Annotated in this window: 109 protein-coding genes, 1 tRNA gene, 1 other RNA gene and 1 pseudogene (1 of these 112 only partly in view); 34 read left to right on the forward strand and 78 right to left on the reverse strand. The window is 67.7% G+C overall.

All coding sequences use genetic code 11. From position 1 onward, the window contains the following. Nucleotides 1-149 precede the first annotated feature (149 nt). Together ABC419_RS13585 and ABC419_RS13590 are read right to left on the reverse strand one after the other, a co-directional pair. Entirely contained in the window at nucleotides 150-578 is a 429-nt protein-coding gene (locus ABC419_RS13585; protein WP_292060697.1) for a CBS domain-containing protein, read from the reverse strand. 72 nt (nucleotides 579-650) lie between these two features. Beyond that, nucleotides 651-1,319 (reverse strand): rhomboid family intramembrane serine protease, encoded by a 669-nt coding sequence (locus ABC419_RS13590; RefSeq protein WP_003163499.1) that lies wholly within the window; start codon nucleotides 1,317-1,319, stop codon nucleotides 651-653. Nucleotides 1,320-1,462: 143 nt separating this feature from the next. Here ABC419_RS13590 and hfaA point away from each other — a divergent pair, with 143 nt between their 5' ends. The 4 genes from hfaA (at nucleotide 1,463) to ABC419_RS13610 (ending at nucleotide 7,093) form a co-directional block, all read left to right on the forward strand. Further along, nucleotides 1,463-1,879, forward strand: coding sequence for a holdfast anchoring protein HfaA (gene hfaA, locus ABC419_RS13595; RefSeq protein WP_368925612.1), 417 nt, complete (start codon nucleotides 1,463-1,465; stop codon nucleotides 1,877-1,879). Further along, nucleotides 1,876-2,895 (forward strand): holdfast anchoring protein HfaB, encoded by a 1,020-nt coding sequence (gene hfaB / locus ABC419_RS13600; RefSeq protein WP_292060699.1) that lies wholly within the window; start codon nucleotides 1,876-1,878, stop codon nucleotides 2,893-2,895. The genes hfaA and hfaB overlap by 4 nt, the downstream gene beginning before the upstream one ends. After that, on the forward strand, nucleotides 2,822-4,075 hold the full coding sequence (hfaD, locus tag ABC419_RS13605) for a holdfast anchor protein HfaD (RefSeq protein ID WP_412877129.1): 1,254 nt from the start codon (nucleotides 2,822-2,824) through the stop codon (nucleotides 4,073-4,075). Before hfaB ends, hfaD begins: the two co-directional genes overlap by 74 nt. Nucleotides 4,076-4,213: 138 nt before the next feature. After that, the gene (locus ABC419_RS13610; RefSeq protein WP_412877128.1) at nucleotides 4,214-7,093 is read left to right on the forward strand and encodes a M16 family metallopeptidase; all 2,880 of its coding nucleotides are present in this window, start codon (nucleotides 4,214-4,216) and stop codon (nucleotides 7,091-7,093) included. 126 nt (nucleotides 7,094-7,219) lie between these two features. On the opposite strand, the gene ABC419_RS13615 is transcribed toward ABC419_RS13610, so the two are convergent. Continuing rightward, a complete protein-coding gene (locus ABC419_RS13615; RefSeq protein WP_412877127.1) occupies nucleotides 7,220-8,125 on the reverse strand; it encodes a hypothetical protein in 906 nt (301 codons plus the stop codon). Nucleotides 8,126-8,314: 189 nt separating this feature from the next. Further along, the gene (locus ABC419_RS13620; protein WP_412877126.1) at nucleotides 8,315-8,845 is read right to left on the reverse strand and encodes a gamma carbonic anhydrase family protein; all 531 of its coding nucleotides are present in this window, start codon (nucleotides 8,843-8,845) and stop codon (nucleotides 8,315-8,317) included. A 299-nt stretch (nucleotides 8,846-9,144) separates the two neighbouring features. Here ABC419_RS13620 and ABC419_RS13625 point away from each other — a divergent pair, with 299 nt between their 5' ends. After that, on the forward strand, nucleotides 9,145-9,924 hold the full coding sequence (locus ABC419_RS13625) for a PhoH family protein (RefSeq protein WP_125901560.1): 780 nt from the start codon (nucleotides 9,145-9,147) through the stop codon (nucleotides 9,922-9,924). Between the two features lie 360 nt (nucleotides 9,925-10,284). Here ABC419_RS13625 and dxs read toward each other — a convergent pair whose 3' ends face one another. The 5 genes from dxs to ABC419_RS13650 all read right to left on the reverse strand — a co-directional run bounded on the left by dxs (nucleotide 10,285) and on the right by ABC419_RS13650 (nucleotide 14,483). Then, on the reverse strand, nucleotides 10,285-12,195 hold the full coding sequence (dxs, locus tag ABC419_RS13630; RefSeq protein ID WP_412877125.1) for a 1-deoxy-D-xylulose-5-phosphate synthase: 1,911 nt from the start codon (nucleotides 12,193-12,195) through the stop codon (nucleotides 10,285-10,287). A 67-nt stretch (nucleotides 12,196-12,262) separates the two neighbouring features. Then, nucleotides 12,263-13,135, reverse strand: coding sequence for a polyprenyl synthetase family protein (locus ABC419_RS13635; RefSeq protein ID WP_412878004.1), 873 nt, complete (start codon nucleotides 13,133-13,135; stop codon nucleotides 12,263-12,265). 35 nt (nucleotides 13,136-13,170) lie between these two features. Continuing rightward, nucleotides 13,171-13,527: a tRNA-binding protein gene (locus tag ABC419_RS13640; RefSeq protein ID WP_200166180.1), complete on the reverse strand. Its 357-nt coding sequence runs from the start codon at nucleotides 13,525-13,527 to the stop codon at nucleotides 13,171-13,173. Then, the gene (locus ABC419_RS13645) at nucleotides 13,527-13,784 is read right to left on the reverse strand and encodes an exodeoxyribonuclease VII small subunit (protein ID WP_040344421.1); all 258 of its coding nucleotides are present in this window, start codon (nucleotides 13,782-13,784) and stop codon (nucleotides 13,527-13,529) included. Before ABC419_RS13645 ends, ABC419_RS13640 begins: the two co-directional genes overlap by 1 nt. 60 nt (nucleotides 13,785-13,844) lie before the next feature. Continuing rightward, nucleotides 13,845-14,483 (reverse strand): histidine phosphatase family protein, encoded by a 639-nt coding sequence (locus ABC419_RS13650; RefSeq protein WP_292060191.1) that lies wholly within the window; start codon nucleotides 14,481-14,483, stop codon nucleotides 13,845-13,847. A 235-nt stretch (nucleotides 14,484-14,718) separates the two neighbouring features. Between ABC419_RS13650 and ABC419_RS13655 the strand changes: the two genes are divergently transcribed. Continuing rightward, nucleotides 14,719-15,246 (forward strand): GNAT family N-acetyltransferase, encoded by a 528-nt coding sequence (locus ABC419_RS13655; RefSeq protein WP_412877124.1) that lies wholly within the window; start codon nucleotides 14,719-14,721, stop codon nucleotides 15,244-15,246. A gap of 20 nt (nucleotides 15,247-15,266) precedes the next feature. Continuing rightward, nucleotides 15,267-16,445, forward strand: a complete 1,179-nt coding sequence (locus ABC419_RS13660) for a vWA domain-containing protein (protein ID WP_412877123.1) — start codon at nucleotides 15,267-15,269, stop codon at nucleotides 16,443-16,445. Here the strand turns inward: ABC419_RS13660 and ABC419_RS13665 are convergent. From ABC419_RS13665 to ABC419_RS13755, 19 genes are all read right to left on the reverse strand, one after another. Beyond that, a complete protein-coding gene (locus ABC419_RS13665; RefSeq protein ID WP_412877122.1) occupies nucleotides 16,442-17,707 on the reverse strand; it encodes a hypothetical protein in 1,266 nt (421 codons plus the stop codon). The two genes, ABC419_RS13660 and ABC419_RS13665, sit on opposite strands and share 4 nt — an antisense overlap. 92 nt (nucleotides 17,708-17,799) lie before the next feature. Continuing rightward, a complete protein-coding gene (locus ABC419_RS13670) occupies nucleotides 17,800-18,771 on the reverse strand; it encodes a hypothetical protein (RefSeq protein ID WP_412877121.1) in 972 nt (323 codons plus the stop codon). Next, complete coding sequence (locus ABC419_RS13675) at nucleotides 18,768-20,135, reverse strand: glycosyltransferase family 2 protein (protein ID WP_412877120.1); 1,368 nt, start codon at nucleotides 20,133-20,135, stop codon at nucleotides 18,768-18,770. Before ABC419_RS13675 ends, ABC419_RS13670 begins: the two co-directional genes overlap by 4 nt. Nucleotides 20,136-20,348: 213 nt before the next feature. After that, complete coding sequence (locus ABC419_RS13680; RefSeq protein ID WP_412877119.1) at nucleotides 20,349-20,531, reverse strand: CsbD family protein; 183 nt, start codon at nucleotides 20,529-20,531, stop codon at nucleotides 20,349-20,351. Between the two features lie 61 nt (nucleotides 20,532-20,592). Continuing rightward, nucleotides 20,593-21,063, reverse strand: coding sequence for an NUDIX domain-containing protein (locus tag ABC419_RS13685; RefSeq protein ID WP_368925333.1), 471 nt, complete (start codon nucleotides 21,061-21,063; stop codon nucleotides 20,593-20,595). 62 nt (nucleotides 21,064-21,125) lie between these two features. After that, nucleotides 21,126-22,169, reverse strand: coding sequence for a sensor histidine kinase (locus ABC419_RS13690; RefSeq protein ID WP_200166160.1), 1,044 nt, complete (start codon nucleotides 22,167-22,169; stop codon nucleotides 21,126-21,128). A 3-nt stretch (nucleotides 22,170-22,172) separates the two neighbouring features. Continuing rightward, on the reverse strand, nucleotides 22,173-22,595 hold the full coding sequence (locus ABC419_RS13695) for a response regulator (protein ID WP_243637659.1): 423 nt from the start codon (nucleotides 22,593-22,595) through the stop codon (nucleotides 22,173-22,175). Further along, nucleotides 22,592-24,127, reverse strand: coding sequence for a sensor histidine kinase (locus tag ABC419_RS13700; protein ID WP_200166158.1), 1,536 nt, complete (start codon nucleotides 24,125-24,127; stop codon nucleotides 22,592-22,594). The genes ABC419_RS13695 and ABC419_RS13700 overlap by 4 nt, the downstream gene beginning before the upstream one ends. Nucleotides 24,128-24,181: 54 nt before the next feature. Then, nucleotides 24,182-26,281 carry a flagellar biosynthesis protein FlhA gene (gene flhA / locus ABC419_RS13705; RefSeq protein ID WP_412877118.1) on the reverse strand — a complete coding sequence of 700 codons (2,100 nt, stop codon included), beginning with the start codon at nucleotides 26,279-26,281 and terminating at the stop codon, nucleotides 24,182-24,184. A 47-nt stretch (nucleotides 26,282-26,328) separates the two neighbouring features. Next, nucleotides 26,329-27,213: a class A beta-lactamase gene (gene bla, locus ABC419_RS13710; protein WP_412877117.1), complete on the reverse strand. Its 885-nt coding sequence runs from the start codon at nucleotides 27,211-27,213 to the stop codon at nucleotides 26,329-26,331. Between the two features lie 4 nt (nucleotides 27,214-27,217). Beyond that, entirely contained in the window at nucleotides 27,218-28,630 is a 1,413-nt protein-coding gene (gene flbD / locus ABC419_RS13715) for a sigma-54-dependent transcriptional regulator FlbD (protein WP_412878787.1), read from the reverse strand. Between the two features lie 42 nt (nucleotides 28,631-28,672). After that, nucleotides 28,673-29,005 carry a flagellar motor switch protein FliN gene (gene fliN / locus ABC419_RS13720; protein ID WP_003163531.1) on the reverse strand — a complete coding sequence of 111 codons (333 nt, stop codon included), beginning with the start codon at nucleotides 29,003-29,005 and terminating at the stop codon, nucleotides 28,673-28,675. Further along, nucleotides 29,005-29,679, reverse strand: a complete 675-nt coding sequence (locus tag ABC419_RS13725; RefSeq protein ID WP_412877115.1) for a FliH/SctL family protein — start codon at nucleotides 29,677-29,679, stop codon at nucleotides 29,005-29,007. The genes fliN and ABC419_RS13725 overlap by 1 nt, the downstream gene beginning before the upstream one ends. A gap of 1 nt (nucleotide 29,680) precedes the next feature. Then, on the reverse strand, nucleotides 29,681-30,718 hold the full coding sequence (gene fliG, locus ABC419_RS13730; protein ID WP_003163534.1) for a flagellar motor switch protein FliG: 1,038 nt from the start codon (nucleotides 30,716-30,718) through the stop codon (nucleotides 29,681-29,683). Further along, nucleotides 30,718-32,361, reverse strand: a complete 1,644-nt coding sequence (gene fliF / locus ABC419_RS13735) for a flagellar basal-body MS-ring/collar protein FliF (protein ID WP_412877114.1) — start codon at nucleotides 32,359-32,361, stop codon at nucleotides 30,718-30,720. Before fliF ends, fliG begins: the two co-directional genes overlap by 1 nt. A gap of 223 nt (nucleotides 32,362-32,584) precedes the next feature. Beyond that, nucleotides 32,585-33,679, reverse strand: coding sequence for a Glu/Leu/Phe/Val family dehydrogenase (locus tag ABC419_RS13740; protein ID WP_412877113.1), 1,095 nt, complete (start codon nucleotides 33,677-33,679; stop codon nucleotides 32,585-32,587). Nucleotides 33,680-33,817: 138 nt separating this feature from the next. Beyond that, complete coding sequence (locus tag ABC419_RS13745; protein ID WP_412877112.1) at nucleotides 33,818-34,861, reverse strand: alpha/beta fold hydrolase; 1,044 nt, start codon at nucleotides 34,859-34,861, stop codon at nucleotides 33,818-33,820. After that, nucleotides 34,858-35,463, reverse strand: coding sequence for a uracil-DNA glycosylase family protein (locus ABC419_RS13750; protein ID WP_412877111.1), 606 nt, complete (start codon nucleotides 35,461-35,463; stop codon nucleotides 34,858-34,860). The genes ABC419_RS13745 and ABC419_RS13750 overlap by 4 nt, the downstream gene beginning before the upstream one ends. Next, entirely contained in the window at nucleotides 35,447-35,782 is a 336-nt protein-coding gene (locus ABC419_RS13755) for a DUF3253 domain-containing protein (RefSeq protein WP_200166141.1), read from the reverse strand. The genes ABC419_RS13750 and ABC419_RS13755 overlap by 17 nt, the downstream gene beginning before the upstream one ends. A 47-nt stretch (nucleotides 35,783-35,829) precedes the next feature. On the opposite strand from ABC419_RS13755, the gene ABC419_RS13760 reads away from it, so the two are divergent. Further along, on the forward strand, nucleotides 35,830-36,264 hold the full coding sequence (locus ABC419_RS13760; RefSeq protein ID WP_412877110.1) for a PaaI family thioesterase: 435 nt from the start codon (nucleotides 35,830-35,832) through the stop codon (nucleotides 36,262-36,264). Here ABC419_RS13760 and ABC419_RS13765 read toward each other — a convergent pair. The 4 genes from ABC419_RS13765 to ABC419_RS13780 all read right to left on the reverse strand — a co-directional run bounded on the left by ABC419_RS13765 (nucleotide 36,248) and on the right by ABC419_RS13780 (nucleotide 39,814). Then, nucleotides 36,248-36,886: a YoaK family protein gene (locus ABC419_RS13765; RefSeq protein ID WP_412877109.1), complete on the reverse strand. Its 639-nt coding sequence runs from the start codon at nucleotides 36,884-36,886 to the stop codon at nucleotides 36,248-36,250. The two genes, ABC419_RS13760 and ABC419_RS13765, sit on opposite strands and share 17 nt — an antisense overlap. 7 nt (nucleotides 36,887-36,893) lie before the next feature. Further along, nucleotides 36,894-37,511, reverse strand: a complete 618-nt coding sequence (locus ABC419_RS13770) for a glutathione S-transferase family protein (RefSeq protein WP_003163543.1) — start codon at nucleotides 37,509-37,511, stop codon at nucleotides 36,894-36,896. A gap of 34 nt (nucleotides 37,512-37,545) precedes the next feature. After that, nucleotides 37,546-38,817: a NupC/NupG family nucleoside CNT transporter gene (locus ABC419_RS13775; protein ID WP_412877108.1), complete on the reverse strand. Its 1,272-nt coding sequence runs from the start codon at nucleotides 38,815-38,817 to the stop codon at nucleotides 37,546-37,548. Between the two features lie 118 nt (nucleotides 38,818-38,935). Continuing rightward, nucleotides 38,936-39,814, reverse strand: coding sequence for a branched-chain amino acid aminotransferase (locus ABC419_RS13780; RefSeq protein ID WP_412877107.1), 879 nt, complete (start codon nucleotides 39,812-39,814; stop codon nucleotides 38,936-38,938). Nucleotides 39,815-39,902: 88 nt separating this feature from the next. On the opposite strand from ABC419_RS13780, the gene ABC419_RS13785 reads away from it, so the two are divergent. The 3 genes from ABC419_RS13785 to ABC419_RS13795 all read left to right on the forward strand — a co-directional run bounded on the left by ABC419_RS13785 (nucleotide 39,903) and on the right by ABC419_RS13795 (nucleotide 42,595). After that, nucleotides 39,903-40,634, forward strand: a complete 732-nt coding sequence (locus tag ABC419_RS13785; protein WP_200166204.1) for a response regulator — start codon at nucleotides 39,903-39,905, stop codon at nucleotides 40,632-40,634. A gap of 22 nt (nucleotides 40,635-40,656) precedes the next feature. Next, nucleotides 40,657-42,015: an ATP-binding protein gene (locus ABC419_RS13790; RefSeq protein ID WP_412877106.1), complete on the forward strand. Its 1,359-nt coding sequence runs from the start codon at nucleotides 40,657-40,659 to the stop codon at nucleotides 42,013-42,015. 88 nt (nucleotides 42,016-42,103) lie between these two features. Further along, nucleotides 42,104-42,595: a hypothetical protein gene (locus ABC419_RS13795; RefSeq protein WP_292056123.1), complete on the forward strand. Its 492-nt coding sequence runs from the start codon at nucleotides 42,104-42,106 to the stop codon at nucleotides 42,593-42,595. A gap of 12 nt (nucleotides 42,596-42,607) precedes the next feature. On the opposite strand, the gene ABC419_RS13800 is transcribed toward ABC419_RS13795, so the two are convergent. The 3 genes from ABC419_RS13800 to ABC419_RS13810 all read right to left on the reverse strand — a co-directional run bounded on the left by ABC419_RS13800 (nucleotide 42,608) and on the right by ABC419_RS13810 (nucleotide 44,281). Then, a complete protein-coding gene (locus ABC419_RS13800; RefSeq protein ID WP_412877105.1) occupies nucleotides 42,608-43,411 on the reverse strand; it encodes a pyrroline-5-carboxylate reductase family protein in 804 nt (267 codons plus the stop codon). Further along, nucleotides 43,411-43,914 carry a type III secretion system chaperone family protein gene (locus tag ABC419_RS13805; RefSeq protein ID WP_004370784.1) on the reverse strand — a complete coding sequence of 168 codons (504 nt, stop codon included), beginning with the start codon at nucleotides 43,912-43,914 and terminating at the stop codon, nucleotides 43,411-43,413. Before ABC419_RS13805 ends, ABC419_RS13800 begins: the two co-directional genes overlap by 1 nt. Before the next feature lie 79 nt (nucleotides 43,915-43,993). Next, the gene (locus tag ABC419_RS13810; RefSeq protein ID WP_125901501.1) at nucleotides 43,994-44,281 is read right to left on the reverse strand and encodes an accessory factor UbiK family protein; all 288 of its coding nucleotides are present in this window, start codon (nucleotides 44,279-44,281) and stop codon (nucleotides 43,994-43,996) included. Nucleotides 44,282-44,457: 176 nt separating this feature from the next. Here ABC419_RS13810 and lgt point away from each other — a divergent pair, with 176 nt between their 5' ends. The 4 genes from lgt to pgeF are packed head-to-tail and all read left to right on the forward strand — an operon-like array spanning nucleotide 44,458 to nucleotide 47,461. Next, nucleotides 44,458-45,330 (forward strand): prolipoprotein diacylglyceryl transferase, encoded by an 873-nt coding sequence (gene lgt, locus ABC419_RS13815; RefSeq protein ID WP_412877104.1) that lies wholly within the window; start codon nucleotides 44,458-44,460, stop codon nucleotides 45,328-45,330. A 7-nt stretch (nucleotides 45,331-45,337) separates the two neighbouring features. After that, nucleotides 45,338-46,411 carry a class I SAM-dependent methyltransferase gene (locus ABC419_RS13820; protein WP_412877103.1) on the forward strand — a complete coding sequence of 358 codons (1,074 nt, stop codon included), beginning with the start codon at nucleotides 45,338-45,340 and terminating at the stop codon, nucleotides 46,409-46,411. A gap of 34 nt (nucleotides 46,412-46,445) precedes the next feature. After that, nucleotides 46,446-46,694, forward strand: coding sequence for a helix-hairpin-helix domain-containing protein (locus ABC419_RS13825; RefSeq protein ID WP_412877102.1), 249 nt, complete (start codon nucleotides 46,446-46,448; stop codon nucleotides 46,692-46,694). Continuing rightward, nucleotides 46,691-47,461 carry a peptidoglycan editing factor PgeF gene (gene pgeF, locus ABC419_RS13830; protein WP_412877101.1) on the forward strand — a complete coding sequence of 257 codons (771 nt, stop codon included), beginning with the start codon at nucleotides 46,691-46,693 and terminating at the stop codon, nucleotides 47,459-47,461. Before ABC419_RS13825 ends, pgeF begins: the two co-directional genes overlap by 4 nt. A 190-nt stretch (nucleotides 47,462-47,651) precedes the next feature. Here pgeF and lpxC read toward each other — a convergent pair whose 3' ends face one another. From lpxC to catB, 9 genes are all read right to left on the reverse strand, one after another. Then, complete coding sequence (gene lpxC / locus ABC419_RS13835; protein WP_412877100.1) at nucleotides 47,652-48,551, reverse strand: UDP-3-O-acyl-N-acetylglucosamine deacetylase; 900 nt, start codon at nucleotides 48,549-48,551, stop codon at nucleotides 47,652-47,654. A 205-nt stretch (nucleotides 48,552-48,756) separates the two neighbouring features. After that, on the reverse strand, nucleotides 48,757-50,349 hold the full coding sequence (gene ftsZ, locus ABC419_RS13840; protein ID WP_125901506.1) for a cell division protein FtsZ: 1,593 nt from the start codon (nucleotides 50,347-50,349) through the stop codon (nucleotides 48,757-48,759). 261 nt (nucleotides 50,350-50,610) lie between these two features. Further along, nucleotides 50,611-54,003: a TonB-dependent receptor domain-containing protein gene (locus ABC419_RS13845; protein WP_412877099.1), complete on the reverse strand. Its 3,393-nt coding sequence runs from the start codon at nucleotides 54,001-54,003 to the stop codon at nucleotides 50,611-50,613. A 326-nt stretch (nucleotides 54,004-54,329) separates the two neighbouring features. Next, nucleotides 54,330-55,655 (reverse strand): cell division protein FtsA, encoded by a 1,326-nt coding sequence (gene ftsA, locus ABC419_RS13850; RefSeq protein WP_087138786.1) that lies wholly within the window; start codon nucleotides 55,653-55,655, stop codon nucleotides 54,330-54,332. Between the two features lie 27 nt (nucleotides 55,656-55,682). Beyond that, entirely contained in the window at nucleotides 55,683-56,522 is an 840-nt protein-coding gene (locus ABC419_RS13855) for a cell division protein FtsQ/DivIB (protein WP_412877098.1), read from the reverse strand. Further along, a complete protein-coding gene (locus ABC419_RS13860; protein ID WP_412877097.1) occupies nucleotides 56,510-57,448 on the reverse strand; it encodes a D-alanine--D-alanine ligase in 939 nt (312 codons plus the stop codon). The genes ABC419_RS13855 and ABC419_RS13860 overlap by 13 nt, the downstream gene beginning before the upstream one ends. Nucleotides 57,449-57,746: 298 nt before the next feature. Then, the gene (murB, locus tag ABC419_RS13865) at nucleotides 57,747-58,655 is read right to left on the reverse strand and encodes a UDP-N-acetylmuramate dehydrogenase (protein ID WP_412877096.1); all 909 of its coding nucleotides are present in this window, start codon (nucleotides 58,653-58,655) and stop codon (nucleotides 57,747-57,749) included. 150 nt (nucleotides 58,656-58,805) lie between these two features. Continuing rightward, nucleotides 58,806-60,251: a UDP-N-acetylmuramate--L-alanine ligase gene (murC, locus tag ABC419_RS13870; protein ID WP_412877095.1), complete on the reverse strand. Its 1,446-nt coding sequence runs from the start codon at nucleotides 60,249-60,251 to the stop codon at nucleotides 58,806-58,808. 61 nt (nucleotides 60,252-60,312) lie between these two features. Beyond that, nucleotides 60,313-60,954 (reverse strand): type B chloramphenicol O-acetyltransferase, encoded by a 642-nt coding sequence (gene catB, locus ABC419_RS13875; RefSeq protein WP_412877094.1) that lies wholly within the window; start codon nucleotides 60,952-60,954, stop codon nucleotides 60,313-60,315. Between the two features lie 305 nt (nucleotides 60,955-61,259). Between catB and ABC419_RS13880 the strand changes: the two genes are divergently transcribed. The 3 genes from ABC419_RS13880 (at nucleotide 61,260) to ABC419_RS13890 (ending at nucleotide 65,775) form a co-directional block, all read left to right on the forward strand. Next, on the forward strand, nucleotides 61,260-62,339 hold the full coding sequence (locus tag ABC419_RS13880) for a site-specific DNA-methyltransferase (protein WP_040344441.1): 1,080 nt from the start codon (nucleotides 61,260-61,262) through the stop codon (nucleotides 62,337-62,339). Between the two features lie 132 nt (nucleotides 62,340-62,471). Further along, on the forward strand, nucleotides 62,472-63,563 hold the full coding sequence (locus ABC419_RS13885) for a glycosyltransferase family 4 protein (protein ID WP_412877093.1): 1,092 nt from the start codon (nucleotides 62,472-62,474) through the stop codon (nucleotides 63,561-63,563). 64 nt (nucleotides 63,564-63,627) lie between these two features. After that, nucleotides 63,628-65,775, forward strand: coding sequence for an amylo-alpha-1,6-glucosidase (locus ABC419_RS13890; RefSeq protein WP_412877092.1), 2,148 nt, complete (start codon nucleotides 63,628-63,630; stop codon nucleotides 65,773-65,775). A 187-nt stretch (nucleotides 65,776-65,962) separates the two neighbouring features. On the opposite strand, the gene mutY is transcribed toward ABC419_RS13890, so the two are convergent. Next, the gene (mutY, locus tag ABC419_RS13895; RefSeq protein WP_412877091.1) at nucleotides 65,963-67,003 is read right to left on the reverse strand and encodes an A/G-specific adenine glycosylase; all 1,041 of its coding nucleotides are present in this window, start codon (nucleotides 67,001-67,003) and stop codon (nucleotides 65,963-65,965) included. A gap of 21 nt (nucleotides 67,004-67,024) precedes the next feature. On the opposite strand from mutY, the gene ABC419_RS13900 reads away from it, so the two are divergent. From ABC419_RS13900 to smc, 5 genes are all read left to right on the forward strand, one after another. Beyond that, nucleotides 67,025-67,588 carry a DUF721 domain-containing protein gene (locus ABC419_RS13900; protein WP_200166086.1) on the forward strand — a complete coding sequence of 188 codons (564 nt, stop codon included), beginning with the start codon at nucleotides 67,025-67,027 and terminating at the stop codon, nucleotides 67,586-67,588. A 99-nt stretch (nucleotides 67,589-67,687) separates the two neighbouring features. Further along, on the forward strand, nucleotides 67,688-68,323 hold the full coding sequence (locus tag ABC419_RS13905; protein ID WP_003163571.1) for a thioredoxin domain-containing protein: 636 nt from the start codon (nucleotides 67,688-67,690) through the stop codon (nucleotides 68,321-68,323). Between the two features lie 25 nt (nucleotides 68,324-68,348). After that, nucleotides 68,349-68,954 carry a DsbA family protein gene (locus tag ABC419_RS13910; protein WP_412877090.1) on the forward strand — a complete coding sequence of 202 codons (606 nt, stop codon included), beginning with the start codon at nucleotides 68,349-68,351 and terminating at the stop codon, nucleotides 68,952-68,954. A gap of 7 nt (nucleotides 68,955-68,961) precedes the next feature. Further along, entirely contained in the window at nucleotides 68,962-69,606 is a 645-nt protein-coding gene (locus ABC419_RS13915) for a DsbA family protein (RefSeq protein WP_200166082.1), read from the forward strand. 10 nt (nucleotides 69,607-69,616) lie between these two features. Beyond that, on the forward strand, nucleotides 69,617-73,057 hold the full coding sequence (smc, locus tag ABC419_RS13920) for a chromosome segregation protein SMC (protein ID WP_412877089.1): 3,441 nt from the start codon (nucleotides 69,617-69,619) through the stop codon (nucleotides 73,055-73,057). A 224-nt stretch (nucleotides 73,058-73,281) separates the two neighbouring features. On the opposite strand, the gene ABC419_RS13925 is transcribed toward smc, so the two are convergent. Continuing rightward, on the reverse strand, nucleotides 73,282-74,142 hold the full coding sequence (locus tag ABC419_RS13925) for a WecB/TagA/CpsF family glycosyltransferase (protein ID WP_412877088.1): 861 nt from the start codon (nucleotides 74,140-74,142) through the stop codon (nucleotides 73,282-73,284). A gap of 84 nt (nucleotides 74,143-74,226) precedes the next feature. Here ABC419_RS13925 and ABC419_RS13930 point away from each other — a divergent pair, with 84 nt between their 5' ends. Then, nucleotides 74,227-74,688, forward strand: coding sequence for a hypothetical protein (locus ABC419_RS13930; RefSeq protein ID WP_412877087.1), 462 nt, complete (start codon nucleotides 74,227-74,229; stop codon nucleotides 74,686-74,688). 4 nt (nucleotides 74,689-74,692) lie between these two features. On the opposite strand, the gene ABC419_RS13935 is transcribed toward ABC419_RS13930, so the two are convergent. The 16 genes and pseudogenes from ABC419_RS13935 to ABC419_RS14010 all read right to left on the reverse strand — a co-directional run bounded on the left by ABC419_RS13935 (nucleotide 74,693) and on the right by ABC419_RS14010 (nucleotide 92,621). Next, nucleotides 74,693-75,820: a mechanosensitive ion channel family protein gene (locus ABC419_RS13935; protein WP_125901524.1), complete on the reverse strand. Its 1,128-nt coding sequence runs from the start codon at nucleotides 75,818-75,820 to the stop codon at nucleotides 74,693-74,695. Between the two features lie 173 nt (nucleotides 75,821-75,993). Then, a pseudogene (gene murG / locus ABC419_RS13940) lies at nucleotides 75,994-77,085 on the reverse strand (undecaprenyldiphospho-muramoylpentapeptide beta-N-acetylglucosaminyltransferase); the annotation flags it as partial. Nucleotides 77,086-77,236: 151 nt separating this feature from the next. Then, entirely contained in the window at nucleotides 77,237-78,418 is a 1,182-nt protein-coding gene (gene ftsW / locus ABC419_RS13945; RefSeq protein ID WP_046653161.1) for a putative lipid II flippase FtsW, read from the reverse strand. Further along, complete coding sequence (gene murD, locus ABC419_RS13950; RefSeq protein ID WP_412877086.1) at nucleotides 78,415-79,935, reverse strand: UDP-N-acetylmuramoyl-L-alanine--D-glutamate ligase; 1,521 nt, start codon at nucleotides 79,933-79,935, stop codon at nucleotides 78,415-78,417. Before murD ends, ftsW begins: the two co-directional genes overlap by 4 nt. A 4-nt stretch (nucleotides 79,936-79,939) precedes the next feature. Next, nucleotides 79,940-81,049 carry a phospho-N-acetylmuramoyl-pentapeptide-transferase gene (gene mraY / locus ABC419_RS13955; protein ID WP_412877085.1) on the reverse strand — a complete coding sequence of 370 codons (1,110 nt, stop codon included), beginning with the start codon at nucleotides 81,047-81,049 and terminating at the stop codon, nucleotides 79,940-79,942. A 12-nt stretch (nucleotides 81,050-81,061) separates the two neighbouring features. Further along, nucleotides 81,062-82,504, reverse strand: coding sequence for a UDP-N-acetylmuramoyl-tripeptide--D-alanyl-D-alanine ligase (locus tag ABC419_RS13960; protein ID WP_412877084.1), 1,443 nt, complete (start codon nucleotides 82,502-82,504; stop codon nucleotides 81,062-81,064). Beyond that, on the reverse strand, nucleotides 82,497-83,954 hold the full coding sequence (locus ABC419_RS13965; RefSeq protein WP_412877083.1) for a UDP-N-acetylmuramoyl-L-alanyl-D-glutamate--2,6-diaminopimelate ligase: 1,458 nt from the start codon (nucleotides 83,952-83,954) through the stop codon (nucleotides 82,497-82,499). Before ABC419_RS13965 ends, ABC419_RS13960 begins: the two co-directional genes overlap by 8 nt. After that, nucleotides 83,951-85,729 (reverse strand): peptidoglycan D,D-transpeptidase FtsI family protein, encoded by a 1,779-nt coding sequence (locus tag ABC419_RS13970; RefSeq protein WP_200166068.1) that lies wholly within the window; start codon nucleotides 85,727-85,729, stop codon nucleotides 83,951-83,953. The genes ABC419_RS13965 and ABC419_RS13970 overlap by 4 nt, the downstream gene beginning before the upstream one ends. Next, nucleotides 85,726-86,112 (reverse strand): cell division protein FtsL, encoded by a 387-nt coding sequence (gene ftsL, locus ABC419_RS13975; protein WP_412877082.1) that lies wholly within the window; start codon nucleotides 86,110-86,112, stop codon nucleotides 85,726-85,728. Before ftsL ends, ABC419_RS13970 begins: the two co-directional genes overlap by 4 nt. Beyond that, a complete protein-coding gene (rsmH, locus tag ABC419_RS13980) occupies nucleotides 86,109-87,071 on the reverse strand; it encodes a 16S rRNA (cytosine(1402)-N(4))-methyltransferase RsmH (RefSeq protein WP_412877081.1) in 963 nt (320 codons plus the stop codon). The genes ftsL and rsmH overlap by 4 nt, the downstream gene beginning before the upstream one ends. Continuing rightward, the gene (locus tag ABC419_RS13985) at nucleotides 87,068-87,544 is read right to left on the reverse strand and encodes a division/cell wall cluster transcriptional repressor MraZ (RefSeq protein ID WP_291777851.1); all 477 of its coding nucleotides are present in this window, start codon (nucleotides 87,542-87,544) and stop codon (nucleotides 87,068-87,070) included. The genes rsmH and ABC419_RS13985 overlap by 4 nt, the downstream gene beginning before the upstream one ends. 521 nt (nucleotides 87,545-88,065) lie before the next feature. Continuing rightward, nucleotides 88,066-88,444: RNase P RNA component class A (gene rnpB, locus ABC419_RS13990), an RNA gene on the reverse strand. 235 nt (nucleotides 88,445-88,679) lie between these two features. Then, nucleotides 88,680-89,441, reverse strand: a complete 762-nt coding sequence (locus ABC419_RS13995) for an N-acetylmuramoyl-L-alanine amidase (RefSeq protein ID WP_412877080.1) — start codon at nucleotides 89,439-89,441, stop codon at nucleotides 88,680-88,682. A gap of 25 nt (nucleotides 89,442-89,466) precedes the next feature. Next, nucleotides 89,467-89,790: a hypothetical protein gene (locus ABC419_RS14000; protein ID WP_412877079.1), complete on the reverse strand. Its 324-nt coding sequence runs from the start codon at nucleotides 89,788-89,790 to the stop codon at nucleotides 89,467-89,469. Nucleotides 89,791-89,911: 121 nt separating this feature from the next. Continuing rightward, nucleotides 89,912-91,711: a signal peptide peptidase SppA gene (gene sppA, locus ABC419_RS14005; RefSeq protein WP_412877078.1), complete on the reverse strand. Its 1,800-nt coding sequence runs from the start codon at nucleotides 91,709-91,711 to the stop codon at nucleotides 89,912-89,914. 151 nt (nucleotides 91,712-91,862) lie between these two features. After that, nucleotides 91,863-92,621, reverse strand: a complete 759-nt coding sequence (locus ABC419_RS14010; RefSeq protein WP_412877077.1) for an SIMPL domain-containing protein — start codon at nucleotides 92,619-92,621, stop codon at nucleotides 91,863-91,865. A 189-nt stretch (nucleotides 92,622-92,810) separates the two neighbouring features. On the opposite strand from ABC419_RS14010, the gene ABC419_RS14015 reads away from it, so the two are divergent. Beyond that, nucleotides 92,811-92,886, forward strand: a tRNA-Ile gene (locus tag ABC419_RS14015). Nucleotides 92,887-92,935: 49 nt separating this feature from the next. Here the strand turns inward: ABC419_RS14015 and ABC419_RS14020 are convergent. From ABC419_RS14020 to ABC419_RS14090, 15 genes are all read right to left on the reverse strand, one after another. Beyond that, complete coding sequence (locus ABC419_RS14020) at nucleotides 92,936-93,982, reverse strand: tyrosine-type recombinase/integrase (protein ID WP_412877076.1); 1,047 nt, start codon at nucleotides 93,980-93,982, stop codon at nucleotides 92,936-92,938. A 5-nt stretch (nucleotides 93,983-93,987) separates the two neighbouring features. Next, nucleotides 93,988-94,182 (reverse strand): hypothetical protein, encoded by a 195-nt coding sequence (locus ABC419_RS14025; RefSeq protein WP_412877075.1) that lies wholly within the window; start codon nucleotides 94,180-94,182, stop codon nucleotides 93,988-93,990. Further along, entirely contained in the window at nucleotides 94,179-95,210 is a 1,032-nt protein-coding gene (locus ABC419_RS14030; protein WP_412877074.1) for a DUF5131 family protein, read from the reverse strand. The genes ABC419_RS14025 and ABC419_RS14030 overlap by 4 nt, the downstream gene beginning before the upstream one ends. 214 nt (nucleotides 95,211-95,424) lie before the next feature. Next, a complete protein-coding gene (locus tag ABC419_RS14035) occupies nucleotides 95,425-96,657 on the reverse strand; it encodes a BCS1 and AAA domain-containing protein (protein ID WP_412877073.1) in 1,233 nt (410 codons plus the stop codon). Then, a complete protein-coding gene (locus ABC419_RS14040; protein ID WP_412877072.1) occupies nucleotides 96,654-97,061 on the reverse strand; it encodes an ASCH domain-containing protein in 408 nt (135 codons plus the stop codon). Before ABC419_RS14040 ends, ABC419_RS14035 begins: the two co-directional genes overlap by 4 nt. After that, nucleotides 97,061-97,339 carry a hypothetical protein gene (locus tag ABC419_RS14045; RefSeq protein ID WP_412877071.1) on the reverse strand — a complete coding sequence of 93 codons (279 nt, stop codon included), beginning with the start codon at nucleotides 97,337-97,339 and terminating at the stop codon, nucleotides 97,061-97,063. Before ABC419_RS14045 ends, ABC419_RS14040 begins: the two co-directional genes overlap by 1 nt. Beyond that, nucleotides 97,339-97,668, reverse strand: a complete 330-nt coding sequence (locus ABC419_RS14050; protein WP_412877070.1) for a hypothetical protein — start codon at nucleotides 97,666-97,668, stop codon at nucleotides 97,339-97,341. Before ABC419_RS14050 ends, ABC419_RS14045 begins: the two co-directional genes overlap by 1 nt. Next, nucleotides 97,668-98,102, reverse strand: a complete 435-nt coding sequence (locus tag ABC419_RS14055; protein ID WP_412877069.1) for a helix-turn-helix domain-containing protein — start codon at nucleotides 98,100-98,102, stop codon at nucleotides 97,668-97,670. The genes ABC419_RS14050 and ABC419_RS14055 overlap by 1 nt, the downstream gene beginning before the upstream one ends. A gap of 90 nt (nucleotides 98,103-98,192) precedes the next feature. Then, nucleotides 98,193-98,588, reverse strand: coding sequence for a hypothetical protein (locus ABC419_RS14060; RefSeq protein ID WP_412877068.1), 396 nt, complete (start codon nucleotides 98,586-98,588; stop codon nucleotides 98,193-98,195). Then, nucleotides 98,585-99,208 carry a 3'-5' exonuclease gene (locus tag ABC419_RS14065; RefSeq protein ID WP_412877067.1) on the reverse strand — a complete coding sequence of 208 codons (624 nt, stop codon included), beginning with the start codon at nucleotides 99,206-99,208 and terminating at the stop codon, nucleotides 98,585-98,587. The genes ABC419_RS14060 and ABC419_RS14065 overlap by 4 nt, the downstream gene beginning before the upstream one ends. Before the next feature lie 12 nt (nucleotides 99,209-99,220). Continuing rightward, nucleotides 99,221-99,523, reverse strand: a complete 303-nt coding sequence (locus ABC419_RS14070; protein WP_412877066.1) for a DNA translocase FtsK — start codon at nucleotides 99,521-99,523, stop codon at nucleotides 99,221-99,223. Beyond that, nucleotides 99,523-101,310, reverse strand: coding sequence for a ParB N-terminal domain-containing protein (locus ABC419_RS14075; RefSeq protein ID WP_412877065.1), 1,788 nt, complete (start codon nucleotides 101,308-101,310; stop codon nucleotides 99,523-99,525). Before ABC419_RS14075 ends, ABC419_RS14070 begins: the two co-directional genes overlap by 1 nt. Next, complete coding sequence (locus tag ABC419_RS14080) at nucleotides 101,307-101,534, reverse strand: hypothetical protein (protein WP_412877064.1); 228 nt, start codon at nucleotides 101,532-101,534, stop codon at nucleotides 101,307-101,309. The genes ABC419_RS14075 and ABC419_RS14080 overlap by 4 nt, the downstream gene beginning before the upstream one ends. Next, nucleotides 101,531-101,881 carry a hypothetical protein gene (locus ABC419_RS14085; RefSeq protein WP_412877063.1) on the reverse strand — a complete coding sequence of 117 codons (351 nt, stop codon included), beginning with the start codon at nucleotides 101,879-101,881 and terminating at the stop codon, nucleotides 101,531-101,533. The genes ABC419_RS14080 and ABC419_RS14085 overlap by 4 nt, the downstream gene beginning before the upstream one ends. Then, nucleotides 101,878-102,240: a hypothetical protein gene (locus ABC419_RS14090; RefSeq protein ID WP_412877062.1), complete on the reverse strand. Its 363-nt coding sequence runs from the start codon at nucleotides 102,238-102,240 to the stop codon at nucleotides 101,878-101,880. The genes ABC419_RS14085 and ABC419_RS14090 overlap by 4 nt, the downstream gene beginning before the upstream one ends. A 148-nt stretch (nucleotides 102,241-102,388) precedes the next feature. Here ABC419_RS14090 and ABC419_RS14095 point away from each other — a divergent pair, with 148 nt between their 5' ends. After that, nucleotides 102,389-102,610 (forward strand): hypothetical protein, encoded by a 222-nt coding sequence (locus ABC419_RS14095; RefSeq protein WP_412877061.1) that lies wholly within the window; start codon nucleotides 102,389-102,391, stop codon nucleotides 102,608-102,610. Between the two features lie 37 nt (nucleotides 102,611-102,647). Here the strand turns inward: ABC419_RS14095 and ABC419_RS14100 are convergent, their stop codons facing one another. Then, entirely contained in the window at nucleotides 102,648-103,400 is a 753-nt protein-coding gene (locus ABC419_RS14100; RefSeq protein WP_412877060.1) for a LexA family transcriptional regulator, read from the reverse strand. Between the two features lie 373 nt (nucleotides 103,401-103,773). On the opposite strand from ABC419_RS14100, the gene ABC419_RS14105 reads away from it, so the two are divergent. The 8 genes in view from ABC419_RS14105 to ABC419_RS14140 are tightly spaced (at most 56 nt apart) and all read left to right on the forward strand, a layout consistent with a single transcriptional unit that may run on beyond the window. Beyond that, nucleotides 103,774-104,148 (forward strand): hypothetical protein, encoded by a 375-nt coding sequence (locus tag ABC419_RS14105; RefSeq protein ID WP_412877059.1) that lies wholly within the window; start codon nucleotides 103,774-103,776, stop codon nucleotides 104,146-104,148. Beyond that, nucleotides 104,145-104,342, forward strand: a complete 198-nt coding sequence (locus ABC419_RS14110) for a hypothetical protein (RefSeq protein ID WP_412877058.1) — start codon at nucleotides 104,145-104,147, stop codon at nucleotides 104,340-104,342. The genes ABC419_RS14105 and ABC419_RS14110 overlap by 4 nt, the downstream gene beginning before the upstream one ends. A 56-nt stretch (nucleotides 104,343-104,398) precedes the next feature. Then, nucleotides 104,399-105,166, forward strand: coding sequence for a hypothetical protein (locus ABC419_RS14115; RefSeq protein WP_412877057.1), 768 nt, complete (start codon nucleotides 104,399-104,401; stop codon nucleotides 105,164-105,166). Further along, nucleotides 105,163-105,843, forward strand: a complete 681-nt coding sequence (locus tag ABC419_RS14120; protein ID WP_412878788.1) for a DUF2312 domain-containing protein — start codon at nucleotides 105,163-105,165, stop codon at nucleotides 105,841-105,843. The genes ABC419_RS14115 and ABC419_RS14120 overlap by 4 nt, the downstream gene beginning before the upstream one ends. A gap of 50 nt (nucleotides 105,844-105,893) precedes the next feature. Further along, a complete protein-coding gene (locus ABC419_RS14125) occupies nucleotides 105,894-106,805 on the forward strand; it encodes an AAA family ATPase (protein WP_412877055.1) in 912 nt (303 codons plus the stop codon). Continuing rightward, nucleotides 106,802-107,164 carry a hypothetical protein gene (locus ABC419_RS14130; RefSeq protein ID WP_412877054.1) on the forward strand — a complete coding sequence of 121 codons (363 nt, stop codon included), beginning with the start codon at nucleotides 106,802-106,804 and terminating at the stop codon, nucleotides 107,162-107,164. Before ABC419_RS14125 ends, ABC419_RS14130 begins: the two co-directional genes overlap by 4 nt. Next, nucleotides 107,161-109,041, forward strand: a complete 1,881-nt coding sequence (locus ABC419_RS14135) for a bifunctional DNA primase/polymerase (protein WP_412878789.1) — start codon at nucleotides 107,161-107,163, stop codon at nucleotides 109,039-109,041. Before ABC419_RS14130 ends, ABC419_RS14135 begins: the two co-directional genes overlap by 4 nt. Further along, a protein-coding gene (locus tag ABC419_RS14140) for a DNA primase family protein (protein ID WP_412878790.1) crosses the window boundary here: on the forward strand, nucleotides 109,038-110,695 show its 5' portion. 22 nt of this gene lie beyond the right edge of the window; the window shows 1,658 of its 1,680 coding nt (coding positions 1-1,658); it begins with the start codon at nucleotides 109,038-109,040; its stop codon lies beyond the right edge, outside the window. Before ABC419_RS14135 ends, ABC419_RS14140 begins: the two co-directional genes overlap by 4 nt.

A 110,695-nucleotide genomic window follows, 5' to 3' on the forward strand; every position in this document is an offset into this window, starting at 1 on the left:
CCCGAAAACACCGTCTCCGAAGCCCGTCGGGCCAGCCCGTCTCCGAGCGAGGCGGCGATATACGTCCCCACCTTCCGACTGGCAATAGGCAAAAGCGGCTTTCCCGATCTATCCACAGAACTGGCGCTTATGCACAGGACGGGGCCGCCCTACCCCGCCGCAATATAGGTGCGCAGGCTCTCAGCTTCCTGCGTGGCTTGGGCGATCTGGCATTTGACCACGTCGCCGATCGAGACGACGCCGGCCAGCCGCTTGTCCAGCAAGACGGGCAGATGGCGGATTCGGCGGTCCGTCATGCGCGCCATCAGCGCCTCGACCGTTTCGGCCGGATCGGCGAAGACCACTTCGCTCGTCATATAATGGGAGACGGGCCGCTTCAGCGCCTCGGGGCCGTCGCGGGAGATGGCGCGGACGATGTCGCGTTCAGACAGGACGCCGACCACGCTTGCATCTTTGCATACGATCAGCGCCCCGACCTGGCGTCGCTCCAGTTCGGCGCAGGCTTCACTCAGAGAGGCGTCCGGCGCCAGGGTGAAGACGGCGTCTCCCTTGCCCTTGAGAATCTCGGCGACCAGCATGGCGACTTCCTCCTTATGGGCAGGCCGTCGTCCGCGGGCGTCGCGGACCGGCCGCAAGGCGGACAGGTTCGCTCAGACTCCGCCGATAGGCAAATCACGGCGCGCGGCGAACCACCCGCCGATAGGGCCGATGGCGAGGATGCCGAACAGGAAGCCGACGGCGTGCGCCTCCCAGGCGATGCGAGCGCCGTCCGCGCCGGGCGCCAGGCCGATCAGGCCCACAATGAGATTCACCGCCATCCACGCAGCGGACGCTTTCAGAACCATCGGATGGAACAGCGGCAGGACGCGCCCATGGCCGCCCATCAACCGGGTCGCGGCGCCGATCAGGCCGAAGACAGCCCCAGAAGCCCCGACCAGCGGCGCCATGCTGTTCGGATGCACCAGGCCATAGCCCAGCGCCGCCACGGCGCCCGCCGCTATATAGAAGAGAATAAAGACCAGCGGCCCCGGCCCGCGCTCCATCAGCCGCCCCACGGGCGCGCCGAAAGCCAGGGCGCCTACGGCGTTCATCGTCACATGGGCCCAGCCGCCGTGCAGCAGCATAGAGGTGAACAGGCCCGTCCACTGTCCGCGCCACAGCTCCGCCGGGACGAAGGCCATGGAGAGTCCCTGATCGGGAAGCCGCTCCTGCAGATAGAATAGCACCGGCATGGATGCTGCGATCAGCAGAGGCAGGAAGGGCGCGTTGAAGATCTTTTCGCGCGGCGGCCGCGGCGAACGGGCGTCAGATTGGGACATTCGCCCTTGATGGGGCCAGTCGCATCCGATCTCAAGACGCCGTTTTGCGCCAATACGACACTGAAACCGTATGGCACGGTCATTGCGTGAGCCGTTCCAGAAGTTCTCGGGAGCGCCTTATGCCGTCTCATAGCCTGACACTCATGACCGTAGCGGCCGCCGCCGTGCTGGCGGTCCTGCCCGCCGGTTCGGCCGCCGCGCAGTCGACCGGCTCGGCCGGAGCGGGCCAGTTCCAGGCCGGCTACGGCGCCTCGCGCTACACCACCGCCCAGGCCAGCCGCGGCACGACCCGCGACGCCAACGGCAACCGCCTGGTTGTCGACGGCATCATCCAACAGAACGGCAGCGCCTACTCGCGCAGCGGCAGCAGCTCTTCGTCCAGCCACTTCAGCGGCGGCGTCGGATCGGGCGGCGGAACCAACATCGGCGGCTCTACCGCCATCGGCAACAACCTAAATGTGGTCGTCCAGGGCAACCGCAACACGGTCGTCGTCAACTCCAACCAGACCAACAACGGCAACATCAACGCCGGCACCACCCTGAACGGGCCCCGTCCATGAACATCACCGCCATCCGTCGCTCGCCCGTGCGCGCCTTCGGCTGCGTCGCCGCCGCCGCTGCTCTGCTGAGCGGCTGCGCCACCTCGGCCGGTCCCTCGGGCCAGTACGCCAAGCCGATCGGCAATGCGCCGGTCACGTCGAACCCGACGCCCTATTCGACTGCGCTGTATTGCCTGGCCGACTATGCGCGCCGCTACAACTTGCCCTCGCCGCGCATGGCTGTAGGCCGGATCAGCGACTACACCGGCTCCATCTCTTCGGACGGCGGGCGCCAGATCACCCAGGGCGCGTCCCTGATGGCCAACACCGCCCTGGCCAAGGCCGGCGCCCGCATCGTCGAGCGCTATGACACCTCGGTGTCCGAGCTGGAGCTGCGCTACGCCAACAACAAGCTGATCGGCGACGACCAGCCGAACGGCGCGCCCCAGGACGCCGCCTTCCGCCGCATCCTGGCCGGCCAGGTGCCGGGCTCCGACTTCTATGTGGTCGGCGGCATCACCGAGGTGAACTACAACATCCGCTCGGGCGGCTTCGACATCGCCGGCGGCGAAGTGGGCGAAAACGGCGGCTCGGGCCTGCTGACCGGCAAGGTGTTCGTGATGAACGTCGCGATCGACCTGCGCCTGGTGCAGACCACCACCCTCGAGGTCGTGGACGTCGTCTCCTATCAGAAGCAGATCGTCGGCCGTGAAGTGTCAGCAGGCGTCTTCGACTTCCTGAACGGCAACGTCTTCGACATCTCGGCCGGCACCAGCGGCCTGGAGCCGGTCCAGTTGGCGGTCCGCGCCCTGGTCGAACGCGCCACGGTCGAGTTCATGGCCAACCTCTACGGCGCCCCCGGCCCGGAAATCTGCCTCAACCCCGCCAATGACCCGCTGGGCGACAGCCCGGTCGGCGCCACCGGCGGCTACTATCCTGCTTACGCAAACACGGACACGAACAATGGCCAAACTCGCGCCGACCCGTCTCGCTGGCACGATCGCCGCGACAGCGCTGTGCGTAGCGGCGGCCGCTGAGGCTTCCGCCCAGGATCGCGGTCTGGTCCTGAATGAACAGCTCAACCTGGGCGACGTCATCAGCGGTCAACGCCTGAACGTCGTCAACGTCAGCGACAACGTCGCCGTGTCGAACGCCGCCATGGGCAACGCCCTGTCCGGCGGCGCCGACGGCCGCGCCGCCGACATCCGCTCGACGCAGGACATGCAGGGCGCCGCCGTGGCGGACACCTCCCTGACCCTGCGCGGCGAGACGGGTTATGTGAACAGCGTGACCCAGGCGCGCGGCAACTATCTGGCCGGGACCGCGGTCAACACGGGCATCGACGTCGACGCCGGTCAGAACCTGAACGGCAACGTCACGGCGCGCAGCCAGATCGTGGAGACCGGCGCTCGCCTGAACTACGGCGGCCACGTCTCAGCCGACGCCATCGGCAACACCGTCGCCCTGGGCGCCAGCGGTACGGGCGAGCAACGCGGCGCCATCACGGGCCGCACCGATCAGAACTCGACCGGCGAAATCTACGCCGAGAACGAGGCCCGCTTCACCTACGCCCCGGCGCCGGCCGTCTTCAGCAGCCAGGCATCGGCCAACGCCGTACAGGCGACCTCGACGCCGAACTCGCACCAGAACCTGGCGGTCAGCCAGAACGCCTCGGGCGCAGGCGTCACCGCCTGGACGGGCGTGTGGGCAGGCAACGCCTGGGACATCGCCGCACGCAGCCGCGCCGCCTCCAACCAGGCCGCCTTCTATAATCAGGGCGGTTCGCTGGTCGTGGACGTGGATCAGCAGAACTCGGCGGAGGTGCTGTCACGCACCGAACTCAGCTCCTATGACTTCGGCGCCGCCCATTCGACGGCCGAGGCCGTGGGCAACGAGGTTCATGCGGGCAACAACGACATCTATGTCAGCATCGACAACACCCAGATGAACACCGGCGGCGTCACCGCCAGCGCCGGCTTCACGGGTCAGAACGGCTATGACGCCTATGTCGGGGCCAATGCGGCGGGCAACGCCGTCACCGGCTTCGCCTGCTCGACCTGCGGCGGCGACCTGAACGTCCGCAACAGCCAGACCAACATGGGCGACGTGCGGGCGACGGCGACGACCAACGTCAACGGCTGGGGCCGCAACGTCGTCGCGGGCGCCAACGCCGTCGGCAACACGGCGAGCTTCTACGTCACCAATCCGGGAAATTAACTTTCGGTAACTTGAGGTAGTCAAGCTCGTTTGTCACCGTGAACAGGCGCGGAGCTGAAAAAGCTTCGCGCCTGTCTTACGTGCAGGGCCGCAATCAGTCCCGGGGGCCGCCCGCTCGCACGTCGCGGAGACTACCGAATGCGATCCCCTCGCCGCCTGCTCCTGCTTGCCGCGTCCAGCCTCGCCCTGATGGGCGGAGCCGCGCTTCCCGCCGTCGCCCTGACCCAGCCGCCAGCCGCCGCGACGCAGGACGCCCAACCCTCCAGCCCCTGGGCCCAGGCGGCCAGCGACATTCCGGCCGATGCGGCCGTGCGTTTCGGCGTCCTGCCCAACGGCATGCGCTACGCCATCATGAAGAACGCCACCCCGCCCGGTCAGGCGTCCCTGCGCCTACGGATCGCGGCCGGTTCGCTGATGGAGAACGAGGACCAGCTGGGTCTGGCCCACTTCATGGAGCACATGGCCTTCAACGGCACGACCAATGTGCCCGAGAATGAGCTGCTGCGGATTCTGGAGCGTCTGGGCCTGGCCTTCGGCGCCGACACCAACGCCTTCACCAGCTTCGACCAGACCGCCTATACGCTGGAGCTTCCGCGCACCAACGACGAGACCGTCGACACCTCGCTGCGCATCATGCGCGAACAGGTCTCCGAAGCCCTGATGAAGACCGAGGACATCGACGCCGAGCGTGGCGTGATCGAGGGTGAAGAGCGCCTGCGCAACACCCCGGCCCTGCGCTCGCTGAAGGCGCAGATCGCCCTGCTGGCGCCGGGCCAGCGCCTGTCGAACCGTCTGCCGATCGGCGACCTCAGCATCATCCGCAGCGCCCCGCGCGAGCGCTTCGTCGAGTTCTACGAAGCCTATTACCGCCCCGAACGCGCCACCATGATCGCGGTCGGCGACTTCGACGTCGATCAGATGGAAGCCAAGATCAAGTCGACCTTCTCGGACTGGACGCCCAAGGCCGCCGACGGTCCCGAGCCCGATTTGGGACAGGTCGCCCCGCGCCAGCCCGAGACCCGTATCCTGGTCGAGCCGGGCGTGCAGTCCTCGGTTCAACTGAACTGGATTCGCAACCCCGACCTCGATCCCGACACGGCCGCTCAGCGCCGCGACGCCCTGCTGCAAAGCCTGGGCATGGCCGTGCTGAACCGTCGCCTGGGCGAACTGGCCCGCGCCGACAACCCGCCCTTCATCGGCGCCGGCGGCGGCCAGGCGACCCTGTTCAAGACCCTGGACCTCGGCAGCGTCTCGGCCGCCTTCAACCCCGGCGGCATCAAGCGCGCGCTGGAGACCATCGAGCAGGAACAGCGCCGCCTGGTGCAGTTCGGCGTTTCTCAAGTCGAACTCGACCGCGAGATCGCCAACACGCGCACGGCGCTGGAAAACGCCGTTCAGGCGGCCGCGACGCGCAGCACCCCGGCCCTGGCCAACGCCCTGCTGGGCGCCGCCAACGACGACAAGGTCTTCTCGGCCCCGTCCGCCAACCTCGCCCTGTTCGAGGCCGCGGTGAAGGATCTCAAGGCCGAGCAGGTCAGCGCCGAGGTCAAGCGCGCCTTTGAAGGCCAAGGCCCCCTGGCCCTGGTCGTCACCCCCGAACCGATCGAGGGCGGCGAAGCGGGCGTCACCGCCCTGCTGGAAGCCAGCCGCGCCACTCCCGTGACCGCTCCGGCCGTCCAGGCGGAACTGGCATGGCCCTACGCTGACTTCGGCGCCGCCGCCACGCCGGTCTCGACCACCGAAGTCGCCGCCGTCGGTGCCACGGTCGTCACCTTCCCCAATGGCGTGCGCCTGACCGTCAAGCCGACGGCCTTCAAGGATCAGCAGATCCTGATCTCGGTCCGCACCGGCATCGGCGAAATGGGTCTGCCGACCGACCGCTTCACCTCCGAGTCTCTCGCCCCGATGGTCTTCACCGCGGGCGGTCTGGGTAAGCTGACAGCGGACGAACTGAACCGCGTCCTGACCGGCAAGATCTACGGCGCGGGCTTCGCCATCGACGGCGATGCCTATCAGCTGTCGGGTGCCACCCGCCCGGCCGATCTGCAACTGCAGATGCAGGTGCTGGCCGCCTATCTGACCGATCCGGGCCTGCGCCCGGCGCCGTTCGAGCAGATCAAGGCCGTCCTGCCGCAGTTCATGGCCCAGCAGATGGCCACGCCCAGCGGCGCCTTCAGCCTTCAGGCCAGCGGCCTGCTGGCCAGCGGCGACAAGCGCGAATCCATGGCCTCGCTCGAAGAAATCGCCGCCTTCACCCTGGATGAGCTGAAGCAGGGCGTGGTTCAGGGCCTGGCCTCCGGCCCGATCGACATCGTCATGGTCGGCGACGTCAAGGTGGAGGACGCGGTCGCCTCGGTCGCCTCGACCTTCGCCGCCCTGCCCGCTCGCGCCCCGGCCGCCCAGCCGATGGCCGGTTCGGATCAGCGTCGCTTCCCGGCGCCGACCGCCCAGCCGATCCGCCTGACCCACGCCGGTCCGGCGGAACAGGGCCTGGCCTACATCGCCTGGCCGACCACCGATGCGGTCAACGATCGCACCGAGTCGCGCCGAGCCGCCATCCTGGCCGAGGTGCTGAAGCTGCGCGTTCTGGACGAAATCCGCGAGAAGCAGGCCCTGGCCTATTCGCCCAGCGTCCGTTCCTCGGCGTCCGACGTGTTCCAGGGCTACGGCTCCATCTCGATCACGGCCGATACGGCTCCGGACAAGTTCGGCGCCTTCTTCACCGCCGTCGACGCCATCATCGCCGACCTGCGCGACAAGCCGGTCAGCGAGGACGAACTGAACCGCGCACGCCTGCCGGTGATCGAGTCCCTGCGCCGCAGCCAGGCCGGCAACGAATACTGGCTGGGCCAGCTGGAGGATCTGGCCGCCAAGCCCGCCTCTCTGGAGCAGATCCAGACGCACATCAGCGATCTGGAATCCTTCACCGCCGCCGACATCCAGGCGGCTGCGCGTCAGTATCTGAAGCCGGATACGGCGTGGAAGGCCGAGGTCGTCTCGGCCAACGCCGCACAGTAAGCCTACTCCAAACGAAGAAAGGGCCCCGTTCCGCAAGGAACGGGGCCCAGTCGTTTAGGCCTATCGACGGAGAGTCGATGCCTGGACCTTAGGCGTCTGCGCCTGTCGCCAGGCTGAACAGCCGGTTCAGAAAACCCGACCGCCGACGCCGCCGTCCATCATGATCATGCCCGTGGACGCCGCGCCCTCGACCATTTCCTCGCGATACTCGGTGTAGGTCTCTTCGCGCATCATGCTCAGCACCTTCACGCCGGCGCCGTAGCGACGCAGCAGCGAACGCTCGTTGCACTGACGCGCCTGCTTTTCAGGACGGCATTCCAGACGGCCGCCGGCGCCGTGCCACAGGGCGTCGCCCTTGTTGCAGGCCACGGTCTCGCCCGGCGCGCCTTCGGCGTCGCTGATGGTCCATTGCAGCTTGGTGCCCGCCAAGCAGCGATACAGTTCGCCGTCATAGCTGTTGGCGACGTCCTGGCCCGGCGTCACCTGGGACGCGGGGTGCGGCACATTGCGGTCGTCGATGCAGACGGCCTGCAGCACGACCTGCTTCTCGATACGGCGCGTGGCGGTGAAGGGCACGCGCACCGACTGCATCCCGCCCTGGACGTTCAGGCCCTGGATGGTGGTCGGATAGGGCTGGTCGACGTTGAAGTAAGCGCCGCCGCCGCCCGCGACGATGACCGTCGAGCCTGCTCGCGATCCAGCCCAGGCGCGCGCCGAAGCGTTGGCGCTGGCGTTCGCATTGACGTTCACGTTGACATTCACATTGCCGCCGCCCGAGCCGCAGCACGGAGGGGGCGGAGGCGGCAGGCAGCCGCCGCCGGCGCACGGCGGCGTCACCGGCGGACGCGGCGGCAGGCAGCCGCTGGGACCGCACCCTCCCCCCGGCGGCGTCACCGGCGGCGTGATCGGCGTCGGCGGCGGCAACATCGGCGTCGGCGGCAGAGGCGGCAGGCAGCTCGAAGGCCCGCACTGCGCCGCTGCGGCATCGGCGACCGCCATCAGCCCCACAAAGGCCACGGCTCCCGCCAGCATTTTCGTAATCCCTATCCGCATGGGATCGGACTCCTGAATTGATCGTCGACAGGTCCGATGCAAACGCCGGGCCGTTTTAAATGTCCGACATTGGGCGTTTTCCTCCCCCTTGAGGCGAGTTTGCGTCAGTCCGCCTCGCCTCACAGGCCGTCTGTCTCATTGTGAGCCGTGCCATTGTGGGGCGACGGATCAGTCGAGACGTTTCAACCCGCCCGCATAGCGGCGCCAGTTCTGTACATAGTGCTGGGCCGAGAGGCGCAGCGCCTCGATCTGCCCCTCTTCCAATTCCCGGACCACCTTGCCGGGCTGGCCCATGACCAGGCTGTTGTCCGGGATGACCTTGCCTTCGGTAATCAGGGCGTTGGCGCCGATCAGGCAGTTCTTCCCGATGCGCGCGCCGTTCAGGATGACCGCGCCGATGCCGATCAGGCTGTTGTCGCCGATCTCGCACCCATGCAGCATCACCTTGTGCCCCACCGTCACGCCGGCGCCGATGGTCAGGGGCGAGCCGACGTCAGTATGCAGGATGCCGCCATCCTGAATATTCGTGTCCGCCCCGATGACGATGGGATCGTTGTCGCCACGCAGCACGGCGTTGAACCAGATGCTGGCGCCCGGATTCAGAATCACGTTCCCTAGAACGGTTGCATTCGGCGCGATCCAGTATTCGCCTTCCGGCGGAAGCTGAGGCTTGCTGTCTCCCAGACTGTAAACACTCATCCGCACACCGCCTATTCTTCTTAAAATGAAGGCTTTAACCCTTCAGAAACCACGTTAGCATCAGACTGTTGATGCGATTCGGCAGGCCCCATTCGCCCCCGGATCCGAAGCCGGATCAAGCCCGGTCCGGTCAGACGCTGGAGAATGCGCTTGGCGTGTTCACGACCAGTTCGGGGACGGCGACGCACCTGCTGCGGCGAAGACCCTGCGACCGTTCGGGACGGCTGCGCGACTTCGGCCCCCACCTCCCCCACCGACGACCAAGGCGAGACCCTGCCGGGCTCGCCTTTTTTCATGCCCTGGAGGCGTCCATGAGCAAACGATCGGCCATCAAGCGTCAGCTGCGCGAAGGCGTACTGGATTCGCCCGAATTCATCCAGGACGCCAAGGTACGGCGATTGCCCGCCCGCGTCGGCGGCTGGTCGCCCGTCCCCTCGAACGACGAGCGGGACCAGGGCTATATGAAGACGCTGAAGCCCAAGTCGGACGGTCAGGCCGAACTGATGGAGGCCGTCGACCACGCCAATCTGGTGCTGGCGCTGGGCCCGGCGGGCACGGGCAAGACCTATCTGGCCGTTGCCAAGGCGGTCGAGGCGCTGGAGGCGGGCAAGGTCGGCCGCATCGTCCTGAGCCGCCCAGCGGTCGAGGCCGGGGAATCGATCGGCTTCCTGCCCGGCGACATGGAGGACAAGCTGGCCCCCTATCTGCGGCCGCTCTACGACGCCCTGTCGGACCGTCTGTCGATGAAGCGGGTCAAGGCCCTGATGGCCGAGGGCCTGATCGAGATCGCCCCCATCGGCTATATGCGCGGCCGCACGCTGAACAACGCCTTCATCGTCGTGGACGAGGCGCAAAACTGCACCTACGTCCAGTTGAAGATGCTGCTGACCCGGCTGGGCTGGCACTCGACCATGGTGGTGACGGGCGACCCGCACCAGTCGGACCTGCTGCCGGGCGTGTCGGGGCTCTCGGACATCGCCGAGCGGCTGGAGGCCGTGCCCGAGATCGCCGTCGTCCGCCTGGCCGAACGCGACATCGTGCGCCACCCGCTGGTCGCCAGCATGATCGGGGTGCTGTGACCCGCGCCTTCCTCTGGTGAGAGAAAGAAAAAAGAGAGTCCAATTCGTCTGAATCGTCTGAAATCTCCCCTCGGCCCGCGCGCAGTCTAGCACAGGTGCCGAGGGGGGATGGTCGATTGCGTTGCGATCCCTGCCCTTCTCCCCTTGTGGGAGAAGGTGGGCGCCGAAGGCGCTCGGATGAGGGGTGCTTACACCTCGTCAACCGGTCAAGCTCTCAGCGAAAATGGCGGGTCGTCTCGCAGACACCCCTCATCCGGTCCTCACGGACCACCTTCTCCCACAAGGGGAGAAGGATTTTAGCGTGCTACCGCCTACGGCTACTTGAGCAACTTCTCCCACAAGGGGAGAAGGCCGCTTATTCTACGCTCGCACCGCCCGGCTGGCGTCGACGCCCAGCGCCGTCACGGCGGCGGCGGCGATGTGTTCGGCGTTCAGGCCGGCCTGGGCGTACATGACCTCGGGCTTGTCCTGATCCTGGAAGATGTCGGGCAGGCAAAGGGTGCGGATCTTGAGCCCGCCGTCCAGCGCCCCCTTCTCGGCCAGCAACTGAAGCACAAAGGCTCCGAAGCCGCCCATGGCGCCCTCTTCCACCGTGATCAACGCCTCGTGCTCGCGTGCCAGGCGCAGGATCAGGTCGGCGTCCAGCGGCTTGGCGAAGCGGGCGTCGGCGACGGTAGCCGAGACGCCCTTGGCGGCCAGCATGTCGGCGGCCTTCAGCGATTCCTGCAGGCGCGTGCCCAGCGACAGGATGGCGACCGACGTGCCTTCGCGAACGATGCGGCCCTTGCCGATCTCGAGCGGGGCGGCCAGCTCAGGGATGTCAACGCCCACGCCCTCGCCGCGCGGATAGCGGAAGGCGCTGGGGCGGTCGTCGATGGCCAGCGAGGTCGAGATCATGGCCGCCAGTTCGGCCTCGTCCGAGGCGGCCATCAGCACCATGCCCGGCAGGGCGCCCATATAGCCGATGTCGAACGATCCGGCATGGGTCGCGCCATCGGCCCCGACCAGACCGGCCCGGTCCATGGCGAAGCGCACCGGCAGGGACTGGATCGCCACGTCGTGGACGACCTGATCGTAGCCGCGCTGCAGGAAGGTCGAATAGAGGGCGCAGACCGGCTTCATCCCATCGGCGGCCAGGCCGGCGGCGAAGGTCACGGCGTGCTGCTCGGCGATGCCGACGTCGAAAGTGCGGTCCGGGAAGGCCTGGCCGAACAGGTCCAGGCCCGTGCCGGACGGCATGGCGGCGGTGATGGCCATGACGGTCGGGTCGGCTTCAGCGTGCTTGATCAGCTCGGTCCCGAACACCTTGGTGTAGCTGGGGGCGTTGGAGACGGACTTGGCCTGCTTGCCCGACACCACGTCGAACTTGACTACCGCGTGCAGCTTGTCGGCGCTGCTCTCGGCCGGGGCGTAGCCCTTGCCCTTCTGGGTGACGACGTGGACCAGGACCGGGCGGTCGGTGATGGCCGCCGCATTCTTCAGAATGGGGACCAAATTCTCCATGTCGTGACCGTCGATCGGCCCGACGTAGTAGAAGCCCAGTTCCTCGAACAGGGTGCCGCCGACGATCATGCCGCGTGCGTATTCCTCGGCCTTGCGCGCGGCGTCGCGGAACGGGCGCGGCATGTGGTCGACGAACTTCTTTCCGACCTTGCGGATGTTCTGATAGGCGCCGCCCGAGACCTGCTTGGCCAGATAGGCGCTCATGCCGCCGACGGGCGGGGCGATCGACATGTCGTTGTCGTTCAGCACCACCATCAGCTGGCCGCTGGTGGCCTCGGCGGCGTTGTTCATCGCCTCATAGGCCATGCCCGCCGACATCGAGCCGTCGCCGATGACGGCCACGACGCGGTTCTTCTCGCCCTTGGCGTCGCGGGCGGCGGCGAAACCGAGCGCCGCGCTGATCGAGGTCGAGGCGTGGGCCGCGCCGAAAGGATCGTATTCGCTCTCGGAGCGCTTGGTGAAGCCCGACAGGCCGCCGCCCTGACGTAGCGTGCGCATACGGTCGCGCCGCCCGGTCAGGATCTTGTGCGGATAGCACTGGTGGCCGACGTCCCAGATCAGAATGTCCTGCGGCGTCTCGAACACATGGTGCAGGGCGACCGTCAGCTCGACCACGCCCAGACCCGCGCCCAGGTGGCCGCCGGTCACGGAGACGGCGTCGATGGTCTCGGCCCGCACCTCGTCCGCCAGCTGTTTCAGCTGGGGAATGTCGAAGCCCCGCGTGTCGGCGGGAAACTTGACGGTGTCGAGAAGCGGGGTGTTGGGCATGGGGATCGGGGGCCTTCAGACGACGGAGCGTCAAACAGTAACCCGCTGAGGGCGGGCGCGTTTCCTATCAGGACCGGCGTTTAAGCACAAAGTCCACGCTGGCCTTGAGGATTTCGGCCTCATGACCGAACAGGTCAAGGTGCGAGCGGGCCTGATCGGCCAGATGCGCGACCCTCTGTCGCGCCGCATCGACGCCCAGCAGGGTGACGAAGTTGGTCTTGCCCAGGGCCGCATCCTTGCCGCCCGCGGCCTTGCCCATCTCCTCGGCCGAACCTTCGGCGTCCAGGACATCATCGACGATCTGATAGGCCAGGCCGATGTCGTGGGCGAAGCTGGTCAGGGCGTGCCAGGCCGCTTCGTTGGCGTCGGCGATGATCAGCGGGATCTCGAAGGCGTAGGCGAACAGGGCGCCGGTCTTCAGGCGCTGCATCCGGGCCACGCCGCCCAGATCGTCGCGCACCCCCATCAGGTCGATCATCTGGCCGCCCGCCATGCCTCGCGCGCCCGACGCGAAGGACAGACGCCGCGCCAGTTCGCAGCGCACGGCCGCGTCATCGTGGGTGTCTTCATCAAGGATGATGTCGAAAGCCGCCGTCTGAAGCGCATCGCCCGCCAGGATGGCCGTCGCCTCGTCATAGGCGATGTGCAGGGTCGGACGGCCGCGACGCACGTCGTCGTCGTCCATCGCCGGCAGGTCGTCATGCACCAGCGAATAGGCGTGGACGCATTCCAGGGCGCAAGCGGCGCGCAAGACGGCGCACTCCTCGACCTCCAGCATCCGGCCCGCCTCGATGGCGAAGAAGGGGCGCAACCGCTTGCCCGGCCCCAGGGCCGCATAGCGCATGGCCTCGGTCAGGCGCGCTTCCGGGCCGTCGGCGCGCGGCAACAGCTGATCCAGGGCGACCGTGACCAGGTCGGCGATCTCGGCCACGCGGTCGATGACGGCCTGTTCCGGCGAATTGGCGGCGAGCACGGTCAAAACAGCCTCCCGCCCAGCGGCAGGTCGCGATCGACGCCGGCCAGGACGACGTTCCCCTCCGCGTCCGGGAAGCCGAGCGTCAGCACCTCGGACATCACCGGCCCGATCTGGCGCGGCGGGAAGTTGACGACGGCGGCGACCTTGCGGCCGTGCAGCTCGTCCAGGGAGTAGTGATGGGTGATCTGGGCCGAGGACTTCTTGACGCCGATCGCCTCGCCGAAGTCGATGGTCAGCTTATAGGCGGGCTTGCGGGCCTCGGGAAACGGCTCGGCCTTGATGATCCGGCCGACGCGAACGTCCACCTTCATGAAGTCGTCGAAGCCGATCTGCGGCGCGAGTTCGGAACCCGACATCAGCCGAACTCGGCCGGTTCGACGCCCTTGGCCTGGCCGTCGGCGCCGACCACAATCTTCTCGACCCGCAGTTGGGCGGCCTTCAGCCGCGCCTCGCAGTGAGCCTTCAGCCGCGCGCCCTCTTCGTACAGGGCGATGGATTCCTCGAGCGGCGCCTGACCCGATTCCAGGCGCGAAACGATGCCCTCCAGACGCGACAGGGCGTCCTCGAAGCTGAGATCGGCGGGCACGGCGGGGGAAGCGGATGCGTCAGTCATGATGGGCGCAACCTAGAGAGGCAGGCGCGCCGCTTCAACGGCCTTCCTGACCCCGCGACGTCAGCGCTTCACGAAACGACGCTGGGACCAGTATTTGAAGCCCTGGTTGTGGGCCAGACGCCAGCCGTGCGCCTTCAGCCGCTGGCCGACCATGTGGTTGAAATAGCCGTGCGCCAGCACCAGCACGTCATGACCTTCCGAGGCGCGGGCGATCAGGACGCGCGCGGCCTGGTCAGCGCGGACCTCGGCCTCGGCGCGGGTTTCCTGGCCCTCGTGGTGGTTGAAGGCGTGCCACCAGATGCGCGAGATCACGCCCCAATAACGCGGCGACAGCTTGATCCAGGCCGGAAAATGCGGCGGCGGCAGGGGCGCCTCGATGAACAGGGCGTCGACCAGCACGTCGCGATCCGGGGCCACGGCGCGGGCGGTTTCCTGCGCGCGCGGCCGGGTGGAGGCGTAGATCGCCCCGGCGCCCTCGGCCGTGCTCAGCAAGGCCTGAGGCGGCGTCTGCCCCGCGCGCAGGCCGCCGATCTCATACCGGCCCCACCAGTCGCGATACTGGTCCGAGGTGATCATGCATTTGCGCGACAGCGCCGGCTCGCCATGGCGCGCCAGGGTGATCGCGCCATGGGCGGTCTCCGACTCGGCGGAGCGGGCGGCCGCAACCGGCGTCTGAACTGCGGATTCGGAATGAGTCATGAGTGCAGGAGAAGTCATAGCACGGGGATCAGCCTGTGAAACCAAGGCCTTGGCGTCCCTTTACCTCCCCGATCCCAGCATTGGCGTGCGCCGCGAACAGCGCACCTTGGACAAAGGTGGTAGCTCCCGCCGCGCGCCCCTGCAACCACGCAAAGATGACGAGGCTGCAATGAGCAGGGCGCGGGACGTCCCGACGCGCCTTCACCCGGCCTTCGCGCGGCGCTATGCGTCGGTCATGAGCGAACCCGTGATCCGTCCCGCCCGCCCCGATGACGCAGCCGCCCTGGCCGTGCTGGGACGCCAGACCTTCATCGACACCTTCGTCACCGGCTTCGGCATTCCCTATCCGACCGCCGACCTGACCATGTTCCTGGACGCCAGCTTCAACACCGAGGCCATCACCAAGAAGCTGGCCGAGCCCGGCGCCGCCTGGTGGGTGGCCGAACGCGACGGCGACCTGCTGGCCTTCGCCAACGCCGGGCCGAACACCCTGCCCCACCCCGACGGCAGCGCCAGCCACGCCGAGCTGCGCCGCCTCTACGTCGGCAAGCAGGCGCAGGGACTGGGCCTGGGCACGAAACTGCTGAAGATCTCGCTGGACTGGATGGAGGCCCACACCGACGGCCCCCTGTGGATCGGCGTCTGGAGCGGCAACGAAAAGGCCCAGAAGCTGTACGCCGCCTACGGCTTCGAAAAAGCGGGCGAGTATCAATATCCTGTCGGCGCCTGGATGGACGACGAGTTCATCTTGCGGCGCGGCTAGGCCGGGGCCAGTCTGACCCCATGCTGCTGCCCTTCTTCACCGCCCTGCGCGAGGCCAAGGTGCCTGTGTCGCTCAAGGAATGGCTCCATCTGATGGAGGCCATGGACAAGGGCGTGGCCGGCCGCGACGTCGAGGCCTTCTACCACCTGTCGCGCGCCGTTCTGGTCAAGGACGAGAAGCACTACGACCGCTTCGATCAGGTCTTCGGCAAGGTGTTCAAGGGGCTGGAGGGCGTCAGCCCCGGCGAAGAGATCACCGCCGACATCTCCGAGGACTGGCTGCGCCTGCTGACCGAAAAATACCTGACCGACGAGGAGAAGGCCCAGATCGAGGCGCTCGGCGGTTTCGAGCAGTTGATGGAGACGCTGAAGCAGCGCCTGGAAAAGCAGAAGGAACGCCACCAGGGCGGCAACCGCTGGATCGGCACGGGCGGAACCAGCCCCTTCGGCCACGGCGGCTACAACCCCGAGGGCGTCCGCATCGGCGGCCCCGGCCGCCACGGCCGCGCGGTCAAGGTCTGGGAAAAGCGCGAATACAGGAACCTGGACGACACGGTCGAACTGGGCACGCGCAACATCAAGGTGGCGTTGCGCCGCCTGCGCCGCTTCGCCCGCGAAGGCGCGGCCGAGGAACTGGACATCGACGGCACCATCGACGGCACGGCGCGTCAGGGCTGGCTGGACATCCACATGCGGCCCGAGCGGCGCAATACGATCAAGGTGCTGCTGTTCCTCGACGTCGGCGGCTCGATGGACGGCCATATCCAGCTGTGTGAAGAGCTGTTCTCAGCCGCGCGGACCGAGTTCAAGAACCTGGAGTTCTTCTATTTCCACAACTGCCTCTACGAAGGGGTGTGGAAGGACAACCGACGCCGCCACAGCGAACGCATCCCCACCTGGGATCTGATCCACAAATACCCCGGCGACTGGCGCGCCATCTTCGTCGGCGACGCGACCATGTCGCCCTATGAAGTGACCATGCCCGGCGGCTCGGTCGAGCACTGGAACGAGGAAGCCGGCGCTGTCTGGCTGAAACGCGCCCGCGAACAGTGGGACAAGTCGGTCTGGCTGAACCCCGTGCCAGAGCGCCACTGGAGCTACACCCCCTCGGTCAGCCTGATCGGCGAGGTGATGGAGCACCGCATGTTCCCCCTGACGCTGGAAGGGCTGGAACGGGCCATGCGGACGCTGGCGCGCTAATCGACGCTGAGCGCGCCGAAGGCCGGCTGAATGCCTGCGGCGGTCTCCTGGCGGAAGAAATAGCGGCCTGGGTGAAGGAAGAAGGTCGCCTCCGACGCGCCGGGCGGCAGCAGATAGTGATCCGACGGCGGACCGGCCGTCGCTTCCGCCATCGACAGGGCCTGGATCAGCACCTGCTCGTCCAGCGGGGGAACCTTGATCGTCACGCGCCGTCGCTCGGGATCCGCCGCCAGCCACCCCGGGCGGCCCGCCACAGGCGTCATGCGCGGATGGAAGACCGACATATCCATCTTTCCAGTATAGCTGGGCGTGGCGATGCTCTCGCCATCCTTTGACGCCACGATCGGGGCCTCGGGCGAAAAACGGGCCAGGACGGCGGCCACGTGCGGAGCATCGTTCTGAGGCGCGAGCGCGGGCCAGTTCATCGACTGCTCGATGGTCAGCGGATCGATGCCCGTCTTGGCCTTCAGGCGGGCGGCGAACCACAGCCCGCCCCGCCCTTCGATCTCCATCGCGTGACTGTAGCCGACGAAGACGAAGACGCGCGCGGAAGGGTGAGTCGACAGGATGTTTGCGATCAGGTTGTCGGCCTGCGCCTCTTCACGCGCGGCGATCTGCGCGGCGCTGTCCGCGCCCTCGGGCGCCCTTTGGTCAAAGCGCTGTTCATAGTCCGAGAAGCGGTAGCCGAGCCGGGCCGCCTCGCGCACCATCTCGGCGAAGACCGGATCGTGGGTGTAATAGCCGTAGCTGGCCAGGAAGGGCGCGCCATTCGCATAGGCGCCGATCCGGACAAGCGGCACAGGCTGAGGCTGGGTGAAGGTTTCGGCGGCGAACCAGTCGTAGCCCAGCGGGCGCAGCGCCCGCATCACCCGCGCGGCGAAGGCGCGATGTCCGGAAACATTGTGCGCTTCATTCAGGATGACGATACGGGTGTTTCCGGCCGCCTCAACGATGGCGTCGATCGCATCGCGCGCCACGGCGCCGTCCAGGTCGGGCGGAACGACAGACGGATGAGGCGGCCGTTCGTCCAGACCGACGGCGGTTGCCTCATCCCCCAGGAAGGATGCGAACTGGCTGAGCATCTGACGCGCAGCCTGATCACCCGCTTCGGACTTGGCCTTCAGGTCGAGGTAGGTCGGCAGATAGCGGCCTTCGGTAAAGAAAAGCTCGTCGTTGGATAGCGCCTCCTGCGCCAGGACCGACGACGCACACGCCGCGCCTAGACCCGCCGTTCCCCATAGCACCGACCGACGCGACCACATCCCGCGCTTCCCCCATGCAGCGACTGACATGACGGCGATACTAGAAGCGATTCCGGTATAACTATGGCGAGGAGATGGAAACCAGAGACGGATCAGAAGGCGCGCGTCACGCCGAAATTCACCTGGGTGTAATCGTAGGTGTAGCCGCTGGCGACCGGCGTATTGCTGTAAGTCAGGCCCGCAGTGAAGGCCCATTCCCGCACTGGCGGACTGGTGACCTGGGCGTTGAAATAGCGAGCGCTGCGCCAATCGCTACCGGTTTCCTTCTGGCCGCCCAGACCGCCGGCGATCACGTAGCGCCAACCGCCATAGTAGCGGCGCACTTGCAGCACCGGCATGACTTCCATGTAGTTCTCGGGGGAGAAATAATCGTACTCGCCCGGGTCGCTGCTGTGAAAGTAGCGGGTGCGGAGTTGGGCGGACAGGCCCCACTCGGGCTTCAGCACATGGATGTAGTTAAGGCGGAGATGGGTGCGAACGTTGTCGCCGGTGAAGTCCTGAACACCCGCCACGACGGTGAAGTTGTTGCGATCATTGATCGGTAGATCGAAAGCCCCGCCGACAAAGGTGTAGTAGATTCCCTCGTCCAAACCGCGCGGCGTTTCCAGAATCTCGCGCTCGATAAAGTACTCCTGACGAAAACGGGCCTCGTTGTGCACGCTGACCGCGCCCAGGACGGTGTCGCCGTCCGTGCCCACTTGCCCCTTCCATGACCAGTCGCCAGTCCGGTCGGCGAAGCGCAGATAGAAGCGTTGATCCTCGATCGACTTCCGGCCCAGCGGCTTGAAGCTGGCCGTCTCGATCCGCAAGCCCAGGTAATCGTCCGGCCCCTTGTAGCGCCAGTCGAGGTTGAGTCCCGCCTTGATCACATCGGTGTCGTCGGCGTCGGTCGAAGCGAACAGGTCCGCGCCGACGGCGTAGGACGGCAGGAAGCCTGCGGATACGCTGTCCGGATGTTCAACGCGAGCGGTCTGCTGGGCCGTCTCAGGCGCAGATTGCGCCTGGGCGGAGACGGCGGCCGCCAGGACGAGCGCCAGGACGGCGCCCCCGGTCAGGACGTTCATTTGGTGTCCCATTTCTTCCTCATCCCCAGCAGTTCGGCGCCGTAGCCCCACACGCAGACGGGCTGCATCACCAGGCTGTAACCCAGGGCGTAGAAGAGGAAGCCTCCGAAGTTGCGGCGCACCTTCAACCCTTCGCGGTGGAACATGCGGCGCTGGATGCGGAAGATGAACATGTTCCACAGGGCCGCCAGCGGCAGCACCGCCAGCGTCAACGGCCCGGCGATCCAGAATATGCCGAACAGCGCCAGCACCAGACCGGGGATGAAGATGAAAGTGTAAACGAGATCCAGCGGCAGGAAGCACAGATTCCACCAGATGAAGATGGTCGTCAGACGCGGCTTCAGCAGCAGGCCGCCGTGCGCCTTGAAGGCTTCGATCAAGCCGCGCGACCAGCGTTTGCGCTGCAGGGCAAACTGCTTGAACCGCGTCGGCACATTGGTGAACGCCAGGGCGTCCTCAGCGTAGCCGATGCGATACCCCTTCTCGAGCATGGCCCAGGACACGACGATGTCCTCACCCACGCATTCCGGCCATCCGCCGACCTCCTCCAGCGCACTGCGCCGGTAGAGGGAGAAGGCGCCCTGGGCCACCAAGGTGCCGTGATACATGGATTGCATTCGCTTCACAGCGGCGATGCCGTGAAAATAGTCCCATTCCTGCGAGCGGGTGAGGAAGTTGTGGCGTGAGTTGCGGACCATGACGGCGCCCGCAATGGCCTGGGTGGAAGGCGGATCGGTCAGCAATCGCTCGACGATCTGGACCAGGCCGTCGTCGCGCACCCAGGAATCGCCGTCGATGGTGACGATCAGATCGTGCCGGGCCTCCTTCAGGCCGCGGTTGAGTACCGCCGCCTTGCCTGCATTGACCGTATAGTCGAGCAGGCGCACGTCAGCGTTTGGCGGAAAGCCAAGTTCGATAATGGCCGCGCGCGCAATCGCGACCGTATTGTCGGTCGAACCGTCGTTGAGGACCAGCACCTCATAAGAGCCGGGATAGGTCTGAGCCGCCAGGCTAGCGAGCGTGTCGCGGATCCCGGATGCTTCATTGTATGCCGCGACAAGAACGCTGACCGGCGGATAGGACGTCGGCCGGATGCGCGGCGGCCTGCGGTCGAACAAGAGCGTGCCGAGCAGAAAGGCGTTCATGAATCCCGGCACGTAGGCGATGAAGCCGATGGCGATGAGGGCGAATATCCAACTGCTGACGTTGGCCAGATCGGCCAGCCACCGCTGCGACAGCCAGACGCTAAGCGCGGTCCAGGCAATCGCCAGCGTCAGGGCCAGTGCGAACTTGGCGGGGATCGGCAAATACAACCGACGATAAGGGCGCGGCAGCGCCGTCGTCGTTTCCTGGACAACGGCCATTGGCCCGGCTTTCGTATCAGACACTCTATCGGACATCACAGGCCCCACGAACGTCTTGCGGATGACGATTGAAAAATCTTCGTTTCTTAAATCGACAAACTAAAACGTAGTAACCAGAGACCAAATATTACGGCACTTACTTCAAACAAATTGTAAATTCTTGCATCAGGCGAGTAGCAGGCGCCGCACAGCGGCGACGCCTGCCCAGACGCTCTAGCCCCGGTCGCCCTTCAGCGCGTCCTTCACGCCGCCGACAGCGTTCTGGACCTTGCCGGCGACCTGATCGGCTCGGCCTTCAGCTTTCAATTTTTCATCGCCAGTCAGCTCGCCGGCTGCTTCCTTGAGCTTGCCGCCGATGTTTTTGGCGGCGCCTTCGATACGATCTTTGTCGGGCATTAGGAGCTCCCTGCCAGGGAACGCCGGGACGGCGTCCCTCAGGAAAACAACCCTTTTTCGATCAGCGAGGTTCCGTAATGGGAGCGCCATGATCGCGAAGCCATCGAGCGACCGCCCAGCTGTGCGCCTCATGCCGCAGGCTGGACAGGGCCTGGAGCGGCTCCAGCCAGACCAGGGCGTGATCCGCCTCCTGCTTTAGCGTCTCGTCAGTGCCAGTCACTCGCACCGTCCAGACGCCGCTGACGTTGTTGACCGGCGCGCCGTCCGACTTGTGGAAGAACTGAGCCGCCTCGACCAGACGATCGACCGGCTCGACGACCAGGCCCGTCTCTTCGCCGAATTCTCGGATCAGGGCCTGTTGTTCGCTTTCCTCACCGTCCACGGCGCCGCCGGGCAAGTCGAAATAAGCCGCGCCGTCGCCTCTATCCACGCGAACACAGGCCAGGCGGCCGTCACGCTCGGCGATGCCGAAGACGGCGGGACGATGGATGTAATCAAGACCCGGACGGGCCGTGCCGAACTGAAGCTTCATCAAGGAAGACTAGCGCCTGTCGTTCGACCCGCGAAAGCCCGAAATGACGAAGAAACGATGATCTAGAGATCAAACGCCAGGCGCGCACGCACGCCGTGGTGAACAGGGTCCACCTCGATCGTTGAACGCAGCCCTCCCGCCATGGCCGAGATGATCTTGGAGCCGAGGCCCGTGCCCTTGGGTAGGCCGTCGCCCAGCCCCGGTCCGTCATCCTCGACCGTCAGCTGGGCGCGACGCCCATCCTCCAGGCGTTCAAGCAGCACGCGAATCTCGCCCGCCGCGCCCGGCTCATAGGCGTATTTGACGGCGTTGGTGACCAGCTCCGTAACGATGACCCCCAGCGAGACGGCCTGGTCGGTCGTCACGTGCAAGGGTTCGGCGCGCAAAGCCAGTCGAGGTCCGCCGTCGTCAGGGCCGATGGACTTGCCCAGTTCCTCGACCAGCCCGGCCAGGTATTCGTCCATCTGCACCCGCTCGACGTCCGCCGAGGTGTAGAGGCGACGATGGACGTGGGCCACCGCCTCGATACGCACCTGCGCCTCTCGCAGGGCGTCCCGCGCGCCCTCGTCAGCCAGTTGCCGCAGTTGCAGGGAGATGAAGCTGGACACCAGTTGCAGCGAGTTGCCGACGCGATGGTTCACCTCGCGCAGCAGGGCCTCAGCCCGGTCGCGCGCCTGCCGCACCTCCTCCAGAGCCTCTTCCTTCTCACGCTCCAGACGACGGCGCAGCAGGGCGTCTTCGACCGCTGAGCGCAACAGGGCGGTGAAGTCCTCGGAAACGTCCTTGATGACATAGTCGGCCGCGCCTGCGCGCAGGGCCGCCACGGCGATGCGCCCGTCCTGGGCCCCCGTGACGTAAACCACCGGCGGCGGTTCCGGCAGAGCCAGGATGTCGGGCAGAACATCCAGCCCCTCGCGTCCCGGCATGTAGTGATCCAGGGCGCAGACATCGAACACGCCCGCCTTCAACGCCTCATAGCCCGCGTCAGCGTCCGGCGCGCAGGTCACCAGATAGCCGTGACGCTCCAATTCCTTCTGGACCAGCCGCGAAAGGCCGCGGTCGTCATCGATATACAAAAGACGGATGGCGGCCCCGACCTGATTCACGCTTCAGATCTCGGGCGCTTGCATGACTGAAAGGAACAGACCCAGTTGGCGGATCGCGCCGGCGAAGGCCTCATAGTCCACGGGCTTGGTGATGTAGACATTGCAGCCTAGGTCGTAGCATCGCTGAATCTCGACCTTGTCGTCGGTCGTGGTCAGGACGACGACGGGGGCGCGTCGCAGGCGTTCGTCCGCCTTCACCCGCTCCAGAATCTCGGTCCCTGACATGTCCGGCAAATTCAGATCCAGCAGGATCAGCAAAGGCCCGCTGCGGCGCACTTCGTCGCTGAACAGGTAATCCAGCGCCGCGTCGCCATGGTCGAAGTGGACGATGTCGTTGGCGATGTTCGCGCGCCGGATGTTCTTTTCGATGAGTTTGGCATGGCCATGGTCGTCTTCGACCATGACGATCTTCACCGAATGACTCACAGGCGGTCTCCTTGATGCTCACTCAGCATAATCAGACGTTTCGGAAATTTAATGTGAAAAGTCGAGCCTTCGCCCAACTGGGACTCGACGTCTATGGAGCCGCCCATGCGACGGACGATGTTGCGCACGAAGGCCAGGCCCAGGCCTTCGCCCGGCTTGTCCTGCTTGCCCGAGCGCCGGAACAGTTCGAAGATTCGCTCATGGTCCTTGGGCGAGACGCCTCGACCGTTGTCCCGCACGGCGTATGACACCCAACCGTCCGGCTCGTCCTGACCGCTCACCTGGATACGGATGGGACGGTCCGCCTGCTGATACTTGACCGCATTATCGATCAGATTGCCGAATATCTGCTCGATCGACAGACGATCATTCTCCATCGTCGGAAGGGCTCCGATGGTGATCTCACCACCCGTTTCCGTCACTTGATGGCTGACCGTATCGGCGATGGCGCGGACCATGCCGGTCATGTCCAAACGCTCAGGCAGCAAAGCGCGCCGCCCCTCGCGCGAGAGCTTGAGGATGGCGTTGATCAGCCGGTCCATCTTGGCCGTCGAGGTGCGGATGAAACCCACCGCCTCGGGCGCGTCTTCGCGGACCGCGCGTAGCGCCTCGGGATCCACCAATTCGGGGTGGGTCGTCTCGAGCGCCGTCAACTGATGGTCCAAAGTCTTGCTGACCTGCTCCAATTCCGAGGTGTAGCCCATAACGTTGACCAGGGGCGCACGCAGGTCATGGCTGACGATATAGGCGAAACGCTGAATCTCTTCATTGGCGCGGGTCAGCTCGGCGGTGCGGTCGCGGACTTCGTTCTCCAGCCCGGCGTTAACGCGGTCCAGCTCGAAATGCGCCTCTTCGATCTCGGCCACGTAGCGGCGCACCAGCCAGACGCTGATCCCCGCCAGAAGCAGGACCAGCACAGCCGCCAGGGCGTTGACCGCCACGGTGATCGTCTGCGCCCGCTCGGACTGGCGGGTGCGCTCGGCCAGGCGACGCGCCTCGACGGCGTCGACGGCGGCCAGTTCGACCCGTATGGCGTCCATCAGGGCCTTGCCCCGCCCGCCTCGTATAAGAGACACCGCCTCGCCGATCCGTCCCGTTCGGGTCAGTTCGATCGTGCTGTTCATCAGCGCCAGGCGCTCTCGGTAAAGCCCCTTCACCTTCTCTACCCGCCCGACCTGGGCTTCGTCGCCGTCAACCAGCGTTTCCATCCGGTCGATGACGTCTGGAAGCTTGGCCACAGCATTGTCATGGACACCCAGGTATTCGGCCCGCGCCGTCAGCATGAAGCCGCGCTGCCCCGTCTCGGCGTCGGTCAGCAGCATCAACATGTCCTTGGCCGCCAGGCGCACCTGCTGGCTGTGATCCACGGTATCGTTGTACGTCGCCGTCCGCTGGATCATGACGAAAGTGGCCGCATTCACCGCCATCAGCAGCAAGATAGCCAGCGCCAGAAGGGCGATGATCGAGCGACTGAGGGTCGGGGTGCGCAGGAAGATTCCGAAGGTGCGCAGGGCCGGCCGAATGCGTTTCATGCCCCGAACCTTATTCGCCGTCGAAGCCGTGTCCAGCCTTTACCACGCCGCGACCTAGACTGAGCCGACCGTCCTGAGGCGCGCCTTGGGATGAATCTCATTTTGGCTCATCACCACCGTCTGACCGCGGAAGCGTTCGATGATGGAGCGGACGTAGGGGCGGACCTGCGGCCCGGTCAGCAGGACCGGGTTCTCGCCCGTCATGGCGGCGCGCTCGAACACGTCGCGGACGGCGCGGATGAAGTCCTGAAGCTTGCTGGGCGCCATGGCCAGTTGTTTGTCCTCGCCGGGGCCGACCAGGCTTTCGGCGAAGGCCTGCTCCCACTCGGGCGACAGGGTGACGATGGGCAGGGCGCCGTCGTCGGCCTTGTGCTGCCAGCACAGCTGACGCGCCAGACGGCCGCGCACGTGCTCGACCAGGGTGGCGACGCTGGTGGTGTGCGGAGCCGCCTCGGCCAGGCCTTCCAGGATGGCGGGCAGGTCGCGGATCGACACCTTCTCGCGCAGCAGGGCCTGCAGGACGCGCTGAAGCGTTGTCACGGTGACGACCGAAGGGATCAGTTCCTCGACCAGCTTCTGCTCCTCGCCCTTCAACTCCTTCAGCAGCTTCTGCACCTCGGCGTAGGAGAGCAGCTCGGCCATGTTCTCCTTGAGGATTTCGGTCAGGTGCGTGGTCAGCACCGTCGAGGGGTCGACGATGGTGTAGCCGCGGAAGGTCGCCTCTTCGCGCAGGGACTCGTCGATCCACGTGGCGGGCAGGCCGAAGGCGGGCTCACGCGTGTGCTCGCCCGGCAGTTCGACCTGACGGCCCGCCGGGTCCATCGCCATCAGGGAGCCGAGGCGCACCTCGCCCGACCCGGCGTCCATCTCCTTGATACGGATGGCGTAGCCCTGATTGGACAGGCGCATGTTGTCGAGGATGCGCACGCTGGGCATGACGAAGCCGTACTCCTGGGCCAGCGAACGGCGCAGGGCGCGGATCTGGTCCGTCAGGCGGCGGCCTTCCAGGTCGTTGATCAGGGCCAGCAGGGCGTAGCCCAGCTCGATCTTCACCTCATCGATGGTCAGGGCGGTGGAGATCGGCTCCTCCACGTCCTCCTTAGGCTTCAGGTTCACCGGCTCGGCGGGCGGCGGCTTCAGCCGGTCACGGCCCAGCTTCCACGCCATAAAACCCGTCCCCAGCGCGAGCGCCGCGAAGGGCAGCAGCGGCATGCCCGGAATCAGGCCGATCAGTCCCGCCGTGCCCGACACCACGCCCAGCGACACCGGATTGCTGGCCAACTGGGCGACGAAGGCCTTGTCGGCCGAACCCTCGACCCCCGCCTTGGTCACCAGGAAGCCTGCAGCGACCGAGACGATGATGGCCGGGATCTGCGTCACCAGGCCGTCGCCGACGGTCAGCTGGACATAGGTGTTGGCCGCCTCCATGGCGGGCATGCCGTGCTGCACCACCCCGATCAGCAGGCCGCCGATGGCGTTGATGAAGGTGATGATCAGGCCCGCCACGGCGTCGCCGCGCACGAATTTCGAGGCGCCGTCCATGGCCCCGAAGAAGGTCGATTCCTGCTCCAGCTCCTTGCGGCGCAGCTTGGCCTGATCCTCGTTGATCAGACCGGCCGACAGATCGGCGTCGATGGCCATCTGCTTGCCCGGCATGGAGTCCAGGGTGAAGCGGGCCGAGACCTCGGCGATGCGGGTCGCGCCCTTGGTGATGACGACGAAGTTCACCACCAGCAGGATGGCGAAGATGATCACCCCGATGATGAAGTTGCCCCCCATCATCAGCTCGCCGAAGGCCTGAATGATCTTGCCCGCGCTGTCGTGGCCTTCCTGACCGTTGCTGAGGATCAGCCGCGTCGAGGCCAGGTTCAGACCCAGCCGGAACAGGGTCGAGACCAGCAGCACCGTGGGAAAGATGGCGAAGTCCAGCGGCCGCTTCATCATCACGGCCGTCATCAGGATCAGCACGCTGGACACAAGCGAGATCGCCAGCAGCAGATCCAGAAGCATCTTCGGGATCGGCAGGATCAGCAGCATGATGACGGCGATGACGCCGACCGCCATGCCGACCTCGCCGCGCATCAGCCAGCCGAGCGCGTCACGCCCCGTGGGGCGCGCCATGCCGTCCTTCATCAGGATGGGCGCGTCAGCCATGACGACGTGCGAAGGTCATGTCGCCTGATGACAGGATTCGGCGGCCCTCAGCCATGCCCCAGCGCCTTGAGCGCCTGCCGGGTCGCATCGGCGATCACAGCCTCGCGCTGGGCGTCGGTCGAATCCTTCGTGGCGTGGAAATAGACGGCGATGGCGATGGGCGCGCCGTCCGTCGGATAGAGGACGCCGATGTCGTTCACCGGGCCATAGCCGCCGGTGCCGGTCTTGTGCGCCACGGTCCAGCCCGCCAGGACGCCCGCCTTGATCCGCCCCTGCCCCGTCGGCGTATCCACTAACCAGCGCATCAACAGAGCCTTGGACGCCGGGCTCAGCGGCGTATCGGCGGCGACTAGCAGCCGCTGAATGTTCCGCACGGACTGGTCCGGAGTGATGGTGTCCTTGTCGCCGTCCTGGCGATTCATCTCGGGCTCGAGACGATCGACGCGGGTGCTGTCGTCGCCGATGCCGCGATAGAAGGCGCGCAAGGCGTCCAGCCCGCCCATTTCACGGATCAGGATGTTGGCGGAGGGGTTGTCGCTGACCTCGACCGTGCCCTTCATCAACTGCTCGATGGTCAGGGTCGAACCGACCGCCGGTTCCGTGACCGGGGCGTGGCTGATCATGTCAGCCTGCGTCACCGGGATCGCCCGGTCCAACCGCTCCTGCCCCGCCTGCACGCGCAGCAGGGTCGCCGCCGCCAGATACATCTTGAAGGTCGAGCAATAGACGAACCGTTCGTCGCCGCGCCAGGCGGCGCTCCGGCCCTCGGTCGCGACCGACACGCCCAGACGACCGCCGTGGCGCGCCTCCAGCGCCGACATGTCTAGGTCGAGGACGGCGGGTTCAGCCGCCGCAGGCTCACTCGCGCGCGCACAGGCGCCCAGGGCGAGGGCGCCCGCGCCGATCAGCAGGGTGCGACGGTCGGCGCGCATCGGGTCAGCCCGCCGCGCCGTAGGCGGCCGCGACGCCCGACTGAGGCGCCGGGATCGGCGTGCCTGCATCGGCGTATTCGTTCAGCTTGTTGCGCAGGGTGCGGATCGAGATGCCCAGGATGGTCGCCGCATGGGTGCGGTTGCCCAGGCAGTGGCTGAGCGTGTCCAGGATCAGCGTCTTCTCCATCTCGGCCACGGTCTGGCCGACGAAGCTACGGGTCACGGCGTCGGCGACCTGGGCCGCCTGACCGGCCACGCCGGCGTCATAGGCCGAGGCGGCGGACGTCGAGGCCCCCTCCCCCCCGCCCAGCAGCGGGCGGCCGTCCGGCAGGCGGATGGCGTCGACGTCGATCTCAGCGCCCGCCGCCAGAAGGACGGCGCGGTGCATCGCGTTTTCCAGCTCACGCACGTTGCCGGGCCAGCGATGGGCGACCAGGGCGCGTCTGGCCTCAGGCCCGATGGCGCGCGGCGGCACGCCGTTGGCGGCGGCGTATTTCTTGACGAAGTGATCAGCCAGCACGGCGATATCGCCGGGACGTTCGCGCAAGGACGGCAGGCGCAGGTTCACCACGTTCAGCCGGTACAGCAGGTCTTCGCGGAATGTCCCCTCGGCCACGGCCTTGGCCAGGTCGCGGTTGGAGGTGGCGATGATGCGGATGTTGACGGGCACCGGCTTGGCGCCGCCGACGCGGTCGATCACCCGCTCCTGAATGGCGCGCAGCAGCTTGGCCTGGAGCCGGGCGTCCATCTCGCTGATTTCGTCCAACAGAAGCGTGCCGCCGTCGGCCTCTTCGAACTTGCCGATGCGGCGGGCCACGGCGCCGGTGAAGGCGCCCTTCTCGTGACCGAACAGCTCGGATTCCAACAGATTGTCGGGGATGGCGGCGCAGTTGACGCTGATGAAGGCCTTGTCCGCGCGGCGCGAGTGGGTGTGCAGATAGCGCGCCATCACCTCCTTGCCTACGCCGCTTTCGCCGGTGATCAGGATGGAGGCTTCCGACCGCGCCACCTGATCGGCCAGCTGAATGACATGCTTCATCGCCGGATCGGCCGAGATCATCGGCCGTTCGTCGTCGGCCACGGCGGACAGGACGGCGGCGATCAGGTCCGCCTCAGGCGGCAGGGGGATGAACTCCTTGGCCCCGGCGCGGATGGCGTCGGCCGCCTCGCGCGCGTCGGCGTCGACGCCGCAGGCCACGACCGGCACATGGATGCGCTCGGCGTCGTTGGCGGCGATCAGGGCGGCGATGTCGATGCGGTAGTCGACCATCAGCAGGTCGGCGCCCTGCCCCCGGCGCAGTTGCTCGGTCGCCTGATCGGCGCGCTCGACGTGCTGGACCTTGGCGCCGTGCGCCATGGCCATCTTCACCGCCGTCGCCAGTTGGCCGCTTAAACGACCCACCACCAGAAGACGCATCGCCCTACTCCTTCAAAATCCTGTCCGTGACGGGGCGGCCGATCAGGCGCCCTTGTCCTCGGTCTTGATGATTTCCGTCATGGTCACGCCCAGCCGGTCCTCGACGACGACGACCTCGCCGCGCGCCACCAGGCGGTTGTTGACGAAGATGTCGATCGCCTCTCCGACCTTGCGGTCCAGTTCCAGCACCGAACCCTTGTTGAGCTTCAGCAGTTGGGCCACCGACATATTGGCCTTGCCCAGCACGGCCGAAATGTTGACCGGCACGTCGAAGACGGGCGCCAGGTCGACGGCGGACTTCTCGCCGCCCTCATCGGCCAGGTTCAGAGCGGTGGACTCGCCGAATTCCTCAAGCGAAAGATCGTCGGTGGCCATCAGAAGCCCCTTCTGTCATGAGCGCCGCCTTCGAGGGGCGGCTCGGCGTGGCCGGCTTCGGCGGCCAGGGCGGCGTTGAGCGCGGCGGCCACGCGGGCCTCGGCTTCGGCCGGATCGAATTCGGCGCGGCCGTCGGCCCATTCCAGAGCGAAGGCGGCTGCGGGCAGGTGCGGTTCGTCGCGGAACACCACCAGCCCCGAGAAACCGGCCTGGGCGCACAGAGCCTCGATCTGGGCGCGGCCTTCGTCATCCAGACCCGAAGCGCGGATCAGCAGACGCGGCGTGGCGTCCATCTCCTGCCCCAGGGCGTCGATGGCCGCTTCCAGCGGGCGACGCGGAAAACGATCGAAGGCGGCCGAACCGATGACCCGCGCGGCGGCCAGGGCCAGTTCGGCGGATTCGCGACGGTGCGACTCGGCCACGCCGCGCAACAGGGTCGCGGCCTGCGCCGTCGACTGGGCCAGGATGGACAGGGCGTCGGCGCGCAGGGCCTCGACCTCGGACAAGGCCTGCTGACGGGCCTCCAGCCGAGCCTGGGCGACCAGGGCCTCGACCTCGGCGGGGGCGAAGGATCGCTTGGCCGGCTGCCAGGTCGAGGCGCGCAGCACGGCGCCGTCGGCTCCGAACTCGGTGTCGAAGACGAATGGTCTGGCGTTGGCGGGTTGGGCGGTCATGTCAGTAAATCAACTCGTCGTCGCCGCCCTGGCCGGCCAGCATGATGTCGCCGCGCGCCGCCAGATCCTTGGCCACCTGGACCATGGCCATCTGGGCGTTGTCGACGTCCTTGAGGCGGACAGGCCCCATGGAATCCATGTCCTCGCGCATGATCTTCGAGGCGCGCTCGGACATGTTGGAGAAGAACATTTCGCGCAGGGGATCCGAAGCGCCTTTCAGCGCCAGCCCCAGCTGGTCCTTCTCGACCGCGCGCAGCAGGGTCTGCACCCCGCCGGGATCGAGGCGCGACAGATCCTCGAACACAAACATCAGGGCGCGGATGCGTTCGGCCGCGTCGCGGTTGCGTTCTTCCAGCGCGCCGATGAAGCGGGCCTCGGTCTGGCGGTCGAAGCTGTTGAAGATGTCCGCCATCAGCTCATGGCTGTCGCGCTTGGACGTGCGCGCCAGGTTGGACATGAACTCGCTGCGCAGGGTCTGTTCGATCTTGTCGAGGATGTCGCGCTGCACCGGCTCCATGCGCAGCATGCGCTGGACGCACTCTAGGGCGAAGTCCTCAGGCAGGGCCGTCAGCACGCGCGAGGCGTGATCCGGCTTGATCTTCGACAGAACGACCGCGACCGTCTGCGGGTATTCGTTCTTCAGATAGTTGGCGAGCACGGCCTCGTTCACATTGCCGAGCTTGTCCCACATGGTGCGACCGGCCGGACCGCGGATCTCCTCCATCAGGGCCTCGACCCGATCGCCGGGCATGAAGGAGGCCAGCAGGCGCTGCGTCTGCTCATAGGAGCCCATCAGCGAGCCGGACCCGCCGATGCCGGAGACGAACTCGACCAGCACCTCTTCGACGACGGCGGCGGTGACGGTGCCCAGCCCCGCCATGGCCTGAGAGACCTCCTTGATCTCTTCATCGTCGAGCTGCTGCCACAGGGCGGTATGCTCTTCGCCCAGAGACAGCAGAACGACGGCGGCCTTTTCAGGCCCCGTCAGCTTCTTGGCGTCGTCGACCGCCGCACCCTTGGACACCAACCGCGCCGCCATCAGCTTTCATGCATCCACGAGCGCAGGATCGCCGTGGATTCCTCTGGGTGGCTGTCGACGAAATCGGCGACCTTCTTGATGGAGGAGGCCTTCACCTGACCCTCGATACGGGCGATGTCGATGCGCTGCTCCATGTCGCTGGGGCCTGCGAGCATGGGCGCGCCGCCCGGCAGGGTTCCGCCGACAAGCTGGGTGTCCAGGGCGGTGACGGGAATGCCGTTGGCGCCGACCAGGGCCGGAACGCCCGCGCGCCCCTGACCTGCGGCCGTCTTCAGCAACGGGCGCAGGACGAAGAAGATCAGCAGCAGGCCCGTGACCAGCAGGACCAGCAGCTCGACCCCGCGCATGATGTCGTTCTTATCGAAGGCGAACATCGAGGAGCCCTCCTCGGCGCCCGGCGCGGCGGACGGCTCGCGGTTGAAGCGGACGTTGACGACCTCCAGCTTGTCGCCGCGCGTCTCGTCGATGCCGACGGCGGCGGCGACCAGGGCCTTGATCTGCTGCACTTCCTCGGCCGTGCGGGCGGCGTAGGCCGGTTCGCCCTTGCCGTCGGCGGCGGGGGTGTATTTGCCGTCGACCGCGACCGAGACCGACAGCTTCTTGACCTCGCCCGGCTCCTTCACCGTCGTGGTGGTGGTGTTGGAGATTTCGTAGTTGGTCGTCTCGGTGTTTTCCGTGTTGGTGGAGCCGATGGGCGTGGTCGCCGGGGCTTCGCCGCCGGGAATGTTGTTGGTGGCGGTGACGCCGCCGTCCTGCTGGCCGGTCGTATCCTGCGACTGGCTGCCGTTGGTCGAGGTCGAGCGGACGACCTGGCCGTCCGGATCGAACTTCTGCTCCTGGGTGGTCGAGCGGCTGTGGTCGATGTCGGCCGTCACCTGCACGCGCGCCGCCCCGGCGCCGACGACGCCCTCGACGATGTCCTTGATGCGAGCCTGCATCTGGGCCTCGGTCGAGGCCTTGGACGCCTCGGCGGTAGCCGAGGTGAAGCCCGTGTCTTCGGACCCCGCCGCCAGGGTGCGGTTGGCCTGGTCCGTCACCGTGACCTTGTCCGGCTTCAGGTTCGGCACGGACGAGGCGACGACGTTGCGGATGGCCCGCACCTGATCGGCCGACAGGTCGCGACCCGACAGACCCACCACCACGGCGGCGGTCGGGTCGATGGCGGCGGCCTGGAACATCTCACGACGCGGCATGGTGATGTGGACGCGGGCCGAAGAGATGCCGCGCATCGACATGATGGTGCGCGCCAGTTCGCCCTGCAGGGCGCGCTGCTCGTTCAGGTTCTGCTGGAACTCGGTCTGGCCCAGCACCGATTGGTTGTCGAAGATCTCGTAGCCGACGCTGCCCGAGGTCACGAGGCCCTTGCCCGCCAGCATCAGGCGCGCCGTCCCCACCTCGTCGCGGCTGACGAAGATGGTCGAGCCGTCGCCCTTGGAGGAATATTTGATGCCCGCCTGATCCAGGGCGGCGCTGATCTCGGAGGCTTCGCGCAGGTCGAGGTTGGAATAGAGCAAGGCGTCCGGCGCCTGGCCCACGCGCAGCATGACGGCGACCAGCACGGCGGCCACGCCCGCAGCCACGCCCAGGATGGCGGCCAGGCGTCCGATGCCGAACCTTTTCAAAGCTTCCGTGAAGCCGCCCACGCGCCATCGCCCCTGCACACGCGGGACGAACCGAACCCGCTAGGCAGAAACTGCCGCCTGGATGGTAAATGCGGCGTTAAGAGGCGTTAAAGAATGGGTGTCGGGGCCGCTGACGCAGGCCCAAAATGATAAAGGGGCGCGGACTTATCGCCCGCACCCCCTCAGGCGCCCCCCGGCGCCCGCCCGCCTCCCGAGAGAGGCAGGCTAGCTGGTCAAAGGTCGATCAGACCTTCAGATCCGCGGCCTTCTTGTCGGCGGCGACCTTGATGCGGGCCTCGGCGATGGCGTCGGCGATCAAATGGGTCGGCTTGTTCTCGGTGGCCGAACGCTCGAGGATTTCCTCGAAGGTCTCCATCAGGCGCGACAGCTTGCCTTCAACCCACGAGGCGTCATAGGCGCCGCCGGTCTGACGGGCGTTCATTTCCGAGGCGACGTTGATGATGCCGCCGCCGTTGATGACGTAATCCGGCGCATACAGGATGCCGCGCTTGAACAGTTCATCGCCGATGTCGGCCGTGGCCAGCTGGTTGTTGGCGGCGCCGCAGACGGCCTTGACCTTCAGGCGGTCCAGCGTCTGCGGGTTCAAGGTCGCGCCCAGGGCGCACGGGGCGTAGATGTCGGCGGCGACGTCATAGATGGCGTCCGGGGCGACGATTTCGGCGCCGGTCTTGGCGGCGACAGCTTCCAGGTTGGCCTGGTTGACGTCGGTGATGATCAGCTTGGCGCCGGCCTTGTGCAGCATGTCGGCCAGATAGGCGCCGACGTGACCCACGCCCTGCAGGGCGACGGTCAGGCCGGTCATGTCGTTCTGGTTGAACAGGCGACGCGCGACGACCAGGTTCGAGCGGAACACGCCCTCGGCGGTGACCGGGCTGGGATCGCCCGAGGCTTCCGGACCGTCCTTCAGGCCCAGAACGAATTCGGTGACCTTGCGCGCTTCGGCGATGTCCTCGACCGAGGTGCCGACGTCTTCGGCGGCGTAGTAGTGACCGCCCAGGCCGTTCAGATAGCGACCGAAGGCGTGGAACAGCTCAGGCGACTTCTGGGTGCGGCTGTCGCCGATGATGACCGACTTGCCGCCGCCCATTTCCAGATCCGCGACGGCGTTCTTGTAGCTCATGCCCTTGGACAGGCGCAGCACGTCTTCCAGCGCCTCAGCGGCGGTGGCGTAGTTCCACATGCGGGTGCCGCCGACGGCCGGACCGCGCGCGGTCGAGTGCACCGCAACAATTGCCTTCAGGCCGGTTTTCTCGTCATAGAAGGCGTGGACGCCTTCATGGTTCGAGAAAGAAGGAGAATCAAACAGCGTCTTGCCCATGACAGGCCTTTCCTGGGGTACTTTTTTGTGCGGAAGGACATACGCGCAGCCTGACCAAACGGCAAGCATCACCATGCAGCCGCCCCAGGGTTCTAGGAAACATACGGAAAACGCCTCCGCTTTCCGCAGGTTTTGCGTTCAGCGCGCCTTGGGATCAGCCTGCAACGCGGGCAGGATCGCCGGCGCGCCGGACGGCAGGGGCCGAGTCGAGTCGCGCAGCCAGGCCTCGACGTCGGCGAAAACGATCTCGGCCTGAAGGTCGCGGTTCAGGATGTGCCAGCCGTCGGCGTAATAGCCCGTCGTCAGGTTCGACCGCTCGCCCGCCTGCTCCAGCGCGCGGCGCATGGGGCGTTTGGTGATGATCTGATCGTGCGCACCATAGAGCAGCAGGGTCGGCTTCTCGACCCGGCCCAGACGCTGGGTCGCCGTCTCCATCAGATCGACCAGGCCGTACAGGGAATCGAACCGCGTCGACAGGATCGACAGGGGGTCGCGGCCGTTGCGGATCAGTTCCAGCGTATTGTCCGAGGCGCGGATGTCGCGCACGGCGAAGGACGGCGGCTCGACCCGCTTGGCCCCCATCATGCGCGCGGCGGTCCACAGGCCCGCGCTATTGAAGGCGCTCTGGCTGGACCAGCCCCAGACGCCAGGCGCCAGCAGCACCACCCGATCCGCGTCCGGCGGCGCGTCGGAGCCGAAAGCGGCGATGGTCGAGGAGCCGCCCATGCTTTCGCCCGCCACCACGATCAGGGCGTTCGGCCGCTCGGCCCGAACCAGGGCGACGATGGTGCGCAGATCCTGACTGGTTAGGCTTTCGGCCGCGAACTGGCCCCGGTTCGGGGCCAGGCCGAAGCCGCGCTGGTCATAGGCCCAGGTCTCAATGCCCCGCTGCGCCCACCACGGCCCGGCGAAGCGGAAGGAGGCGTAGTGGTCGTTGAAGCCGTGCAGGGCGACGATGACGGCCCAAGGCGCCTGCCCTTCAGGGCTCCAGCGCAGATAGGGCAGCCGCGCCCCGTCCTGCACCACAAAGGCGCCGCGTCCCAGGGTTCCCGCCTCGATGCGCGGCCCGTTGAACCCGTTGGGCGGCGTCAGCGGCGGCTGGACGTGCGGCGTGGCGCAGGCGCTCAGACCCAGAGAAAGAGCTATAAGGCCCGCCGCCAATCCGTTCCGCCAAATCTTCACGCCAGTATCTCCACTGTCCGCTGACGAAGGTAGGGCAGAACCTCGGCTTCAAACCACGGGTTTTTCTTCAGCCAGGCCGTATTGCGCCACGACGGGTGCGGCAGGGGCAGGACAGCAGGGGCGTAGTCGCGCCAGGCGCGGACCGTCTCGGTCATGTTGGCCTTGGCCGCCGCGCCCAGAGCCCAGGCCTGGGCGTAGCCGCCGACCAGCAGCGTCAACTCGACATTGGGCAGTTCGGCCAGCAGGCGCGGCCGCCACAGCTCGGCGCAACGGCGCGGCGGCGGATAGTCGCCGCCCTTGGGATCGGTGCCGGGGAAACAGAAGGCCTGCGCCGCCACGCCGAGGCGCGGATCGCCGTAGAAGGTCGCTTCATCCACCCCCATCCAGTCGCGCAGGCGAACGCCGGACGGGTCGGTGAAGGGCAGACCGCTTTCATGCACTCGCCGCCCGGGCGCCTGGCCGCAGATCAGCAGGCGCGTCGCAGGCGCGATCATGACCACCGGGCGCGGCGTGTGGGGCAGCAGGCCCAGGCACGCCCGGCAGGCGCGGATCTCGGCCAGGAGCGCGTCCAGGCCGTTGTCCGGGTCAGTCGAAGTCGTCATCCGAAGCTTCGACCGGCGGCAGGGCCGCCCTGTTCGCCGCTTCTTGGGCCGCGGCCGTCTCGGCCTCGGTCGGCAGGCGCAGGCGGATCACGCCGCGGAAGTTGTTGGGATCGACCGCCTTGCCCTTCTTGGTGATGGTCAGCTTGCCCTGACGCATCAGGCCCAGCGCCGTCGCCTTCACCTTGGGCAGCAGGCGTTGCCACTGCTCGGGCTGAAGCTCCTTGGCCACGTCGGCCGGTTCAATGCTCTTGCCGCCGACGTTCTTGGGGTCGGCCTTGGCCAGTTTTTCAAAAATGGCCGCTTCGATTGGATCGCTCATAGGCGCTATATGCTGCACCGCGAGATCGGAAAGAAGGCAAAACCGACATGGCCGAGATAATCACCGTCACCGAGGGCGAGTTCGCCGGCTGGCAGACCTATGACCTGCGCGACACCTTCGACGTGGTGGTGGGGCCCTTCTACGGCAAGCCCGATCCCGACGGGCACATGCGCTGCGCCTTCCGCGCCGAGCAGAAGCACATGAACGCCGGCGGCCGGATGCACGGCGGCTGCCTGATGACCTTCGCCGACATCGCCCTGTTCCAGATCGCCTATCAGGAGATGGAGGGCGCCTCGGGCGTGACGGTGCAGCTCGACTCCACCTTCATCGACGGCGCCTATGTGGGCGAACTGATCGAGGCGACCGGCCAGGTGACCAAGGCGGGCAAGAGCCTGATCTTCGTGCGCGGCCAGATCACCACAGGCGAGCGGCTGCTGATGACCTTCTCGGGCGTGATCCGGAAGTTCACGCCGCGCGGTTGAACCGTACGCCCAGCGCCAGGGCCAGGGCGACGGCGGCCGCCGGCCACAGGGCGATCAGCCCCAGGCGGCCATAGACGACCGCCCCCATCAGCGCGCCCCCGGCCAGCCCCGCCCACAGCGCCATATAGGGCCGGAACGCCCAGGGGTCGCCGCCGCGCACGGCTGCGGCCAGGGCGTGGCCGGTCTTGATCAGGGTTCCGGTCATATAGGTCAGGCTGACCCCGACCTCGCCGTCGCGCAGGAAGACCGAGTTCTCGACCGCCATGGCCAGGACCATCAGGCCGATCGCCAGGGGCGCGATCCCCGCCCCCGCCGCCACGGCGGCCCCGGCCAGCAGCGCCGCCTCGACCGCCAGCACCCGGCTGCGCGAGCGCGCCCCCTCGCCGCCCGCAACCAGCGCCCCGAGCATGGCGCCCAGCACGAACAGCAGCAGCACGCCCGCCACCGCGCCCGCCGCCAGCCACCGCCCTTCGGCCAGGTTGACGGCCAGGCGGGTGGTGTTGCCGCTCATGAAGGAGACGAACACCCCGCCCAGATGCAGAAAGCCCAGGCTGTCGACATAGCCCGCCAGCCCCGCCAGCATCATAGCCAGCCCGCGATCCGGCGCCGTCAGAGTCCGCAAGACAGACTCACATCCCCGCCGCCGCCGCCGGACGGGCGCGGCACGTCTCCAGCCAGCGGGCCAAGTGCGTCAGCTCCTCGGGCGGGCGGTATTTGACCAGGCGAGCGAAATCCAGCCCCACGGCCCCGACGATGTCGGCGATGGTGAAGCGGTCGGCGGCGATGAACTCATGCTCCGCCAGGTGGCGATCCAGCGTCTTCATGAAGCGTTCGGCGCCCAGGCGGTTGTACTCGGCGACCTGGGGCTGGGGCGCTTCCAGCGCGGCCAGGGCCGGGTGGGTGAAGCGAACGTTCAGCATCATCGGATTGGCCAGATACATCTCGCACCGGCGCATCCACATCTCGATGATCGCCTGCTCCTTCGGATCGCGGCCGAACAGGTTCGGCTCGGGATGCAGGGCCTCCAGATAGCGGCAGATGGCGATGGATTCCGTCAGGCAGGTTCCGTCGTCCAGCTCCAGCGCCGGGACGTGCGGCACGCCGAACTTGGCGCGATAGGCCGGTGTGCGGTGCTCGCCCGCCAGAAGCTCGATCTCAACCCGCTCGACATCGGTCACGCCCTTCTCGGCCATGACCCAGCGGACGCGGCGCGGATTGGGCGCGCGGCGGCTTTCATAGAGCTTCATCAGAGGGTTCCCTTCGGCTGCCCTCGGAACGCTACTAGGCGAAGACGGCGGCGGGCAAGGCCCCGACGATGCAGGCCGTCATCAGCGTGGCCAGGAAGCCCGCCAGCAGCGCCTTCCACACCATGCCCAGCACCTCCTCGCGACGCTCGGGCATCAGCACCGACAGGCCGGTGACGGTGATGCCGACCGAGCTGATGTTGGCGAAACCGCACAGGGCGTAGGTCATCAGCATCCGCGTGCGCTCGCTCATCTCGGCGGCGGGCACCTTGCCCAGTTCGATGAAGGCGACGAATTCGGTCAGGGTCAGCTTGACCCCCAGCAGCCAGCCCGCCTTCTGGGCGTCGGCCCATTCCACGCCGGTCAGCCAGGCCACGGGGGCGAACAGCACGCCCAGGATGCGCTCGATCGTCAGCGGCTCTCCGGCGATGACGAAGCCGCCCAGGATGACGTTGGCCAGCGCCACCAGGGCCACGAAGACGATCAGCACGGCCGAGATGTTCAGCACCACCATCAGGCCGTCGGACGTGCCCTTGACGATGGCGTCGACGGCGCTGTCGTACTTCAGCGCCGAGTTGTAGTCGGCGACCGCCCCGCCCTCGCCCGGCTTTTCCGGAATGATGACGCGGGCCAGCAGGATGCCGGCGGGCGCCGAGACGATGGAGGCCACCAGGACGTGGCCCGCCGCATTGGTCAGCACCGGCGACAGAATGGTCGCATAGGCCACCATGGTCGAGCCGGCGACCGTCGCCAGACCGACCACCATCATCAGGAAGACCTCGGACCGGCTCAGCTTGTCCAGATAGGCGCGGATGACGATCGGGCTTTCGATCATGCCCAGGAAGACGTTGGCCGCCACCGCCAGGGCCGAGGCGCCGCCCAGCCCCATGGTCCGCTGGAACAGGAAGCCGAAGCCGAGCGTGATCCACTTCAGGATCTTCCAGTGCCACAGCAGGGCCGACAGGGCCGAGATCACCAGGATCAGCGGCAGCACATTGAAGGCGAAGGTGAACAGGGCGCCCTCATTGGCGACGGCATAGGGCTGATCCCCGCCCGCCAGATAGCCGAAGACGAAGCGCGTCCCCTCCGCGGTCGCCAGCTCCAGCCCCTTCACCGCATTGTTGATGCCGTCCAGCACCACCTGCGAGCCGGGAATGGCGAAGGTCGCCAGCACCAGCGCCGCCTGCACCAGCACCGCCCCGATCGCCAGCCGCCACGGAAAGGCGCGGCGGTTCTCGGAGATCGCCCAGCAGACGGCGACGATGACGACCAGGCCGAACAGGCTCTGGAGGTTCAGGAGGCTGAACATGGAAAGGCGGCTCCGCGACCGGCGCTATGGGAGCCGGCTTCTTCAGTGCGCATCAACGACAGCAGAACGCCGCTGGCAAGGGGGCAATGAAAAACCCTCTCCCGATGGGAGAGGGTCGTTATAATTCTCCGCGCACCAGCTTGCCGTAGTCGTCCATCAGGCTCAGCGACAGCGCGCCCGGCGTGAAGCGATAGTCGCCGACCTGGCCCACCGGCGTCACCTCGGCGGCCGAGCCGGTCAGGAAGCATTCGGAGAAGTCGCCCAGCTCTTCCGGCAGGATGTCGCGCACCACGACCTCAACCCCGCGCGCCTGCGCCATTTCGATGACGGTCTGGCGGGTGATGCCGTCCAGGATGTGATCGACGCGCGGCGTGTGCAGGGCGCCGTTCTGGACGAAGAAGACGTTGGCGCCGGTCGCCTCGGCCACATAGCCGCGCCAGTCCAGCATCAGGGCGTCGGCGAAGCCGCGCTTCTCGGCCGCCGTCTTGGACATGGTGCAGATCATGTAGAGGCCGGCCGCCTTGGCCGTCGACGGCGCCGTGGCCGGATCGGGGCGGCGCCACTTGGCCCACTCCAGGGCGATGCCCTTCTTCTTGACCTCGGGGTCGAAATAGCTGGGCCATTCCCAGGCGGCGATCGCCAGGTGGACCTTGCTGTTCTTGGCGGTGACGCTGAGCTGTTCCGGCCCCAGATAGGCGACGGGGCGGACATAGCAGTCGATCAGGCCGTTGCGCGCGCAGGTTTCCTTGCAGGCGGCGTCGATCTCGGCCACGCTATAGGGAATCTCGAAGTCGAGCAGCTCGGCGGAGCGCTTCAGGCGTTCGCTGTGCGCGGTCAGCTTGAAGATTTCACCGCCATACATACGCTCACCCTCGAACACCGACGAGCCGTAGTGAAGGCCATGGGTCAGAACGTGCGTTTTCGCCTCCCGCCAGGGAACGAATTCTCCATCAAACCAGATCCATCCGTCACGATCGTCGAAAGGAACGAAGGCCATTGAAGAACGTCTCCTGCGCAAGATATTTATTTAGACGCCCGTCGCGCGTCCGCGTCAACGGCGTCTCGCGAGGAGATTCGCAGTGAGCATGATCGATCCGCGCCCCAACGGCCGCTCGGGCCCCATCGCTCCGGCGGGCAGCGGACGGCACCTTCTGGTCGTCGATGACGACGACCGTATCCGCGAACTGCTCAAGGAATTCCTGAGCCGCGAGGGCTATCGCGTCACCGGAGCCGCCCATGCGGGCGCCGCGCGTCGAATGATCGAGTTGATCGAATTCGACCTGATCGTGCTGGACGTGATGATGCCCGGCGAGAGCGGATTCGACCTGACCACCTGGATCCGCAGCCAGGCGGCCCTGTCCAAGACGCCCGTGCTGCTGCTGACCGCCAAGGGCGACCCCGACGATCGGATCGAGGGCCTGTCGCGCGGCGCCGACGACTATATGTCCAAGCCCTTCGACCCGCGTGAATTGGCGCTGCGCGTCGACGCCATCCTGCGCCGCACGGGCGGCAAGCTGATGACGCCGAAAGAGATCCATATGGGTCCGGCGGTCTTTGACATGGAGCGGCTGGAGCTCACGCGTGACGGCGTGCTGCAGCGTCTGACCGAGGCCGAAGCGCAGTTGCTCAAGACCCTGGCCATCCACGCCCATTCGCCGGTCGAGCGCATGACCCTGTCGCCCGACACGGCCGATGTGACCGGCCGCGCCGTGGACGTGCAGGTGACGCGCCTGCGCCGCAAGCTGGAAGCCGATCCGAAGAACCCGCGCTATCTGCAGACTGTGCGCGGCGTCGGCTATATGCTGGCCCCGGACTGAGACTCGGATCGGAATATCGCCCATGCGGCTGATGCCGTTCAACGTCTGGACGCGATGGATCAAGCGCCGGGTGCCGACCTCCCTGTGGGGCCGGTCGCTGCTGATCATCGTCCTGCCGGTTTTGATCATGCAGGCGGCGGTGACCTGGGCCTTCTTCGACGCCCACTGGCAGGCGGTGACGGCGCGTCTGTCCGAGGGTCTTGCCGGCGACGTGGCCTGGGCGGCCGAAAGCTATCGCGACGATCCCTCGCCCCAGAACCTGGCCCTGATCTCCGAGCGCGCCGAACGGTCGATGCAGTTGTCCATCGCCTTCCAGCCCGAAGCGTCTCTTCCGCAGGAAGAACGGCGCGGCGCTCTGGGTCTGGTCGACCGAACGCTGGAGAAGGCCCTGGCCTCGCGACTGGACCAGCCCTTCTGGTTCGACACCACCCGCTACCCCGCCTATGTCGACATCCGGGTGCAGGAGGCGGGCGGCGTGCTGCGCGTCATCGCCCCGCGTGAACGGGCCGTGGCGACCCAGGCCCACATCTTCGTCCTGTGGCTGATGATCGCCACCATCCTGCTGCTCGGCGTGGCGGTGCTGTTCATCCGCAACCAGGTGCGCGCCATCGAGCGCCTTGCCTCCGCCGCCGAGGCTTTCGGCCGAGGCGAGAGCGTGCCGCGCTTCAAGCCTCACGGCGCGCGCGAGGTGCGGGCCGCCGCCACCGCCTTCCTGGACATGCGCGCCCGCATCCAGCGCCACATCGATCAGCGCACCGCCCTGCTGGCCTCGGTCAGCCACGACCTGCGCACGCCCCTGACCCGCCTGCGCCTCGAACTGGCCCTGGCCCCGCCGTTCAAGCGCGCCGAGGCGATGAAAGGCGACCTGGACGAGATGGAGCATATGATCGACGAATACCTCGCCTTCGCGCGCGGCGAGGCGGGCGAGGCCATGCAGACGATCTCCGTGCCCGAAATGCTGCGCCGCGCCGCCGAAGACGCCGGTCGCTCCGGCGCCGTGGCCGAAGTCGAGACGCCCGACGATCTCAACATGCTGGCCCGCCCCCTGGCCTTCCGCCGGGCGATCAACAACCTGGTCGGCAACGCCGCCTCGCACGGGGAAAAGGTGCGGCTGTCGGCCCGCCCCCTGCCCTCCGGCGGACTGGAGATCGTGGTCGAGGACGACGGTCCCGGCATTCCCGACGACATGCACGAAGAAGCCTTCCGTCCCTTCTCGCGGCTGGACGCCTCGCGCAATCAGAACCGCAAGGGGGTGGGCCTGGGCCTGGCCGTGGCGCGGGACGTGGCGCGCGGCCACGGCGGCGACATCATCCTGGGCCGCAGCGACCTGGGCGGGCTGAAAGCGTCCATCCGGCTGCCGGCGGATCGTCGCGCCGCCTAGATCTTTGACCGGCGCCTCTAGCGGAACCGTAAAATCGTCGCCATCTTGTCCCGTGTTCCAGGGGGGCCTGGAATCAGGAGTCCGTACTATGCGTCGTATTGCTTTCCTTGCGCCGCTCGCCGCCGCCCTCGCCGTCTCCGGCGCAGCCGCGGCTCAACCCTCGGCCGTCGTCGTGACGGTCAGCCCCGACTTCGCCAAGACCGCCCAAGAACTGGGCGAACGCGATGTCCAACAACAGGTCAGCGACCTGACCCGCACCGTGGAGCGCGTGCTGACTCAGCGCAACGCCCTGGACGGCGCCCGCGTCGAACTGGTCATCACCGACCTGAAGCCCAACCGCCCGACCATGCAGCAACTGGGCGACAAGCCCGGCCTGGACTCCATGCGCAGCCTGTCCATCGGCGGCGCTGCGGTGGAAGGGTCCGTGACCATGGCCTCGGGCGAAGTGCAGCCGGTCAAGTTCGACTACTACACCCCGACCCTGGCCGATGCGCGCGGTTCGACCACCTGGACCGACGCCCAACGCGCCTATGACCGCCTGGCCCGCAACCTGGCCGAGGGTCGTTTCGTCAAGCGCTGAAGCGCCTGACGATCAGCCGCTGAGTTCAGTGGACTTGGCGACCGCCGCCTTCACGGCGCTTTCGACAGAATGGTCGAGGGCGCCGTTTTCATTGAGGGCGATCAGACCGGCCTGCGTCACGCCGCCGGGCGAGGCCACGCGGTCGATCAGGGCGTTCAGAGCCTCGTCGCCCTCCACGCCCGCCGCAGCCGAACGCAGGGTGGCGCGCGCCAGACGGGCGGCGGCCTCGGGCGACAGACCTTCCGCCTCCCCAGCCTCGGCCAGGGCGCGGGTGAAGGCGAAGAAATAGGCCGGGCCGCAGCCGGACACCGCCGTCGCCGCGTGCATCAGCGTTTCGTCGTCCAGCAGGACCGTCTCAGCGATCGGCTCGAACAGTTCGCGCCCGACCTTCAGGGCGCCCGCGTCAGCAGACCACAGCGTCGCCACGCCGCGCGCCTGGGCCACGCCGGTCGTCGGCATGACGCGCACGACCGGGCGGCCGTCATAGCCGTCAGAGATCGTCTCGCCGCGCACCCCGGCCATGACCGAGACAATCACGGCGTCGGGCGCCAGATGCGGCAAGACGGCCTGCGCCGCCTCCAGCCATTTGGCGGGCTTCACGCCGATGACGAAGGCGCGGGCGTTCGCCAGTTCCTCCAGCGGCGGATTGATCCGCGCGCCTTTGGCCCGTGCCGCCTCGGCGACCGGCTTTTCGGACGGCGTGAGGATGATCAGATCGGCCGGGTCGACGGCGCCCGTCGCCAGCCAGCCTTCCAGAATGGCCGAGCCCAGGCGTCCGACGCCCTGAAGCACGACCGGACGTCCGGAACCGCTCATCAGGCGTTGCCCACGGTCTCGAACAGGCAGGCGTCGATGGCTTCCTTCGGCTTCTTGGAGCCGCGCACCATGAAGTCGAAGGCGGGATAATAACGGTCGGCCGCCTCGACCGCCGCGTCGATCATGGACGCGGCCTGGGCCAGGGTCGGGCGCTCGGTGTGCGGCAGGGCCAGGGCGTGACGGAAGACGATCTCGCCCTCGTCCGGCCAGATCTCGAAATGACCCAGCCAGGTGCGCTGATTGATCATCGACACCAGTTCATAGGCCGCCGCGCGCCGCGTCTTGGCCACCCGCAGGTCCAGCGCCAGGCACAGCTGAAGGCAGTCCCCCTCGGGCCGCCAGGCGAACCACAGCTCATAGTCCTTCCAGTCGCCGGCCAGGGCGAAGGCCAGATCGCCCTCGTCCGTGCGGTCGAACGGCAGGTTCTCCGCCGTCAGGACGTGTTCGACCACATCCAGCGGATCAAAGGGCAGGTCGACCTCTTCGGGTCTCACAGCATCCATCAGGCGTTCAACTTCTTCAGCAACGACGGCGACTCAGATGAGCGCCTTTGAAGACGGTAGGCGTGTTCGCAGATTCGGCTCAACCGGCTGAATCCGGGCTTGAAGCGGCGTCTGTGGACGATCCCTTGGCGGCCTTCTTCGGAGCCGGAGCCGCAGCCTTCAGCGCCGCGATCTCGGCGCGCAGGGCGGCGATCTCGTCCTTCAGCACGTCGAACTCGTCGCGACGGACGAGATCCATTTCAGCGACGAAACGGTCAGCCTGGGCGCGCCAGGCGGCCTTGGCCTCTTCACCCGCGGCCTGGGCCAGGCCCATGGCGCCGGTCGTCAGCTTGGCGAACTCATCAAGGAGGGGATTGCGCGTCTGCATGGCGGCCTCTTGAGAACTCCCGGACCATCGGTCCGAACGTGGTTAACGGTGCATTGATTTGGGTAAACCAAACCTTACCTGCCTGCGGCCTATAGACTGCTTCGCGGGAAAAGCGCGCGACGAATGCAGTCCCGCTTGCTAGACGAGAGACAACTTCTGAAGGCGCAGGAGGCCCCGTGCCCTTTCCCGAATTCGACCCCGTCCTGATCCAGCTTGGGCCCCTGCCCATCCGCTGGTACGCGCTGGCCTATATCGCCGGCATCGTCCTGGGCTGGTGGTACGCCTCGCGCCTGGCCAAGACGGAGCGCCTGTGGGCGCCGGGCAAGCCGCCGGTCGGCGGACAGCAACTGGACGACCTGGTGCTGTGGATCACGCTCGGCGTCATCCTGGGCGGCCGTTTCGGCTACGCCCTCTTCTACAAGCCGGAGATGTTCGCCCAGTTGTTCACGGGCGACAGCTGGGGCGAGCGGCTGGAACTGCTGCAGCTATGGACCGGCGGGATGAGCTTCCACGGCGGCTTCCTGGGCGTGGTCATCGCCATCGCCCTCTACGCCCGGCGCCAGCAGGTGAACCCGCTCAGCCTGGGCGACCTGATCGCCCCGGTCGCGCCGCTGGGCCTGTTCTTCGGCCGCATCGCCAACTTCATCAACGGCGAGCTGTGGGGCCGCGAGACGACGGTCCCCTGGGCCATCCGCTTCTGCAACGAGCGCATCCAGCAGATGTACGGCTTCTGCCCCGCCGGCAACGAGCCGCGCCACCCCAGCCAGCTTTATGAGGCGGGGCTGGAAGGGCTGCTGCTGTTCGTCGTCCTGTCGCTGGCGATCTGGAAGTGGCGGATGCTGAAGCGTCCCGGCTTCGTCACCGGCCTGTTCCTGCTGGGCTACGGCGTCTGCCGCGCCGCGCTGGAGAACGTGCGTCAGCCCGACGCCGGGCTGGAGAACCTGCCGCTGGGCCTGACCATGGGCATGATCCTGTCGATCCCGATGATGCTGGTCGGCGCCTGGCTGATCTGGCGGGCGCTGAAGAAGCCGGTCGTCACGGAGGCGTAAGACCATCATGGCGGAGACGCTCAAGGACCGGCTGGTCCGCGAGATCGTGCTGACCGGGCCGATGACGGTGGCGGACTACGTCACCCGCTGCCTGCACGACCCCAGGGGCGGCTATTACGCCACCCGCCCCGCGCTGGGCGAAGGCGGCGACTTCATCACCGCCCCGCTGATCAGCCAGATGTTCGGCGAACTGATCGGCCTGTGGGCGATCGAGACCTGGACCCGGCTGGGCGCGCCCGAGCGCGTGCGGCTGGTCGAGGTCGGGCCCGGCGACGGCACGCTGATGTCCGACGTGCTGCGCGCCGCGCGGCTGGTTCCCGGCTTCCTGCAGGCGGTCGACCTGATCCTGATCGAGCCCAGCGCGCCGCTGCGCGCCGAGCAGGCCCGTCGGCTGGCCGACGCCGACGCGCATCCGCGCTGGCTCAGCGCCCTGCACAAGATCGAGACCGACGCCCCGGTCATCCTGATCGCCAATGAGGTGCTGGACTGCCTGCCCGCGCGCCAGTTCATCAAGACTGAGGGCGGCTGGGCCGAGCGCCGCATCGGCGTCACCGACGACAATGAACTGACCTTCGGTCTGACCGCCATCGCCGACGGCTTCGAGACGCCGGGCTTCAACGTCGAACCCGGCCAGATCATGGAGATTTCCGAACAGCAGGCCGCCTTCGGCCGCGATCTGGCCAGCCTGATCCGCGCCGCATCCGGCGCCGCCCTGCTGATCGACTACGGCCGCAGAAAACCCGAGGCGGGCGATACGCTTCAGGCCCTGCGGCGGCACCAGAAAGTCGATCCCCTGTCGACGCCGGGCGAGGCTGACCTGACGCAATGGGCCGACTTCCCCCTGGTGCTCGAAGCCGCCGTGCGCGGCGGGGCCGACGTCACCGGCTGCGTCGGCCAGGGCGCCTTCCTCAAGGCATTGGGGATCGAAGCCCGCGCCCAGCGGTTGATGCAGGGACGCCCCGAAGCCGCCCCGGTCATCCAGCGCCAGCTGGACCGCCTGACCGCGCCGGATCAGATGGGCGAACTGTTCAAGGCGGCGGCGATCTTCTCGCCGCGTTCGCTGGCCCTGCCGGGCTTCTGACGCGGCCCGCCCGATGATGGAGCCTGATGCGGCCATGACCTTCACCGACCACGAGCGCCAGATTCTGCTGGCGACCAAGGGCGTCGGCCCCAAGGTGATCCAGCGGCTGGAGGAGCTGGGCGTCGTCGGCTTCGCCCGTCTGGCCCAGGCGGATGCGGCCGTCGTCTGCGCCGGAGCCGCCGCCAGCGTCGGCTCGACCTGCTGGAAGAACAGCCCCCAGGCGCGCAAAGCCGTTCAGGCCGCCATCGACGTCGCCCGTTTCGAACTGGAGGCCGCCGCATGAGCCTGAACCCGATCACCCATCCGCTGCTGACCAAGGCCGGGGTTCGCCACGGCTTCTTCACCCGCGCGGGCGGCGTATCGGACGGCCTCTACGCCGGACTGAACGCCGGCGTCGGCTCCAAGGACGACCCGGCCCATGTCGCCGAGAACCGCCGTCGCGTCGCCGAATGGATGGGCGGCGCCGCCGACGACCTGTGCGGCTGCTATCAGGTCCACTCCGCCGTCGCCCGCGTGGCCGAAAGCGGCTGGGCCGGCGATCGCCCCGAAGGCGACGCCGTGGTCGCGGGCGTGAAGGGGCCGGTGCTGACTGTCCTGACCGCCGACTGCGCCCCCGTGCTGTTCGCCGACGCCGAGGCGGGCGTGGTCGGCGCCGCCCATGCAGGCTGGAAGGGCGCCCTGGGCGGCGTCATCCACTCGACGGTCGCGGCCATGCAGGCCCTGGGCGCCGAGCCGTCGCGCATCGTCGCCGTCGTCGGCCCCTGCATCGCCCAGGCGTCCTACGAAGTCGGCGCCGACTATCAGGACCGCTTCGCCCACCATGACCCCGGCAGCGAACGCTTCTTCGCCCCCGGCGCGACGGACGACAAGCGCCAGTTCGACCTGCCCGGCTTCGTCCTGTGGCGACTGGAGCAGGCGGGCGTCGGCGAGGCTGCATGGACCGGCGACGACACGCGCGCAGATGAAGGGCGCTTCTACTCCAACCGCCGCGCCTATCTCGCGGGCGAACCGGATTTCGGACGGTTGGTCAGCGCGATTACCCTCTCCTGACCCTTCTCCCCTTGTGGGAGAAGGTGGGCGTCCTCGGGCTTGTCCCGGGGACGCTCGGATGAGGGGTGTCAGCGCGACATTCGGAAATCATCTACAGGAAACGACGCGCCCATCCGGATACCAGGGCGATCACACCCCTCATCCGTCAGGCTCCGCCTGCCACCTTCTCCCACAAGGGGAGAAGGGAGACTTACCCCGCCATCGCCATGTCGGGCACGCGAATCGTCTCGCGCCACGCATCCGGCTGGGCCAGCAGGGCGCGCACCAGCTTGTTGTTCAGGGCGTGGCCCGCCTTGACGCCTTCGTAGCGGCCCAGCAGCGGCGCGCCGAGGACATACAGGTCGCCGATGGCGTCCAGCGCCTTGTGACGCACGAACTCGCGCTCCATGCGTAGGCCGCCGGGGTTCAGGATCTGGTCGCCGTCGATGACCACGGCGTTCTCCAACGAGCCGCCGCGGGCCAGACCGGCCTGACGCAGGGCCTCGACCTCATGGGCGAAGCCGAAGGTGCGGGCGGCCATGATGTCCGAGCGGAAGGTCGCCTCGTCTACCACGAAATCCACCACCTGATTGCCGATGACCGGCGTGGGGAAGTCGATCTCGAAGCGCATCTCATAGCGGTCGCAGGGCTTAAGGACGGCGGACTTGTCGCCCTCCTCCACCCGGATCGGCTTCAGGATCTCGATATAGGTCTGGGGCGCTTCCTGGCGGCGGAAACCCGCGCGATCCAGCAGTTGCACGAACTGCAGCGCCGAGCCGTCCAGGATCGGCAGTTCCGGCCCGTCCACCTCGATCACGGCGTTGGAGACGCCCAGGGCGGCCAGGGCGGCCATCAGGTGCTCGATCGTCGACAGGCGCACGCCCGCCGCGTTCTCGATCATGGTGTTCAGGCGCGCGTCCACGACCGCCTCGCCCGAGACGGGGATGCGGTTGTCGCGGTCGGTGACGTCCGTGCGCACGAAGACGATGCCGTGGCCAGGCGCAGCCGGGCGCACGACCAGACGCACGCGGCGGCCGGTGTGCACGCCGACGCCGGCGCAGATGGCCGGGGCGACGATGGTCTGTTCGTACTGGTCGTTGCGGACCGTCACTCGGAAACTCTCTGTTGCGCGACCCGCCCCAAACAGGACGGTCTTCGCCTCACCTGTCGTTTACGCCTCGGGGCTCAAGCTCGAAATGAAAGTCGGGTTTCGGATTGTTTCGGTTCGACGACACATTCCAGCCTCGGCGCCCACATGTGAAAACGCCCCGGAGGTCGGCTCCGGGGCGCTTCATTTTCAGGACTTTTTGGGTCGATCAGTTCGCGAGGCGGCGGAGAAAGGACGGGATCTCCAGGTCGTCATCCTCGGACTGGCCCACCTGCGGGTCTTGCTGCTGGGGCTGCATCGCCTGCGTCTGACGCAGCTGCTGGGTCGTGCGGTTCGACGACGGCGGCGGCGCATAGGACTGTTGCTGCTGCGGCTGCTGGCGCTTGCGGCCGAACAGGCTCCAGCCGCTGCGGCGGTGGTCGCGCTCGTCGTAGAAGGGCTCCTCGGCGGGCTCTTCATGACGGGCGGCCGGACGCTGGGCCGGTTGCTGCGGGGCCGGTTGCTGACGCTGCGGGGCACGATCGAAATAGAGGTCGCCCTGTTCCGACGAAGCCGCCGGCTGGGCGCGACCGGCGCCCTGCTCATATTCCTCGACCCACGGATCGACGATCGGCTCCAGATTGCGCGGCGCGTCGCGGATGACCGGCTCGGGCTTGGCCTCGATCTTCGGCTCAGGCGCGCGAGCGGCCGGGGCTTCATAGACCGGAGCGGGCGCCGGCTGCGGCGCGGCTTCACGAACCGGGTCGATGCGGACTTCCGGCTGGCGCGGCGCTGCGTTCGGCAAACCGCCCGTGCGGCCGAAGCTCTGGCCTTGCGGCTCAATCTGCTGGATGACGGCTTCATCCATGCCGGTCGCGACGACCGAGACACGGATCTTGCCGTCCAGGGCCGGGTCGAAGGCCGCGCCGAAGATGATGTTGGCGTCGCCGTCCACTTCGCCGGCGATGGCGTTGGCGGCCTCGTCGACTTCCAGCAGGGTCATGTCCATGCCGCCGGTGATGTTCACCAGCACGGCCTTGGCGCCCTTCAGGCTGGTTTCATCCAGCAGCGGGTTGGCGATGGCGTTCTGGGCCGCCAGCAGGGCGCGGTCGTCGCCCGTGGCCTCGCCCGTGCCCATCATGGCCTTGCCCATCTCGCTCATCACGGCGCGAACGTCGGCGAAGTCGAGGTTGATCAGGCCCGGCAGGATCATCAGGTCGGTGATCGAGCGGACGCCCGAGTGCAGCACCTGGTCCGCCATGCCGAAGGCGTCGGAGAAGGTGGTGCGTTCGTTGGCGACGCGGAACAGGTTCTGGTTCGGGATGACGATCAGGGTGTCGACGTAGCGCTGCAGCTCGGCCACGCCGGCGTCGGCCAGGCGCATCCGGTGACGGCCTTCGAAGGTGAAGGGCTTGGTCACAACGCCGACGGTCAGGATGCCGCGATCACGCGCGCATTTGGCGATGACCGGCGCCGCGCCGGTGCCGGTGCCGCCGCCCATGCCGCAGGTGATGAAGACCATGTGCGCGCCTTCCAGGTGCGCATGGATCTCGTCCGCGCTCTCCTCGGCGGCGTTCATGCCGACTTCGGGGTGGGCGCCCGCGCCCAACCCTTGCGTGATGGTCTCGCCCAGTTGGATGCGGCGGTCGGTCTTGGCGAAGCTCAGGTGCTGGGCGTCGGTGTTGGCGACGACGAACTCCACGCCCTCAAGGCCGGAGTCGATCATGTTGTTGACGGCGTTGCCGCCCGCTCCGCCTACGCCGAAGACGACGATGCGGGGCTTCAATTCCGTAGCTTCCGGCCTGACCAGCGAGAGAGACATTGTATTATTCCGACCTAAGGACCCTGCCCTTCGTCCCCGATGCGAACTCCCCGCCGAATCGCATTGGTTATGAGCGCGTTAAGGAAAACCCTGACTGCGTTAACGAAGGGTTACCTCGATAGCGTGAGTCGGACGGAATGATAGTCGCTGCGAACAGCTTGACCGCAGATTTCGCGAACTTTCTTCGGTCTTGGCTCGCCGCGAATGTGAAAAGGGCGGCTCTCTCGAGCCGCCCTCTCCGTTTCGAATGAGTTGTTCGACTTAGAACAGCTTGTAGTTCAGGCCAACGAAGAAGCGACGCCCATATGGGTCGAAGGTCGATGCGAAGCCCAGGTAGAGCGGCGGTTCGACATCCGTCAGGTTGGTCACGCCAGCGCGCACGGTGACATCGTCCGTGACCTTATAGTTGAAGCTCACGTCGTGGCGGACGAAGTTGCCCGTAGTCCACCAGTCGGTCGGGGACTGATCGACGTTGCCCGACGCGATGGCGTCGCGCTTCTTGACCAAGTCCTGCGAAGCCATCCAGTCGGCCAGCCAGCTCACGCTCAATTTATTGTTGGGCGAAGTCCAGCTCAGGCGCGAGGTGCCCTCTAGCCTCGGGTAGAAGACGTTGGTGGTTAGATCGTCGAAGAAGTCACGATTGGTAAGGCTGGTGTACTGCTTCTGCTCGATCAACCACAGTGCGCCGAAGGAGTAATTAAAGCGGCCGAAGTTCTTACCGAAGACTTCTTCGGTATCGAGGCTGTAGGTGGCCGTGACGTCCAGACCGCGAGTTTCCAGCTTAGCAAAGTTCAGCGTCTGCAGGATGAAGCCGCCGATCGGATCGCCAACGGGAGCGCCAACCTTGAAGACGTTGAACGGATCAGCGTCGTTGTTCGGGTTCTCGCGGCGGATCAGGGCGCAGGCCACGGCGTCCAGTTGAGCGCCGTTGACGCACTGGTTGGCGATCTGCTGGCCCGACGGCGTGACGATCACATCGTCGATCGTGATCTCATAATAATCCAGCACCAGGCTGAAGTTCGGGATGAAACGCGGGCGCAGGATCGTCGAGAAGGTGAAGGATTCCGACGTCTCAGGACGCAGATCCGGGTTGCCAGCCAGAACACTGGCGACACCGGCCGAATAGGCGGGACGATAGTCGTCTCCGATACCGACCGTCGCCTGACCGAAGTCATAAGCCAGACCCTTCTGTGCAGCCAGAGCCGTACAGTTGGCGATACGATTGGTCCGGATTTCCGCCGCATTATTGCCGCTCAAGGAAGCAATGACACGCGTGTCGCATGGATCGGAGAAGCTGTTCACGAACGTCTGGCCGTAAGGACGGTAGTTTTCGGACAGGTTCGGAGCCCGGAAAGACGTATTGAAGCTGGTCTTGAACATGATGTCCTGGATCGGACGATAGACCAGGCTAAGGCCATAGACGTCGCCCGTGCCCGCAGTCGTATAATCAAACGTGCGGTACGAGCCGTTGAACTCAGCATACTCGCCCAACCAGCTGTCACGGAACAGCGGAATAGCCAATTCTGCGAAGAATTCCGTGGTCTCGTATTCGACACCCAGGAAATCAGCGCCCGTGTTCAACTGCAGCAGGCGGTTGTTCGTGTCGCGGCTACGGCCGACGCCCTCGGTATACTCCCGGCGGTATTCGGCGCCCACCGAGAAGCCGATCTGACCAGCGCCCCAGAAGTCGCCAACCTGACCACCGAAGGTCGCGACCGCGCTTTCCTGCACGTTCTTCTCATTCACCGTTACGCTGGCCGAGATGTACTCGAGAGCTTCAGCCGATTGGTTACCCATGCCGAAGACGTTCAGCGGCTTACAACCCGCGATTTCCGGGTTGGTGGCCGCATCGGTGTAGCTCGTCGTCGTCGTGTTTGGGTTCTGCTCCTGAACCGCAATGCCGCGCGCCGCCAGGTGCTGGACCCGGCAGACGATCTCGCCTGGCTTGCCGTTCACAATGCCGGCCGTATCGACGATGGAGTCCATGGCGTGGCCGAAGCGGATCGCATCCGGTCCCGTCTCACGGTTCTTATTGTTCATTTCGCCGTAGGTGTACGACAGGCTCCAGTTGGCGTTGTTGATGAAGCCGATACGATCGTAATCGCCTTCGAACGCCGCGACGTAACGCTGGACCTCACGATTGTTGGTCTGATCACGCGGAATGCCGAAACCGCGGTGCAAGGCGATCGGAGCGGTCACGGCCGTGCCCGGCGCGCCCGGCGTCGTGTTGGTCGGATCAGAATAGGGAATGAAGGTGTTGTTGCGGATTGCCGTAACGAGATTGGCCGGCAGGAAGGCGTTGTCCGTCCGCGTGGCGAACGAACTGGTGCCGCCGATCAAGCCCGGTGCATTCCCGTTGTTGCAACTGCGAGCCGCGCCGCCAAACGGCGTGCCGCCGCACGCCAGAGCCGAATCGACAATGAAGATATCCCAGAACGAGAACTGGCCCTGATCGAAGGCGTCCTCGGTCGTGTATTTCGCTTCAAATGTGGCGCGAATATTGTCGCTCACCTGCAGGTTGGCGCCGACCTGGTAACGTTGCGATTCTTGTTCAGGGAAACGGGTCCAGGCGTCAAAGGCCGTCATGTTAGCCAGTTCGCCGTCACCGCCGATATTCCACGGACGGTTGGCGCCGGTGCTGCCGATGCGCTGCCCGAAATCCGCCAGACGAGCCGTGGCGCCGTCAAACCAGTAAGTATAGGCCGGATCTACGTTGAAGCAGTTGGACGAGGTCGAGAAACTGCGGCACGCCGCCACCGGAACGTCCGGATCACCGAACGGGCTGGGGCGCTGCATGTTGGCCAGAGTCGTCGTACCCCAGAGCGGACGATCAAGGCGGCGAGCGTTGAAGAACTCGCCGGTATCTATAAAACCATCAGCCGCCGGGCCGATAGCCAGGTTGGTCGGGTCGGCGTCAATGCCGAGCCCGACACGACCCCGACGCAGCCAACCGATCTGGTTCGAACGAAGCTCGTCGGCCTTTTCCCATTCAGCATGAGCATAGACGTTCAGACGATCGTCAAACAGGTTGATGCCGCCCAGGGCCGACACGCGACGGGTAACGGCGTCGCCGCCCTTGACCAACTGACCGTAGTTAGCGTCGACCTCAAGGCCTTCGTAGTCTTTGCGCAGCGTGTAGTTGACGACACCCGACACGGCATCGGCGCCGTAAACCGACGAAGCGCCGCCGGTGATGATCTCGATGTTCTGGATCAACAGACGCGGGATCGTCGACACATCGACCGACAGAACGCCGGCCGAGGATCCGACATGGCGGCGGCCATCAATCAGCGTCAGCGTACGGCCCGACCCGAGGGAGCGCAGGTTGGCGAATTCCAGACCGCCGTCATTCAGGCCCGAGCCCGTCGTATCCGACGGAACCAGCGAGTTGGACAGCGCCGGAATGGTCGCAAGGTAGTCGATAACCGTGGGCATGCCCGTCTCGAGCAGCGCCGCACCGTCGATCTGAATGATCGGAGCGGCCACAGTCGTCGGATCACGACGAATACGTGAGCCGGTGACGACGATTTCTTCGACCTGCGTCGATTCTTCCGACACTGGCGGCGTCTGGGTCTGCGCCATGGCAGGCGCAGCGACCGCAACCACACCCGCCAAGACAGTCGTCCCAAACAGGTATTTGCGCTTCAAACTCATAATAGTTGCCCCCGAAAAGCTATGATCAGCGAACGCACGCATCCGAAACGACGTGCATGCCTAATGACCACATCTAACGGAAAATGACGGAAGGACAACCATTGTGACCTAAATCAGGCCATTGAGCGTCCGTAATGTAACAATCCCGCCACAGCAAAGACACATACTCAACAACGTCGTTATTTTTGGACAGAAATTTTTTGAAACCGCTCGAATTCAGAAAAATTTTTCAGATATACGCGAACATCAGCATTCTCTCTAATCGCAGTCTAGAGAAAAATAGGGCCGAAAAGCGACGTTATTTAGAATATAAACCGCGCAGGCGGTTACAGGTTGTCCCTCAGCCAGCCCGCCGCGCGGGCCACCATACCGCCGCGATGCACCTTAGGCGCATCCGCCGCCGTGATCTGGCGGGACATCAGCTTGCGGGCCGAGACAGCCTCGCGCGGGCCGTAGGCGGCGCGGAGCAGGACGCCGGCGGCTGAGCAGAAGGCCGGGCCGGCGGCGGCGTCGGCCAGGTGGGGCGCGCGTTGCGGACGTCCCAGGCGCACCGGGCGGTCGAAGACGCGCACGGCCAGTTCGCGCACGCCGTTCAACTGGCTGGCGCCGCCGGTCAGGACGAGGCCCGCGCCGGGCTCGAGGCCCATGCCGGCGTGTTTCAGGCGGTCGCGCAGCAGCTCCAGCGTCTCTTCCACGCGCGGGGCGATGACGGTCTTCAGCATGGCGCGCGGGACGATGACCGGCCCGGCCGAGGCGTCCTCGCCGCGCGGCGGAGCCTCCAGCATTTCGCGGTCTTCATTGGCGCTGGCCATGGCCGAGCCGTGCAGGGTCTTCAGCCGTTCGGCGCCGACGCGCGAGGTCGACAGGCCGCGCGCGATGTCGGCGGTCACATGGTCGCCGCCGACGTTCAGGCTTTCGATATGCAGCAGGGAGCGCCCGCCCCAGACCGCCGCCGAGGTCGAACCGCCGCCCATGTCGATGCACAGGGCGCCCAGCTCCATCTCATCCTCTTCCAGCGCGGCGAGCGAGGAGACGACCGGCGCGGCGGCCACGCCCTGCAGGTCCAGGTGCGCCAGTTCGAGGCAGTGGCTGAGGGCGTTGAACGAGCCCTCGGACATGGAGACGACCAGCAGGTCCAGCCCCAACGAGCCGCCGCGCATCGAGCGCGGATCATGAACGCCGCGCGCGCCATCCACCGACCAGGCGATGGGCAGGACGTGGATCGGGCGTCGGTTCGGCAGACGGATCTGGGCCAGGGCCATGCCGATGGCGCGCGCCAGATCGGCGTCGCTGATCGGGTGCGAGCCCAGCGAGACGCGCGCCTGCACCCGGTGGCTGGCCATCTGGCCGATGGCCGTGGTGACGACGACGCCGGAGACGGGGGCGCCTGCCGCGCGCTCGGCGCGTTCGACGGCGTGGCCGATGGCCTGGGCCGTCTCATCCATGTTGACGATGGCCCCGCCCTTGACGCCGCGCGACTGGACGTGGCCGGCGCCTGCGACGCGGATGGTGCGGTCGGCGTGACGCACGCCGTCCGGCTTCATGATGAAGCAGGCGACCTTGGCCTGGCCGAGATCGAGCGCGGCCACGACCGGCGCGCGCGGCGCGCCCCTGCCCTGTTCCGGCTTGATGTCTCGGCTGCGTCCAACCATGGGGTCGTGTCCTAGGAAGTCAGAGGGTCAAACGGCGCCTTCGGAAGGGCGAACGGCCACTTCTTCCGGCGTGCGAAGGTCGATGCGGGCGAAACCCAGATCCAGCAGGCGTTCGCGCTGGTCCAGGGCGTCGAGGCGGATGAGGGCGGATTCCTGATCCACGGCGGGCAGTTGAATCAGGGCGCCGTCCTTGAGGCGCAGATCCCAACGGCGCTCATCCACGCGGACCAGGGCGTCGACCTTGGCCATCAGGCGCGGACGCTGGGCCAGCAGGGGCAGAACGTCGGAGGCGGCCTGATCGGCGCCCTTGCCCACCACCAGCGGCAGGAGCGGATAGCGGCCCGCGTCGGCTCCCGGAATGACGATGCCTTGGGCGTCGATGACGTGCGCCTTGCCGCCCACCTGCCAGACGGCGAGGCGGTCGTGCTCCTTGACGTCGACGATCAGGGTGTCGGGCAGCAGGCGCACCACGCGCGCCTCCTTGACCCAGCCGACCGACTGCACCCGGTCGCGCACGGCGGCCAGGTCCAGGCTGACGATGGGCTGGTCAGCATGGACGCCGACGGCGGCGCGCACGGCGGCGGCGGCCTCGGGCGAGGCGCCGGTGACGTGGACCTGACGCACCTTTAGACCCATGCCGGTCGTTACCGAGTCAAAGCGTTCAGTGACGGCCGTCGAGATACGCTCGGCGCGCGCGCCGGTGGCCAGCACGGCCGCCAGTATGCCGACGCCGACCACCAGGGTCGCCGCCACGACGCGCGGCGACATGTCCAGACGGCCGATCTCGGCCGCGCGGCCGGACGGAGCGCCGCGCGCGCCGCCCTTGCCCGAAGACTGTCGCCGACCGCCGCGCACTACCGCGGGCATGAGGCGTCCTCCACCATCCAACGAACCAGTTCGCGATAATCCATACCGACGAAGGCCGCCTGCTCGGGGACGAGCGAGGTCGGGGTCATGCCGGGCTGGGTGTTCACCTCCAACAGAACGAGAACGTCGTTAACATCGTCATAACGGAAGTCGGCCCTGGACACGCCTCGGCACCCCATGGCCGCGTGGGCCAGCTCGGCCTGACGTAAAGCCTTGTCAAAAACGTGCGCGGGCAGCTCGGCGGGCAGGACGTGGCGCGAGCCGCCGGGCGCGTATTTGGCTTCGTAGTCGTAGAAGCCCTTGGTCGGGGTGATGTCGGTGATGGTCAGGGCGCGCGGGCCGGTCGCCTCGCCGATCACGCTGACCGCCAGCTCCTTGCCGGGAATGAAGGGCTCGACCATGACCTGATCGCCATAGGTCCAGTCCTCGGCGCCGACCTCGGCCACCGGACGGTTGGCGCCCTCGCGCACCAGGAAGACGCCGACGGACGAGCCCTCGGCGTTCGGCTTGACGACATAGGGCGGGTCGATGACGTGTCGGCTGGCCACCTCGTGACGGTCGAACAGACCGCCGCCGGGCACGATGACGCCCGCCGCGCTCAGCACGGCCTTGGACTTGTCCTTGTCCATCGCCAGGGCCGAGGCCAGGACGCCGGAATGGGTATAGGGCAGCTTCAGCGTCTCCAGGATGCCCTGGACGCAGCCGTCCTCGCCCCATTTGCCGTGCAGGGCGTTGAAGACGACGTCGGGCTTCAGCGCCGTCAGCACCTGAGCCAGATCGCGCCCGGCGTCGACGCGCGTGACCTTGGCGACCTGCCCTTCCAGGGCGTCCGCGCAGCCGCGCCCCGAGGACAGGGAGACCTCGCGTTCCGACGACAGACCGCCCATCAGGACAGCGACATGGAGGGTATTCAGGGGCGTACGCATGGCGACATCCGAAGACTAGCCCACCCCTATGCCCTGAATACGGTTAACCGGTTGGAAACGATACGGGGTCGTGGAAGGAAATTCGTCACCTTTGGCCCCTCTCCCGATGGGAGAGGGCTTGAGCCTCCAAGAGCGCAGCGATTGGCGAAGGCGAAAGGGTGAGGGTTCGGGTGTGAAGTCGGCCGAAGGCCTTGACGCGACGGCTTGCACCGACTGATGGGACAAGCCCCTCACCCTTTCGCGCAAGAACGATCGCTAACGCTCTCGTGCGCTCAAGCCCTCTCCCGCCGGGAGAGGGTTATTTCCGCCCGATCCGCTTGATTTCCCAGTTCAGTTGCACGCCGGTCTTTTCCAGCACGTCGGCGCGGACCGCTTCGCCCAGGCCTTCGATGTCGGCGGCGGTCGCCTCGCCGGGGTTGATCATGAAGTTGGAGTGCAACTCGCTGAACTTGGCCCCGCCGCCGGTTTCGGCGTGCAGCTTGCCGCGCCAGCCGGCCTCGTCGACCAGCTTCCACGAGGAATGGCCCTCGGGGTTCTTGAAGGTCGAGCCGCCGGTCTTCTCGCGGATCGGCTGGGTCTTCTCGCGACGCTCGGTGATCTCGCTGATGCGGGCGGCGACGGCCTCGGGCGCGTCGGGCGTCCCGCGATAGGTAGCCTCGATCCAGATGATGTCGGCCGGGGCGTTGGAGTGGCGGTAGGTATAGCCGAAATCGGCCAGGGCCAGTTCGACCCGCTCGCCCTTGCGGTTCAGGCCCCAGGCGGACACCAGCACGTCCTTCGTCTCGGAACCGTAGCAGCCCGCATTCATCGTCAGGGCGCCGCCGATCGAACCGGGGATGCCCGCATAGAACTCCAGCCCGGCGATGCCCGCCTTGGCCGAGGCGCGCGCCACCATGCTGTCCAGCGCGCCAGCGCCCGCCGTGACCGTGACGCCGTCGGTCGTCACCTGCCCCCAGGCGCGGCCCGCCAGACGGATCACCACGCCTTCGACCCCGCCGTCGCGCACGATCAGGTTGGAGCCGACGCCGATCGCCGTCACCGGCACTTCTTCGGGCAGTGCCTTGAGGAAGTCAGCCAGATCATCGGCGTCCGCCGGAATGAACAGGGCGTCTGCCGCCCCGCCCACGCGGAACCAGGTGTAGGGCCCCAGCGGCTCGTTCAGCAGCAGCTTGCCGCGCACGGCGGGGAGGTTGTCAGTCCAGGCCATCCGATAAATCCGCTCATCCCGGCGGACGCCGGGATCCAGTGCTTTGGCTGCATCCAGCCGTTTGACGTTGATCCGATGTAGGGCGGCAAGGCTTCGTCGTGAAGCTCTCGCTGGATCCCGGCGTCCGCCGAGATGAGCGGGAGCATGAGATTAAGCCAACGCCTCCAGCTGCGCCGGCAGGGCGTAAGCCCAGCTGGTGATGTCGCCGGCGCCCAGCAGGACGACCAGATCGCCCGGCTTGGCCTCATCCTTGATAACGCGCGGCAGGACGGCGGCGTTCTCCAGCGCGGCGACGTGGCGGTGGCCGTAGCGGCGGACGCCCTCGACCAGGGCGTGTTTGTCCACGCCCTCTATCGGCTGTTCGCCCGCCGGATAGACGTCGGCGACCAGAACGCTGTCGGCGTCCGAGAAGCAGGTCGAGAAGTCCTCCATCAGATCGCGCAGACGGGTGTAGCGGTGCGGCTGAACCACGGCGATGACGCGGCCGGTGTTGTCGGCGTTCTGGACCACCTGGCGCGCGGCCTTCAGCACGGCGGCGATCTCGACCGGGTGGTGGCCGTAGTCGTCGATGACGCGCACGCCGTGGGCCACGCCCGTGGTGGTGAAGCGGCGCTTGACCCCGCCGAACCCGGCCAGACCCGTGCGGATGGCGTCATCGTCCACCCCGATCTCGCGCGCCACGGCGATGGCGGCCAGGGCGTTGGAAACGTTGTGCCAGCCCGCCATCGGCAGGTGCAGGTTCTCGATACGCGCAGGCTCGCCCAGGGCGGCCATGCCCTGCCCCTGGATCACCACGTCGAAGCGCGAGCCGTCCGGGTCCATGCGCACATTGTCGGCGCGGACCATGGCCTGAGGGTTCAGGCCGTAGGTGACCAGACGGCGGTTGTCGATCTGGGCCGCCAGCTTCTGCACCTCGGGGTGGTCCAGGCAGACCACGCCGAAACCGTAGAAGGGAATGTCCTCGATGAAGTCGCCGAACGCCTTCTTCACCGCGTCGAAGTCGCCGTAGTGGTCCAGGTGCTCCGGGTCGATGTTGGTGATGATCGCGACGGTGCATTTGAGGCGCAGGAAGGAGCCGTCGCTCTCGTCCGCCTCGACCACCATCCAGTCGCCCTCGCCGACCTTGGCGTTGGTGCCATAGGCGTTGATGATGCCGCCGTTGACCACCGTCGGGTCCAGCGATCCGGCGTCCAGCAGGGCCGCGACCATCGAGGTCGTCGTCGTCTTGCCGTGGGTGCCGCCGACGCCGATCGAGAACTGAAGCCGCATCAGCTCGGCCAGCATCTCGGCCCGGCGCACCAGAGGAATGCGGCGTTCGCGCGCCACCACCAACTCGGGGTTCGTCGGCTTGACCGCCGTGGAATAGACCACCGCCGAGACGCCCTCGGTCACATGGGCGGCGTCGTGGCCGATGTAGATGCGGGCGCCCAGCTTCTCCAGCCGCTCGGTATTGGCGCTGGCCTTGGCGTCCGAGCCCTGCACCTGATAGCCGATTTTCAGCATGATCTCGGCGATGCCGCTCATGCCGATGCCGCCGATGCCGACGAAGTGGACAGGCCCGAGGGCGAACGGAACGGGGCGAAGACGACGGATCATCTTCGCCCCATAGCTCAAACAGGATGCGATTTGCACCATGCCTTCGCCGGGATGAGCGGCTTTATACCGCCTGAACCTCCGCCCATTCGCGCCAGAAGGCGTGCAGGGCCGCAATGTCGCCGCTGCATAGCAGGGGCATGGCCTCGCCCAGACGGGCGTCGTCCCAATCCCACCACTTCATCTCCAGCAGCATGGCGATGCTGTCGTCGTCGAACCGCTTGCGGATGACCCGGGCCGGATTGCCGCCGATGATGGCGTAGGGCTCGACATCGCGCGTCACCAGCGCCCGCGTGCCGATCACGGCGCCGTCGCCGATCTTCACGCCGGGCATGATGATGGCCTCGCTACCGATCCAGACGTCGTTGCCGATGACCGTGTCGCCCGCCGGTCGGAAGGCGTCGACCGCCCCCGCGAAATGCGGAACCTCGGGCATGTAGAAGAAGGGGAAGGAGCTGGCCCAGTCGTTCCGGTGCCCCTGGTTGCCCGCCATGATGAAGGCCGCTCCGCTGCCGATCGAGCAGAAGTCGCCGATGATCAGCCGGTCCACCCCCGGCTCGGTCATCAGATAGCGGGCGCAGTCGTCAAAGCCGTGGCCGTGATACCAGCCGGAATAATAGCTGTAGCGCCCGACGATGATGTTCGGATTGGTCACCAGCTCGGACAGCAGCCGACCCTTGAACGGGCTTTCGAAAACCTGAGTCATGGAAATCTCTATGTGCGCGGCCGCAGCCGGTCAGCGCCGGGCGGCCTTAGAATTTTTACTGGAGGGTATGAAGTGCGCAGCCTTGATGCGCCGGGCGAAACCGGGTCGCAAAAGGCGCGCCGCTCGGGGGCGTCAAGCCCGCACGGACGCTATCAGAAGGGTCTGACCGCCATTTCCATGTGGCGATTATGGCCCCGTTTCGTCGCAACGCAATCCACGCAATCGCCGCCGCGTGAATCTTGGTTACTCCGCCTTAACCGTAAGGATTCACCATAAGCGTCTCATCTGTCCGGGGCCGCTTTTCCATGTCCGAGTTGAAGACCGACGTCATCCTGCGTGGCGACTGCATCGAGGTGCTGAAGGGCCTGCCGGACAAGTCGGTGGACATGGTCTTCGCCGACCCGCCCTATAACCTGCAGCTGGGCGGCGACCTGCTGCGGCCGGACAACTCCAAGGTCGACGCGGTCGATGACGACTGGGACAAGTTCGACAGCTTCGCCGCCTATGACGCCTTCACCCGCGCCTGGCTGGGCGAGTGCCGCCGCGTGCTGAAGGACGAGGGCAGCCTGTGGGTCATCGGCAGCTATCACAACATCTTCCGCCTGGGCGCGGCGATGCAGGATCTGGGCTTCTGGGTGCTGAACGACATCATCTGGCGCAAGTCCAACCCGATGCCGAACTTCAAGGGCACGCGCTTCACCAACGCCCACGAGACCCTGATCTGGGCCGCCAAGTCGCGCGAGCAGAAGCGCTACACCTTCAACTACGACGCGCTGAAGGCCTTCAACGAAGACACCCAGATGCGCTCGGACTGGACCCTGGCCCTGTGCACCGGCGGCGAGCGGCTGAAGGACGAGAACGGCGACAAGGCCCACCCGACCCAGAAGCCCGAGGCCCTGCTGCACCGCGTCCTGCTGTCGGCCAGCCGCGTCGGCGACGTGGTGCTGGACCCCTTCTTCGGCACCGGCACCACGGGGGCGGCGGCCAAGCGTCTGGGCCGCCGTTTCATCGGCATCGAACGCGACGAGACCTACGCCAAACTGGCCGAGAAGCGCATCAAGGCCGTCATCCCGGCCGCGCCGGAAGACCTGGTCGTCACCGGTTCCAAGAAGGCCGAGCCCAAGGTGCCGTTCGGCGCCCTGGTCGAGGCCGGGCTGCTGGCGCCGGGCGACAAGCTGTACTGCCCCAAGGGCGAGCGCGAGGCGCGGGTGCGAGCCGACGGTTCGCTGGTGTCCGGCGCCCTGACCGGCTCGATTCACAAGCTGGGCGCCCTGCTGGAGAACGCCCCGGCCTGCAACGGCTGGACCTACTGGCGCTTCAAGACGGATACGGGCCTGCGCCCCATCGACGCCCTGCGCGCCGAAATCCGCGCCGGGATGCAGTAAGGCGGGCTCTTCCGGTCGCCACATAACCTACAGGCGGCATTGAAGAATATCGTTCCAGCAACGCTGGAACCCGGCGATCCTGGGCGGATTGAGGTTTCGGCGTCGCGTCGTCACGTGACGCAGGAGTCTGCCATGAAGATCGCCCAAGTCACGCCCTTGTACGAGGCCGTGCCGCCCCGGCTTTACGGCGGCACGGAGCGCGTGGTCGCCCACCTGACCGACGCCCTGGTCGAGCTGGGCCACGACGTCACCCTGTTCGCCAGCGCCGAGGCGCGCACCCGCGCCCGCCTGATCCCGGTTCGCGATCAGGCCATCCGTCTGGACCCCGCCGCGTTGAAGTCCGATCTGGCGGCCCACATGGCCCAGTTGGCCGAGGTGCTGGACCGCGCCGACCGTTTCGACGTCATCCATTTCCACACCGACATGATCCACTTCCCCTTCTTCGAGGGGTGGGCGGACAAGACGGTGACGACCCTGCACGGGCGGTTGGACCTGAAGGATCTGGCTCCGATCTACGAGCGCTGGACGGAGTACGGCCTGGTGTCGATCTCCGACGATCAGCGCCGTCCCCTGCCCCACGCCAACTGGCGGGCGACCGTGCATCACGGCATGCCGGGCGATCTCTATCGTTTCTCGCCCCGGTCGCAGGGCTATCTCGCCTTCCTGGGCCGGATTTCACCCGAGAAGCGGCCCGACCGCGCCATCGAGATCGCGACCCGGCTGAACAAGCCGCTGAAGATCGCCGCCAAGATCGACGCCGCCGACCGCGCCTATTGGGAGGCGGAAATCGAACCGCTGGTGCGCGGCAATCCCCTGGTCGAGTTCGTCGGCGAGATCGGTGATACGGAGAAGTCCGCCTTCCTGGGCGGGGCCGAGGCCCTGCTCTTCCCCATCGACTGGCCCGAGCCGTTCGGCCTGGTGATGATCGAGGCCATGGCGTGCGGCACGCCTGTTGTCGCCTTCGCCTGCGGCTCGACGCCCGAGATCATCGAAGACGGGGCCACCGGCTTCCTGGTCTCGTCCATGGAGGAGGCGGTCGCCGCCGCCGCCCAGGCGCACCGGCTGGACCGGGAGGCCATCCGCGCGCGGTTCGACCTGCGCTTCTCGGCCACGGCGATGGCGCGGCGGTATCTGGACGTCTACGGCGACATCCTGGCGCGGCGGCCCTTTGCAGCACCGATGCGTCCTCTGGAGGAAGAGAAGAGTTTCGCCGCCCTGAACTGAATCATGCCCTCGGCCGTTCGCTTCTGATCCTAGCCGGGGGGACGAACCGCAAGCGGAGACGCTTATGGACGACGCCTATTCGGTCCAGACCACCGCCGCCGACACCAACGACCAGGACGGGCTTGAAACCCTGATGGCGCTGAAGGACGGCGACGCCTTCCTCGTCGCCGATCACTGGGGAGACGTTAAGGCGGGCGCCGATGGCCTGTTCGAGCGGGACACGCGGTTGCTGTCGCGCTTCGTCCTGACGGTCGGGCGGGCGCGGCCCTCGCGGCTCAGTTCGGGCGTGACCAAGGACAACGTCTTCTTCACCTGCCATTCGACCAACCGGCCCCTGCCGCCGATGGGCGGGCGCTCCGCCCCGGCGGGCGTGCTGCATTTAGAGCGGCGGCGCTTCCTGTGGGACCGGCGGCTGTTCGAGCGGGTGCGGATGGTCAACCACGGCGTCGAGGACATCCTGCTGCCGCTGACGTTCGAGTTCGACGCGGACTTCGCCGACATCTTCCAGGTGCGCGGCACGGTGCGGCCCCGGCACGGCGAAATCCATCCGCCGGTGATCGACGGGCGGCGCGTGACCTTCAGCTACACCGGGCTGGACGGGGTGAAACGCACCAGTTGCCTGGCCTTTTCCGAGCCGCCCGCCCGCCTCAGCGCCAATCGGGCCGAGTTCATGTTCAGCCTGCCGCGCGGCCGCAGCCTGGACCTGTTCGTCGAATGCGGCCTGGACGCCTGCGAGCAGCCGGACGAGGCGCGCTGGCGCTGGCATTCCATCCTGGCGCGGCTGGCCATGCGACGACGACTGCGGCGCGGCGCCATCGTCGAGGGCGGACGCAACCAGGGCTTCAACGACTGGCTGCGGCAGTCGCGCGCCGATATCGCCCTGCTGGTCACCGACCTGCCGACCGGCCCCTATCCCTATGCGGGGACGCCGTGGTTCTCGACCCCCTTCGGGCGCGACGGCATCATCACCGCCTGGCAGATGCTATGGATCGACCCCGGCCTGGCCAAGGGGGTGCTGACCTATCTGGCCGCGCGCCAGGCGACCGAGACCAACGCCTTCATGGACTCCGCCCCCGGCAAGATCATGCACGAGACGCGCGGCGGCGAGATGAGCGTGCTGGGCGAGGTGCCCTTCGGCCTCTATTACGGGGGCGTCGACACCACCTGCCTGTTCATCGCCCTGGCCGGCGCCTACGCCAAGCACACCAACGACTATGAGACCATCCGCGCCCTGTGGCCCCATCTGATCGCGGCGGCGGGCTGGATGAGCGACTACGGCGACAGCAACGGCGACGGCCTGATCGACTACGCCCGCGCGGCCGACACCGGCCTGTCGAACCAGGGCTGGAAGGACTCCGAAGACTCCATCTTTCACGCCGACGGTCGCTTTCCCAAGGGACCGATCGCCCTGCTGGAGGTCCAGGGCTACGCCTTCGCCGCCTGGAAGGCGCTGGCCGAAATGGGCGCGGTGCTGGGCGACGGCCGCGCCCTCGAATGGGCCGCGCGGGCCGAGGCGCTGCGCGCCTTGGTCGAGGACCGCTACTGGATGGAGGACGAGGGCTTCTACGCCATCGCCCTGGACGGCGACGGGGCGCAATGTCGCGCCATCGCCTCCAACGCCGGGCATCTGCTGTTCATGGGCCTGCCCTCGCATGAACGGGCCCGGCGGGTGACGCGACGGATGCTGACGGCCGAGTTCCGTTCCGGCTGGGGTCTGCGGACCCTGGCCAAGGGCCAGGCCCGTTTCAATCCGATGAGCTATCACAACGGTTCGGTCTGGCCGCACGACACGGCCCTGGCGGCGGCGGGCATGGCCCGTTACGGCGAGCGGCGTGCGGTCGCCATGCTGCTGGGCGAGATCTACGGCTCGGCCGCGCATTTCCAGATGCGCCTGCCCGAACTGTTCTGCGGCTTCGTGCGCGAGACCGGCGAGCCGCCGATCGCCTATCCGGTCGCCTGCCTGCCCCAGGCCTGGGCGGCGGGGTCGGTCTTCCTGATGATGCAGTCGGTGCTGGGCCTGAGCATCGACGCCGCCGAGGGCCTGGTCGAGGTCAACAATCCCGCCCTACCCGCCGGGCTGGACCGGCTGTCGATCACGCGGCTGAAGGTCGGCGACGGGGTGATCGACCTGCATTTCCAGCGCCTGAACGGCCACGTCGTGGTCATGCCCCGCGAGCGTAGCGGCGCAGTAAATTTACGCGCCACCGGCTGACCCTCTCCCGATGGGAGAGGGCTTGAGCCTCCAAGAGCGCAGCGATTGGAACAGGCGAAAGGGTGAGGGTTCACAGGTAAAGTCGGCCAGAGGCCGTGGCAGAACGGCGAGACGGCGGCCTTCGGCCGATTGATGGGACAAGCCCCTCACCCTTTCGCGCCAGAACGACGGCTGCGCCGCCGTGCGCTCAAGCCCTCTCCCGCCGGGAGAGGGTTCCTAAAGCCCGCTCCAGCGCCTTCCTGAAGACGGTCGGCAGGGCCTTCGCCGCCTCGGCCGCTGTGGTCCATAGGAAGTCGCCCTCTCCTTCAGCCACATGCACCTCCAGCGTCAGGCTGAAGTGGGTGAAGACATGCTCGACCGATCCGGCCGCCCGCCAGTCGCCTTTCATCGGCGGATCAAAATCCGGCGCCGCGCCCCAGTCCGAGGTCGGCAGGCCCGCCATGCCGCCCAGCAGCCCCTTGTCCGGCCGCCGCACCAGGGCGACGCGCCCCGCGTCATCGGTCAGCACATAGGCGTGGCCGCGCCGATGCGGCCGCTCGGCCTTCTTCGTCTTCAACGGATAGCGTTCGGGCGCCCCCGTCTTCAGCGCTTCGCAGCCGAAGGTCAGCGGGCACTGATCGCACAGCGGCGACCGGGGCCGACAGACGCCCGAGCCGAGGTCCATCAGCGCCTGCGCCCAGTCGCCGGGTCGGTGGTCGTCGACGAACAGGGCGGCCAGGCGGCGCAGCTCGGGCCGCGCGGCGGGCAGCGGAGTCTCGACCGCGAACAGGCGGCTCATCACCCGCTCGACATTGCCGTCGACGACGTTGGCGGGTCGATCGAAGGCGATGGCGGCCACGGCGGCGGCGGTGTAGGCGCCCACCCCCGGCAGGGCCAGCAGCTCTGTCTCGGTCTGCGGGAAGGCCCCGCCGTGATCCGCCGCCACGGCGCGGGCGCAGGCCAGCAGATTGCGTGCGCGGGCGTAGTAGCCCAGCCCCGCCCAGGCGGCCATCAGCTCGGCGTCCTCGACGGCGGCCAGGGCGCCCACCGTCGGCCAGCGCGTGGTGAACCGCTCGAAATAGGGCGCCGCGTGGGGCACCGTCGTCTGCTGCAGCATCACCTCTGACAGCCAGACGCGATAGGGGTCGGTCTTCGCCTTCGCCCCCGGCGGCGCGCGCCACGGCAGGCTGCGCGCATGGGCGTCATACCAATCGAGCAGGGCGGCGCGGAGAGAGGGGACGTCGGGCATGGGTCAGGCTATATAGGACGAATGCGTCGTCCCCTGCCCACCGAAAGCGAAGCGCGCGAAATCCTGGCCCGCCGCCGGACGCGCCCGCCGTTGCGCCCGCCGCCCCCCGCGGGTCGGTCCTTGGCGCCGCTGATCAAGAAGCTGGACGCCCAGTTCGGGCGTGGCGCCTCGGCGCTGGAGCCGCGCTGGGTCGAGATCGTGGGCGAGCGGCTGGCCCGCGTCACCCGCCCGCAGAAGCTGACCAAGGGACGCGGCAATGCGGGCGGCGTGCTGGAGTTGCGTGTCGCCGGTCCCGCCGCCCTGCTGGTCCAGCACCAGTCGGCCGACATCATTCAGCGGGTGAACCTGTTCCTGGGCGCAGGCTCGGTCGAGAAGCTGCGCATCGCCCAGGGGCCGGTGAAGCCTCTGCCCGCCGCCGGAGCCAAGCCCCGCCCGCGCGGCCGCGCGGTCCTGCCGCCCCTTCCCGCCGCGACGGAAGCCGAACTGAACGCCTCGGTCGAGGCGGCGCCCGACAGCTTGAAAGCGGCCTTGGGCAAGCTGGGCCGCGCCGTGCTGTCGCAGCCCCCGCGCGACGAGGAGCGTTGACAAACCTTCGCCATCGGCGTTCTCGACATTCAGACGATTTCGCCAGCGCGCACGAATCGCGCGACGTTTCTGAATCTCATTTCTGACAAGGACCAGCCGATGGCCCCGATCTTCAAATACGCCGCCATGAGCCGCCGCGCGGCCCTGTCCGCAGCCGCCCTGGCCTCGATGGCCGTGCTGGCGGGCTGCTCGGCCGGCGGCGCGGGCGGCGAGGTCGAAGGCGACATGGCCAAGGGCGCGCCCGAAGGCGCCAAGGTCACGGTCGTGGAGTACGCCTCGGTCACCTGCGGCCACTGCGCCGTGTGGAATGAAGAGGTCTGGCCCGAGTTCAAGACGAAGTACGTCGACAACAACAAGGTCCGCTTCGTCTTCCGCGAATTCCCGACCCCGCCCCAGGACATCGCCGTCGCCGGCTTCCTGATCGCGCGCTGCGCCGGTCCGGACAAGTATTTCGACGTCGTCAGCGACATCATGGCCAGCCAGAAGGAATGGCAGGCGGGCGTCGCGCCGCGCACCACCCTGTTCCGCGCCGGCCAGGCGGCGGGCCTCAGCGAGCAGCAGATCAACGACTGCATCCGCGACAAGGCCGCCATCGAGGCCATGGAGAAGCGCATCCAGGCCGGCATCAGCGCCGGCGTGACCGGTACACCCTACTTCACCGTCAACGGCGTGAAGGTGGCGGACAGCTCGCTGTCCGGCCTGTCGGAGGTCATCGACGCCGAACTGGCGAAGTAAGTCGTCCAAACGGGAGGGGGCGGACATGATGAAACGTGCAGCGGTCGTCGGCATGGCGGCCACAGCCTTGATCCTGTCCGCCTGCGGCCAGGGCGGCGGAAGCGGAACGGCGGCGACGCAGGGCGACATGGCCATGGGCGCAGCCGAAGGGGCCAAGGTCACGGTGGTCGAATACGCCTCGACCACCTGCGCCGGGTGCGCCGCCTGGAACGAGACGGTCTGGCCTGACTTCAAGGCCAAGTACGTCGACAACGACAAGGTTCGCTTTGTTTTCCGTGAGTTCCCGACCCCGCCCCAGGACGTCGCCGTGGCCGGCTTCCTGATCGCCCGGTGCGCCGGAGACGACAAATATTTCGAAGTTGTCGACCACCTGATGCGGTCGCAAACCGAGATGCGCAACGGCGTCCCTCCGCGCGACATCCTGCTGCGCACCGCCCAGGCCGCCGGCCTCAGCGAGGCCCAGTTCCAAGAATGCACCACCGACAAGGCGGCCGTCGCCGCCCTGGAGCAGCGCATCAAGCAGGCGTCGGCGGCAGGCGTGACCGGCACTCCGACCTTCATGGTCAACGGCCAGATCGTGACCGACAACTCCCTGTCCGGCCTGTCGGCCAGCATCGATCCCCTGCTATAGAAACCGCATGACCCGTCGCATCCTGCCCCTTCTGTCCGCCCTGGCCCTCGCCGGGCTGAACGCGGCGCCCGCCCAGGCGCTGGACCCTGTTCGCAAGTCCGCCTCGTCCACGGCGGCCGTGCCCTCGGTCACTGCAGCGGATCGCATCATGGGCCGGGCCGACGCTCCAGTAACGGTGATCGAATACGCCTCCTTCACCTGCAGCCACTGCGCAGCCTGGACCAATGAGGTTCTGCCCCAATTCAAGGCCCGCTACATCGATACGGGCAAGGTTCGGCTGGTGTTCCGCGACATGCCGACATCACCGGCGCAGATCGCTTCGACCGCGGCGGGCATCGCCCGCTGCGCCGCGCCCGGCCGCTTCTTCGACGTGGCTCATTCCTTCATGCGCGGACAAGCCGCCGCCTTCGAGAAGGGCGATGCACGCGACTGGTTCGCGAACGGAATCGCCGCCAGCGGCCGCAGTCAGGAACAGATCGAAGCCTGCATGAAAGACCCGGCGACCAGCCAGGCCCTGCAGGCCGAGGTCGACGGCGCCGTGGCGGCAGGGGTGACGGGCACGCCGTCCTTCTTCGTCAACGGCAGGCGGGTCAGCGACCATTCGCTGGAGGCTCTGTCAGCGGCCATCGACCCGCTGATCCGGGCGCGCTGATCGAGACGCGATGCAGTTCCAGCGCCTCCGGCTCGTCGGCTTCAAATCCTTCGTCGACCCGGCCGAGGTGCAGATCGAGGCCGGGCTGACCGGCATTGTCGGGCCGAACGGCTGCGGCAAGTCGAACGTGCTGGAAAGCCTGCGCTGGGTCATGGGCGCCAACTCGGCCAAGGCCATGCGCGGCCAGGGCATGGAGGACGTGATCTTCGCGGGCGCTGCGGGCCGTCCGCCGCGCAACCACGCCGAAGTCCAGCTGACCATCGACAACGCCCAAAAGCGCGCGCCCCAGCCCTTTACCGACAGCCCGATGCTGGAAGTCTCGCGCCGGATCGAGCGCGGGCGCGGCTCGACCTATCGCATCAACGGCAAGGAGGTGCGGGCGCGCGACGTTCAGCTGCTGTTCGCCGACGCCTCGACCGGCGCCAACAGCCCGGCGCTGGTGCGTCAGGGCCAGATCAGCGAACTGATCGCCGCCAAGCCGCAGAACCGCCGCCGCATCCTCGAAGAAGCCGGTGGCGTGGCGGGCCTGCACACCCGGCGCCATGAGGCGGAGCTGCGGCTGCGGGCGGCGGAGACCAACCTCGACCGGCTGGACGACATCGGCAAGGAACTGGAGTCGACGCTGAACCGGCTGAAGCGCGAGGCGCGTCAGGCGGAGAAGTACAAGAAGATCTCGGCCGAGATCCGCGCCCTTCAGGCGGCCCTGCTCTACGTCCGTTGGACCGACGCCAAGACGGCGGCCGAGACGGCGGCGGCCGAACTGCGCGAGGCCGACCGGCTGGTCGCCGAGACGACCACGGCGGCGGCGGCGGCCCAGACGGCGGCCCTGAACGCGCAGGAGGGCCTGAAGCCTGCGCGGGAAGAAGACGCGGTCGCCACCGCCCTGCTGAACCGGGCCATCATCGAGCGCGACCGGCTGGACATGGCCGAACAGGCCGCCCGCGCCGAGGTCGACCGCCTGAAAGCCGAGGTCGCCCGCATCGAGGCCGACCGCGCGCGCGAGGACGGCATGGCCGCCGACGCCGGGCGCGAACTGGAACGGCTGGACCGCGAGCTGGAAAAGCTGAAGGCCGAGATCGCCGCCGCTCCCGAGCGCGGCCCCGAACTGGAACGCGCCCTGCTGGAGACTGAGGACGCGCGCAAGGCCGCCGACGCCGAGGTCGAACGGCTGGCCGGAACGCTGGCCGCCGTCGAAGCCCGCGCCAACGCCGAAAGCGCGAGAAAGCGCGACGCCGAGGCCCGGCTGTCGCGCGTGAAGGGCCAGCACGAACAGGCCCGCCGCGAACGCGAGGCCCTCGGCCCGCTAGAGACACCCGAGATCGAGACGGCCAAGACGGCGCTGGAAACCGCTCAGACCGAACTGACCGCCGCACGCGAGGCCGTCGAGGCCGCCGAGGCCAAACGCAGCGACATCGCCCGCGCCGAGCAGGAGGCGCGCACCGCCGCACGCGCCGCCGAGGACCGGCTGGGCCGCCTGCAGACCGAGGCGCGCGGGCTGGCGCAACTGCTGGTCACGGGCAAGCGCGAGCATCCTCCGGCGCTGGACAGGGTGTCGGCTGCCAAGGGCTATGAGGCCGCGCTGGCGGCGGCGCTGGGCGATGATCTGGACGCCGCGCTGGACGCCCGCGCCCCCGCGCACTGGGCGGGCGCCGACGCCGCGCCGCCGGACTGGCCGCAGGGCGTCGAGCCTCTGTCCGACCATGTGACAGCGCCGGATCAGCTGGCCGCGCGTCTGGCCTTCTGCGGCGTGGCCCCGCGCGAGCGGATCGCCGAACTGGCCCGCGCCCTGCCGCGCGGCGCGCGCCTGACCACGGTCGAGGGCGACCTCTATCGCTGGGACGGCTTCGTCAGCCGCGCCGAGGCGCCGCGCCCCGCCGCCGTGCGTCTGGCCCAGCGCACTCGCCTGTCGGAACTGGAAGCCGACATCGACCTCGGCAAGCCCGCGCTGGAGACGGCGCAAGGCGCGCTGAAGGCGGCGGGCGAAGCCTTCCGCGCCGCCGAGGAAGAGGTGAAGGCCGCACGCCTGCGCCCCTTAACGCTGGACAAACAGGTCGTCTCCGCCCGCGACCGGCTGGAATCCCTGATGCGCGATCAGGCCCGCAAGGAGGCCCGCGCCCAGTCGCTGGACGAGACCGTCGCCCGGCTGGACGGCGAGGTGCAGGAGGCCGAGGCCGCCTTCGCCGAGGCCAGTTCGGTCGAATCTTCGTCCGACGTGGTAGTCGGCCTGCGCCAAGAGTTGACCGAGGCGCGCGGCGGGGCCGAACGCGCCCGGCTGGCGGCGCAGGCCGCCCGCTCGACCCGCGACGAGGAAGCCCGCGACCGCGCCATGCGCGAACAGCGGCTGGGCAGTCTGACCCGCGCCCGCGAGGGCTGGGTCACGCGCTCCGGCGACAGCGCCGCCCGCCTCAAGACGCTGGAGCGCGACGCCGAGAAGGCGCAAATCGCCCTGACGAAGGCCGAGGCCGCGCCCGCCGGCTTCGCCGAGCAGCGCAACGCCCTGATGGACTCCCTGTCCGAGGCCGAGAAGCGCAAGCAGGCGGCGACCGACGCCGTGGCCGTCGCCGAGGCGGGCGCTCAGGAAGCCGACCGCGCCGCGCGCGCCGCCGAATCGGCTGCGTCTCAGGCCCGCGAGAGCCGGGCGGGCCTGTCCGCCCGCGCCGAGGCCGCCGCCGAAAAGCTGGCCGAGAGCGCCGCCAACATCCGCGAAACGGCGCAGATGCCGCCCGAGGAACTGGGCCGCAAGCTGACCGACGACGCCATCGCCCGCCCGCCCGATGCCGCGGGGGCCGAGAGCCTGCTGTATGGCCTTGAGCGCGAGCGCGAGGCGCTGGGCGCCGTCAACCTGCGCGCCGAGGAAGAGGCGGCCGAATACGGCGACCGGCTCAGCGCCATGAAGACCGAGCGCATCGACCTGACCCAGGCGATTGCGAAGCTCAGGGACGGCATCGACGAACTGAACGCCGAGGGGCGCGAGCGGCTGATCGCCGCCTTCGACATCATCAACACCAACTTCAAGACCCTGTTCGAGGCCCTGTTCGGCGGCGGTCAGGCGGAGCTGAAGCTGGTCGAGAGCGACGATCCGCTGGAGGCGGGGCTGGAAATCTACGCCTGCCCGCCCGGCAAGCGGCTGTCGGTCATGAGCCTGATGAGCGGCGGCGAGCAGGCTCTGACGGCGGCGGCGCTGATCTTCGGCGTCTTCCTGGCCAATCCGGCGCCGGTCTGCGTGCTGGACGAGGTCGACGCGCCGTTGGACGACGCCAACGTCGACCGCTTCTGCCGGATGCTGCACGAGATGCGCAGCCGCACAGACACCCGCTTCATCGTCATCACCCACAACCCGGTGACCATGAGCCGAATGGACCGCCTGTACGGCGTCACCATGCCCGAGCGCGGCATGAGCCAGTTGGTCAGCGTCGACCTGCAACAGGCCGAAGAGATCGTCACGGCCTGACCTGAGGCGCGTGGTCGACTTGGGCAGAAAAAACAGAGTCCAATTCGTCTGAATCGTCTGAAATCGGCGCGGTCGTCTCCTTGTCAGCCCGCGCCGTCGTCGGCGCGCTGAGGAGTATGCGGAATGGCTAGAGGACGGCCGGTCGATCCAGTCCAGTCAAGAAAAGACCTCGAGAATTCAATGCCTCGATCAGCGTCATTGCGATGGCTGACAAGGGACGCGGTTCAGCGCTTCCTGCGCCGCATGGCCGCGCGCACGTCGCCCAGAGCGGGTCCGATCAGGAACCACGGCTCGATGCAGTAGCGCGCGAACAGCCGCTTCGGATCGGCGAACAGGCGGAACAGCCATTCGACGCCCAGCCGCCCCATCCAGCGCGGCGCGGCCTTCTGCACCCCGGCCTCATAGTCGAAAGCGGCGCCGACCGGCAGGATCGGAACCAGCGGCAGAGAGGCCAGATTGTCCGCGATCCACAGCTCCTGGCGCGGCATGCCCATGCCGACGAACAGCACGTGCGGGGCGAAGTCCTTGATCGCCGCCAGCACCGCCGTATTGCCCAACGATCCCGGCGTGGCGTCGAAATAACCGCTGAGCCCCTTCACCATCGCGCCTGGGTAGCGGGTCGTCAGTCGCCGCGCCGCCTCTTCGGCCACGCCGTCCTCGCCGCCGACATAGAGGACGCGCCAGCCCTTGCGGTCGGCCAGGCTCCAGAAATGATCGCGCCAGTCCAGATAGGTGCAGCGGTGCTGCGGCCGCGCGGGATGGCCCAGCAGACGGGCGAAATGGATCAGCGGCGTCGAGTCCAGCTCGATCAGGTCGGCCGCATCGTACAGGCGCCGCATCCCCGGCGTGCGCCGGATCAGATAGAGACTATGCAGATTGTGGTTGGCGACGACGCTCTGCGCGCCCGCCTCCACGCTGCGTTCAACGTGCAGCAGCACCTCATCAGGACGAACCAGGTCGACCGACTCGCCCAGCAGGCGGATGCGCTCCTCCGTCCGGCGCGCCTGACGAAACGATCGGCGCGGGACGCGCCGCCGATCAGGCGACGAACGGGCGGAATCCGGATCGGAAGGCGCGTGATGCATGCAAGCTGTCTAGCGTGGCCGTTTCAACGTCGGGTATGCGGACAGGGTTAATCCAAACAAACGCCCTGCGCATCTGGAGCGACCATGCTGATCATTCCCGTGCCCGCGCCCGCGCCCGCGCCCGTCGTGGAGGTTGCACCGCCTTCTGCGCAACTGGCGTTTACCGGCAGTAGCCGGTTCGCCGTCTTCGCCGACATCGCCTCCATCACGACGGAGCCTGAGCGGAGCGCGCACACGGTCAGAATGAGGTCGTTGCAGGTCAGCCGCGAGGACATGCTGATCGGCGGCGTCGCCTACGTCGGCGGCTGGTCCTGGTGGCGTTTCGACTGCGCGGCCTGGACAGCGGACCGGCTGGACTTCGCCTCCCTGCGCGCTGATGGGACCGAAGGCCCTGTCACGCCCGAACGCTCGCCGCCGGCCGTCATAGCCCCAAGCCAGGACGCCTCGGCCTTGGCCGCCACGGCCTGCGGCGAGGCCTTCCCTGCGGTGGAGGCGACCTCGGCCAGAGCGGCGGTGTGGATCGGCCGCGCCAGGCTGAAGCCCTGACCGATCAGGCCTCTTCAGTCTTGAGGCGCAAACCGCGTCGCGCGTCGCGGTCGAAATCCATCCGGTCGCGCGGCAGGGCCTCGGGGCATTCGTCGCGCATGAAGGCCAGCATCTTCTCGCGCACCTCGGCCCTCAGGTCGAAGGCGACCGAGGCGTTGCGCGCGCTGGTCAGGCAGCGCACCTGGGCCGTCCGCTCGGTGACGTCCGTGACCTGCAAGGCCACCACGTCGCCGTCCCAGTGCGGCGAGGCGTGGGCGATCTGCTCCAGCTTGATCCGCAGCCGGTCGATGGGCGCCTCGTAATCCACATAGAGGAAGGACACGCCGATCAGGCGCGAATCCTCGCGCGTCCAGTTCTGGAACGGCTTCTGGATGAAGTAGGTCAGCGGCAGGACCATGCGCCGCCAGTCCCACAGCTTGACCACCACATAGGTCGAGGTGATCTCCTCGACCCGGCCCCACTCGCCCTCGACGATGACGGCGTCGTCCAGGCGGATCGGCTGGGCGGTGGCGATCTGGATGCCCGCGATCAGATTGGTCAGGAAGGGTTGCAGCGCCAGACCGGCGACGATGCCGACCACCCCGGCCGAGGCCAGCAGCGACAGCCCCCACTGCTTGACGCCGGGAATGGTCAGCAGCGCCAGCCCCAGGGTGATCAGGCCGATCAGTATGGCCGCCACCCGTTGCAGGATGCGCGTCTGGGTGACGTGCTTGCGGGCGTAGAGGTTGTCCTCCGCCTCCATGTTGAACTTCTTCAGGTGGACGATGGCGCCCATGTCCACCGCGCCCGCCAGCATCCAGCCGCACACCAGGATGAAGCCGAACAGCAGGCTGCGCCGGATGAACAGCGACGGTTCGGGGTCCAGCGGCGACACGGTGACGGCCAGGGCCAGGGCGATGATCATCACCGCGATCCGCACCTTCAGCCGGGCGCGCTTCAGCATCCCCTTCCAGAAGTCGTCACGGTTGCGCACCGCCAGCTTCAGCAGGGCGAACACCACCTGATTGGCTGCCCAGCCGATGAAGACGAAGACCACGGTGATGATCGACACCACCGCCCATTCCGGCAGCCAGTGGAACTGACGCCAGAGCGCAAAGATGGTGTTGGTCAGGTTGGTGACGAACTGAGGCATGGGCGGACCATAGCCCTTCTCCCCGCCGGGGGAGAAGGTGGCTCGCGCAGCGAGACGGATGAGGGGGACGCCAAATGACGCACGCCCACATCAACCCGTGCGAATGGAGGATACGTCCCCTCATCCGAGCGGCTTCGCCGCCCACCTTCTTCCCCAAGGGGAGAAGGATCTGAGCTGGCCGCCTGCTCCACCAGATCCGCCAGCCGCTGCGCCGCATCCGGGATCGCCACGGATCGCGCAGCCGCCGACATGGCCGCCAGCGCCGCAGGATTGGACAGGATGGCGGTCAGGGCGGTCGTCAGCGTCTCGACGGTCAGGTCGTCCTCGGCGATCACCTTCGCCGCGCCCGCCTCGGCTAGAGCCCGCGCGTTCAGCGTCTGGTGGTCGTCCATCGCGATCTTCAGCGGGATCAGGACCGACGGCAGGGCCGCCACGGCCAGCTCCGAACAGGTCGAGGCGCCCGCGCGTCCGATCACCAGATGCGCCTTGGACAGCCGGTCGGCCATGTCGCGGAAGAAGGGCGCGACCTCGGCCTCGATCCCGGCGTCGAGGTAGATCTGGCGCGCGGCCTCCAGCGTCTCGGGCCGCGACTGTTGCTGCACCTTCAACCGATTGCGGATGGCCTCGGGCAGGGCCGCCAGCGCGCGCGGCGTGGTCTCGGACAGGATGCGGGCGCCCTGACTGCCGCCTGTCACCAGCACATGGATCGGCCCACCCTCGACCGGGGCGGCATAGGCCCGGTCGAACAGGGTGCGGATGTCCGGCCGCACCGGATTGCCGACCAGCTGGACGCGGTCCTTCAGCTTGTCCGGCGCCCGGCCCAGGGTCGGAAAGGCCGCCGCGATCACGCCCACGCTGGGCGCCAGATAGCGGTTGGTGCGGCCCAGCACGGCGTTCTGCTCATGGATGACGGTCGGGCGGCGCGTCGTCACCGCCGCCAGCAGGGCCGGCGCCGACGGATAGCCGCCGAAGCCCACCACCACGTCCGCGCCCGTGCGCTGGAACGCCGCCTTGGCCTGGCCGACGCCCTTCAGGATCGCCAGTCCCGCCTTCATCAGGCCGATGGGGCCGCGCCCGGTCGCCGCATCCAGCGCCAGCCGCTCTTCGGCGGGGAAGGCGTGGGCGTACTGCTCGCCGCGCCTGTCGGTGGCCAGCACCACGCGCCAGCCCCGCGCCGCCATCTCGCGCGCCAGCGCCTCGGCGGGGAACATATGGCCGCCGGTGCCCCCGGCGGCGACGACGCAGACCTTGGCTCGGGAATTCATGGGTTCAGTCAATTTCATCCGTCATTCTCGGCCTTGTGCCGAGAATCCATAAACACCAGCGTTGAAAGTAAGAACACGGCGCGGCCGCCTGGCGAGGTCGCGTCTCTGGATCCTCGGGACAAGCCCGAGGATGACGAAGAAAAAACGAGTCTCACGGCAGCAGGCGGCGACGCGGGTTGACGTTCGACCCCAATTCATAGGCGCCCGGACGGCGTCGGGTCAGGGCCAGGGCGAACCCCATCGTCAGCCCCATGGCCATCATGGACGACCCGCCGTAGCTGATGAAGGGCAGCGTCATCCCCTTGGTCGGGATCAGGTTCAGGTTCACCGCGATGTTGATGCACGCCTGCAGGCCGATCAGCATGAACAGCCCCGCCGCCGCCGTCTGTTCGAAGGAGTCGTTCAGCTTCATCGCCTTGCGCATCCCGCGAATGACGATGAAGGCGTAAAGCCCGATCATGATCAGCGACAGCACCAGGCCGAACTCCTCGGCCCCGACGGAATAGATGAAGTCGGTGTGCAGGTCGGGGACGTGGCGCTTCATCACCCCCTCGCCGATGCCGCGCCCGACCAGGCCCCCGGCGCGGATCGCCTCGGACGCGCGGTCGATCTGGTGGGTGTCGGTCGTCTCGGGCGACAGGAAACGGCTCAGGCGGTCGCGCATGTGGCTGAACATGAAATACAGCGACACCACCCCGCCCGCGCCGACCGCCGCCAGGGCCGCCACCCACTTCAGCGGCACCCCGGCCATGAAGAAGACGGCCATGAAGGTGGTGGTGATCAGCAGAGTCTGGCCGATATCCGGCTGGATCAGCAACAGGCCGACCGTCAGCGCCCACAGGCCGAAGGCGATACTGACGCCGGGCACGCCCTCGCCCTTCTGGGCCTCGGCGAACATCCAGGCGGCGAAGACGATCAGGCCCGGCTTGGCGAACTCGGACGGCTGCAGGCTGAACGGCCCCAGATTGATCCAGCGCGCCGCCCCCTTCACCGTGTCGCCGATGAAGGGCAGGGCCGCCATGACCACGATGGCGCAGAACAGCGCCAGCACCGCGATCCGCCGCACCCCGCGCGGCGACAGCAGCGAGGCGCTCAGCATGGCGATCAGCCCCATGGTCGAGAAGACCATCATCCGCCACGAATAGTGGAAGGGATCGCTGATCGATTCATCAGCCAGGATCGCCGCCGGGCTGGAGGCGAAGCTCAGCGCCACGCCCAGCCCCACCAACGTCAGCGCCGCGCCCAGCAGGCCGCGATCCACCGTCCAGAACCAGCGCGCGATCAGGCTCTGGTCATTGCGCGAAAAGGGATGGCTGTAGCTGTTGTGGGTCATGCGGCGGGCTCCGGCCGTGCGCCCAGGCCCAGGACGGCGGCGCGGAACGCCTCGCCCCGGACCTCGAAATCGGGGAACTGATCGAAGCTGGCGCAGGCGGGCGACAGCAGGACCACCTGCTCGCCCCCGGCCGCAGCCGCGTCGGCGGCGGCCAGTTCGACGGCCCGCTCCATCGTATGGGCCACGACGTGCGGGGTGTCGGCCAGAGTGACGGCGAAGGCGTCCGCCGCCTCCCCGATCAGATAGGCCCTGGTCACGCGCGGGAAGAGGTCGCGCAGAGCGTCGATGCCGCCGTCCTTGGCCTTGCCGCCTGCGATCCAGAAGACGGCCGGGTATGAGGCCAGCGCCTGCCGCGCGGCGTCGGCGTTAGTGGCCTTGGAGTCATTGATGAAGCGTACGCCGCCGAGACGACCCACGGCCTCCATCCGGTGCGACAGGCCTGGGAAGCTCAGCAGACCCTCGACCGCCGCCTCGTGCGACACGCCTAGCGCTCGCGCCGTGGCGTAAGCGAAGGCCGCATTCTGGGCGTTGTGGCGACCCGGCAAGGACCGCGCGGCGGTCAGATCGGCCAGGATTTCGCCGCCCGCCGTCAACACGCCCGCCGCCGCCCCATACCCTTCTCCCCTTGTGGGAGAAGGTGGGCCCGAAGGGCTCGGATGAGGGGTCTCGCCAACTGAAACCACAGCCCTGCCGCCGGACACGAGGAGCAACCCCTCATCCGTCTCGCTGCGCGATCCACCTTCTCCCACAAGGGGAGAAGGAAGACTCAGCACCGTCCCAACCCGCCGCCCCTGCGCGCGCAGATCCGCCGCAGCCTTCCGGCCCCATTCTTCATCCACGCCGACCAGCGCCAGCGCCTCATCATCCTGCGCCTGAAAAATCCGACGCTTGGCGGCGACATAGCCCTCCATCCCGCCGTGGCGGTCCAGATGGTCCGGCGACACATTGGTCAGGATCGCCACGTCCGGCGCGAAGCTCGTCGTCAGGTCCAACTGATAGGATGACACCTCAATCACATAGACCGCGTCCGCCGTCGGCTCGGGCAGGGCCAGCACGCCGATGCCGATATTGCCGCCGATGTGGACGGTGAGGTCCGCCTGCTTCAGCACCCAGCCGATCAGGGCCGTGGTCGTCGACTTGCCGTTGGTGCCGGTGATGGCGACCACGCGCGGCCGATCCCCCGGCGGCAAGGCGGTCAGCGCCCGCGCGAACAGCTCCACATCGCCGATGACCGGCACGCCCGCCTCATGGGCGCGCAGGGCGCTCCAGTGCGGCTTGGGATGGGTCAGCGGCGCGCCCGGCGACAGCACCAGGGCGGCGAACCCGGACCAGTCGGCGCGGGTCAGATCCTCGACCAGGAAGCCTTCGGCCTCGGCCTGCATGCGGCCCGAGACGCCGTCGTCCCACAGCACGGGGACGGCCCCGCCCGCCTGCAACGCGCGCGCCGCCGTGATCCCCGACCGCCCCAGGCCGAAGACCGCAACGCGACGCCCCTCGAAGCCGGGAACGGGGATCATCGGCTCAACGCAGCTTCAGCGTGGCCAGACCGAGCAGCGCCAGCATGGCGGCGACGATCCAGAAACGGATGACGACGGTCGATTCCGGCCAGCCCATCTTCTCGAAATGGTGGTGGATCGGCGCCATCAGGAAGATGCGCTTGCCGGTCAGCTTGAAGTAGCCGACCTGGATCATGACCGAGGCCGCCTCGACCACGAACAGGCCGCCGACGATGCCCAGCACCAGCTCGTGCTTGGTCGCCACGGCCATCGAGCCCAGGGCGCCGCCCAGGGCCAGCGAGCCGGTGTCGCCCATGAAGATCTTGGCCGGCGGGGCGTTGTACCACAGGAAGCCCATGCCCCCGCCGATGATGGCGGCGCAGAAGATGGCCAGCTCGCCCGCGCCCGGCACGTGGTGGACCTGCAGATAGTCCGCGAACAGGAAGTTGCCGACCAGGTAGCTGATGATGCCGAAGGCGCCCGCCGCCATCATCACGGGCACGATGGCCAGGCCGTCCAGCCCGTCCGTCAGGTTCACCGCGTTCGAGAACCCGATGATGGTGAAGGCGGCGAACGCCACATAGAACCAGCCGATGTTCAGCAGCACCGCCTTCAGGAAGGGGAAGGCGATCGAGGTCTCAAGCCCCGGCGAGGTCGGCGACTGGGTCATCCACAGCACGGTCAGCACGCCGGCGATCACGGCCACGATCGTCTGGGCCAGCAGCTTCTGCTTGGACGTCAGCCCGGCCGAGGTCTGCTTCGTCACCTTGGCGTAGTCGTCGATGAAGCCCAGCACCCCAAACGCCGCGGTCACGCCCGAGACGATCCAGATATAGGGATTGGTCAGGTCGCCCCACAGAAGCACGGCCACGCCGATGCCCGCCAGGATCATCAGCCCGCCCATGGTGGGGGTGCCGACCTTGGACAGGTGCGACACCGGGCCGTCGTCGCGGATCGGCTGGCCCCGGCCCTGCTTGGCGCGGATCCAGTTGATGAAGCGGCTGCCCATGGCGACCGCCACGATCATGGCCGTAGCCATGGCCAGGGCCACGCGCACCGTCTGATACTGGATCAGGTGCAGCAGCGGATATTCCTGAGCGACGTCCGCGTAATAGAGATAGAGCAGATAGAACATTCTTGAGTGACCCTATCGCGTCGCGCGCGGCGCGCCGCTGCTTGAGGGATTGTTGCCTTGTTCGTCCACGCCGAGATTTGCAAGCGCGGCCGCGACCAGCGAGGCCTTCGACCCGTTCGAGCCCTTGACCATGACCACGTCGCCCGGCCGCACCAGCAGGGCGGCCTCGGCGGCCAGTTCGGCGGCCGTCTCGCGCCATTCGCCGCGCAGCGACGGCGGCAGGGCGTCATGCAGCAGGCGCATCTGCGGTCCGGCCGTGTGCACCAGGTCCAGCCCGGCGGCGACGATGGCGGGAGCCAGCCCTTCGTGCAGGGTGCGGCTGTGTTCGCCCAGCTCCAGCATGTCGGTCAGCACCACGACGCGGCGACCGCCCTGCCCCACCGGCTTGGCGCCCAGACTGACGAAGCCCGCCTTCATCGACAGCGGATTGGCGTTGTAGCTCTCGTCGATCAGGGTGAACGTCCCACCAGGAACTTTGACAGCCTTCATCTGCCCGCGCCCGGCCAGAGGCTGGAAGCCCGCCAAGGCTTGCAGCGCCGTCTCCAGCGACACGTCCAGCGCCTGCAGCATCAGGATGACGCACAGGCTGTTCAGCCCCCAGTGCACGCCCGACTGGGCCAGCCGGTATTCGATGCGGCGCCCGTCCAGCTCGGCGGTGACGGTCGCGCCCTCGCTGTCGGCGACGAAGTCCAGCAGGCGCGCGTCGCAGCCCGCGTCATGGCCGAAGGTCCGCACCACGGCCCCGGCCTTTTCCGCGCCCTGACGCACGATGTCGGCATGGGCGTCGGCGGCGTTGACCACGGCGATCCCGCCCGGCGCCAGCCCCTCGAAAATGGCGGCCTTCTCGCGCGCCACGCCCGCCTCGCCGTCAGCGAAGGCTTCGATATGCACCGGCCCGACCGTGGTGACGCAGGAGGCGTGCGGGCGCACGAAGGCCGACAGCGGCCCGATCTCGCCCGGATGGTTCATGCCGATCTCGAACACGGCGCGGTCCGTGCCCTGCGGCATCCGCGCCAGCGTCAGCGGCACGCCGATATGGTTGTTGTAGCTCTTGATCGAGGCGTGGCTTGATCCCGCCAGATCGAGGCCCGCCTTGATGGCCTGGGTCACGCTGGTCTTGCCGACGCTGCCGGTGACGGCGCCGCGCAGGCGGGCGCGGTCGCGCGCAGCGACGCCCAGCGCCTCCAGCCCCTTCAGGGTGTCGGGAACCAGAACGTAAGGCCCGCCCTCGACCGGCCGGTCGACCAGCGCGACCGTCGCGCCCGCCGTGAAGGCGGCGGCGGCGAACTCATGCCCGTCGCGCGCGCCGTGCAGGGCCAGGAACAGGTCGCCCGGCTGGATCTCGCGGCTGTTGTAAGTCAGGCCCGAGACAGTGGCGTCGGGTCCATGAAGCCGTCCTCCGGTCGCCGAGGCGATCGCTTCGGCGGTCCAGAGCGGCGTGTGTGCGTCAGGCATGGTCTTTCAGGGCTTCGGTCGCTTCGGCGGCGTCGTCGAAGGGATGCACGACCCCGCCGACGATCTGTCCCTGTTCATGCCCTTTTCCGGCGATCACGACCACATCTCCTTCGCGCATCAGGGAGACGGCGTGGCGGATGGCCTCGCGGCGGTCGCCGATCTCCAGCGCGTCGGGGCAGCCTGCGCGCACCTGGGCGCGGATGGCGGCGGGGTCTTCGGAACGCGGATTGTCGTCGGTGACGATGGCTGTATCGGCCAGACGCCCGGCGATCTCGCCCATCAGCGGACGCTTGGCCCGGTCGCGGTCGCCGCCCGCGCCGAAGACGACGATCAGGCGGCCCGTCGCATGGGGACGAAGCGCGTTCAGCACCGTCTCCAGCCCATCGGGCGTGTGGGCGTAGTCGACATACACTTCGCCGCCGCGCGCCCCGCCGGGGATGCGTTGCAGGCGGCCTTGCGCGCCCTGAATCAGCTCCAGCGCCGGGATCACGCGGTCGGGGTCTTCGCCGCCCGCGATGCACAGACCCGCCGCCACCAGGGCGTTCGACGCCTGAAACGCCCCGGCCAGCGGCAGCAGGACGTCATGCACCCGGCCGCGCACGTCGAGGGTCAGACACTGACCCTCCGGCGTCGCCCGGCGCGCCAGCAGGGTCAGGTCGCGGCCGCGCTCGCCCACGCCCATCACGCCCAGACCCGCCATGATCGAGGCCGAGGCGAAGGCCGAATAGGCGTCGGAATCCGCGTTCAGGACCGCCGTGCGCCCGCGCGGCAGCAGGGCCTCGAACAGGCGCATCTTGGCGGCGCGGTACTCGTCCATCGTGCCGTGATAGTCGAGATGGTCTTGGGTCAGATTGGTGAAGCCCGCCGCCTTGATCGCCACCCCGTCCAGACGGCGCTGGTCGATGCCGTGGGACGAGGCCTCCAGCGCCAGGTGCGTCACCTCCTTGCGGGCCAGTTCGGCCAGCAGGCGCGCGGCCTCGGCGGCGTCGGGGCTGGTCAGGCCGGGGCCGGTCAGGGCGTAGGTCTTGTCGCCCTTCTGGCCGACGACGCCCAGGGTGCCCATGCTGGCCGACTTCAGGCCCATGCCGGCCCAGATCTGGCGGCAGAAGTTGGCGACCGAGGTCTTGCCGTTGGTGCCGGTCACGGCGACGCAGGTGCGCGGCTGGGCGCCGTAGAAGGCGCGCGCGGCGATGGCGTAGGCCCGATGCACGTCGCCCGACCCGACCAGAACCGGCGCCGCGCCCGCAGGCGTGTCGGACGGCGCCAGCACGGCCGCCGCGCCCTTGGCCAGCGCCTGCGGAATGAAGGCGCGGCCGTCGGCCTGCGTCCCCGGCAGGGCGACGAACAGGGCGCCGGGCACGACCTGACGGCTGTCGGCGGTGACGGCGGTGATCTCAGGATCCGAGGCCACGTCCCGGCGCAGCAGTTCGGAAAGGCGCAGCTGGCTCATCGGCCGTCGCCCTCCACGTCCTGGAACTCGGGGATCTTTTCGCCCAGCGCGGTGGACCAGCGGTCGGCCTTGCGCTCGACGCCCAGGAAGCCGGCGATGCGGGCGGCGATGCGGCCCACGGCGGGCGCGGCGACATAGCCGCCGGTGCGCGGATAGACGCCCGGCTCGTCCATCAGGACGAAGACGGTGTAGCGCTTGGCGTCCACCGGCCCGTCGGCGGGGAAGACCCCGGCGAAGGAGCCGACGGCCACCGCCGGGTTGTAGCGGCCGTTGACCAGCTTGTTGGCCGAGCCCGTCTTGCCGCCCATGCGCAGACCCGGCGCATCGGCGAACCGGCCCGAACCGCGCGTGACGTTGCGGCGCATCAGATCAATCATATTGGCCGAGGTTTCCGGCGAAATGACCTGATGCGTCTGTGCGTTCGGACGGCCGCCCTTGCGCAGCGTCGGCGGCACATAGCGTCCGCCGTTCACCAGCGCGCCATAAGCCGACACATACTGGATCGGCGTGACCATGATGCCGTAGCCGAAGGACAGCGACGCCAGGGTGCTGTCGTCCCACTTCCTCACCTTGGGCGGGGCGGCGGATTCCTTCAGCTCGATCGGGGCGGCGTCCAGCAGGCCCAGACGGCGGAAGTAGTCGCGCATCACATCACCGCCCATCTCGACCGCCAGTCGCGAGGTGCCGATGTTGGACGAATGCAGATAGACCTCCTCCAGCGTCAGCACCTTGTTGGTGGCGTGGAAGTCGGTGATGCGGCGCTTGCCGATCTGCAGCGCCTGAGACGCGTCGAACAGGGTGTTCATGTCGGCCCGGCCGGTGTCGATGCCGGCGGCGACGGTGAAGCTCTTGAACACCGAACCCATCTCATAGTGGGCCGAGACGACGCGGTTCAGCGTGGCCTCTTCCGGCGCGGCGTTGCGGCGGTTGGCGTCATAGGTCGGCCACGAGGCCATGGCCAGGATCTCGCCCGTCTGCACATCGGCGACCACGGCGACGGCGCCCTTGGCCTTATGCTCCTCGGCGGCGATCGCCAGTTCGTTTTCGACCACGCCCTGCACCCGCAGGTCGATCGACAGGGGGAAGTCCTCGCTGGCGGCGCCCGCCGCGCGGATCTCCTGGTCGAAGGCCAGCTCGGCGCCCGCGACGCCCTGGCCGCCCGTGTCCGAACGACCGATCAGGTGCACGGCCGAGCTGCCCAGCGGATAGACGCGGCGGTCTTCCGGCTCGAACGTCACCCCGCCCAGGGCCAGGGCGTGGACCGCCCGGCGCTCGGCCGGCGTCAGGCCGTTCAGGGCGATCAGACGACGCTCGCCGCTCAGCACCCGGTCCAGACGCGCGGCGGAAATGCGCGGCAGGGCGCGGCGCAGCTGGGCCTTGGCGGCCGGAATGTCCCAGACCTCGCGCGGGTCGATATAGAGGCCGTAGTGGGTGATGTTGGTCGCCAGCAGCTGGCCGTTGCGATCCACCAGATCGGCGCGCGTCAGGGCGCCGGGGTTGAAGCCCGCCCCCGCTCCGCCGCGCGGCGTCAGCAGGGCGGCGTGCGCCGCGCCCAGAGCCAGGCAGGAGAAGACGACGCAGAAGGCGGCCATGATCAGGAAGATGCGGACGCGGGTGTCTTCTTCCGGGCGGGCGTCGGCGCGGGCGCGCTCGAACGAATGCTCCAGGTTCCACACCAGGGAGGCGACCCACCGCCCCCAGGCCGAGACGGCGCCGCCGAAGGTCGCCTGCGGACGGCCGCGATAGCCCATGCCGTGATGGTCATGCACGCTCATTGCACGGCCTCCGCAGCAGGGACCGCAGATGCGGCGGCGGGCTTTTCAGCCGGCGGCGGCGCGATCGCGGGCAGGGCCGCCTCGCCCGCCTGCTTCTTCACATCGACCGGACCCAGGCCGATCTCGCGCGACAGGGCCTCCAGCCGCGCGGGCTGCTCCAGGCGCGTGACCTCGGCGCGCAGCAGGCGAACGCGCTCGCGGTTCTCGCGGATGTCGCGCTCCAGGCTGCTGATCTCGGCGCTTTCGCGGGCGGCGGCCGCCTTGGCGATATAGACCGAAAAGACCAGGGCCAGGACGCAGGCCACGCCGATGATCTCGACGCAGCGCACGCCGCGCACCTTCCACTCGAACAGGCGCTTGATGGGGGCGGGCACGGCCATCATGCGCCCCTCCCCTTCACCGCGCCCCAGGCCGGTGCGCTGGTGCGAACGCCTGCGCGCAGCTTGGCCGAGCGAGCGCGAGGGTTGGCGGCCAGTTCGGCCTCGCCCGCCTCGCGCGCGCCCTTGAACATCAGGTCGAAGCTGGGTTTGCGCGTCTCGACCGCGACCGGCGCATGGCGCGACCCGCCCGGCGCATTGCCGGTGCGCTCGGTCAGGAAGGCCTTGACGATGCGGTCTTCCAGCGAATGGAAGGTGACGACGACCAGTCGCCCGCCGGGCGCCAAGGTCGCCTCGGCCGCCTCCAGACCGCACTCCAGCTCGCCCAGCTCGTCGTTGACGGCGATGCGCAGAGCCTGAAACACCCGCGTGGCCGGATGGATGGCGGCGCCGCGACGCCCGCCCAGAGCCTTCTCCACCACCTCGGCCAGATCCAGCGTGCGGGTGAACGGCTGCTCGACCCGGCGGCGCAGGATGGCGGTGGCGACCCGGCCCGACTGGCGTTCGTCGCCGTACAGCTTGAAGATATGGGCCAGCGGCCCGTGATCCCACGTATTGACGATGTCGGCGGCGGTCGCGCCCTCATCCGACATCCGCATGTCCAGCGGCCCGTCGCGCATGAAGGAGAAGCCGCGCTCGGCCTGATCCAGCTGCATGGACGAGACGCCGACGTCGAAGACGGCGCCGTCCAGCTTGGCCTTGCCGCTCTCCTCGAACGCCTCGGCCAGCCCTGAGAACGGCGTGCGGATCAGTTGGAAGCGATCGGGGAAGTCGCGCGCCACGGCCTCGGCGAACGGCTGCACCGTCGGGTCGCGGTCCAGCGCCACCACATCCGCGCCGCGCTCCAAGATAGCGCGTGTATAGCCGCCCGCGCCGAAGGTGGCGTCGATGACGACATCGCCCGCCTTGGGCGCCAGCGCCTCGATCACCTCGGCCAGCAGAACGGGCGCGTGCGGAGAGGTCATGCCGCTCCTCCGTTCTTGGCGGCCATCGCCTGGCGACGCATCTCGCCGAACTGTTTCAGGCCCTCGCGCGCCATGCGGCGCTGCTCGGCGCGGTGCGCGGCCCACTTGTCCTTGTTCCAGATCTGGAAGCGCTCGCCGACGCCGTAGATGACGACCGTGTCCGACAGGTCGACCTCGGCGCACAGATGTTCCGGCAGGGTGATGCGCCCGCCGGAGTCATAGGCCAGCGGCTTCTGCTCGCCGAAGATCGAAGCCTCCAGGGCCGAGCGGTAGGGATCGCCGAACGGCAGGCTTTCGATCACCGCGCGGTACTCGGCGAACAGCTTGTCGCCGCCCGCTTCCAAGCAATCGGCTTCGATGGAGGGAAAGCAGAAGACGCCGTGCTCGGCGCCGTTCTCGGCCGTGCGGAATTCCTGAGGGATCAGGAGACGGCGCTTGCCGTCCAGCTGCTTCTCGTAGGTCGAGAGAAACACGCCCTGCCCAATCGAACCCTGCGGCCCGTCCCTGAAATCCGTTGAAAAAGCCCACGCGCCGGGCCGTAGCCCCTACTCATGAGCCATTGGGATAGCATGGGACAGAATGGGCCTCAATGGGATTAGTTGACGCCCTTTAACCTAATTTGCGGTTCGATCAGCGTCGTCAGGACTGTAAAATCAGAACATACAAAGAACAAAATAAGTATTCACAGCCTGTGGACGGGTTCTAACGCCTTGATTTCAACGGAATGGTTAACAGGCCGCCCTCTCCCGATGGGAGAGGGCTTGAGCCTCCAAGAGCGAAGCGATTGGAACAGGCGAAAGGGTGAGGGTTCGCGGGTGAAGTCGGCCGAAGGCCGTGGCTAAGCGTCAACGCAACGGCTTACGCCGACTGACAGGACAAGCCCCTCACCCTTTGACTGCTACGCGCCGCCCTCCGGGTCGCTTGGCGGATCGCCTTCGGCTCTCCGAAGCTCAAGCCCTCTCCCGCCGGGAGAGGGTCAGTCGCCCCTGAAATAAACACCAGACGGCCTATAAGCCGGGTTCTGTTCCGCCCGAAAGCGGCGACGATCATTCCTCTGGGCCGCCCATTGCTGGACGGCTCTCGCGACCTACCCGGACATCTGGGGCGGTGAACCCTGCGGAGCGAGCCCCGCGCGATGTCCCTATTTGGTCTTGCTCCAGGCGGGGCTTGCCATGCCGTCGACGTTGCCGCCGACGCGGTGGGCTCTTACCCCACCCTTTCACCCTTCCCTGAGCCGAAGCCCAGGCGGTTTGCTTTCTGTGGCGCTATCCCTCGGGTCGCCCCGGGCGGGCGTTACCCGCCGCCTTTTCACCGTGGAGCCCGGACTTTCCTCGACAGGAGCAAGCCCCCGCCGCGACCGCCCGGCCGTCTGGCGAGCGCTAGATGCGCGCGAATGAGCGCAAGGTCAATGTGAGACAAGCGCGCTGACACTCTCCCTCCCCTTCATGGGGAGGGTGGTTGAGCCCGAAGGGCGAAAACCGGGTGGGGGCGGCGAGACGACAAACCCACGGCGGACAATGAATAAGACGACCGGCGCATGTAGCCCTACCCTCCCCACCCGGTCGCTGCGCGACCACCCTCCCCATGAAGGGGAGGGAGAAGAGTCGCTTAATCCAGAACGCCGGTGACGCTCTCGACCGAGGCCAGTTGCAGCAGGCCGACCAGACGCGCCCGCGTCTCGCCGTCGGCCACGCCGTCCACCCGATCCGGCCGCCAGTGGCGCTGGAAGGCCTCGACCGTCAGACGGGTTTCCTCGTCATAGGCCCCGCCCGGCTGCACTCCGTAGCCCAGCCGGTGCAGGCCCGAGCGCAGGACGATGACGCCCAGCCCCTCGTCGCCCGGCGACAGGGGCGCGCCCAGGGCGCCGATGCGTTCCGGCGCCGGATCGAACCACAGGCCGTGTCCCGCCTCGGCCAATCGCTTCCACGGGAACAGCTCGCCGGGATCCTGCTTGCGCTCAGGCGCCAGGTCGGAGTGGCCGATGATGCGGGCGTCGGGGATGGACCAGCGGGTGCGGATGTCCGCCGTCAGGGCGATCACCGCCTCGATCTGCGGCTCGGGGAACGGGCGATAGCCGAACTCATGGCCCGGATTGACGATCTCAATGCCGATGGAGGCGGCGTTGACGTCCGTCTCACCCTGCCAGGCGCCGCGCCCGGCATGCCAGGCCCGGCGCTCTTCCGGCACCAGCCGCAGGATGGAGCCGTCCTCATCGACCACATAGTGGGCCGAGACCTTGGCCTCGGGGTCGCGCAGGCGGGCGATCGCCGCCTCGGCCGTCTCCATGCCGGTATAGTGCAGCACCAGCATGTCCGGCGGGCCGCGCCGGGCGTCGAAGTTCGGGGACGGCGCGTCGGGGTAGACGGTCATGGCCGAAGGCTCATGAGGCGGGCGATCAACGCCCGTCCTTTTCCCAGCCGTAGGCCACCCAGGTGTCGCCCACCTTCTTGGCGTCGATGACGCCGTCGTCGCGACGACGACGCGCCGTCATGGCGCGACGGGCGCGCAGGGCGAAACCGGCGAAGAAGACCAGCACGCCCGCCACCAGGGCGATCATGGCCACGGCGGCGGCGGTGAAGACGGCCAGCAGGGCGCCGACCGTGACGGCCAGGGCGGTGGCGATCAGGCCCGCGACCCAGACGAAGGGCGCCAGCAGGCCGGAACCGGGCCGACGGCGCGCATTGAAACCCAGCTGGCTCATCGGGTCGGAGTTGATCATGAACTCAAAGCCTCTCTCAGCGTCCTGATGAACGCCTCAGGCGCAATGTCGGTCCATCGACCTGAACGGTCAATGCACTGCGACATCACGCACCAGTCACTTTTGTTGTCCCGGCGACGCTTCAGAAGGCCGGCTGATCCGCCAGAACCACCGAACCGCGGCTGCGCATCCGGTCGGTCTCGACGCGGTTCAGCATGGCCTGGGCGGCGGGATCGCCCATCACCTGACCGACCTTGACCATGGCCTCAGCCGCCTGGCCCGAGGCGCCGAAGGCGGTCGCCAGGGCCTCCCAAGGCGTCTGCGGTTGCGGGAAGCGCTTGAAGCGAACGGTCTCGGACGACGGGATCTTGGCCAGCTGGCGCGCCTTGGCCACGGCCTCTTCCAGACCGCCCAGCTGATCGACCAGACCCAGGCCGTGCGCCTGGGCGCCGGTCCAGACGCGGCCCTTGGCGATCTCGCGCACGCGCTCGACCGGCAGCTTGCGGCCCTTGGCCACGCGGGCGACGAACTCTTCGTAGATGCGGTCCATCGAGGCGGCGAAGGCCGCGCGCTGCCCCTGGTCGAAGCCCTGCGTCGGCGAGAAGGCGTCGGCGTAGTCGCCGCCGACCGACAGGCCGCGCATGTCCACGCCGAAGCGGCCCAGCGCATCGGCCAGCACGAACTTGCCGCCGAACACGCCGATCGAGCCGGTCAGGGTCGAGGGCTGGGCCACGATCCAGTCGGCTTCCGAACTGATCCAGTAGCCGCCGGACGCGGCATAGGCGCCCATGGACACCACCACCGGCTTGCCCGCCGCCTTGGCCGCGCGCACGGCGGCCAGAACCTGTTCCGACGCTTCCGGCGAACCGCCCGGCGACGAGACGCGGAAGACGATGGCCTTCACGTCCTTGTCCTCGATGGCCTCATAGATGGCCTTGGCCGTGTCGTCTGAACGGATCATGGAGCCGCCGCCGAAGGGCGAGTCGTTGGCGCCGCGGCCGGTCATGATGGCGCCCTCGCCGCTGACGATGGCGATGGCCGACTTGGCCGAGCCCGAACCCGAGGTCGTGCGCATTCCCTTCAGCGAGGCGTATTCGCCGAATTTCACGATCTTGGCGTTCTTGCCCGCCTTGGTCTTGGCGGCGGCCTCGGCTTCCTCGACCTGGCCGATCTTGTCGACCAGCTTCAGCGACAGGGCCTGATCGGCCGTATAGGGACCGGCCTCGACGATGGCCTTCAGGGCCTCGGGCGTGGTCTTGCGATCGCGGGCGATGCTGGCGACGGCGCTGTCGTAGATGGAGCCCATCCAGGCCAGCATGGCCTCGCGGTGCGGGGCCGTGAAGTCGCTCTGCGTATATTCGTTGACGGCGTTCTTGTATTCGTAGCGCTGTTCGAAGTCGGCCTTGACGCCATACTTCTCGAAGGCGCGGCCCAGGAAGACGCTGTCCGCCGCCAGACCCACGGCCTGGAAGCCGGCGGTGTTCTGCAGCCACAGCTGATCGGCGCTGGAGGCGACCATATAGCTGGACATCACGGCGCCCACAGGCATGAAGCCCTGGCTGTGCGCGATCACCGTCTTGCCCGAGGCTCGGAAGCGGGCGATCGCCTGACGCACTTCATCGGCCGAGGCGGGCGTCATGCCCGCTTCGGGCGCGCGCAGCAGCAGCACCTTGACGTTGTCGTCGGCCGCCGCCTGAGCCAGCACGTCCACGACCTGAACCACCGACAGGCTGGGGCCGCTGAAGGCCGCGAAGGGGTTGGTCGGCGTCTGGTCGGTCAGGCCGCTGCGCAGGTCCAGTTCCAGCACCGTGTGCGCGGGCGTCGAAGGCTTGGACGCGCCGGCCGCCATGGCGAAGAAGATCAGCGCCACCACAGGCAAAACGACGAAGAAGGCCACAAGCCCGGCGAAAACGCCCAGCATGGTGAGGAAGAACTGCTTCATGGAAAGGCGGACGTCCAGGATCGCGGCCAGAGGCGGCCAAGCGTGAGGATAGAGGCCGCGCCCGGCGCGTCAAATGAACGGACGGTAATAAACCCATCAAAAAGGGCCCGCCGTCGCCGGCGAGCCCTTCTCATTCATCGCAAGGTCGCGATCAGCGGCCGATGTCGTAGGTTCCGCTGATGTCGATGCGGACCGTCAGCTCGCCGGCCGAGACCGGGGTCGAGGCGCCGCCGGCGTCCATGGCGACGCGGGCGTACATGGCCTGCGGGCGCACCTCGGGCGCATAGCCGCCGCCCTCGGTCAGGGAGCGCACCGGCCCCAGGTCGACGCCCAGGGTCTGGGCGTACAGACGCGCCTTGTCCTGCAGGGCGCGCACGGCCAGCACCCGCGCCTGATCCTCGGCCGCCTTCGGATCCTTCAGACCGAAGCCGATGCCGTCGATCTGATTGACGCCCGCCGTGACCACGGCGTCGGCGGTCGTCCCGACCTTGCTCAGGTCGTTGATCGTCACCGTGACGCGGTTCGAAGCCTGATAGCCGCGCAGCTTGGGCGGCTCGTTCTGCTGATAGTCGTATTGCGCCGACAGGTTCAGGCCCGAGGTCTGGATGTCGCGCTCGGCGATCCCGGCGCGACGCAGGGCGGCGACCACGCGGGTCATCTGCTGGGCGTTCTGGGCCATGGCCTCCTGGGCCGTCGGGGCCTCGGTCACCACGCCGAAGTTGATCGTCGCCTGATCCGGCGCGACCTTGACCTCCCCATAGGCCGACAGGTTCAGGGCGGGTTGTTGAGCCATGGCGTGCACCTGCATCGGGGAAGAGCCGCCGGGCTGAGATTGGGCGGACGCGACGGCCGGCGCCGCCAAGGTCATCAGGGCCGTGCCCAGCATCAGGGCGCGTGCGGTGCGGGTCATTACGAGGTCTCCGTCGAATTCGTTTGGGCGGACGTGTTCGCCAGCCACGGCCTAACTTGACCGTTTCAAGCTGAACGAACGCAAAAGCCCCCTGTGCAGGTTCCGTTCATCGGCGTGAAAAGCGCGACAGGTCCGAGGCGGCTTTGCAGCCGACGCGCCGCCTGCTAGGCACTGCCTGCTGTGCTTCGGGGGCCCGTAGCTCAATGGTTAGAGCCGACCGCTCATAACGGTCTGGTTGGGGGTTCGAGTCCCTCCGGGCCTACCACCCCCTATGTTTTCTGCAATGAAAACAAGGGGTTTAGAAGGTTTGACACTCAGGGTTTGACACGGGGTGTTCTCTTTTCGGCCTTCTTGAGCTTGGCGATGGCCGTGTCGGCCAGCTTCGCCTGGTCGGCCGAGCGCGTATAGGTTTCGACCTCGTCCAGGCTGGTGTGGCCTAGAACGGCGGCGATTTCCTTGGTTGTCGCGCCCGCTTCGGCCAGCCGACGGCCTGCCGCCTTGCGCAGTCCGTGAGGCGTGCGGCCGTGCACGCCTGCGAGCACCGCTCGCTCCACGAACCAGCTGGTGAAGCCGGCTGGCGAGAAGGGTTTGCCGTACTGGGTCAGGATGAAGGTCATCCCGGCGCCGTGGCGGGCGATCTCGGCCTTCAGGCGCGGGTGGACAGGAATCCAGATCGGCACGTCCGTCTTGTCCTGGGTCACGGCGATCCGGCCGTTCTTGACGTGCTGCTGGCCCATGCCGACGACGTCGGATCGGCGCACGCCGGTGTAAAGCAGCAGACAGAGCGCCAGGCGTTCGCGCGTCCCCTCTCCCCACTTGGCCTCGAACGTGGCGATCTCGGCCTCGGACCACGGGATGAAGCCCTTGGACTTGCGCTTCCTGGACTTGGTCTCGCGGACCGGGTTGTCTTTGCGCCAGCCCAGATCGACGGCGACGGCGAAGGCCTTCATCAGCCGCTTGCGCAGATTGCGCTGGGCGCCGGGCTTGTCGGCCATCTGGTGGAAAATGCCGTTCAGGTGCTGCGGCTCGATCGAGACGGCAGACCGGCCGCCCCATACTCCGGCCCGGAAACGGTCCAGGATCTGACGGTAGGTTTTCTGGGTCGCCGGCTCCAGGTCCAGGAAGTCGGCCGAGCGATAGTATTCGACCATCAGGTGGTTGATCGAGCGCGGCTGGACCTTGGTCGCAGGGTCGGCCTTTGGCGCGCGGCCGTGTGCCTGGGCATAGGCGGCCATGAACTCGACCGAGCCCGGATCGCCGGGCAGGCCGACGGTGGCGTACCCCTTGCGCCGGTAATAGTGGCGTATCCGCCCATGGCGGTCCTTGAACCGCTGGACATAGGCCAGTTCGATGGTCGCCATGCCGTTCATTGGGGCAGAACGTCATCCCACTCGTTCCGCCCGGTCGCCTTTGCTGCGGCGGCCTCCATCCGGTCGCCCAACACCAAGCGAAAGCCGCCTTCCTTCGGGAAGTCAACGGCGGCGACCTGATGGCCGCACTTCTCCATCACGCCCATGGCGCGTTTGATGTCCGCTGCGGTGAAGGCGACACGGCTGGTCATCCCGGCATACCGTCGTGCTGAACGCCGTCCAGCAGGCGTCCAGCGGCCTTCTTGCCAGTGCGGACGAAGCGATGCCCGCCGACGTCCTGGGGCGCGATATCGTCCGGCACGGGTGTGCCGTCGAGCATGATCGCGCGCTGGCGGCGCGACCCAGGCTCCCACGTTTCGCGCGGCTCCCATTCGCCCCACTGTTTGAAGAAGAAGGGCACGCGGGCGGCGGCGCACTGATCGCGGGGTTGTCGTGCCCATTCAGGGTGCATAGGCCGGGCATTGGGTCCGCTCTCGCCGCCCAGCACGACCCAGTCGAGCGACGGGCGAAGGGCGCTCCACGTGCCTGTTATGACGGTCGGGCCGCAGGTCGCGGGCTTCACGACCGTGGTCCAAAGCCAGGCCTTCAGATCAAGGGGGCCGAGCAGGGGTTCGGCGCTAACCCAGCGAATGGCCGCGGGGGTGTCCAGCAGGATCGGAATGCGTTCATCCGCGCGGCGCTGGTCCTCGGCCGAAACGCCCAGCCACACGTTGGGCAGGGGGAAGGCCTTGTCCAATCCATCTTCCCAGCGCGACACGCCGTCGTGACCCATATCGGCCGACACCAGGCGGAAGGCGTGTTGCCAGACCCGGCGCGGCATATCCCGGTCGGTCAGATAGGCCTGCATCCTCTCCGGGCGCTTCGTCAGGACCTGATAGGTGTGCGCGGGCGACATGGCCATGACGGCGAAGATCTGGTCCAGCCAATCGGCCTTCACCCCCTCCGCGAACAGGTCCGACATGGAGTTGACGAACCAGGTGGTCGGCGTCTTGCGCTTCATCGGCGCCGTGATGGCGTCATGACCCGCGAGGCGGATCTCGCCCGTCCAGACCGGCTTGTCGTTCACGACGCGGGTCAGGCCCGCATAGTTAGGCGTCATCGGGTTCTGACCGAGACGATGCGCCATCCGCATGGCGTAGCAGTTGGTGCAGCCCGGCGAGACGATGGCGCAACCGATGATCGGGTTCCAGGACCGTTCGGTCCATTCGATCTTGCTCATGACGCAGAGCCCCGACGTGGACCAGCGGCCCAGGCCTTCATGTGCGCGAGGAAACACCCGCGCTCTTCCGCCTTGGGACATCCCTCCCACCAATGGCCGCACGACCCCGGTCCGGCCTTGGGGTCGCGGGCGCAGGCGCGTTTTGCCTTGGGTGGGGACCAGGCCTTGACCATGCGGTCGTAGGCGCCGCGCGTGGTCGTTCGATCCTGCCGGGTCACGCTGCGACCTCGCGGATCTCGACGGTCGGCGCCGAGAGCAGCCGGCCCTGCATGTCGGCGGCGGAAATCGGCAGATCGAGGCCGCACAGGCGATCGAACTCGCCTTCCGTCCCCTCGGGCCGATAGGCCAGGAACATCGCCCAGGCGTCGCCTCTGGTGAGTTTGGCGATGTGTTCGCGGCGGTCCACCCGGCCCGGCCGGATCAGGGCCGGGTCCAGCTTGTCGGGATGGTTCGACGTAATGAACAGTATGCGTCCCTCACGCGCCGTCAGGCCGTCGATGGCGTTCAGCAGGCCCGAAAGGGTCACGCCGCGCGGCTCCGCCACCGGTCCGCCCGGCGCGGCCGCGACCGCGTTGTTGGGCGTCACGCGGTCCTGGCTGGCCTTGACCGCGTCTATGTCCTCGATCACCAACACGCCGTCCCAACCCACCTGGTTGACGGCGCGGACCAGGTCGTTGTCGCCGCTCAGGCTGCTGAGGTTGACGACATAGACCGACCGGCCGATCAGGCCCGCGAGCGCCTGGATCAGGCTGGTCTTGCCGGTGCCGGGAGGCCCCTCCAGAAAGATGCCGCGCCGCCACGGCACGCCGCGCCGCCGATAAAGTTCGCGCGAGGCCACGAAGGTCGTGAGGTCATCCACCAGCCGGCGCTTTTGCGCAGCCGGAATGAAGATGGTGTCCAGATCGCGCACGGGGCGGCGGTCAGCGACTTCGTAGCAGCCGCCCGCCCAGAACATCACCGAGACCATGCCAAAGCCCTGATAGCGCCGCTCTGCGTCCGCCACGACGGCGCGCAGGGCGGATTGGTTTCGGCCCAGCGTGATCAGGGTCAGCCGCTGCTGCCTTCCGCCGCCCAGCGCCTTGCCTAGGCTGTCCGCTTCCTGGACGTGGCGATGGACCAGCAAGGGGCGGCCCTCGACCATGACGAGGTGCCATCCCGCGCCCAGCGTGATCTGGAGCGACCAACGCCCCTCTTCATAGTCATAGGCCTCGGCCATCATCAGGCGTCGGGCTTTGCGGGCCGCGTCCTGTTGGGCCAGCCAGACGCTGACGTGCGCGTATGAAGAGTCGTCGCTGTCGATCGTGAGCGTGGTGCTGAAGGCCTCGCGAAGGGCGACGCCGATCTTGATAGGGACCTGGCGCAGGGCGAAGAGCGCAGCGCCGGTCGCCGTCGCACCGACCAGGCCGACAAGCAGCTGGTTTTCGGCAAGCATGGCGAGCGCCGTCATGATGCCACCTTGAAGGTTTGGCCCCAGCTGATGCACAGGCCAGCGAAGCTGTGATGCGCGCTCGGATGCGTCTGTTTCCAGAACGCGACCAGGTCGGCCCAGTCGTCGAAGCCGTCCAGGACGGCGAAGGCGTCGAGATCGGCAACGGCCGTGATCAGGCGCGGCGGATGTGCGAAGGCCGTGTCCAGCATGACCGACCCGACGGCGAGGTCCATCTGGATCGGAACGACCGACTGGCAGACCACCTCGCCGATCAGACGCGGATGGAAGCGGTCGCCCGTCGTCAGAGTCATGCGCTCGCCCGGCCGCGTGTGGCGCTTCCTGCCGACGGCGCGGATCGTCTGTTGCTTCGTGCGCGCCTGGATGCGGGGTTCGAACCGGCCTTTGAACGAATAGGCGACCATCAATCGAACTCCGATTTGATCTTCTTGCCGCTGCGACCCCAGACGATCGTGTCGCCGCTGTGCATCAGCACGACGGCGATGCGGTCAGGCTTGACGCCGAACACTTTGGGGAACTCGTCATCCTTGATCGAGGTGACGGTGCAGCAGCTGATGGATTTTCGAATGCCAAAGCACTGGTTGGCGTGTTTGTAGAAGACCCGTTCGACGGTCTCTGCCGTAAAGTCTCCCCAGAGCCGGGCGATGCCGAAGCCGTAGTTGATAGTCGCGACCTTGGGCATCAGCAGCGCCCCGTCGTGGGCATGCCCGGCAGGAAGCCGGGCAGCAGGGCGGCGACCGCGAGATCGATGCGGCCTTTCGCGGCGGCGCAGTCTTCGCAGCCGTTTTGCGCGCCCTCGGCCCGATTCTCGGACAGCTGTTTGAGCAGGATGTAGGCGACGAACTCGATCTCGCCGAGAGTCATATCCTCGGCCGCCCAGGCCACGCCGACGCCCAGGCCTTCCTGGGCGTTCAGAACCGCCGTCAGGGACGGGAGAGCGGCGGTGCGGGTCAGCCGCTTGGCGGCGTCGCGGGTCTGGTTCTCTAGGCGCATGTGATCGGGCGCGCGCATCAGTTGGCGACCATGCGCTGGCCGTTGCGGGCGGCGTTGTCGAACGGGATGCGGCCCAGCGCGGGCGCATCGGCGGCGGCCAGCGACTGAACGATGGTCAGCACCGCATCGCGGGTCTCGCCGCTCTCGATCCGGCGGAAGGCGGCCAGCAGCGCCATAGCGCCGGGGGTGGCCAGCGCCAAGTCGTCGGCGTCGGTCTCCAGTTCGCCCAGCAGGTCCGCGCCGGTCGTCTTCAGCACGGCCGCGATCTGGAGCAGGCGGGCGGCCGAGACGCGGTTGACGCCGCGTTCGTACTTCTGGATCTGCTGGAAGGTGACGGCGGAGCCAGCGGCCAGCTGGGCCTGCGTGATCCGCTGGGCCTCGCGGCGGCTGCGGATGCGTGCGCCGATCGCCAGGTCGGTCGGGTCGATGGCAGTGGACAGGTCGAGGGTCATGAGGGGCAGGCTTTCGGTTGGTGGGTGGTCAGAGCAGGCGTTTCCGGCCGATCAGCCAGAGAACCAGCCGATGCAGACGGAGAAGGGTCATCAGGCGGCGGCCGGCCGGCGCGCGAGGCGCAGCGCCCATTCCAGCAGTTCGCGTCCCGCCCCCTTGAGGTAGGCGAAGCCGATCATGCGGTCCTGGCGCCCGTCGAAGTCCGTGGTCCAGACCTTGACGGCGCGGACCTGGTCTGGAGAGCCGAGCGGCTGGAGGTCCTGGACCTCTTCCAGGATCAGGCCTTGCCCCTGGCGCTGGCGCTCGATCGAGGCGGCGAGCGCGGCGAGGTCGGGGAAGACGCGGGGCTTGGCGACCGTGTCGATGCGGGGCAACAGGGCGTAGTCGGCAGACATCAGGTTGGCCTTCATGGGGGTGACAGGGATGCGGTCGTCGGGGACGCCAGCGGCCGCGAGGGCGGGGGCGGCTTCGAACCAGGGGCGGTTCACGACACGCCCGCCCTAAGCGCTTCGTGGATCAGGATGGCGTGCGCAGCCTGGTGGCGGGCATCGTCGAGTGCGTTGTGGTGAACTCCAGCTCGGACCGGCTCGGGGACGCGGCGCAGGTTCTTGAGGGTGCGGAAGCACCGGCTGTTCCAGAAGCCCCATGGCTGCGGCTTGCCAAGGCGCTGGTACAGGCTGGCAAGGATCGCATTGTCGAAGTCTGCGCCATTGCCCCAGACGCGGACTGCGCGCGGTCCGCCGTGTTTTTCAAGATAGTCGGCGAAGGCCTCAAGGGCGTCCAAAACGGAGTGAGGCGAGGCTTCGGCGTCGGACAGAACCTGCTGAGCTTCGAGCGATTGCTTGCCCCACCATTCGACGGTGCTGATATCCTCTCGCAGGCCAAGCGCCCGGCAGGACGGCGTCGAGACGACACGATAGAAGTCCGAGCCGATGAAGCCGCTCTTCAGATTGAATGCGGTCGCGCCGATCGAAAGGATCGCGCAGCCCGGTCCCTGACCGAGAGTTTCGAGGTCCACCATGACGTCGAGCGCGTCATAGGCCTCTTCGAATGCGGCGCGGTCAGAAGGGCTGGGCTTAATGGGCGTAACGGTGGCGGCTTGCAGCATGGGAGTGATCCTTCAGCGGGTGTGGACGGGACGGCCGTCCTCGGGGGTTTGGATGGCGCGGCCATCCTCTGGCGTGCGGGGTCGCGGCGGGGCCTGAGAGCCGTCGGCCGGCGGTGCGGGCGGCGTCAGGATCTCGCGCGTGCCGTTGCGGGCGCGGTGGCCGACGACCCCGGCCCGCTCCATCCGTTCGATCAGGGCGGAGGCTTCGGCGTAACCGAGGCCCATGCGGCGCTGGAGGAAGCTGGGCGACGGCTTGCGCTCGGTCTGCACCAACCGGACGGCGTTTACGTAATCGTCGGGGGATGACGTCGGCATCACAGGACCTCCTTGGGGTCGATGGCGCAGAAGCGGTTGAGGGCGGCGGCCATGACCAGGGCGCGGGCCTTGGCCACGTCGTCGGTCAGCTGGTTGTCCACGTCGGTGACCAGGGTGGTGGCGCCGTCGCCGTCCAGGACCACGCCGGGGTCGCCGTCCGAGGCCGTGAACGGGCCGCACAGGCCCGCACGCGCCAGGATGTTGCGCACCGAGGTCGAGCCGGGGTCGTCGAGATCGACCAGGGCGCGCGCGTCGTTCAGCAGCTGGGCGGCGACGGCGTCTTCGACGTCAACCTGAGCGGCATCGTCCGTCGTGGCGGCGTGGGTCGGCAACGCGGCCGGATCGGCCTGGGCCGGAAGGTTCAGCCAGTCCGTGGAATAGGCCGCCCGCTCGGTCGGGTTCTCATTGAACACGGCATGCGCCTGGGCCAGAGCCCAGGCGGCGTCGTTGAAGACGGCGTAGGTTCTGGCTAGCGCCTTGACCATGGCGTGGAAGGCCGTCTCCGGGTCGGCGCTGTGGATGTCGGGACCATAAGCGTCCTCCAGCCAGCGGTGGCCCGCAGGGGTGGCCCGGACATAGGGTCGGCCATGGTGCTTGAAATCGATCAGTCGCAGCGTCTGGAGGGTCGAGGCGACCAGATCGAGCCAGTACTTGCCGGTCGGGGCATAGGCGACGCCTTCGCCTTCGTCGCCGACCACCAGCCGGTCGGGGGCGTGCCGCACCGCATGCAGGATCTCCAGCAAGGTCAGCCGCTGTACAGCGTCCAGATCGATCATCGGTTCGGACGCAGGCGCGTGGCCGGCGCATTGGTCATCTGGCGTGCGAATGTCGTCCTGTCGCAGTTCACCGGCCGAAGGCGGAAAGACGTCCTCGGCTTGCGGGCCAGACCGCGCTGGGGTCGGCAGGCCGCCGTTGCGCATGGCGCCGCGCAGCTGCTCCCAGGTGATCGCGCCCGCTTCGTGAGCCTCGACCAGTTCGGCGGGCGCGGTCTTCACGACCTTGATCTTTTCCTGGACGTCGCGGACGCCTTCTTCGTCGCCCTGATCCAGCTTGGGCGCACGGCCGGTGCGGCGGGCCAGTTCGCGGCCCGACCATCCGGTCTCGGCCGCCAAGGCGGCCAGGGCCTGAGCGTCTTCCCAAGGGGGAAGGTTCTCGCGCGCGCCGTTCTCAACCACGGCGATGAAAAGGCTTTCGGCCGGGGTGGCGTCGCGTTCGACGCAGGGCACGCCATTGACCAGGCCGGGCGGCAAACCCTCTCCGCGCGAGGCGAACCGCGCCTCGACGATCAGGGCGGCGCGCTTGCGTCTGTGCCCGGCCCAGACGACCCGCCGGCCGTTTGCGCGGACCGGCGAGACCGACAGGGGTTCGATGATCTGGCCGTCCGCCTCGATCGTGTCGGCCAGCGTCTCCAGCGAGTTGGGGTCATAGGTCTTGCGCGGGTTCAGCGGGTTGTCGTCCAGCAGGCTGGGCGACGAAAAGATCAGCCCTCCGCCGTCCGAGACGCCGGCGGCGCGGTCCAGCGCCGACAGGGCGTCCCATCCCGCATCCGTCAGGGCGGCAGACGACCATTCGCCATAATCCGCACCGGGCGCCTGGATCAGTTTCGCCGCCTCCAGCTGCGACAGGTCGCGGCCGATGTTCTTGGGCGCCCTGCCCGTCGCCTTGGCGATCTCGGTCTGGCTAGCGAACGGTGAACCCGTCGGGCGAGCCGCCAGGGCGCGCAGCAGATCTTCACCGTTCAGGGCGGCGTTGCTGAGGCCGTGCGCGAGGGTCAGGGGGGCGCTCATGCGGCGCCGCCTTCCAAAGCGGCCGCCTGGGCGAGAAGGATTTCGGCCTCGACCTCCTCCAACTCGGCGCGGGCGATGTCCTGTTCACCTTGCGGAGTGTTCCGGGGGTTGTCGCCATCGCGCAGGACGGCCGCCCAGGTCTGGTGGACACGGGCATGCGCCCGCAGCAGCCGGACCTTCAGGTCGCGCGTGGGGATTTCGAGTTCAGGGACGTAAACCGTCATGCGGCGATCCTTTGGAAGCCGCCCGCATCCAGGCTGGCGAGGGCGAGGTTGACGGCGGCGGCGTCGAGACCGGCAAAGCGGGCGAGCCGGCGGCCGCTGGGGGCCAGGGCGATCCAGCAGCGGCGGGCGTCGGGCTCTTCCAGGGCGGTCAGAAGGCCCGGCTTGATCCCCAAGGTCTCGACCATGACGGCGACGGCCTGAGTCTCGGTGTAACCAGCCATGGTCTGGCGCAGGGGGAAGTCCGCCGGGATAGGCGTCGGCTGGCGGTAAGCGATCTCGAACAGGGTGTCCGGCAGGGTCGCCGGAATCGGACGAGCGGCGCTCGCATGGGCGATCGGGCCGGTCATCCGCGTCCGCTCCGCAGGTAGGCGCGGCTGGCGGCATAGGCGGCTTCGCGAAGCCGCTGGGCGATGTCGGCGAAGCCCAGGACCGACGGGTCGCACATCAGGCAGTCGGCCGTCAGGCACGCTTCGGACGGCGTCAGGCGATGGGCCTGGGCCGCGACGGAGACGCCGACATAGTGGACGCCGTCCAAACCCCTGGCCGCCAGGATGATCGGCGCAGCGGGGGCGCCTTCCATCGCCAGAAGGACGCTGGCGATGGCGTCAGCGTCTTCCGGGCGTGCTGCGCGGCGGAAGGGAAGGATCGAGGCCGAGGACGGTCTGTTCGAGTCGACCGATTCTAGCGTAGCGGGGTGAAACAACATCGTTTGCTCCTGCGTCCTCAGCGATGAGGCCGTTGCAGAAAGCTATGACTTGTTGGTTTTGTCAACACCGTAGCAACTACGGATCGTTGGTTTTCACCTATGGCGCTCGACGAGTAGCGTCTGGCGCACACAATCGACAGGAGAGTTTATGTTCGGAAACAAGCCAGAGAAACAGGCCGAGCCAGCGCTTGACGGGGCAGGCCAGCCCTACGTCCAAGAGTTCGAATATGAGGCCCAAGCCCATCTGGGGATCGGCAACTTCAACAAGGCCGCTAACACGATGGCGGCGGCCGGCTGGGAACTGATCAACGGCGGCATGGCCGGGACCGTTCACTACGGCTATTTCCGGCGCAGACTGACCCAGCGCTGACCAGGCCTAACAGCCGCTACAGCTTAACCTTGGGGCGTTAGGAGACCGCGCCGCCGACGACGGCATGCACGGCGCGGATCTCGGCCAGGTGAATGGCGAACTCGCGTGGCTCAGGCTGCAACTCGCGGACCCAGATCGCCTCCGAGTCGCGGCGTTCGTAATACTTCAGCAGCATCGCGCCTTCGTGCGTCTCGATGATGCACATCTGGCCTCGGTTAGGCCAAACGCCACGGACGGCCGGAGCCAGCTCGCCGTGCTCGAATCGCGGCGAAACGCTGTCGCCGTGGACCTGGAGGTAGAAGGGGTCCCGATAGCCGCGCTGGTTCGGGTGAAGCTCTTTCCAATCCTCGGGCTGGTCGGGCGTGAAGGCGATCGCGTCCGGCCGCCCGGCGAAGACCGCTCCATAGACCGGGGCCAGATCGTTGGAAGCAACGGGTTCTGGATCGGGACGGCGGCTGAAGACCACGACCTTCCCGGATTGACCGGCGGTCGGCAGGGGCTGCGTGCCGTCCGCCAGCCAGGATTCCGAGACACCCTCTTCCAGTAGAGCCTTCACACGCTCGATGTCGTCCCGAGAGCAGCTGACGGCCGCCGCCAAGGCGTCGAGCCCAGCAACGGTGAACACTGACTTGCGTGCGCCCGCCTCGTAGTTCTGCCACGCCTGGGTGGTGACGCCGTAGGCTTCGGCGGCCTTCTGTTGGCTGAGGCCCTGCCGTTGACGCAGTACGGCAAGCCCACGACCGTAAAGACGGTCGCTCTCGGAAGTTGTGTTAGCGCGTTTGTTGGCCATGACCACATTGGGCCTTGGCCGCGCTGTTGTTGCGAGCGACAACACCATATGTGGACCACTACAACAAACTGTTGCCAACACCAATAGGCTGTTGGCAACCTCGGGAGGCCATGAGTGATTCGCAAACCCTCCGATCCCCCCGTCCTCGTCCAGCCCTAGCCCTTTGGGTTTGGGATCGCGGCTATACGTGGTCCGAGGCCGGCGAACTCTTCGAATGCACCGGAGAGGCCGTGCGGCTGTGGTGTCGGCCTTTCGACGACCCTTCGCGACGCACGCCTGACCGCACCTCCATGGACCGCATCCTCCGGGTCACGGATGGAAAGATCAGCGCGGCGGATTTCTATGCGCCTGCGCAAGTTCGCGAAGGCGCGCAATGACGGCCCTCTTCGCCGCCCCGCGCGGTCCGCGTCGTCATTGCGCCCTGACGCCTGACCAGGTCGGCGGATGGCTGCGTTTCCTGCGTCACGCCGACAAGGCCGCCCGTGATCCGGAAGGGCATGGCGCGTCATTCGCCCGCGCCGCGCACAAGGCGGGCAAACAACCATTGCCCGCCGGCCAGACCGACAATGGCGCGGATCTGATCACGCTGGTCCGACTGGGCAAGGCCTTCGCCACCCAATCGCCGGATCAGCGGCGCGACGCCGCGCGGGACATCCCGCGTCTGGTCGAAGCCTGTCGTCCCCTGTTCCAGACCATGCCCGTCTCGGACGTGCGATCGGTGGAGCCGCGCAAGGACATCTTCGGATGAGGGAGGCGCAGGCTGATTTCCTGGTCGGGTTGAGCGAGGACGACTGGTCCTGGTCGCGTTCCACCATGGCCGGCATCCCGCGCAAACCTGGCCGCCTGTCGTCTCAGTTCATGCATGACGGGGCCGCCACGGTTTACGCGGACGTGGACTATGGCGAGGCGGAAGCGCTCGCCCGTGCGGAGCGGGCGGCGTGACGCACGATATTTTGCGAGCGGCGCTCGCACCTCACCCGGCATCGGGGGGGGGCGTGATGACGCGCGGCAACGCCTCACACATGCTGCCGTCCAACGCCCGTGCTGTGATGAACACGCGCGAGACCGAAGCGGGCGACGACGTCGATTTCTTCCCGACCCGTCCGTGGGGATCCCGCGCGGGCGGCGAGATTATCCGGCAAATCGACCCACGCGCGCGCAGCGCTTGGGAATGCGCGGTCGGCGTCGGCATGATGGCGCACGGCCTGGACGATTATTTCCCCGTCGTCCACGGGTCCGACATCTGCATCTATGACCCCGCGCTGTACGCCGCACGGGGTTGGGTCGCGCACGATTTCACGGCGGGCAATCCCGATCCGTTCGTCGCCGACTGGATCATCAGCAACCCGCCGTTCGACGACGTCGAGGTGTTCATCCAGCAGGCCTGGGCGCGGGCGCGCCGGGGCGTGGCCATGCTGTTGCGGCTGGTCTGCCTGTCAGGCCAAGCGCGGCATCGCCTGCTGCATGGCGAGGGTCCCGACGGGATGCAGCTGACGGTGTTCGCGCCGTTCAGCGAACGCCTGCCGATGCACCGGGGCTTCTGGGACCCGACACGGACGACCGCCACCGACTATGCCTGGTTCATCTGGTGCAAGCCCGGCGTCGGGCCGCGCCGGCCGGTCGTGTTGGGGCGCCGCCGGGCGGTCATCTTCGACATTCCGCCGGGAACGCAAGCGCGTCTGACCCGGCCCGACGACGCCGCCCGCTTCGGCGCCGCGCTGCGTCTTCCTGCCCCCTCCTCTGACCTGAAAGGAACCCGGCCATGACCGGACGCAACACCGCCGCTGGCAAGGAGCTGATGTCCATCGTCGAGCGCGTGGAGTCGGTGATCGCCGCCAAACAGACCATGACCGACGACATCGCCGCGATCCTGGCTGAGGCCAAGCATCGTGGATACGTGCCCAAGGCCATCCGCCACGTCATCAAGGTGCGGGCGATGAAACCGCATGATCGGCAGGAGTCCGAAGCGATCATCGCCACCTATCTGCATGCGCTGGGGGACGAGGCCGAGTTGCCGTTGTTCCGGCACGTCAATCAGATGGCCGTGGACGTGACGTCGCGGGAAGAAGTCGCCGAAGCGCTGAAATCCCTGGTCCCCAGCAACGGGTCGATCATCGTCGAGGCCGGCGGCAAGGGCGTGAAGCTGACGCGTGACAAGGATGGGCACGTCGAGACGCGCGATCTTTCGACACCTTGGCCAGCCGCGACGGGCGGACAAGCGCCCGCTCCGGGGCGACCCACGCGGCCGACGGCGAAACCGGCCGAGGCGCCCGATGTCGATGGCGACGGCGCCGAAGCCTTGGGCCGTGAGGCGTTCCGCGCAAACGAGCCCGTCATCCGCAATCCTTTCCCCTTCGGCGACGACCGGCGCCCGCGCTGGGACCTGGGCTGGCGGCTGGAGAGCGGGTCTGACGGCATGGGTCCGGGAACGGGCCAAGCCTGATCATGTCGCGTCATTCGAAGAGAGACCTAAGCGAGTTCGGCGACCTGTTCATGCCTGACCAGGCGGATGAGCCGATCCTGCCGCCGCCTGTACGCGCAGCGCTGCTGGAATGGCTGACCGAGATCTGGGCGGACAAGGAACTGCTGGCGGTCGGCATCAAGCCGCGCCGCCGGGCCATGTTCGAAGGGCCGCCAGGAACCGGCAAGACGACGCTGGCGCACCACATGGCCGCGCGGCTGGGCCTGCCCATGCTGGCGGTCCGGCCGGATCGCATGATCGGCAAATACATGGGCGAGACCAGCCAGACGATCGGCGCACTGTTCGAAGCGGCGCGGGCGCAGTTCGATGGTTCGCCCATCGTCCTGTTCATGGACGAGTTCGACACCTTGGCCAGCGACCGCCGCAAGGCAGGCCAGGCGGCCGACAACGACCGCAATGAGTACGTCGGCACCCTGTTGCAGCGTCTGGAGCAGTACGAAGGTTTCCTGATCGCGGCGACCAACCATGCCGACTGGATCGACCAGGCGATCTGGCGTCGGTTCGACATGCACATCACGGTCGATCTGCCGGGGCAGGAAGAGCGCGAGCGCATCTTGGCGCGCTATCTCTCGCCGTTCGGCCTGCCTGCCCTTGCTCTCGCGCGGCTGGCTGAAGCCTTCTCTTCCGCCTCGCCCGCTTTGATGAAAACCGTGTGCGAGAACATCAAGCGGCAGATCGTCATCGGTCCCCGCCTCGGGTCGGACATGGGCCGGGAGGCGGTGTTTGCCCGCATCTTGACCAGCGTCCATCCCCACCCGGATCTCGGCACTCCGCGCCTGTGGTCGCTGGGAGCTAAGGACCCCGCGCTGACGGTCATGCCTTGGCCTCTCCCCCTAGCGGCCGATCTGCCGGACGTGGAAGCGGCCGAGGATGATGCGGCCGGGCAGGACGTTGTCGTTCCATTCGGGGGGCGTCGGCCATGATCTGCCGTCCGCCTGATTGCCGATGCCGCGCATGCCTTCTGGAAGAGAACGCGGCGCTGAAGGCTCGCCTAAACACGCCCGAGATCGAGGACTTCGCGCGCGGTGTCGTTACTGAAGCCCAGCACCAACGCGCCCGGTTCGCATCGGACCATGACGCCGGAAAATCGGCCTTGGACTGGTTCTGGCTGATTGGGTATCTCGCGCAGAAAGCAGCTTTCGCGGCCCTAGCCGGCGACCGCCACAAAGCCCTGCATCACACCATCAGCACGGCCGCAGCCTTGGCCAACTGGCACGCTGCGCTGAGTGATCACGATACCTCCATGCGGCCGGGCATTGCGCCGCCAGCAGGTCAACCATGACCGTGCGCGGCCTCTCCCTGACCGCCGCCGCCCTGGCCTATGCCAAGGCGAAGATCGCGGTGTTCCCGCTGCGGGCGAAGTCCAAAGCGCCCTATGGCCGCACCGTCGGCCTGCATATGGCGTCGCACGATCCCGTGCTGACCGCCTCGCGCTGGGCCGGGACGGCGCAGCTGCCGTTGAAGCCGATCGAGGCGCTGCGGGAGGATGCGCGTAAGGGCGGGCGGTCGCCGTCCGACGCTGAACTGTTGCGGCCGGTGACGGCCGGTGCGCAGTCGAACGTGGCGATCGCCACCGGAGCCCCGGCGGGCTTTTGGGTGCTGGACTTGGACGGGCCGGACGCCGTGGCGTGGCTGGCGGCGAAAGAGGCCGAACACGGACCGCTGCCGGTCACGCCGACGTCGCTGACGGCGCGGGGCGAGCATCGGTGCTTCGCCTGGTGCCCCAAGTCGTCGTCGGAACCGATCATCCGCAACCGTTCGGGCCTAGACGGTGCGCCAGTCGATGTGCGCGGGCAGGACGGATATATCCTGGCGCCGCCCAGTGTTCACCCTGGCGATCCGAAGAAGGGCGTCGCGCCCGGCCATGTCTATCGCTGGGCCGATGGGCGGTCGCCCGAGGACCTGCCGTTCACGGTTGCGCCCGATTGGCTGATCCTGCTGGTCAAGCCCGCGCCGCCCGCGCCCGTGAAACCGATGACGCCCCGTGCGCCGGCGGCCGGTCGTGCGTCGCGGTTCGGGGAGATCATCCTGGACCGTGTCTGCGCCGCCATCGCCTCCGCGCGCGTCGGGACACGGGACACGGTGCTGTTCCGCGAGTTGGTCGGGATCGGTGCCCTGGTGGCCGGCGGCGAGATCGAGGACGCCTATGGCCGCGCGGCGCTGGAAAACGCCGGTCGGGTGCATGTGCCGGACGCCATGACCGAGGCGCAGCTGATCCGTCAGGTGGACCGGGCCATGGCCTGGGGTGCGCAGTACCCCCGCAAGGCGGACCCATCGCGGCGGACAGGCGGGGCGCAAGAGCGCAGGGCGGACATGCCCGTGCGCGACCACCACGCGGCCCAGCGCGCCTTGGACGCCGCCGCCTACTGGCGCGAGGCGACCTCGGCCGACAACGGCGTGGTGCGCCAGTGGATGCGCGGTCTCGCTCTGGACCCTGACGGCGTGCCGGGTGCGCTGGGCCGCATGCGGTTTCACCCAGAGGCGCCGGACCGCGACGGCGAACTGAAGCCCATGTTGCTGGCCCCGATGATGGTGGACGGCGGTGGACCGATCGAGGTCCTAGCGCTGTTCGACCTGACGCAGAGTGAGACGCGCGTGAGCGGCTTCATGGGTCAGGCGCTACACGGCCGCGCCCTGGCGCTGACCGCCCTGGACGGGCCGGGACCAATCGTCGTGGGTCTGGATTTCGCCGACGCATGGGTGGTGGCCAGCAGCATGGCCCGCAGCGGCCCGGTGCGCGCCGTCGCCTGCCTGAACCTGACCGCGTTCAGCGGCGGGGTGATGATGGACCGGTTCGGCCGGGTCGATCCCGTTTCGCCGCGATCCGACCCGGAGCGTGCGCCCTGGCGCATTCCGCCCGCCTTCCTGGGCCAAGGCGTGACCGAGGTGGGGTTCGCCGTCCGCCGCGACCTGATCACCGCCCCGCTGCGGTTCCGTGGCGTGGTCGGCGGCACGGCCGAGACGCGTCTGAGGGGCGATGATGCCGCCGCCTATTTCACCAGCCTGACGGTCCAGGCCTGGGAGCGGCTGGCGCTGCCCGAGGGCGCGTCTCTGCGGCTTAGGCCGCTGACGGCGGCCATGGGCGTCAGCTTCCACGATCAACAGCAGAGGGCCGCAGCGGGCGTTTCCGGCGCGGCCGACAATGGAGTGCGTCAGTGAGTGGTTTCGACGACGTCGGGGGACGTCCAGCGCCGGCGGCCCCTTCGACCGATGAAATGTCGCGGTTCGACCTGAACGACGACGGCAACGCCCTGCGGTTCATCCGCATGGCCGGAGGGATCATCCAGCCGGACGGCGAGATCGACCTGAGCGAGGCGACTGTCCTGTACCTGCGCAAGCGCGGCTGGATCGTCTTCAACGGCACCTACTGGGACCTGGAGACAGGCGAGGCGCGGGCCAAGCGGCACGCCATCAAGGTCGCCCGGTCGATGCATGCCCAGATGGAGATCCGGGCGGCCGAAATGGAGGCCAAGAACTACGCCTCCAAGTCGATCCAGAGCGTGCGGGACTTTGGCGTGTCGGCGGGGAACGCCAGCCGGATCGGCAATATGCTGAACCTGGCGGCGTCGTACATGGACGTCGATATGGACGCGTTCGATCGCGATCCGCTGGCGCTGAACGTCCAGAACGGGGTCATCCGTTTCCGCAACGGTCCGCATCGCAACGCCAAGGGTGATGATGTGGTCGGGCCGCATGTGGTCTGGACCGAGGGGCACCGCGCGGCCGACCGGATGACGCGCCTGTGCGAAGCCTCCTATCGCCCGGACGCCCAGCGCCCGCTGTTCGACGGGGTGCTGAAGTACGCCATCCCCAAGGTCGAGAACCGGCACTGGATTCAGAAGGCGCACGGTTACATGTCCACCGGGGAGACCGGCGAGCAGGTCTTCATCGTGTACCAGGGCAAGGGCGGCGACGGTAAATCGACCGTGGTGAACGCCACGGCCCATGCGCTGGGCACCTACGCCACGACCGTGGGGGTCGAGACCTTCCTGGACACCGGCGTGAAGCGCGGGTCGGAGGCCTCGCCCGATATCGCCGCCCTGGCCGGCGACAGCCGCATGCTGTGCGCCGGGGAGCCGCCCAGCGGGTCCAAGCTGGCCACCGGCGAGATCAAACGGTTCACCGGCGGCGGCAAGATCAAGGCGCGCGAACTGCGCGAGTCGCTGTTCGAGTTCGAACCCGTCGGCAAGGTCGTGATCGAGTGCAACCGCAAGCCGACGATCAACGACACCGACAACGGCATCTGGCGACGCCTGAAGATCATGCGCTGGCTGAAGGTCGTGCCCGAGGACCAGATCGACCACGACCTGCCCAAGAAGCTGAAGCGTGAAGCCGACGGCATCCTGAACTGGCTGATCGAAGGCATCCTGTTGTGGATGGGCGAGGGCCTGAAGGATGTGCCCGACCTGAAGGAAGCCCTGGAGGACTATCGCAAGGGGGCCAATCCCTTCGTCCAGTGGTTCGAGGATCGGGTGATCCGGGAGGACGGCGCGCGGATCGGCGCGACCGTGCTGTTCAAGGATTACCAGGCCTGGATGACCGACAACGGTCACGAGAAGGCCATGAGCCAGAAGGCGTTCGGGGGCACCCTCAGCGACCTTCAGATCGGGCTGGGGTCCAAGGATACCGACGGCAAGATCACCCGCATGGGCGCGCGCCTGCGCACGCCGCAGGACGCCCCGGCGGGCGGTTCGGCCGAGGCCTCGCCCGCGCGCGCGGCAGACGCCGGGTCTGGCCCCGGCGGGTACGAATCTGGCGGCGACTTCAGCGAGCCGGACGACGGCGCATTCCTGCCCCCCGACACGGATTGGGA

Origin of the sequence: Brevundimonas phoenicis (assembly GCF_047237745.1) — a bacterium.
Lineage (GTDB): Bacteria > Pseudomonadota > Alphaproteobacteria > Caulobacterales > Caulobacteraceae > Brevundimonas.

Bases quoted from the DNA above. Each gene is read 5' to 3' on its own strand.
- ABC419_RS13585 (WP_292060697.1), bottom strand. From the start codon at position 578: ATGCTGGTCGCCGAGATTCTCAAGGGCAAGGGAGACGCCGTCTTCACC.
- ABC419_RS13590 (WP_003163499.1), bottom strand. From the start codon at position 1,319: ATGTCCCAATCTGACGCCCGTTCGCCGCGGCCGCCGCGCGAAAAGATC.
- hfaA (WP_368925612.1), top strand. From the start codon at position 1,463: ATGACCGTAGCGGCCGCCGCCGTGCTGGCGGTCCTGCCCGCCGGTTCG.
- hfaB (WP_292060699.1), top strand. From the start codon at position 1,876: ATGAACATCACCGCCATCCGTCGCTCGCCCGTGCGCGCCTTCGGCTGC.
- hfaD (WP_412877129.1), top strand. From the start codon at position 2,822: ATGGCCAAACTCGCGCCGACCCGTCTCGCTGGCACGATCGCCGCGACA.
- ABC419_RS13610 (WP_412877128.1), top strand. From the start codon at position 4,214: ATGCGATCCCCTCGCCGCCTGCTCCTGCTTGCCGCGTCCAGCCTCGCC.
- ABC419_RS13615 (WP_412877127.1), bottom strand. From the start codon at position 8,125: ATGCTGGCGGGAGCCGTGGCCTTTGTGGGGCTGATGGCGGTCGCCGAT.
- ABC419_RS13620 (WP_412877126.1), bottom strand. From the start codon at position 8,845: ATGAGTGTTTACAGTCTGGGAGACAGCAAGCCTCAGCTTCCGCCGGAA.
- dxs (WP_412877125.1), bottom strand. From the start codon at position 12,195: ATGCCCAACACCCCGCTTCTCGACACCGTCAAGTTTCCCGCCGACACG.
- ABC419_RS13640 (WP_200166180.1), bottom strand. From the start codon at position 13,527: ATGTCGGGTTCCGAACTCGCGCCGCAGATCGGCTTCGACGACTTCATG.
- ABC419_RS13645 (WP_040344421.1), bottom strand. From the start codon at position 13,784: ATGACTGACGCATCCGCTTCCCCCGCCGTGCCCGCCGATCTCAGCTTC.
- ABC419_RS13650 (WP_292060191.1), bottom strand. From the start codon at position 14,483: ATGACTCATTCCGAATCCGCAGTTCAGACGCCGGTTGCGGCCGCCCGC.
- ABC419_RS13655 (WP_412877124.1), top strand. From the start codon at position 14,719: ATGAGCGAACCCGTGATCCGTCCCGCCCGCCCCGATGACGCAGCCGCC.
- ABC419_RS13660 (WP_412877123.1), top strand. From the start codon at position 15,267: ATGCTGCTGCCCTTCTTCACCGCCCTGCGCGAGGCCAAGGTGCCTGTG.
- ABC419_RS13665 (WP_412877122.1), bottom strand. From the start codon at position 17,707: ATGTGGTCGCGTCGGTCGGTGCTATGGGGAACGGCGGGTCTAGGCGCG.
- ABC419_RS13670 (WP_412877121.1), bottom strand. From the start codon at position 18,771: ATGAACGTCCTGACCGGGGGCGCCGTCCTGGCGCTCGTCCTGGCGGCC.
- ABC419_RS13675 (WP_412877120.1), bottom strand. From the start codon at position 20,135: ATGGCCGTTGTCCAGGAAACGACGACGGCGCTGCCGCGCCCTTATCGT.
- ABC419_RS13680 (WP_412877119.1), bottom strand. From the start codon at position 20,531: ATGCCCGACAAAGATCGTATCGAAGGCGCCGCCAAAAACATCGGCGGC.
- ABC419_RS13685 (WP_368925333.1), bottom strand. From the start codon at position 21,063: ATGAAGCTTCAGTTCGGCACGGCCCGTCCGGGTCTTGATTACATCCAT.
- ABC419_RS13700 (WP_200166158.1), bottom strand. From the start codon at position 24,127: ATGAAACGCATTCGGCCGGCCCTGCGCACCTTCGGAATCTTCCTGCGC.
- flhA (WP_412877118.1), bottom strand. From the start codon at position 26,281: ATGGCTGACGCGCCCATCCTGATGAAGGACGGCATGGCGCGCCCCACG.
- bla (WP_412877117.1), bottom strand. From the start codon at position 27,213: ATGCGCGCCGACCGTCGCACCCTGCTGATCGGCGCGGGCGCCCTCGCC.
- flbD (WP_412878787.1), bottom strand. From the start codon at position 28,630: ATGCGTCTTCTGGTGGTGGGTCGTTTAAGCGGCCAACTGGCGACGGCG.
- fliN (WP_003163531.1), bottom strand. From the start codon at position 29,005: ATGGCCACCGACGATCTTTCGCTTGAGGAATTCGGCGAGTCCACCGCT.
- ABC419_RS13725 (WP_412877115.1), bottom strand. From the start codon at position 29,679: ATGACCGCCCAACCCGCCAACGCCAGACCATTCGTCTTCGACACCGAG.
- fliG (WP_003163534.1), bottom strand. From the start codon at position 30,718: ATGGCGGCGCGGTTGGTGTCCAAGGGTGCGGCGGTCGACGACGCCAAG.
- ABC419_RS13740 (WP_412877113.1), bottom strand. From the start codon at position 33,679: ATGGGCAAGACGCTGTTTGATTCTCCTTCTTTCTCGAACCATGAAGGC.
- ABC419_RS13750 (WP_412877111.1), bottom strand. From the start codon at position 35,463: ATGACGACTTCGACTGACCCGGACAACGGCCTGGACGCGCTCCTGGCC.
- ABC419_RS13755 (WP_200166141.1), bottom strand. From the start codon at position 35,782: ATGAGCGATCCAATCGAAGCGGCCATTTTTGAAAAACTGGCCAAGGCC.
- ABC419_RS13760 (WP_412877110.1), top strand. From the start codon at position 35,830: ATGGCCGAGATAATCACCGTCACCGAGGGCGAGTTCGCCGGCTGGCAG.
- ABC419_RS13770 (WP_003163543.1), bottom strand. From the start codon at position 37,511: ATGAAGCTCTATGAAAGCCGCCGCGCGCCCAATCCGCGCCGCGTCCGC.
- ABC419_RS13775 (WP_412877108.1), bottom strand. From the start codon at position 38,817: ATGTTCAGCCTCCTGAACCTCCAGAGCCTGTTCGGCCTGGTCGTCATC.
- ABC419_RS13780 (WP_412877107.1), bottom strand. From the start codon at position 39,814: ATGGCCTTCGTTCCTTTCGACGATCGTGACGGATGGATCTGGTTTGAT.
- ABC419_RS13785 (WP_200166204.1), top strand. From the start codon at position 39,903: ATGATCGATCCGCGCCCCAACGGCCGCTCGGGCCCCATCGCTCCGGCG.
- ABC419_RS13790 (WP_412877106.1), top strand. From the start codon at position 40,657: ATGCGGCTGATGCCGTTCAACGTCTGGACGCGATGGATCAAGCGCCGG.
- ABC419_RS13795 (WP_292056123.1), top strand. From the start codon at position 42,104: ATGCGTCGTATTGCTTTCCTTGCGCCGCTCGCCGCCGCCCTCGCCGTC.
- ABC419_RS13800 (WP_412877105.1), bottom strand. From the start codon at position 43,411: ATGAGCGGTTCCGGACGTCCGGTCGTGCTTCAGGGCGTCGGACGCCTG.
- ABC419_RS13805 (WP_004370784.1), bottom strand. From the start codon at position 43,914: ATGGATGCTGTGAGACCCGAAGAGGTCGACCTGCCCTTTGATCCGCTG.
- ABC419_RS13810 (WP_125901501.1), bottom strand. From the start codon at position 44,281: ATGCAGACGCGCAATCCCCTCCTTGATGAGTTCGCCAAGCTGACGACC.
- ABC419_RS13820 (WP_412877103.1), top strand. From the start codon at position 45,338: ATGGCGGAGACGCTCAAGGACCGGCTGGTCCGCGAGATCGTGCTGACC.
- ABC419_RS13825 (WP_412877102.1), top strand. From the start codon at position 46,446: ATGACCTTCACCGACCACGAGCGCCAGATTCTGCTGGCGACCAAGGGC.
- pgeF (WP_412877101.1), top strand. From the start codon at position 46,691: ATGAGCCTGAACCCGATCACCCATCCGCTGCTGACCAAGGCCGGGGTT.
- ftsZ (WP_125901506.1), bottom strand. From the start codon at position 50,349: ATGTCTCTCTCGCTGGTCAGGCCGGAAGCTACGGAATTGAAGCCCCGC.
- ABC419_RS13845 (WP_412877099.1), bottom strand. From the start codon at position 54,003: ATGAGTTTGAAGCGCAAATACCTGTTTGGGACGACTGTCTTGGCGGGT.
- ftsA (WP_087138786.1), bottom strand. From the start codon at position 55,655: ATGGTTGGACGCAGCCGAGACATCAAGCCGGAACAGGGCAGGGGCGCG.
- ABC419_RS13855 (WP_412877098.1), bottom strand. From the start codon at position 56,522: ATGCCCGCGGTAGTGCGCGGCGGTCGGCGACAGTCTTCGGGCAAGGGC.
- ABC419_RS13860 (WP_412877097.1), bottom strand. From the start codon at position 57,448: ATGCGTACGCCCCTGAATACCCTCCATGTCGCTGTCCTGATGGGCGGT.
- murB (WP_412877096.1), bottom strand. From the start codon at position 58,655: ATGGCCTGGACTGACAACCTCCCCGCCGTGCGCGGCAAGCTGCTGCTG.
- murC (WP_412877095.1), bottom strand. From the start codon at position 60,251: ATGATCCGTCGTCTTCGCCCCGTTCCGTTCGCCCTCGGGCCTGTCCAC.
- catB (WP_412877094.1), bottom strand. From the start codon at position 60,954: ATGACTCAGGTTTTCGAAAGCCCGTTCAAGGGTCGGCTGCTGTCCGAG.
- ABC419_RS13880 (WP_040344441.1), top strand. From the start codon at position 61,260: ATGTCCGAGTTGAAGACCGACGTCATCCTGCGTGGCGACTGCATCGAG.
- ABC419_RS13885 (WP_412877093.1), top strand. From the start codon at position 62,472: ATGAAGATCGCCCAAGTCACGCCCTTGTACGAGGCCGTGCCGCCCCGG.
- ABC419_RS13890 (WP_412877092.1), top strand. From the start codon at position 63,628: ATGGACGACGCCTATTCGGTCCAGACCACCGCCGCCGACACCAACGAC.
- mutY (WP_412877091.1), bottom strand. From the start codon at position 67,003: ATGCCCGACGTCCCCTCTCTCCGCGCCGCCCTGCTCGATTGGTATGAC.
- ABC419_RS13900 (WP_200166086.1), top strand. From the start codon at position 67,025: ATGCGTCGTCCCCTGCCCACCGAAAGCGAAGCGCGCGAAATCCTGGCC.
- ABC419_RS13905 (WP_003163571.1), top strand. From the start codon at position 67,688: ATGGCCCCGATCTTCAAATACGCCGCCATGAGCCGCCGCGCGGCCCTG.
- ABC419_RS13910 (WP_412877090.1), top strand. From the start codon at position 68,349: ATGATGAAACGTGCAGCGGTCGTCGGCATGGCGGCCACAGCCTTGATC.
- ABC419_RS13915 (WP_200166082.1), top strand. From the start codon at position 68,962: ATGACCCGTCGCATCCTGCCCCTTCTGTCCGCCCTGGCCCTCGCCGGG.
- smc (WP_412877089.1), top strand. From the start codon at position 69,617: ATGCAGTTCCAGCGCCTCCGGCTCGTCGGCTTCAAATCCTTCGTCGAC.
- ABC419_RS13925 (WP_412877088.1), bottom strand. From the start codon at position 74,142: ATGCATCACGCGCCTTCCGATCCGGATTCCGCCCGTTCGTCGCCTGAT.
- ABC419_RS13930 (WP_412877087.1), top strand. From the start codon at position 74,227: ATGCTGATCATTCCCGTGCCCGCGCCCGCGCCCGCGCCCGTCGTGGAG.
- ABC419_RS13935 (WP_125901524.1), bottom strand. From the start codon at position 75,820: ATGCCTCAGTTCGTCACCAACCTGACCAACACCATCTTTGCGCTCTGG.
- ftsW (WP_046653161.1), bottom strand. From the start codon at position 78,418: ATGACCCACAACAGCTACAGCCATCCCTTTTCGCGCAATGACCAGAGC.
- murD (WP_412877086.1), bottom strand. From the start codon at position 79,935: ATGATCCCCGTTCCCGGCTTCGAGGGGCGTCGCGTTGCGGTCTTCGGC.
- mraY (WP_412877085.1), bottom strand. From the start codon at position 81,049: ATGTTCTATCTGCTCTATCTCTATTACGCGGACGTCGCTCAGGAATAT.
- ABC419_RS13960 (WP_412877084.1), bottom strand. From the start codon at position 82,504: ATGCCTGACGCACACACGCCGCTCTGGACCGCCGAAGCGATCGCCTCG.
- ABC419_RS13965 (WP_412877083.1), bottom strand. From the start codon at position 83,954: ATGAGCCAGCTGCGCCTTTCCGAACTGCTGCGCCGGGACGTGGCCTCG.
- ABC419_RS13970 (WP_200166068.1), bottom strand. From the start codon at position 85,729: ATGAGCGTGCATGACCATCACGGCATGGGCTATCGCGGCCGTCCGCAG.
- ftsL (WP_412877082.1), bottom strand. From the start codon at position 86,112: ATGATGGCCGTGCCCGCCCCCATCAAGCGCCTGTTCGAGTGGAAGGTG.
- rsmH (WP_412877081.1), bottom strand. From the start codon at position 87,071: ATGACCTCTCCGCACGCGCCCGTTCTGCTGGCCGAGGTGATCGAGGCG.
- ABC419_RS13995 (WP_412877080.1), bottom strand. From the start codon at position 89,441: ATGACCGTCTACCCCGACGCGCCGTCCCCGAACTTCGACGCCCGGCGC.
- ABC419_RS14000 (WP_412877079.1), bottom strand. From the start codon at position 89,790: ATGATCAACTCCGACCCGATGAGCCAGCTGGGTTTCAATGCGCGCCGT.
- sppA (WP_412877078.1), bottom strand. From the start codon at position 91,711: ATGAAGCAGTTCTTCCTCACCATGCTGGGCGTTTTCGCCGGGCTTGTG.
- ABC419_RS14010 (WP_412877077.1), bottom strand. From the start codon at position 92,621: ATGACCCGCACCGCACGCGCCCTGATGCTGGGCACGGCCCTGATGACC.
- ABC419_RS14020 (WP_412877076.1), bottom strand. From the start codon at position 93,982: ATGGCGACCATCGAACTGGCCTATGTCCAGCGGTTCAAGGACCGCCAT.
- ABC419_RS14025 (WP_412877075.1), bottom strand. From the start codon at position 94,182: ATGACCAGCCGTGTCGCCTTCACCGCAGCGGACATCAAACGCGCCATG.
- ABC419_RS14030 (WP_412877074.1), bottom strand. From the start codon at position 95,210: ATGAGCAAGATCGAATGGACCGAACGGTCCTGGAACCCGATCATCGGT.
- ABC419_RS14035 (WP_412877073.1), bottom strand. From the start codon at position 96,657: ATGACGGCGCTCGCCATGCTTGCCGAAAACCAGCTGCTTGTCGGCCTG.
- ABC419_RS14040 (WP_412877072.1), bottom strand. From the start codon at position 97,061: ATGGTCGCCTATTCGTTCAAAGGCCGGTTCGAACCCCGCATCCAGGCG.
- ABC419_RS14045 (WP_412877071.1), bottom strand. From the start codon at position 97,339: ATGCCCAAGGTCGCGACTATCAACTACGGCTTCGGCATCGCCCGGCTC.
- ABC419_RS14050 (WP_412877070.1), bottom strand. From the start codon at position 97,668: ATGCGCGCGCCCGATCACATGCGCCTAGAGAACCAGACCCGCGACGCC.
- ABC419_RS14055 (WP_412877069.1), bottom strand. From the start codon at position 98,102: ATGACCCTCGACCTGTCCACTGCCATCGACCCGACCGACCTGGCGATC.
- ABC419_RS14065 (WP_412877067.1), bottom strand. From the start codon at position 99,208: ATGCTGCAAGCCGCCACCGTTACGCCCATTAAGCCCAGCCCTTCTGAC.
- ABC419_RS14070 (WP_412877066.1), bottom strand. From the start codon at position 99,523: ATGCCGACGTCATCCCCCGACGATTACGTAAACGCCGTCCGGTTGGTG.
- ABC419_RS14075 (WP_412877065.1), bottom strand. From the start codon at position 101,310: ATGAGCGCCCCCCTGACCCTCGCGCACGGCCTCAGCAACGCCGCCCTG.
- ABC419_RS14080 (WP_412877064.1), bottom strand. From the start codon at position 101,534: ATGACGGTTTACGTCCCTGAACTCGAAATCCCCACGCGCGACCTGAAG.
- ABC419_RS14085 (WP_412877063.1), bottom strand. From the start codon at position 101,881: ATGACCGGCCCGATCGCCCATGCGAGCGCCGCTCGTCCGATTCCGGCG.
- ABC419_RS14090 (WP_412877062.1), bottom strand. From the start codon at position 102,240: ATGTTGTTTCACCCCGCTACGCTAGAATCGGTCGACTCGAACAGACCG.
- ABC419_RS14095 (WP_412877061.1), top strand. From the start codon at position 102,389: ATGTTCGGAAACAAGCCAGAGAAACAGGCCGAGCCAGCGCTTGACGGG.
- ABC419_RS14100 (WP_412877060.1), bottom strand. From the start codon at position 103,400: ATGGCCAACAAACGCGCTAACACAACTTCCGAGAGCGACCGTCTTTAC.
- ABC419_RS14105 (WP_412877059.1), top strand. From the start codon at position 103,774: ATGACGGCCCTCTTCGCCGCCCCGCGCGGTCCGCGTCGTCATTGCGCC.
- ABC419_RS14110 (WP_412877058.1), top strand. From the start codon at position 104,145: ATGAGGGAGGCGCAGGCTGATTTCCTGGTCGGGTTGAGCGAGGACGAC.
- ABC419_RS14115 (WP_412877057.1), top strand. From the start codon at position 104,399: ATGACGCGCGGCAACGCCTCACACATGCTGCCGTCCAACGCCCGTGCT.
- ABC419_RS14120 (WP_412878788.1), top strand. From the start codon at position 105,163: ATGACCGGACGCAACACCGCCGCTGGCAAGGAGCTGATGTCCATCGTC.
- ABC419_RS14125 (WP_412877055.1), top strand. From the start codon at position 105,894: ATGCCTGACCAGGCGGATGAGCCGATCCTGCCGCCGCCTGTACGCGCA.
- ABC419_RS14130 (WP_412877054.1), top strand. From the start codon at position 106,802: ATGATCTGCCGTCCGCCTGATTGCCGATGCCGCGCATGCCTTCTGGAA.
- ABC419_RS14135 (WP_412878789.1), top strand. From the start codon at position 107,161: ATGACCGTGCGCGGCCTCTCCCTGACCGCCGCCGCCCTGGCCTATGCC.